Source organism: Methylorubrum rhodinum (assembly GCF_014199935.1).
Lineage (GTDB): Bacteria > Pseudomonadota > Alphaproteobacteria > Rhizobiales > Beijerinckiaceae > Methylobacterium > Methylobacterium rhodinum.
Window position 1 is genome coordinate 1 of the sequence record NZ_JACHOP010000005.1, and the last position, 111,961, is coordinate 111,961.

A 111,961-nucleotide genomic window follows, 5' to 3' on the forward strand; every position below is an offset into this window, starting at 1 on the left:
GCCCTCATGCGGCGCCTCATCGTCATCGCAAACGCGCGCCTGCGCGACGCCTTCGCCGAAAAACGACAGGTCGCCACGAACTGAGTTGATGACGGGGGAGGATCGTTCGGCTGCATCGGCGACTTCCACCTCACCCCGCCATCGCCCGCTCCAACTCCGAAAACACCCGCGGCTCGGCGCATTGGCCGACGTTGAATCGCAGATAATCCCCCGCGCCCTGGCTCAGTGAAAAGACATTGCCCGGCGCCAGTACGACGCCCCGCGCCAGCGCCCGGCGGGAGATGTCGGCGGCATCCAGCCCGTTCGGCAGGCGCGCCCACAGGAACATGCCCCCCGTGGGCACGAACGGCACGGTGAGCCCGGCCTCCGCCAACCGTCGCACCACCCGGCCGCGCTGGTCGGCGAGCCGCGTGCGGAGCGCATCGAGGTGATGGCGGTAGCTGCCCTCGGCGAGGAAGCGGTGGATCGTCGCCGCCGCGAGGTGCCCGTCGCTCAATGACACCGCGAGCTTGAGATCGACCAGCCGCTCGACCCAGTCGCCGCGGAGCGCCACGACGCCGGCCCGCACCCCGGTCGAGAGCGTCTTCGAGAAGCCACTGACATGGATCACCCGGTCGAGCCCGTCGAAGCCCGCGAGCCGCGGCCCCGGCTCGACCTCGAAATCGGCATAGGCGTCGTCCTCGACGATCAGGGTGCCGTGCACCTCGGCGAGCCGCAGGATGCGGTGGACCACCATCGGCGTGAGGCTCGCACCCGTCGGGTTGTGCAAGCCGGAATTGGTGACGTAGAGCCGCGGCTTGTATTCGGTCAGCACCCGCTCGAAGGCGACGAGATCGGGCCCCTCCGGCCCGAACGGCACGCCGACCATCCGCAGGCGGTGGGCGCGGGCGAGCGCCTGGAAGCTGAAATAGCAGGGATCGTCGAGCAGCACCGTGTCGCCGGGCTCGGTGAGGAAGCGCAGGGTCAGGTCGAGCGCCTGCGTGGTCGAATCGGTCAGCACGAGCTGGTCGGGATGTGCCAGGATGCCGCGCTCGGTCAGCCGCCGCGCCATGAGCTGGCGCAACGGCGCGTGCCCCTGCGGCGTGTCGTAGAACAGCACCGCCTCGCTGCGCCGCGCCACCTGCCGCAGGGCCCGGCGCAAAGCGTCTTCCGGAAGCCAGTCCGGCGGAAGCCAGCCGCAGCCGGGCTTGAGATGGTCGGGGCCCGCCTCCAGCGATTGCCGGGTGATCCAGACGGGGTCCACCGCCCGGTCGAGGCGGGGCCCGAGCGCCGTGAGGCAAAGCGGCTCGGCCCGCGCCGCGACGTAGAAGCCCGAGCCCGGCCGCGAGACGATCGCTCCTTGCGCCGCCAGCCGGTCGTAGGCCTCGACCACGGTCGATTTCGACACCGCCATGCTCTCGGCGAACGCCCGCACCGAGGGCAGCCGGGCGCCGGGCCCGAGCGCGCGGCTCTGGATGCGCGCCTCGATCGCCCGCATCACCGCCTCGACCCGGCTCAAACCGACGTCCCGCGGCAGCTCCGTCATGGCCGATCCTCCAAACCGTACCGGCGGATGTCCCGGACAGTTCATCGGAATTGTACTGCAATCGTCCCTGTCGGGACAGGCCGGCGGCCGGCATATCGGGGCCGCATCCTCGAAACCCGACAGGAGAGACCCATGACCTTCACCGAAGACGTCGCCGCCCAGAAGAGCGGATCGCTCGCCTTCCTCGCCCGCCGCGTCCGCGATGCGATCGTGCTCGCCGCCGGCGCCGCACTCGCCCTGCCGCTGATCGTGCCGTTCGCGTGAGGGCGCTCGGCGTCGCGCCGTGAAGCCGTGACTTCGAGCTGGGAAGGGCAGGACATATGGACGATCGCTTCCGGTCCCAGCCCGCCGTCGCGGCGGACTGGCGCGCTTTCGGTGCCCGCGACGCGATCGTCTTCGGCGTCGGCTTTCTTCTGGCCCTCCTGCTGTTCGCCCCGTCCTCATGAACCGCGAGCGGGCGATGAACGGGCCGCCGCTCGCTTCCGCCTACGCGGGAGCCGGCACCCCGGCCTGGGTCGACGGGCTGATCGGCGTGGCGATCTTCAGCGGATCGCTGCCCGCGACGCGCATCGCGCTGACCGGATTCGACCCGCTGTTCCTCACGCTGGCCCGCGGCGCGCTCGCCGGCCTCGCCTCGGCGGCCCTGCTCGCCGCCGTTCGACCCAAACTGCCGGAGCGGAGCGATGTCGCCGCCTTCGGCGTGTTGTCGCTCTGCGTGGTGCTGGCCTTTCCGCTGCTGACGGCGTTCGCCCTGATGCGGGTCGAATCCGCCCACGCCATCGTCTTCATCGGCCTGCTGCCGCTCGCCACCGCGGGCTTCGGCGCGCTGCGCGCCGGTGAGCGCCTGTCGCGCCGTTTCTGGCTGTTTGCGTGCCTGGGCAGCGCCATCGTCGCGGGCTTCGCGCTCCGCGACGGGCTGACGCTCGAGGCCGCCGACCTCTTGATGCTACTCGCCATCCTGGCGGGCGGGCTCGGCTATGCCGAGGGCGGGCGCCTGTCGCGGCGGCTCGGCGGCTGGCCGGTGATCGCCTGGGCGAACGTCGCGGCGCTGCCCGTCACCCTGCCGCTGGCGTGGTGGCTCGCGCCGCCGGGCGTGTCCGGGATTCCGGCCGGGGCTTGGGCCGGGCTCGGCTACGTCGCGCTGTTTTCCATGCTGATCGGCTTCGTGTTCTGGAACCGGGGGCTCGCCCGCGGCGGCATCGCGGCGGTGGGCCAGCTCCAGCTGCTCCAGCCCTTCCTCGGGCTGGCGCTCGCCGCGCTGCTGCTCGGCGAGCGGATCGAGCCCGCCATGGTGATCGCCGCGCTCGCCGTGGTGGCCTGCGTCGCGGGCGCGCGCCGGGCGGCGTGAGACGGGGCCTCACCCCTCGGCGCAGTTCGCCTCGTACAGCGCCTTCGCCCGCTGCATCGCCTTGAAGGCGGCGGGGCTCCCTGGGCTGCGCAGTTCCGGCCCCTCCGGCAGGCGCCCGAGGAAGTTTTCGGAGAGGTCGGCGACGAAGGGCTGGGGCCCGGTATAGGTGCCCATGCGGTTGCGCAGATCGACGCTGCCGCAGAGCGCCCCGGCGCGGCCCTTGCGCAGGCCCGAGACCCGCGCCTCCGGGTCGCGCATCTGCCGCCCGATCAACGCGATGACCGTGCCCGCGGTGTCAACGCCGAGGCTCGCGTCCGAGCCGTCCACGACGGTCTGCGCCTGCGCGGCGGAGGCCAGAAGCGGGAGCGCCGCGAGGGCGGCCATCCGTCGGCGCATCTCAGCCCGCCTTCGCCAGCACTTCGACGTCGCGGTCCATGCCGCTCTCGACCTTGAACTCGCGGGTATAGACCTGCCCGTCGTGGCGGGCGATCAGCACGTAGTCGCCTTCCGCCAGCGTCACAGAGGGGAAGGCGCCGATCGCCTCGCGGATCGTGTCGCCGCCCGGCGTCAGCACGCTGAAGGCGGTGCCGGCGAAGGCCTCGGTGCCGGGGGCGGCGACGAGCTTGAGGGTCACGGTCGCGGCGCGGTGGTTGAGGGTGGCGTCGGTGATCTTGCCGGTCTCGACCTTGAGGTCGGCGCGCTGGATCGCGTTCGACTCGCCGTAGTTCGACACCACGTGGTAGACGCCCTCGGGCAGGCGCACGATCTCGCCGGCCTTGATGCCGCTGCGCACGAGGCGCCCCTCGGAATTGGTGCCGGCCGGCACGAAGACCGAGAAGGCGAGCTGGTTCGGCACGATCTTCTGGTCGCCGATGGCGCCCGAGAGCTTGAGCGCGCCGGCGGCCACCTTGAGCTGCTCGCTCAGCGGCTGACCCGACAGCGTGACGCGCTTCGAGGCGCTGGCATAGCCGTAGGTCACCGTCGCCACGTAGGAGCCGGCCGGCAGCTTCAGGGTCGGCGCGGGCTCGTTCGAGCGGGCGACGATGACGGGCCGCCCGGTCTCGCCCTTGTCCTCGAAGATGCGCCAGCTCAAGCCCGAGCGCACCGGCTGGTTGGCGCCGACGAAGCTCGCCGAGAGCGACAGGTCCGAATCGGCCTCCGGCACCGGCGGCGGCAGCATCGGCGAGGTGATGCCGGGCGACGGGAGGCTGGGGCCGAACGGATCCTGCGCGGGGGCGGCGGTGGAACTCGCACCGAGAAGCACCGTCGCCCAGGTGATCCGGCACCCGCGTCCCATCGTCCCGTTCCCCTGCACGAAGCCCCCGAATGACCCTCGGCTCTTGAAACCCGACCGTGGCGGCGGCAAGGCCAGATCACCTTCGGCCCGAGCCCGCGGATTGTCCATGGCCTCCTCCCCTGCGACTCAAGACGCCCGCACCCACGACCTGCTGCGCACCCGCCGCTCGGTGCCGCCGATCAACCTCGACGGGCCCGGCCCCTCGCCGGAGGAACTCGGGTCCTGGCTCGCCATCGCGGCGCGCGTGCCCGACCACGGCAAGCTCGCCCCCTGGCGCTTCCTCGTGATCGAGGGCGAGGCGCGCCACCGCCTCGGCGAGGTCATCGCCCGCACCCATGCGGCGGATTTTCCCGATGCCGACGCCAAGCGCCTCGATCTGGAGCGGGGGCGCCTCGCCCACGCACCGCTCGTGGTCGCGGTCGTCTCGAGGGCCGGCCCCCATGTGAAAATTCCGGAATGGGAGCAGGTGCTGTCGGCGGGCGCCGTGTGCATGAACTTCGTCGTGGCGGCCAATGCCGCGGGCTACGCCACCGCGTGGCTGACCGAGTGGTTCGCCTACGACCGGCGCGTGCTGGACGCGCTCGGGCTCGATCCGGCCGAGCGGATCGCCGGCTTCATCCATGTCGGGCGCGCCCGCGAGGTGCCCTCCGACCGGCCGCGGCCCGACCTCGCGCAGCTCGTCACCCGGCTCTGAGGGCGCCGCGATGCATTACGAGGCGGACGCTCCGAGCCTGCCGCACAACCCGCTCAAGGCCATCGTCGCCCCGCGCCCGATCGGCTGGATCAGCGCCATGGACCGGCAAGGCCGCGTGAACCTCGCGCCCTACTCGTTCTTCAACGCGGTCGGCGGCGATCCCGACATGGTGATGTTCTCCTCCTCCGGCCGCAAGGACGCGATGACCTTCGCGGAGGAGGGCGGCGAGTTCGTGTGCAGCCTCGCGACCTTCGATCTGCGCGAGGCGGTCAACGCCACCTCGGCGCCGCTGCCGCGGGGCGAGAGCGAGTTCGCCTTCGCCGGCCTCACCCCGGCGCCATCCAGAAAGGTGCGCCCGCCGCGGGTGGCGGAATCGCCGGCCGCGATCGAGTGCAAGTGGCTCCAGACCGTGCCGCTGGTGCCGCTCGACGGCTCGGCGCCCAACAACTTCCTCGTGATCGGGCAGGTGGTCTCGCTCTACGTCGACGACCGCTTCGTGCGCGACGGCCGCGTCGATACCGGCGCCATGCGCCCGATCCTGCGCGGCGGCTATTTCGACTACTTCATCGCCGAGCCGGAAACCCGGTTCGAGCTGCGCCGGCCGAAGGGCGGGGGCGGCTGATGGTCTCGGCATCGGCCGCGTGCGAGCCGAAGGGGCACGATGCTCCGCATCCGGCCGCCTTCCAATCCGCACCCTCGTCCTGAGACGCGGCGCGCAGCGTCGCCCTCGAAGGAGGGCTCCAGGGATCGCACGCGAACCGGAGCCCTCCTCCGAGGCTCAGCCTCCGGCTGAGCACCTCGGGACGAGGGGGTTGGATGGGACAGCCCGGTCGAGCGGACCTCCGTGCCCGCCCGTACTCGGCGCCCTTACTCGGCGCCCTTCTTGGCGTTGTTTTCCTTGCTCTTCTGCATGTGCGCCCGCCGATTCTCCTCGAACTCATCGACCGCGGCCGGGCTCTTGCTGGCGGCAGCCGAGCCGGACTTGGCGCTCGCGGCGTCCGACTTCGAGCTCTGGGCCTGCGACGGCGTCGAGAGGATCGAGAAACCGGCGACGGCGGCGACGGCGAGCATCAGCTTGAAAGGGTGCAACATTGTTCATTCCTCCCTCATGGGCGGAACGATCATGCAGCTTCCGTGAAGTATTGCAATGAAGCGCGGCGGATATTAATTCTTCGAATGCGCTATTAATAAGTGCATTATGATGGCGTTTGCGCAGGCGAATGCTGATTTCTCCACGGCCGTCCTGCTCTTAAATCTGTGATCGGGTGCGCCGCCTGTCCGCCGGACGGGCCGGCGGATCACGCCTCGATCCCGAGCGCAGCCTCGACCCGGCCGATCCAGGCGCGCACGCCCGGATAGGACGCGAGGTCGAACCCGCCCTCGTGGGCGAGCCGGGTGTAGGCCACCAGCGCGACGTCGGCGAGGCTGATCGCCTCCCCGACGAGGACATCGCGAGAGCCGAGCGCGCCCTCCATCAGGCCGAGCGCCGCGTGGCCGCGCTCGGCCAGCTTGGGGTCGATCTCATCCTCGGGCCGGCCGAGATAGAGTCGCTGGAACCGCCGCACGGCGATGTACGGCTCGTGGCTGTACTGCTCCCAGAACAGCCATTGCCGCATCTTGGCCCGCGCGAAGTCGTCCGCCGGGATCAGCGCCGAGCCGCGGGCGAGATAGCCGATGATCGCGTTCGATTCGGAGAGGGTCCGCCCGTCCTCCAGCACCAGCGTCGGCACGCGCCTGTCCGGGTTGAGGGCGAGGAAGTCGGGCGTGCGGGTCTCGCCCTTCAGGATGTCGACCGCGCGCCAGTCGAGCGGGATGCCGAGATGGGCCGCGACCCACGCGACCTTGAGGCAATTGCCGGATTTGTCGTCGCCATAGACGGTGAGCATGAAGTGGCTACGGTTGCGGAAGGCCGTACCTGATCCGCCGTGCCGGGCGGTGGCAAGCCTGACGCTGGCAAGCCTCACACTCGGACCGGCGACGAGGCCCTCACGCCGCCGACCGGCGCGCGGGCGGCGCCCCGGTGGGCCTGCCGCATCTGCGTCCTGCGCCGATACATCGCCGCATCGGCCGCCTCCAGGGCGGTCGCCGAGGTGTCGTCGAGGACGCTGGAGGCCGTTCCGGTGCTCGCGGCGAGCGGCGACGAGGTCGGCGCGATTGCGCACGGCACGGCGTGTGCGACGGCAGGAGGTCAGAGCGCGGCGCCGGACGCGCGTTCGATCAGCAGCCCAAAACCTTCCCGCCGCGCCCGCGCGAGCGCGCGCTCGATCCCGTCCGGTCCCGCCGTCGCGAAGGCCGTGACGCCCGCCGCCGCCGCCGCGAGGCGGACCAGGGCGCGCGCCCGGTCGACCGTCTCTCCCGCCGCCTCGGCACCGAGACCCGCCGCGAGCGCGGCTTCGTCGAGCCCGAGCCCGGCGAGGCGCGGGCTCGCCCCGGCGAAGCTGCGCGCATCGAGCACGCCCGCCGCATCGGCGATCTCGGCCAGGATGCGCACGCTCCCGTCGAGCCAGCCCCGCTCGGCCTCGTGCACCGCGAGCCGCGCGCCGAGCGCCGCCACGTCGCGGCCGGAGCCGGCACGGGCGAGCAGCACCGCGTCCGGCGCCTCCGGGGGGAGCGCTGCGTCCGGACCCGCAAGGACGAGGACGAGCCAAGTCGAGCCGCCGCGCGCCCGCAGGCCGGGGGGGAGCGCGCCCTCGATCACCAGCCCGTGCGCCCCGTCGGCGTGGCCCGGCGCGGCGTCGGCGGTGCAGCGGATCGCGAGGCGCGGTGTGCAGGATCGGGAGCGGCAAGATGCGGTGATCATTCAACGTTTCTTTACCATGCGAGGCGGAAAGTCCGGCTTCGAGGGGCCGATCGCCGATCCCTGCGGACCGCGTCATGTTCCTGTTCACCAATGCTCCCGTCGGCACGCGCGAGACCGGCCCCGCCGCCTCGTCCGCGCGCCCGGCGCAGGCGGCGAGCGGCGAGGTCATCGCGGCGATCCGCGACGGGGCGCAGACCAGCGGCGTCGGCTTCGACTACCTGCTCGCCACGGCGCAGCGCGAATCGAGCCTCAACCCCACGGCCAAGGCCGGCACCTCGACGGCGACCGGCCTGTTCCAGTTCATCGAGCAGACCTGGCTCGGCGTGATGAAGAGCACGGGGGCCAAGCTCGGCCTCGGGACCTACGCCGACGCCATCACGGCGCGTTCCGACGGCACCTACACGGTGTCCGACCCGACGACGCGCCAAGCCATCCTGGATCTGCGCCGCGACCCGAAGATCTCGGCGACGATGGCCGGCGCCCTGACCCAGCGCAACCGCGAGGCGCTCGGCGCGACGCTGGGGCGCGAGCCCACCGCCGGTGACCTCTATGCCGCCCACGTGCTCGGCGCGCGCGGCGCCACCACGCTGATCGCGTCGGCGCAGGGCAGCCCGGCCCGCTCCGCCGCCCTCGACCTGCCGGAGGCGGCCGCCGCCAACCGGAGCCTGTTCTACGACCGCGCCGGGCGCCCGCGCTCGTCCTCCGAACTCTACGCGCTGCTCGCCACCGCGACCTCCGGCGCGGCGACGCCGGTCGCGACGACCGCCGGCCTCTCCGATGCGCCCACCGCCTACGCCTCGCTGGAGGGCGGTATCCGCTCGCTGTTCCAGACCGACCGGCGCCAGGGCGCGATCTCGGAGGGCGTCGCCCGGATCTGGCAGGGGCGGACGACCGGCACCGAGGCGCGGTCGAGCGCGCCGTCCTACTTCCCGCGCTCGGACGCCGCCGACGACGTCGTGCATACGGGCTCGATTCCGACCTCGCTCCCGGCCGCCTCCCAGGACGCCGCGCTCGCCGCGCCGATCGTGGTGCCGCTCCCGCCGCGCCGCCCGGCCGGCCTCGGCACCGCCGCGGCGACGCCGATGGCGCTGACCGCAGCCGACGCGGCACGGCCCTCCGAAGCGTCCGCCCCGGCGGCGCATCGGCCGAAGACCATTCTGTTCGATCTCTCCTCCTACCGCCTACGGAACGGCCCATGATCCTCCGCCAGTTCCTCGCCCTCACGCACAACGCCTCCGCCGAGCGGCGGGCCGAGGCCGCCGGCACCCTGGCCGGGGCCTATCTCGACGGCAGCCTCGGGTCCGACGCGGCCTGGGAGGCCAAGACGGCCCTGCTCGCTCTCCTCGACGATCCGGCGCTCCCCGTGCGCCGAGCGCTCGCCGAGGCCTGCGCCGATTCGGCCGCCGCGCCGCGCCCCCTCGTGGTGGCGCTCGCCTCCGACCATCCCGAGATCGCCTGCCTCGTGCTGGCGCGCTCGCCCGTACTGATGGATGCCGACCTCGTCGATTGCGTCGCCATCGGCTGCGAGGCGGCGCGCTCCGCGGTCGCCTCGCGGCCGGACCTGTCGAAGCCCGTGGCGGCCGCGCTGGCCGAGGTGGCGGGTCCTCCCTCCCTGATCGCGCTCGCGAAGAACCCGCGCGCCGCCATCGGCACCGCCGCCTTCCTGCGCATGGTCGAGCGCCACGGCGAGGACGCGGAACTGCGCCGCGCGCTGCTGGCCCGGCACGATCTCGCCATCGAGGTGCGCCACGCCGTGGTCGCGCTGCTGGCCGAGCAGCTCGCCCGCGTCGGCCAGGAGGGCGGCTGGATGAATTCCGAGCGCGGCGCCCGCGCCGCCCGCGAGGCCCGCGACTCGGCGGCGCTCGCGCTCGGCGACGAGGCCGGCGAGACCGGGCTCGGCCGCCTCGTCGCGCATCTGAGGGTCCAGGAGCAGCTCACCGCCGGGCTGATCCTGCGGGCGATCCTGTCGCTGCGCCTGCCCTTCGCCGAGGCCGCGCTCGCCGAACTCAGCGGGCTGAGCCGCGCCCGCGTCGCCGGGCTGATGTTCGAGCCGCACGGCGCCGGCTTCACCGCGCTCCACCGCCGCGCCGGCCTGCCGGCCCTGCTGCTCCCGCCGATCCAGGCGGCGCTGACCGTGTGGCGCGAGGCCGCCGACGGGCGGGGCGGCCCGAGCGGGCCGCGGCTCGCCCGCTCGATGATCGAGGCGGCGCTCACCGCCTGCGAGGACCTGCCTTTCGCCGAGGCCCGCGGCCTGATGGCGCTTCTCGCCCGCTTCGAGGCGGAGGCCGCCCGCGACGAGGCCCGCCTCTTCGCCCAGGAGCAGATCGAGGCGCATGTCCGCGAAGGGGCCGCAAATCTCCTGGCCGCGCCCGAAGCCGCGGCAGGGAGCGACGGCTGGACCGACGGCTGGACCGACACCCTGGCGCAGGCCTGGCAGGAGACCCGGGACGAGCCCGAGGCGCGGGACCTGCCGGAAGTGATCGAACTGCCCGGACCGGGCGCCGTGTCCGAGCCGGAACCGCGCGCGCCGACGACGGTCGAGGCGGGTCTACCGGATGCGGGCGCCGCCTGGCCGCTCGCCCCGCGCCCGGAGGAGCGCCTCGGCGCACCGGTCGCGGCCGAGGCGCCGTCGGCGCTTTCCGCCGAGGCGTCCGAGGCGGTCCTGGCCGGCCTCTCCGATGCCCTGATGGCGAGCTTCCTGGCCGGACGCCCGGCTCCGGCCGCCGCCCCGCTGCCGGATGTCGCCCCGGAGGTGCGTCCCGAGCCGCGTCCCTCGGCCCGCCCACGCGAGATCGCGCTCGCCGTCGCCGCCGGGATGATCCCGCAGGAACTGGTTCTGAGCTACCGCGCCGACCGCAGCCGCGAGCGGCTCGCAGCCTGACGGACACTCAACCGGCTCATCCCATCACAACCCCTCAGGACGAGGGCCGGGGTCGAAGAATCGCGGCGTCGAACCGGCTCGAAGGCCGCATGTTCAGGACGGCGCCCGCGCGAGGTCGTGCACCCGCCGCAGGTCGTGGACGAAGGCGCGGTAGGCCTCGTCCTTCGCCGCGTCGGGCAGGCGCAGCAGGTAGGACGGGTGGACGGTGATGAAGCCGCCGAACGGGCGGCCGAACTCGGCCGGGCCCCGGGCGCGGGTGATCGGGATCGATTTGCCGGTGAGCGCCAGAACCGCGGTGGCGCCGAGCGCCACCACGAGCTTCGGAGCGACGAAATCCAGCTCCCTGTCGAGCCACCAGCGGTAATGGCTGACCTCGCCGGCGGTCGGCTTCTCGTGGATGCGCCGCTTGCCGCGCAACGTGAACTTGAAGTGCTTGACCGCATTGGTGAGGTAGGCCGCCGACCGGTCGATGCCGGCCTCCTCCAGCGCGCGGGAGAGCAATTGCCCGGCCGGCCCGACGAAGGGGCGGCCCTGCCGGTCCTCCTGATCGCCGGGCTGCTCGCCGACGAAGGCGATGGCCGCGCCCACCGGCCCCTCGCCGAGCACGGCCTGGGTTGCGCCCGGCACCAGCGGCTCGGAGCGGGCGATGACGGCGTTCAGCGCCGCGAGCGACTCCGGTTCGTCCCGCGCCATCCGCTCCACCGCCCGGACCGGATCGCGCTTCTCCGGCATCGTCGGCGCTTTCTCGATCATCGCTTGGGCCCGCGCGCCTGCGGCCCGCACCAGGGCGGGAATCGCCGCGGTCTCGGGCATGTTCCGCCAGTACTTCCGGGGCATCTCGGCGCGCATCGCGTCGAGGTTCAGGCGGGCCGGGTTGAACGTGCTCTCGTAATAGTCGCGCCAGCCGGCTTCAAAACTGTCGCCCTCCGGCGCGTCCTCGCGCCGGCCCGGCGGGCCGAAGGTGAGGGCGCCGTCCCAGTGGGCGGAACCCTCCGGCGTCAGGATCGACCAGCGCAAGTTTCGGAATCGATCGACGAAGAACGGGGCCGCCGCCTCCAGGATGTGGTGGTCGGGCTCGAACCACGCGACGTAGCGCTCGGGCTCGCCCGGCACGCGGCGGAAGCGCAGGAAGGCGTGCATCTTGTGGAGGTCGCGGGCGATACCCTTGCGCATCCGGTGGAGGCGGTGGACCAGCGGATCGCTCGCCACCTCCATCAGACCACGCTCGCCGTGCAGCACGCGCCAGATCAAGGCGTAGAGCAGGCCGTAGCGCTCCGGATCGCGGTGGGGGACGACCATCGGGATCAGGTCGGTGACGGCGCGGGGCAGGGCGAGCGGCGGGGCGTCCGTGGGGGCGGTGTCGTTGCCGAACAGGCTAAGGGACTCGGTCTGCCAGACGGTTGCCTCGGGGGGCACGCCGACGGCGATCAAGCGGCGGGCGGCGGCGCGGAAGCCGGGCAGGTCGGCGCCGGGGACGAGCGTGGCGACGTGGATGCCGCCACGCAGAGACCCTCCCCCCTCTGCGGGGGAGGGTGCCCGCGGAGCGGGCGGGAGAGGGGCAGCGCGACGGTTCCGCTCTGCTGCGCTCGTCCAGCGATCTCCGGAAGCGTCGCTCCCCTCACCCGACCCGCTTCGCGGGCCACCCTCTCCCGCGGAGGGGAGAGGGTTATGAGCGTCGGCGCCCATCAAAACAGACTCAACTGCTCGGCCGGCTCCGCGAGCTTGGCCCGCAGATCCAGCCGGTCGGTCAGCGTCGTCGGCCGAAAGTCCTCGGCGATCAGGAACGGCCGCGCCCGCTTCAGCCCCGAGGTCAGCCGCGCCACGTCGTCGAGGCGCAGGCGCCCGTGCCGGCGTGCCTTGATGAGGGCGTCGACCGCCCGCGCACCGAGCCCCGGCACCCGCAGCAGCATGGTCCGGTCGGCGCGGTTCACGTCCACGGGGAAGAGGTGGCGGTTCTTGAGGGCCCAGGCGAGCTTGGGGTCGATGTCGAGGGCGAACATCCCGCCGTCCGCCGCGTTCGCCACGTCGTCGGGGGAGAACTCGTAGTACCGGATCAGCCAGTCGGCCTGATAGAGCCGGTGCTCGCGCCGCAAGGGCGGGGCCTGCGGCGGCAGCGCGGAGGAGGCGTCGGGGATCGGGCTGAAGGCGGAATAGTAGACGCGGCGAAGGCCGTAGCTCCCGTACAGGAGTGCGCTCTTGCGGATCAGCGCCTCGTCGGTGGTGGCGTCCGCGCCGACGATCACCTGCGTCGATTGCCCGGCGGGGGAGAAGCGCCGCTTCTCTTCCTTGGCCTGCGCGATGCGCTCGCCGATCTGCCCCATCGCCCCCTCGATCGCCGCGCCGTCCTTCTCCGGCGCGAGGCGGGTCAGGCTTTCCTCGGTCGGCAGTTCGAGGTTGATCGACAGCCGGTCGGCGTAGAGCCCCGCCTCCTCGATCAGCCAGGGGCTCGCCTCGGGGATCGACTTGAGGTGGATGTAGCCGCGAAACCCGTGCTCGCGCCGCAGCTTCTTGGCGACGCGGGTCAGCATCTCCATCGTGTAATCGGGCGAGCGGATGATGCCGGACGAGAGGAACAGCCCCTCGATGTAGTTGCGCTTGTAGAACTCGACCGTGAGCGTCACCACCTCCTCGACCGAGAAACGGGCGCGGGCGACGTTCGAGGAGCGCCGGTTGACGCAATAGGCGCAGTCGAACAGGCAATAGTTCGTCAGCAGGATCTTGAGCAGCGAAACGCAGCGTCCGTCCGGCGTATAGGCATGGCAGATGCCGGCCCCGGTGGTCGAGCCGAGGCCGTCGGCCCCGGCCTTGCGCTTGGGGGCGCCGGACGACGCGCAGGACGCGTCGTATTTGGCGGCGTCCGCGAGGATGCGCAGCTTGCGCGCGAGCTTGTCGTCCATCGAACGGAAGATGAACGCGGTCGCGTGAGGATCAATGCGGCGCGTTGCCTTTCGCACCGGAAAACGCCTTCCCGAGTCTCGCCCGGGAAGGCGAGACGCATCAGCCTTGGGCGAGCGTCTTGTCGAGCGTGATCTCGGCGTTCAGCAGCTTCGAGATCGGGCAGCCCTTCTCGGCGTTGCCGGCCAGCTCATCGAATTTTTGCTGATCGATGCCGGGGATGACAGCCTTCAGCGTCAGGGCCGACTTCGTCACCTTGAAGCCGTCGCCGTCCTGCACGAGAGTGACCACCGCCTTGGTGTCGAGCGAGGTCGCCTTGAGGCCCGCGCCCTGGAGCTGGAAGGCGAGCGCCATGGTGAAGCAGCCGGCATGCGCGGCGGCGATCAGCTCTTCCGGGTTGGTGCCGGGCTCGTTCTCGAAGCGCGTGTTGAAGCCGTAGGGGTTGTTCGAGAGCACGCCCGATTGGGTCGTGATCTGGCCCTTGCCGGTCTTGCCGTCGCCCTCCCAGTGGGCGCTCGCGTGGCGGTCGGTCATGCAATCGTCCTCGAAATCAGCCGCGGACCCTGCCGCGTCGGGGCGACGTGGTGCGATGTGCGAGGAAGTCGAGGGGTTTTGCCTATTCTTCCTCGTCCGTCGCGGCGCCGATCACGGCGCGGGCGAGCGCGTAGGGGAAGCCGGCCCGCGCCATGGCGGCGAGGTCGCGCTCGCGGTTGGCCTCCCGCGCGCCCGGCGGGCGGTGGGGGCCGAGGCGGCGGCGGCGGGCATAGGCCAGCGCCGCCTGACGCTCGGTGTCGGCCTCCGCGTCGGCGTCCTCGGCCTCCTGCCGCTCGTCGCTCATGGCGGCACGGATCGTGTCGGCGTCGATGCCCTTCTCGGAGAGCTTGGCCCGCGCCTGCCGGGTCGAGGCGCCGCGCCGCCGCAGGGTGGCGAGGCGGGCGGCGGCGAAGCGCGCGTCGTCGATCAGCCCGGCGCGCTGGGCGCGGGCCACCGTCTCGGCGATCAGCCCGGCATGGACGTCCGCGGCCTCGTCGCGGGAGCGGCAGCGCCGCTCGACCCGGCGGGCCAGCACCCGGCGCAGCATCTCGGAGGAGGCGCCGTAGCGGTCGAGATAGTGCAGGGCCACCCGCTCCAGCCACGCGGCCGTGACCGGCGGCTCGGGTCTTGCTTCCCGAACCTCCCGCTCAGTCCCGTGACAATTGCGTGAACCCTTCGTCGCGATCATCCGTTCTTCACGGTTCTGCCTTGGTCCTCGTCCCATGCTTGTCGGATGGATCGCTCTGGAATGCGAGGGCTGCGCCACCGTGCAGCGACCGTCCTGATGCGGCGCGAGTGGCTGTTCGTCCTGCTCGCCTTGGGTCTGGCGGCCGTCGCCGGCCTCGTCGCCTATGTATCGCGCCCCACCGTCCTCACCGTCGCCGTCGGCCCCCGCGACGGCGCCGAGGCCGCCTTGATCGAGGCCTATGCCAAGGCGCTGGTGCGCAACCACGAGGACGTGCGGCTGCAGGTCACGCCCCATGCGGACGTGCGCGACAGCGCGCTCGCCCTGCAGAAGAACCGCGCGGACCTCGCGGTGGTTCGCCCCGACGTGCTCCTGCCCGACAACGGCCTGACGCTCGCCATCCTGCACGACGAGGCGCTGATCATCGCCGCCCCTTCGGCGGCCGAGATCGAGAGCTTCTCCGACCTCTCGACGCGCCGCCTCGGCATCGTCGTGCGCCACGACGCCGACCTGCCCTTCGTGACGAACCTCCTCGATTTCTACGACTTCAAGCCCGCGACCGCGGCCGAGATCGCGGCGAGCGAGGCGCTCGGTGCCGGCCGCGTCGGGCTGGTGCCGATCAAGGCCAACGAGGTCACGCAGGCGCTGGAGGCCAAGCGGGTCGATGCGGTCGCGGTGGTCGCGAGCCCCGCCGCCAAGGTGACCCTCGGCGTGCTGCGCGCGGTCGAGGCCGCCTCGCCCGAGCGCAGGATCACCTTCGTCGGCGTGCCGGACGGCAAGGCCATCACCCAGCGCTTGCCCGAACTCCAGGTGGTCACGGTCTCGGCCGGCACCTTCGGCGGTCGGCCCAAGCGCCCGGAGGAGGATGTCGAGACGGTGGGCGTGTCCTACCGCCTGATGGCGCGGGGCGCGGTGAGCCGGGTCGCCGTGGCCTCGGTGGTGCAGCACCTGTTCGAGTGGCGCTCGCGGCTGGCCGCGCTCGCGCCCATCGCCAACGCGATGAAGCCGCCGGACTACGACACCACCGTCACGGCCACCAGCGCGCGCCTGCCCAACCACCCCGGCGCGGTCGACTATTTCGAGCGCGAGCAGCAGACCTTCCTCGACCGCTACGAGGACTGGATCTACCTGCTCGCCTTCTTCGGCGGCACGCTCGGCTCAGGGATTGCGTGGCTCGGCCAGCGCCTCGCCCGCAAAAGGCGCGAGCGCATCGACGTGGTGCTCGACCGCCTCCTCGACATCCTGGCCGAGGCCCGCGACGCGCGCGAGGTGGACAAGCTCGACGAACTGACCCGCGAGACCGACGCGCTCATCGCCGACGTGGTCCGCCACGCCCGCGAGCGCACCATCGACAGCCGGATGATCTCGGCCCTGATCCTCGCCATCGACGCGGTCAACGGCGCGCTCGACGACGGGCGGCGCGCGCTCGATCCGGGGGCGGGCGCGGGGGTGGGCGGTGGGGCGCGCTCCCGGACGGCGCGGCTGCTGTCGCTGAGCCTGCCCGCGGCGGAATAGGGCTCGGCTCGGCAGGTCGCGTGACCGCGTCCGACCCATCGCCGAGGTGGGCGAGGTCCGCTCCTGAGCGACACGGCAGGAAAGCCGGCGCCGCATCCCCGATCGCGACCGATCCGTCCCGGACGGGGATACCCGTCGGCGGTGATCACCGATTCATCGCCGCTGGCCCACGCGACGGCGCGGCGGCGGGCTTCCGCCGGACGCCCGAAACAGGATCCGTCGGTCCTGTTTCGGGCCGCTCGGTATCGGCGCATCGTCCTCGATATCGGATCCGGGCGGTTCTCTCGATTCCTGTCGCCGCATCGTGGTGTGCGAAAGCCGGAAACCACCTTTCGGGACGGTTCTCCGAAAAGGTTCGCCGGTTTGCCTCACGCTTACCGCACGTGAAGCGGCATCCGGAACGTGAAGCGGGTCTCCGCGGGCATCGAGGTGACGTCCAGCGTACCGGCATGTGCCTTGGCGATCTCGGAGGCGATGTGGAGGCCGAGGCCGAGGCCCTGCTGACTGGGCCGGACCTCGCCGCGGAAGAACGGTTGGAACAACCGCTCCAGGGCAGGCTCCGGGATGGGGGCGCCGCCGTTCGCCACCGAAATCGTCAGGGTCGCTCCGTCGACGTCCGCACGAATGCGCACGGGTTCGTCCTTCGCGCCGTGCGTGAGAGCGTTGCCGAGCAGGTTGGAGACGAGTTGGGCGATGCGCGACGGGTCGCACCGGATCGGTCGGGGAAGGTCGAACGCGGTCTCGATAAGGCGGTCGGGCACCCCGATCCGCAACTCGGTCACGACCTGATCCAGGACCGGCCCCAGCATGACGTCGGGGCGCAGGTCGAGCGGGATCCCCGCTCCGAGCCGTCCGCGCGCGAAATCCAGAACGTTGTCGATGAGGCCGCTCATCCGGACGACGCTGGCCTGGATCGCCGCGAACAGCTGCGTCCTCCGCTCCGCCGGCAGGTCTCTCTGGAGAAGCCTCGCCCCGGACGAGATGGACGCGAGGGGGTTGCGCAGGTCGTGCCCGAGCACGGCGATGAACTGCTCGCGCAACTCGGACGTCTCGCGTTCCGTCGCCAGGATGGCCTGCGTCGCCCGCTCGGTGGTCTCGCTCCTGTCCCGGGCGTCGAGCAACTGGCGTTCGTAGAGCCGGCGGCCGGTCGACTTCAGCAGGGCGAGACGCGTCGAGCGATGCTGCCCGTCGGCGTCCCTGACGACCCGTGCGCTGCCGAACACGGCGAATTTGCCCCCGTCCGCCGTCCGAAGGTCGAGCGAGGCCTCTTCGAAGTGGCCTTGCATGGCGAGGAGCGGTGCGTAGCTCGTCTCGTAATGCATCATGGTCCCGGTCGTCAGAAGGTCCCGGAACCGTTTGCGGGGAAGATCCTGCGCCGGGCATCCGATCCAAGCCGCCAGCGTGTCGTTGGCCATGACGATACGGCCGTCCCCGTCCAGCGAGACGTAGGCGAACGGCGCGTTGCGGTAGAGGTCTTCGTATTCCTCGATCATGCGCTGCCGATCAGACGAAGTCGCGGATGGCGGCGATGACCTCGGACGGTGCGCTGAGGTTCGGGCAGTGGCCTGTCGCCCGCAGGTGAACGAGCGTGCTGTCCTTGACGTGGCGGTGTACGTATTCGCCCACCGGGGTCGGCGCGATCACGTCGTCGCTGCACTGGAGGACCAGGGTCGGAACCCGCACGTTGGGAAGGTCCGTCCGGTTGTCCGACGTGAAGGTCACGCGCGCGAAGTCGCGGGCGATGCGGGGATCCATGCGGCAGAAGCTGTCGGTGAGTTCGTCTCCGAGTTCGGGGCGATCCGGGTTGCCCATGATGGCCGGCGCCATGGCGCTTGCCCATCCCATGTGGTTCTTGCCCAGGAAGTCGAGCAGTTCGTCGACTTGCGGAGCCGAGAAGCCGCCGACGTAGTCGCCGTCGTCGACGTAGCGGGGAGACGGGGCGACCAGGATCAGGCATCCGAACAGCGCCGGTTTCCGGATCGAAGCGAGCGCGCCGATCATGGCGCTCACGGAATGGCCGACGAAGACGGCGTCCCGGAGGCCGAGTTCCTCGGCGATCTCGATCAGGTCGTCGGCGTAGCCGGACAGGCTCGCGTACTTGGCCGGATCGTAGGCCGCCCGGTCGGAGCCGCCCGCCCCGACCTGATCGAACAGGACCGTGCGGAACTGGGCCTCGAAGACTGGCGCCACGTAGCGCCACATGTTCTGGTCGCAGCCGTAGCCGTGGGCGAACACCATGGTTCGCGGACCGCTCCCGCTTACTCTGACATTGTTGCGCGCGACGGCCGACATGTCGTGATCCTACGATCAAACGACCGAATTGCCCACCAAGAGCCGAAGTTGCCGACTCTCCGGCGAATGTCGCTTTTGGGAGCGCCTGGGACCGATCCGAATGGCCGGCACGGGTCGGATACGGGACATCCGCTTCGAGGTCGAGGGGCGGGTTGCGCTCGCCGTCCCAAGCGGCCTCTCGAACGGCCGGAGGGACGGCCCCCGTCGCTATCCCACCCCGACCGGATGCTTCACCACGAAGGGCGTGCGCATCGTCACCAGTTCCTCGCCCAGCGTCGGATGGACCGCGATGGTGCGGTCGAAATCGGCCTTGGTGGCGCCCATCGTGACGGCGATGCCCACCGCCTGGATGATCTCGCCCGCGTCCGGCCCCATCACGTGGACGCCGACCACGCGGTCGCTCGCGCGCTCGACCAGCACCTTCATGATGACGCGCTCGTTGCGGCCGGACAGCGTCGCCTTCATCGGGCGGAAAGCCGCCTTGTAGACGTCGACGGCGCCGTAACAGTCGCGGGCCACGTCCTCGTTGTGGCCGATCACGCCGATCTCGGGAGTCGAGAACACCGCGGTGGCGATCAGGCGGTGATCGACGCACCACGGCTTGTTGCCGAACACCGTGTCGGCGAACGCATGGCCCTCGCGGATCGCGATGGGGGTGAGCGCCGCCCGCCCCGTCACGTCGCCTACCGCGTAGATCGAGGGCACGGATGTGCGCGAATCCGCCTCGACGGGAATCGCACCGCGCGCGTCCAGCGCGATGCCGACGCGGTCGAGCCCCAGGCCGTCGACGTTCGGGCGGCGGCCCGTCGCCACCAGCACGCCATCGACGTCGAGGTGTTCGCCGTCGTCGAGCGTCGCCCGGATCGCGCCGTCATGGCGGTCCAGCCGCTCGACGGTGCGCCCGAGGCGCAGGTCCATCCGCTCGGCATAGGCCTCGCCGAGGGCGGTCGCGATCTCGGGATCGAAGCCGCGCAGCAGGGTCTTTCCGCGGTGGAGCAGGGTGGTCTTGGTGCCGAGCGCGGCGAAGACGCCCGCGAACTCGACCGCGATATAGCCGCCGCCGACCACGAGGATGCGCGCGGGCTGGGTCTCCAGATCGAACACGCCGTTCGAGTCGATGGCGAGTTCGGCGCCCGGAATCAGCGGCTCGCGCACCGGGCTCGCGCCGACCGCGATCAGGATGAATTTCGCTCGCACGGTCCGATCCGAGCCGAGGAGGCGCACCGTGTGCGGGTCCTCGATGACGGCGCGTTCCGCCACCACCTCGACGCCGGAGCCGGCGAGGTTGCGGCCGTAGATGCCCTCCAGCCGCGCGACCTCGGCGTCGCGCGAGGCCTTGAGCGCCGCCCAGTCGAAGCGCGGCGGCTGGATTTGCCAGCCGAAGCCCGCCGCGTCGGCGAACTCGTCGGCGAAGCGCCCGGCATAGACCATCAGCTTCTTCGGCACGCAGCCGCGGATCACGCAGGTGCCGCCGACGCGGTATTCTTCCGCCAGCATCACCCTGGCGCCGTGGCCGGCGGCGATGCGCGCCGCCCGCACGCCGCCGGAGCCGCCCCCGATCACGAACAGGTCGACGTCGAAGTCTTCGCTCATCGCAATCTCACTCGCTTTGTATCGGCCCGGCCGCGAGCGCCGTGCGCAGCCATGCCAGCGCGGTGCCGAGGCCCGCGGTCCACCAAGCCTGCCACGCCCCGTGCTCGACGAACATCACCGCCACCGCCGCGCCGAGCAGCCCGAGCGCCGTGGCGAACAGCCCGCGCGGCAGCGTCGCCGCCGCCCTCAGGGTCAGGAACGCCGCCAGGCTCCCCAGAACCGCGCCGACGAGGCCGAGTTCGGCCCAGATCTGGAGGAAGCTGTTGTGGGGATGGCCCACCGCCAGCATCGTCCGCATCTCCGGCTCCAGGCCGGCGGCGGCCGGCACGTCGGCGAAGCGCGCGCCCGTGCCGTAGCCGGAGCCGGCCAGGGGCGCCTGCGCCACCGCCGCGCCGAAGCTCTGGGCGATGGCGACGCGGGCGCGGGACGAACTCTGCGTCAGCCGCTCGTGCGCCGCCTCCGGCATGAAGCGGGCGAGGATGTCGCCCTCCACCGGCGCCAGCGCGAAGGCGAGGCCGAGCGTCAGCCCCGCGAGCGCGAGGCCGGCGCGCTTGGGCGAGAGCCGGGCGATCGCGAACAGCCCGGCCCCGGCGAGCAGCCCCAGGGCCGCCGCCCCGCTGATCGAGCGCAGGACCGCGAGCGCCGTGACCGCGAGGAGGGCGAAGGCCGCGAGGCGGCGTCCGCGCAGGACCAGCCATGCGGCGAGCGGCCCGGCCAGGAGCAGGAATGTCAGCAGCGGCCGGTTGAACATGAACAGGGCCGTCCGCTGCCCCAGCGCCCGCTGCGGCGCCAGATCCAGGGCAAGGCTCGCCACGACGAACAGGCAGGCCGCCGCGAGCCCCGCGGCGGCGAGGGCGGGCCCCCAGCCCGGCATCCGGACCGGCGCGAGGCGGGCGAGCAGGTAGGCGGCGAGCAGCGTCGGGGCGAACTCCGACAGCGTCCGCGCCGACAGGCCGGGAAACGGGCTCCACAGGAACGCGGCGAGGCACCAGCCGAGGAAGGCGAGCGCCGCGAGGCCGAGGGGGCTCGCCAGCGGGCGCAGGACGAAGCGGAGCGTCTCCGCGCCGCGTTCGGCCACCGTTCCGGCGAGGAACAGGAGGGCGGCGATCCCGACCACGAGCGGGCTCGACCGGTTGGCCAGTGCCAGGGCCACGGGAACCAGCGCCAGCACGACGGTGCCGGCCGCGTCGAGCCGGGCCGCGGCGCCGGCTGCGCCGATCCTCACTGGAGCGAGTGGCCGCGCTTGCCCATCTCGGCCCGGGTGCGGACCATGACGTATTCCGAGACCTCCTGGGTCCAGTCCTGCATGGCGCCGACCATGTCGTCGAGGATCTGCGGCTGGGTCTCGACGTAACGCTTGCCCGCGGGCGAGCGGAAGAACACGATGATCTCCTTCAACTCGGCCTCGGTCAGGCGCTTGGCGTAGATGCGCGCGGCGATGTCGATCAGCCGGTTCTTCTGCAGCGTCATCTCCGGCTCGAGGCTCTTCAGCACTTCGTCGAGGTCCTTGCCGAGGTCGGGCCGGGTCACCGCGTTCTTGCGGATCTGATCGGCCATGGTCGGGATGATCGAGTCGAACGAGCGGCTGATCCCCGAACTCAGCATCACCTCGCGGGCAAGCGCGAGGTGGGAGGCGGTGATCTCGGGCTCGGCCGGGGCTTGCGGCGCGGGCGTGCCGGGCTTGGCGGTCGGCTTCTGCGCCGGGGCGGGGGGCGTGGGCTTGGTGGCCTGGGCGAGGGCGGCCTGCGGCAGGCCCGCCGCGAGGAGGAGGCTGGCCAGAACAGCGAGACGGGGCAGCATGCGGACGGGGCTCCGAAGAATGCGAAGGGGGCGAAGGTCGAACGGCGTCGCCGGAAGGGTCACGGGCGGCTGAGAACGGTGACGCGGGCCTCCGAGCCGGAGGCCTCGGCGAGGAAGGCGGTGTCACTGATGCCGAGGAACAGGCCGTGCTCGACCACGCCGGGCACCGCCCAGAGCCGGGCGGAGAGGCCCTCCGGGTCGGGGATGGCGCCGAGATGCGCGTCGAGGAGTGCGTGGCCGCCGTCGGTGACGAGGGGCTCGCCCGCGGCATCGAGCCGGCGGGTGAGCGGCTTCCCGGCGCAGCCGCTCTCGGCGAGCGCCCTCTCGACCGCGCGCCACGTCGCGCCGAGGCCGAAGGCGTTCACCTCGATGGGGAGCGGGAAGGCGCCGAGCGTCTCGACGCGCTTGGCCGCGTCGGCGATCACCACCATGCGCCGGCTCGCCATCGCGACGATCTTTTCCCGCAGCAGCGCGGCGCCGCCGCCCTTGATCAGGCGCAAGCGGCCGTCGACCTCGTCGGCGCCGTCGATGGTGAGATCGAGTTCGGGCAATTCGTCGAGGGTCGCCAGACGGATGCCCTCGCGCTCGCACGCGATCCGCGTCGCCTCGGACGTCGGCACGCCGATCACGTCGAGGCCGGCGCGCACGCGATCCCCCAGGAGCGCGATGAAGGCGGCCGCGGTGCTGCCGGTGCCGATGCCGAGCCGCATGCCGGGCTCGACCAGTTCGAGCGCGCGCGCGGCCGCGGCGCGGCGCAGGTCTGGCGCGCTCACGAGATCGTCTCCGGGATCGGATGCGGGTGCGTCATGGGCGGATCGGCCCCGGTTCGCGGCTAGGACGGGCAGGCCCCTAGCACGCCTCCCCGCCGCGGCAAAAGCCGGACGAGGGGCGCGAGGCCGCGTCGCGCCGTCGTCGACCGTTCGTCAGGGCCGGCCCTGCCCACCGCCTTGCCCGCTGGCCTGTCCCCCTTGCGGCGGCGTCGCGCTCGGGCCGGCGCGGCCGGGGGCCGGGCCGGTCGCCGCCGCGCCCGCGCCGCTGGCGGTTCCGGCGGGCGGCGGGCCGGCCTGCTCGGTGCAGACCACGAGTTCCTGCCGGATCTGCACGTAGCAGGCGCTCATCGCGCCGGTGCGGTGGTTGACCCGGTAGATGCCCGACTCGCGGGCGTGGCGGGAGGCGATCAGCCCGTATTCCCCCGGCGCCTGCGGCCCGGCGCCCTCTCCGGCCGCGAAGCACAGGGTGACGCCGACGCTGTCGTCGCGCAGGCCGTACTGGCAGGAGGTGACCTCGCCGGTGGCGCGGTCGATCCGGTAGATCCGGTTGAGATCGACGGCCGGCGCGGCAACGAACTCGTAGGAGCCCGCGGCGCGCGCCGCGCCCGATCCGCAGGCGAGCGCCGCGACCAGCGCGCAGCCGGCGAGATGGGCGGGGGAAAGGGCCGGATGAGAGCGCATGGGCGGGGCCGTGGTGAGGAGCGGGGATAACGGGGACAAGTCGAGGTCCGTGGCGGCGCCATCAGACCCCGGCTCCATGGCGGAGCTTGGGCAAACAGCCAGAAACGCGGGGCGGCAGGAACGCAACAGGAAGGCGCTCGCTAACGCTCGGTCAACCGCCGGGGTTGATCGTCGCGGCGACGACAGCTAGCCAGCTTGACAGTGTTTCGATTTGGGACGCCGATGACCGTTCTTCCCCCGATCGCCGTGTTCGATCTCGACGGGACGCTCGCCGAGACCGCGGGCGACCTCGTCGGCACCCTCAACGTGATCCTGGCCCGCGAGGGCCACGCGCCGCTGCCGCTGGAGCAGGCCCGCGACCTCCTGGGCGCCGGCGCCCGCGCGCTGATCCAGCGCGGTTTCGCCGCCTCGGGCGCCGAACTGAGCGTCGAACGGCTGGAAGTCCTGTTCGAGGCGTTCCTGGAGCATTACGGCGCGCATCTCACCGACAATTCCTACCTCTTCCCCGGCGTCGTCGCCGCGCTCGACCGGCTGGAGGCCGAGGGCTTCGTGCTCGCCGTCTGCACCAACAAGGTCGAGGCGCACGCGGTCGCGCTGCTCGACGAACTCGGCGTGCGCGACCGCTTCCCCGTCATCGTCGGCAAGGACACCTTCGCCTTCTCCAAGCCCGACCCGCGCCACATCACCGCGACCGTCGCCCGCGCCGGCGGCGATCCGCACCGCGCCGTGATGGTGGGCGATTCCCGCGCCGACGTGGCGGCCGCCCAGGCCGGCGGCATCCCGGTGGTCGGCGTCACCTTCGGCTACACCCCGGTGCCGATGCGGGACCTGAAGCCCGACTGGACCATCGAGCATTTCGACGAGCTGGTGGACGCGGTCGCCGCGCTGGTGCCCCATGCCTTTCGCAGAGCGGAAGTGAAGCCTGCGGCTTAACGTGCCGGGCCTCAAGCGCCGGCGGTCGCGTCCGCGACCTTAGGCTTCTCACTCCGTTAGACGCCTCGGCTGGCGCCGAGGCCCACTGCGCGGGGCGCTCTTCGCGCCCGGCTAACCGGCCGTTCCGTCTTGAACGTGGTTCGGCCGATGCTGACAGGCTCCGCTTGCACCGCCCCGGCGCCTGCGCCACTGAACCGGGGCCGGGCGGCTCCGGCGGCGCGAGAGGCACGATGAGCGACCCGACCCCCTTCGAGCTGACGCTGGAGCGCATCGCCCTGATCCGGCGGCTGGTCGTCGCCTGGAACCCGGCCGGGATGGGCGCGCCGATCGTCCACCCGGACGCGCCCTACGGCAGCGCCGACCGCGACGACGACATCTTCAACGTCACCGGCGACGACGAGGGGGCCGCGGAGGAGCACCGGGCGATGGGCGACGCGCTCGCCGTGTTCCTGCGCCACGCCGTGCTCCGGCCCGGCCGCTACCAGTACCACAACCCGCTCGCCAAGCTGACCTCGACGGCGCTGGGCGACGTCTTCCGCGACGACGAGACCGGCGAGACGCCCGAGCACATCACCTTCGCGGTGACCGACGCCCACCTCGCCCTGATCCCGCGCCTTCAGGTGCGTTGGGACGAACGGGGCGACGTGCCGGCGATCGACACGGCGCAGCCCTACGGCGCCGGCACGCAGGCGGAATCCGAGCGCCTGCACCGTGAGATGCAGCCGGCGATGCAGATCTTTTTGCGGTACGGCGACCTCGCTCCGGGGTTCTTCGCGAAGGGGTCGGCGGGCTGGGAAGCGGCCTGAGCCTCTCCGCCGTCATTCCGGGGCGCCGAAGGCGAACCCGGAATCCACGACGGGCCGCGACGCTTGCCACCCGCCGCGCATCACGGGTGGATTGCACGCCTCCGGCGTGCCCCTCCGGTTCCGGGTTCCGCTGCGCGGCCCCGGAATGACGTTCGCGGGTTGGACCCGGCCTGTCGGCCTCAGCCCTCCCGCTTCTTCCTTTGCGCCAGCGTGCGCAGCCGCAGCGCGTTGAGCTTGATGAAGCCCGCGGCATCCCGGTGGTCGTAGGCCACCGCGCCTTCCTCGAAGGTGACGAGATCCTGATCGTAGAGGGAATGCGGGCTCTCGCGGCCGACGACGTGGACGCCGCCCTTGTAGAGCTTGAGCCGTACCGTGCCGGTGACCTTCTCCTGGCTCCTGTCGATCAGCGCCTGGAGCATCTCGCGCTCGGGCGAGAACCAGAAGCCGTTGTAGATCAGCTCCGCGTATTGTGGCATGAGCTGGTCCTTGAGGTGGGCGGCACCCCGATCGAGCGTGATCGACTCGATGGCGCGGTGGGCCGGCAGCAGGATGGTGCCGCCGGGCGTCTCGTACATGCCGCGGCTCTTCATGCCGACGAAGCGGTTCTCGACGAGATCGAGGCGGCCGATGCCGTTGGCGTGGCCGAGTTCGTTGAGCTTCGCCAGGAGGCTCGCGGGCGAGAGCGCCTCGCCGTCGATCGAGACGGCGTCGCCCCGCTCGAAGCCGATGGTGATGACGGTCGGGGTGTCCGGCGCCTCCTCCGGCGAGAGGGTGCGGGAATAGACGTAGTCCGGCACCTCGACGGCGGGGTCCTCCAGCACCTTGCCCTCGGACGAGGCGTGCAGGAGGTTGGCGTCGACCGAGAACGGGCTCTCGCCGCGCTTGTCCTTGGCGATCGGGATCTGATGCTGCTCGGCGAACGCGATGAGCTGCTCGCGCGAACGCAGATCCCACTCGCGCCAGGGGGCGATCACCGTCACGTCGGGCTTGAGCGCGTAGTACCCGAGTTCGAACCGGACCTGATCGTTGCCCTTGCCGGTGGCGCCGTGACAGACGGCGTCGGCGCCGACCTTCTCGGCGATCTCGATCTGCTTCTTGGCGATGAGCGGCCGGGCGATCGAGGTGCCGAGCAGGTAGACGCCCTCGTAGACGGCGTTGGCCCGGAACATCGGGAAGACGTAGTCGCGGACGAATTCCTCGCGCAGGTCTTCGATAAATATGTTTTCCGGTTTGATGCCCAGAAGCTCGGCCTTGCGCCGCGCCGGCTCCAGCTCCTCGCCCTGGCCGAGATCGGCCGTGAAGGTGACGACCTCGCACGCATAGGTGGTCTGTAACCACTTGAGAATGATGGAGGTATCGAGCCCGCCCGAATAGGCGAGCACGACCTTCCTGACGGCTTTGTTCGGGCTGGCGTCGGACATGGCGAGGCTCTTGGGTGGGGCTCTGGACAAGGGTCGGGCGCGCGTGCCCGGAAGGGTGCGGCTTAACAGCAGGCCCGAGCGCGGCGCAACCGCGGCGGCGCGGTTCGGTTGAAGCTGTGCGGTTCGCTTCATGCGGCGCCGTCGTGTCTTGCGGTCGGGGGATCCCGGGACGACGATGCGGAACCCGGTAAGGAGGCACGCTGGATGGCGCGACGGCCGACCCTGGAATTCTGGTACGAGTTCGCCTCGACCTATTCCTACCTCGCGGCCATGCGCATCGAGGCGCTGGCGGAAGACGCCGGCGTCGAGATCCGATGGCGGCCCTTCCTGCTCGGTCCGATCTTCGCGGCGCAGGGTTGGACCAACTCGCCGTTCAACCTCTACCCGGCCAAGGGCCGCAACATGTGGCGCGACCTCGACCGCGAGGCCGCCCGCCTCGGCCTGCCGCCGGTGACGCGCCCGAATCCCTTTCCGCAGAACTCGCTCTCGGCCACCCGCGCGGCGACCTACGGCATCGACCACGACTGGCTGGTGCCGTTCTCCAAGGCGGTGTTCGAGACGAGCTTTTCTCGCGGCGAATCGATCGCCGAACCGGCGGCCGTCGCGAGGATCCTCGACGGTCTCGGCCTCGACGGCACCGCGATCCTCAGGGCGGCCTCCGCCGAGACCAACAAGGGCCGCCTCAAGGTGGCGGGCGAGGAGGCGCGCTCCCGCGGCATCTACGGCGCGCCGAGCTTCCTGGCCGAGGACGGCGAGCTGTTCTGGGGCAACGACCGCCTGGAACAGGCCCTGACCTGGGCCGCCGGCGACCGGCCCGCGGGATTGCGGTAAGCTTGGACCATCTGCGCCGCGCATCCCGCTCTCCCGGTTCCTGCCCCGGGCGCATGGAGCGAGGGCGGAATGCGGCCCTGAACCCGGCGGCATGCCACGAGAGGTCCTGATGACGGACGATGTTCCCCACGGTTCCGCGACGGCGCGCGCCGAGCCCGGTCGCCGCGCCTTCTTGAAGACGAGCCTCGGCGCGGGCTTCGCGCTCGCAGTGCTCCCGGTTTCGGCCGCCACCGTCACGACGCCGGCCGAAGGGCTGACCGTGGGCGAGGTGACGGTGCCCTCGCTCGGCGTCGAGATTCCGGCCTACCGGGCGATGCCGGCCTCGGGCGGTCCGTTCCCGATCATGTTGGTCGTTCAGGAGATCTTCGGGGTCCACGAGCACATCAAGGACGTGTGCCGGCGCTTCGCCAAGCTCGGCTACTACGCCATCGCCCCGGACCTGTTCGCCCGCCAGGGCGACGCCACCAAGGCCGACATCCCGACGATCCGGAAGGAGATCGTGCCGAAGGTGCCGGACGCGCAGGTGATGGACGACCTCGACGCCACGGTGGCGTTCGCCGGCCTGAGCGGTGCGGCGGACGTGAAGCGGCTCGGCATCACCGGCTTCTGCTGGGGCGGACGCATCGTCTGGCTCTACGCCGCGCACACCAACACGCTGAAGGCGGGCGTGGCCTTCTACGGCATCCTCGGCGGGGCGGCCTCGCCCCCCTCGGAGCTGAAGCCGCGCAACCCCGTCGACATCGCCGCCGATCTCAAGGCGCCGGTGCTCGGCCTCTACGCGGGCCAGGACGACAACATCCCGATGCCGATCATTGAGCAGATGCAGAAGGGCCTGAAGGACGCCAACGGCTCGTCGCGGATCGAGGTCTTCCCGGACGCCCCCCACGGCTTCCACGCCGATTACCGCCCGACCTACCGGGAGGGCCCCGCGACCGAGGCGTGGGGCAAGGCGCTGGCGTGGTTCAAGGCGAACGGGGTCGGATAGGACGCTTTCCCCTCCCCCTTGCGGGGAGGGGTCAGGGGTGGAGGTGGTGCAGAAGGCACCGCTTCCGCCTCATCCTGCACCACCCCCACCTCCTACCTCCTCCCCGCAAGGGGGAGGAGAGGCGCCTTGTTTTGCGGCTGTCGCGTTCATTGAACACGGTCACCACATGCGCGTCAGCCGACGTGTTCACGCCGCCACCGGCACCGGTTCCCGCGGTCGCGTGCCCACGAACAGGGCCATCATCGCCGCAGCGATACACAAAAGCCCCGCCGAGACGAAGGCCGAAAAATAATCCCCCGTGCCGGTGCGGACCGCGCCCGCGGCCCAGGCGGCGCTGGCCGCGCCGATCTGGTGGGCGGCGGCGATCCAGCCGAACATCAGCGCGGCGTTCTCCTCGCCGAAAACCTTGCCGGCCAGACTCACGGTCGGCGGCACGGTGGCGATCCAGTCGAGGCCGTAGAACACGGCGAACAGCGACAGGCCGTAGACGCTGAAATCGAACGAGTAGGGCAGGAACATCAGCGAGAGCCCGCGCAGGCCGTAATACCACGCGAGCAGGCGACGCGGGTCGTAGCGGTCGGTGAGCCAGCCCGAGGCGGTGGTACCGACGAGATCGCACAGGCCCATCAGCGCCAGCACGCCGGCGGCCGTCACCGCCGGGATGCCCCGGTCGATGCAGGCCGGGATCAGGTGGGTGCCGATCAAGCCGTTGGTCGAGGCGCCGCAGATGAAGAAGGTGCCGGACAGCAGCCAGAAGTCGCGTGAGCGCAGGCCCGTGGCGAGGCCCTGGAGCGCGCGCCGGGCCGGATTGATCCCGCCCTTCGGGGCCGGCTGCACTGTCGTTTCGCCGAAGCGGGGCAGGCCGAGATCGGACGGACGGTCGCGCATCAGCCACGCCACCAGCGGCACCAGCGCGAGCGCGGCGAGTGCGACCGTCAGCGCCACGGAGCGCCACCCCTGGCCCTCGGCGAGGTGGGCCAGCACCGGCAGGAACACGAGCTGCCCCGTGGCGGCGCTCGCGGTGAGCAGCCCGACCACGAGGCCGCGATGGCGCCCGAACCAGCGCGCCGCGATGGTCGCGCCGAGCACGTTCGCCACCATGCCGGTGCCCGCGCCGACGACGAGACCCCACAGCAGCACCATCTGCCAGACCTCGCGCATCAGCACGGTGGCGGCGGTGCCGACGGCGAGCACGACGAGCGTGGTGCAGACCGAGCGGCGCAGGCCGAACCGCTCGATGATCGCCACCGCGAACGGGCCGATCATGCCGTAGAGGAAGATGTTGAGGGCGATGCCCCCGCTGATGGTCGCGGTGCTCCAGCCGAATTCCCGCTCCCACGGCACGATCAGCACGCCCGGCGTCGCCCGCACGCCCGCGCCGACCAGCAGCACGAGGAAGGTCAAGCCCGCGACGATCCAGCCGTAATGCAGGCGCGTGGGGACTGGCGGCGTGGAAGAGAGCATGCCGGGCTCCGGGGAAGGTTGCGTTCAAAGAAGCGGCGAGTGAACAGGACCGGACGCCTCTCCTCCCCCTTGCGGGGAGGAGCCGGAGGTGGGGGTGGTTCAGAAGGCACCGCTGCGGTTCCTTCTGAACCACCCCCACCCCGAACCCCTCCCCGCAAGGGGGAGGGGACCCGCGCCTGCTCCGTCATTCACGATGCTGCGCAGGCACCTTGGTCCGAGACGGCGGTCAGGCGTACTGCGCCTCGCCGTTGCCGAAGGACCAGTTCTCCTTGGGCACCTCGACGAGGCTGATGAACACGTCCTCCCGGCGCAGGCCCAGCCGCTCGTGCAGACCGTCGGCGACCGCCCGGTAGAAGGCCTTCTTCAACTCGACGCTGCGCCCGGCATTCAGGGTCACCTGGATCATCAGGGCGTCCGCGCTGCGCGCGATCCCGAGATAGGTCGGATCGATCACGAGGCCGCCCGCCGCATGCTCGGCGATGACCTGGAAGCGGTCGTTCTCCGGCACGTTGAGCGTCGTCCGCATGGCCTCGTAGACCACGTCGCCGACGGTCTGCCGGTATTCCGGCGGCTTGCCCTGGGGCAGGTCGATGCGAACGAGCGGCATGGTCCGACAATCTCCGGTCAGGTGGGATCGATCCGGGCGAGCCGGCCGGCGAGGTCGGCGACGATGGCCGGCGGGAGCGCGGTCTCGACGCGCGTTTGCGCCTCGCGCCACAGTGGCAGGGCGGCACCGAGCGCCGCGCGGCCCTCCTCGGTCAGCGCGGCGACGCGCTCGCGCTGGTCGGCGGCGTTGACGGAAAGCCGCACGAGGCCGCGCCGCTCCAGCGGATCGAGGTTGCGGCCCATGGTCGAGCGGTCGAGTGCGGCCTCCGTGGCGAGCCGCGTCACGCCGACGGGGCCGAGCCGCTCCAGGATGCGCAGGATCGAGAACTGGGTGATGCGCAAATCCACCGGCCGCAGCGCCGCGTCGTAGGCGGCGGTGACCGCGCGGGTGACGCGGCGCAGGTTCGCACAGAGGCAGGGCGAGTCGGCGGCCATGAAGCGGGTATATACCCTTTTCTCGTCCCGTCCAGTCCGGAGGTGCGTCCGCCGGCACGGCCGGCGTCCCCGATGGGCGGTCTTGCGGACGGTCGGACACAGGTCTCGTGCGATCGATCAGGCGGCGGGTGCAATCGTGCGGCGGCGCTTGACTTGGAATGCGACCTGCATCCCACTCGCCGTCGATCGTCGAGCGCATCGACCGAACCGGGAGCGAGGCCGCGCCGTCCCGTCACGCTTGCGGCAGGCCGGTATCCTGCCTTCGAGGAGCCGCGCCATGGCCGCCGTCAACGCCAGCAGCCTCATCCGCGTCTCGATCTCCGACGCCGAGGTTCAGTCGGGCAAGGGTTCGTACTCCCCCTCCATTTCCGGGAGCGGGCGCTTCGTCCTTTTTCTGAGCGACGGCACCCTGGCGCCGAACGACGCCAGTCCGGTCCAGGATCTCTTCCTGCGCGACCTCGCGGCCGGCACGACCACGCTCGTGACCGTGGCGACCGTCGCCTCGGGCGCCAACAACTATAGTTGGAGCGGTTCGGTCTCCGACGACGGACGCTACGCGGCGTTCTACAGCCCCGCCTCCAACCTCGTCGACGGCGACACGGACGGGGCCAACGACGTGTTCGTGCGCGACCTGCACTCCGGCGCGACCTTCCGGATCTCGCAGGCCGCGGACGGGACGGCGGGCAACGCCGAGAGCCTCTCTCCGGAGATGTCCGGCGACGGACGATGGGTCGCCTTCTACAGCCGCGCCTCCGACCTCGTCGCCGGCGACCTCAACAACGACCTCGACGTGTTCGTCTACGACATGCTGAGCGGCACCAACCGGCTCGTCTCCCTTGCCGTCGACGGCCGCCAGGGCAACGGGTCCAGCTACGGCGCCGACATCTCGGCCGACGGCCGCTACGTCCTGTTTCAGAGCGATGCCACCAACCTCGTGACCGGCGACACCAACGCCGCCGCCGACGTGTTCCTGCGCGACACCCTCGCCGGCACTACCACCCGCGTCTCGCTCGGCGCGGGCGGCGCGCAGGCCAACGACAACTGTTACGCGTCCGGCCTGTCCGACAACGGCCGCTACGTCGTGTTCAACGGCTACGCCAGCAACCTCGTGGCCGGCGACACCAACGGCACGTCCGACGTGTTCCTGCGCGATACGGTGGCCGGCACGACCAAGCTCGTCTCCGTGAGTTCGGCCGGCACGATCGCCAACGATTCGAGCTTCGATGCCGACATCTCGGCCGACGGCCGCTACGTCGTGTTCGAGAGCAATGCCGACAACCTCGTGGCCGGCGACACCAACGACACCGCGGACGTCTTCCTGCGCGACACGGTGGCCGGCACCACGATCCGCCTCTCGGTGTCCTGGAACGGCGCCGAGGCGAACGCCTCGTCCGGCGACGCGCACATCTCCGCCGACGGCCGCTTCGTCACCTTCTCCAGCAGCGCGAGCAACCTCGTGCGCGGCGACACCAACGGCGGCTACGACATCTTCCGGGTGTCGCTCGCCGCCTCGGAGGCGGCCGACCGGATGATCGGCTCGGACGGGGCCGACACGATCAGCGGCCTCGGCGGCGCCGACATCCTCGACGGCGGGCGCGGCGCCGACACGCTGATCGGCGGGAGCGGCAACGACACCTTCATCGTCGACAGCGCGAGCGACCGGATCGTCGAGGCGGCCGGCGGCGGCTTCGACAGCGTCCTGACCCGCGTCAGCTACACCCTCGCCATCGGACAGGCGATCGAGAGCCTCGCCACGGTCGAGGCCGGCGCGCGCGACGCCGTGAACCTCACCGGCAATGCGTTCGCCAACACGCTGACGGGCAATGCCGGCGCCAACGTCCTCAGCGGCGGGGCGAGCGCCGACACCCTGATCGGCGGAGCCGGCGACGACACCTTCGTCGTCGACACCGCCGGCGACCGGGCGTTCGAGGCGGCGGGCGGCGGGCGCGACACGGTGCTGGCCTCCACGAGCTACACGTTGTCCGCCGGGCAGGAGATCGAGGCGCTGCAGCTCCTCGCCTCGACCGGCTCGGCCGCCCTGGATCTGACGGGCAATGCGTTCGGCCAAGCGCTGGTCGGCAACGGCGGCGCCAACGTGCTGAACGGCGGCGGCGGTGCCGACATCCTGACGGGACGAGGCGGCAACGACACCTATCTCGTCGACGCCCTCGGCGACCGGGTCGTCGAGGCGGCGGGCGGCGGCAGCGACACGGTGCTGGCCTCCGTCAGCTACGCGCTGGCCGCGGGCCAGGAGATCGAGGCTCTGCAACTGCTTTCCTCGACCGGCTCGGCGCGGCTGAACCTCGACGGCAACGCGTTCGGCCAGAAGCTGGTGGGCAACAACGGCGTGAACGTCCTCGACGGCAAGGGCGGCGCCGACCTGCTGACCGGCCGGGGTGGCGCGGACAGCTTCCAGTTCTCGACGGCGCTCGGCGCGGGCAACGTCGACCGCATCACCGACTTCGCGGCCGAGGACACGGTTCGGCTGGCCAAGAGCGTGTTCTCGGTGCTGGCGACGGGACAACTCGCCGAGAGCGCGTTCAAGAACATCAGCGCGGGCGCGGCGGATGCCAACGATCGCATCCTCTACAAGCAGGCGACGGGCGAGCTGTTCTACGACGCCGACGGCTCGGGCAAGGGCGCGGCGGTGAAGTTCGCCGTCATCGACACGAAGGTGGCGCTGACGGCGGTCGACGTCTTCGTGGTGTGACGCGCGGGTCGCGCCGCCGTGCTATCGGTCGCGGCCCGCAGCAGCCAATGGCCCGTCCTCCTTGCGCCTCCTCGTCGTCGCCGTCGGACGCCTGAAGAACGGGCCGGAGCGGGATCTCGCCGCCCGTTACCGCGAGCGCGCCGCCGCGCTCGGGCGCGGCCTCGGCGTCTCGGCTTGCGATCTCGCCGAACTCCCGGAATCCCGCGCCCGACGCGCCGCCGACCGGGTGGCGGAGGAGGCCGAGGCGATTCTCGCCCTGGTGCCCGCGGAGGCCGCGCTGATCGCCTGCGACGAGCGCGGGCGCTCCGACTGGCCGAGCGAGCGCCTCGCCGCCCGCATCGGCGAATGGCGCGACCGGGGCCGCCCGGCGCTCGCTTTCGTGATCGGCGGGGCGGACGGGCTTCACGAGCGCGTGCGCACGCGGGCCGACCATATTCTCGCCTTCGGAGCGGCGACACTGCCGCACGGGCTGGTGCGCGTGCTCGTTCTGGAGCAGGCCTACCGGACCCTCACCATCCTGGCGGGCCACCCCTACCACCGCGGCGATCCCGACGCATGAGGCTTCTTCGGACGAGGGCCGCGCTCCTCCTGGCCTGCCTGGCTGGCCCCCTATCGGCGGGGGCGCAGGAAAACGCCGACGCCCTGCGACGGGCGCAGGAGGAGCGCGACCGGCGCGCCCAGGGCCTCAAGCAGATCGAGGACGCGCTCGCCGCCAGCGCCGGCAACCGCGCCGCGCTGGAGGCCGAGATCGCGGCGATCGGCACCGACCGGGCCAAGCTCAGCATGGCGCTGCTCGATGCCGGCCGTCAGGCCCAGGCGACCGAGGACCGTCTGAGCCGGCTGGAGGAGCGCCTGCGCTCGCTCACCGAGAGCGACGCGGCGATCCGCAAGTCGCTCGATTCGCGCCGCGCCGTCATCGCCGAGATCCTGGCCGCGCTCCAGCGGATGGGCCGGCGCCCGCCGCCCGCCGTGCTGGTGCGGCCCGAGGACGTGCTCGCCGCGATCCGCACCTCCATGCTGCTCGGCGCCGTGGTGCCCGAACTGCGCGGCGAGGCCGAGACCCTGGCGGGCGACCTCGCCGAGCTGGTGCGGGTGCGCGGCCTCATCGCCGCCGACCGCGAGGCGCTGCGAAAGGATCTCGCCGGCTGGGCCGGCGAGCGGCAGCGCCTCGACGCGCTGGTCGCCGCCCGCCGCGCCCGGCAGGTCCAGATCGAGACCGACCTCACCCAGGAGCGCCGCAAGAGCACCGAACTCGGCACGCAGGCCAAGACCCTCAAGGACCTCGTCGATCGCATGGAGGGCGAGTTGTCCACCGCCCGCCGCGCCGCCGACGAGGCCCGCGCCGCGGAAGAGCGCGAGCAGCGCAAGACGCAGGAAAAGTTCGCCGCCGCCGGCGCCCGCGATCCGGCCAAGCTCGCCCCGAAGGTAAAGTTCGCCGAGGCCCGCGGCGATCTGCCCAGGCCGGTCAGCGGCACGCTGGTGCGCGGCTTCGGCCAGCCCGACGGGCAGAACGGCACCACCCGCGGCATCTCGCTGCGGACGCGGGCCAAGGCGGTGGTCTCCGCTCCGGCCGACGGCTGGGTCTCGTTCGCCGGGCCGTTCCGCTCGTACGGCCGTCTCTTGATCATCAACGCGGGCGACGGCTACTATCTCTTGTTGGCGGGCATGGACCAGATCAACGTCGAAGTCGGTCAGTTCGTGCTGGCGGGCGAACCGGTGGCCGCCATGGGCGAGGGTGGCGGCCCGGCTGTGTCGCAGGCGAGTGCTTCGTCGGCTGCGTCACAGAGGGACGATGATCGGAACGATCCCGTCCTGTACGTCGAGTTCAGGAAAGACGGCGGCTCCATCGACCCGGAGCCGTGGTGGGCGAGAAGTTCCAGCGAGAAGGTTCGCGGATAATGCGCAAAGTGTCCCTCGTGTTGCTCGGCGCCGCCCTCGGCATCGGTGCATCGGCCGTGTCGACCCAGACCCAATTGCTGTCCGGCACCAGCGCGGTCGCGGCCTCCGCCGAGACCTACCGGCAGCTCAGCCTGTTCGGCGACGTGTTCGAGAAGGTCCGGACCGACTACGTCGAGAAGCCCGAGGAGTCGAAGCTCATCGAGTCGGCGGTCAACGGCATGCTGACCTCGCTCGATCCGCATTCGAGCTTCATGGACGCCAAGGCGTTCCGCGACATGCAGACCACCACCAAGGGCGAGTTCGGGGGCTTGGGCATCGAGGTCACGATGGAGGACGGCCTGATCAAGGTCGTCTCGCCGATCGACGACACCCCGGCCTCCAAGGCGGGGCTGCTGGCCAACGACATCATCACCCAGATCGACGACGATCAGGTCCAGGGCCTCACCCTGAACCAGGCGGTCGACAAGATGCGCGGGCCGGTGAACTCGCCGGTGCGCCTCAAGATCACCCGCAAGGAAGCCAAGGATCCGATCGACGTCACGCTCAACCGCGACATCATCAAGATCCGGCCCGTGCGCTCGAAGGTCGAGGGCGGCGACATCGGCTACGTGCGCCTGACCCAGTTCAACGAGCAGACCTTCGACGGCCTCAAGACCGCGATGGACAAGCTCCAGACCGAGATCGGCAACGACAAGCTCAAGGGCTACGTGGTCGATCTGCGCAATAACCCCGGCGGCCTGCTCGATCAGGCCGTGATGGTCTCCGACGCCTTCCTCGACCGCGGCGAGATCGTCTCGACCCGCGGCCGCAACCCCGACGAGACCCAGCGCTTCTCGGCCAAGGCCGGGGATCTGGCCAAGGGCAAGCCCATCGTCGTGCTGGTGAACGGCGGCGCGGCCTCGGCCTCCGAGATCGTGGCCGGCGCCCTGCAGGATCACAAGCGCGCGACCATCATGGGCACACGCTCCTTCGGCAAGGGCTCGGTGCAGTCGATCATCCCGCTCGGCGGCCAGGGGGCGCTCCGCCTCACCACCGCGCGCTACTACACGCCGTCCGGCCGCTCGATCCAGGCCAAGGGCATCGAGCCGGATCAGGAGGTGCTGCAGGAGGTGCCCGACGATCTCAAGGGCAAGGACGAGACCAAGGGCGAGGCCGGCCTGAAGGGCCACCTCAAGCAGAAGGACACCGAGGAGCGCGGCGGTTCCTCGGCCTACATCCCGCCGGACCCGGCCAAGGACAAGCAGCTCATCGCCGCGGTCGACTTCCTGCACGGCATCCAGAAGGGTGCAGCCAACGTGACCAAGCCCGCGACCCAGAACTGATTTTTCCGAATGGCCGGGCGCGAAGAGCGCCCTGCGAAGCGGGCCTCGGCGTGAGCCGAGGCATCGAGCGGAGCGAGAGCCGGGGCCCGCGGAGGCGGGGTGGCGACCGAGGCCGAAAAAAGGAAATCAGAGCAATCGCCCTCGGCGATCGCTCTGGATTAGGAAAAGATTAACCATAGCGGCCCGCAATACCGGCTCAGACCGGTACTGCGGGCCGTTCGCGTTTCGCGGAAGCCCACGCCGGTCGCATGGTGAACTGGCAAGAGCGGGACGGCGGGTGAGCGAGTCGGCCGACGATATCCTGACGAAGCCCCTCGGGGTCGGGGCCAAGGGCGGCGCCAAGGCCGGCCTGAAAGATCGCCTGCCGCGCCCGAAAACGGCGCATGTCGCGGGGGCGGCCTGCGCCGTCCTCGCCCTCCTGGCCGGGGGCGTCGCGCTGACCGGCGACCCGCGCGGCGGCGAGCCCCGCGCCGGCGCCGTCATCGAGCGGCGCGAACCGGCGCCCGTCGCCGCGCGCGTCGCCGAAGCGACACCGGAAAAACCGGCCGGCCCCTCCCAATCCGCCCAGGAAATCGAGCAGGCTTCCGGCGTGAGCGTGTTTCGCCCGGCCGGCGCCACGGCGCCCGACGCGCCGGTCATCATCCGCGTGCCGAACGCGAGCCAGATCCGCCTCAACCCCGCCCCCGATCCGCGCCTGACCGAGCGCGGCCGCAACGGTCCGCTGCCGAAGATCGGCGAAGGCAAGCAGCGCCCGCTCGACGTCTACGCCCGCCCGGAGGAGCCGGGCCAGGGGCCGCGCATCGCCATCCTCGTCTCGGGGCTCGGCATCGGGCAGGCGGCGACCCTCGGCGCCATCGCCCGGCTTCCGGCCGCGGTCAGCCTCGCGCTCTCGCCCTACGGCAGCGACCTCGACAAGACCGCGGCCCGCGCCCGCGAGGCCGGGCACGAAATCCTGGTCCAACTGCCGATGGAGCCGTTCGACTATCCCGACAGCGATCCGGGACCGCAGACGCTCCTCACAGGCTCGCGCCCGGCGGAAAACCTCGACCGGACGAGCTGGGCGCTCAGCCGCTTCCCCGGCATCGTTGGCGTGGTCAACCTCATGGGCGCCAAGTTCTCCGGCGAGGCCGGCGCGCTGGAGCCGGTGCTGAAGGAGATCGCGGGCCGCGGCCTCGGCTTCGTCGACGACGGCACCGTGACCCGGCCCCTCGTCGCCGGAGCAGCGGCCAAGACAAAGCTCCCGGCCGCCCGCGCCGAGATCGTGATCGACGCCGCCGCCCGGCCCGATGCCATCGACGCGGAACTGGCCCGCCTCGAAGCGCTTGCCCGCCAGAAGGGCTTCGTCCTGGCCTCGGCCAGCGCCGCACAGCTCACGATTGACCGCCTGTCGCGCTGGACCCGCGATCTGGAGGCCCGCGGCATCCGGCTGGTGCCGGTGAGCGCGGCCCTGCGTCAGGCCCCGTCCGTCGGAAAGCTATCCAGCGCGGCGCCCTGAGGTCCGTATCTCACGCTCTGCGCTGGCCCCACGATTCCCACGCATTGTTCGGAGCCGGGGCCCGCATTCGGTGTCGGCCGGCACAGTTTCGGTACAATAGTTCGCGATGTCGTAACCTTTCGGTCGCCACATGGAAGCAGGGTCGCCGCTAAAACGGTGACGCGATGTCCGTTCGGAGCCGGCCGTGTCGTTTCCAGCCTTTTCGATCCGCAACAAGCTGATCGCCTCCTTCGCTCTCCTGACCGGTTTCCTCGTCGGCCTCGGCGTGCTGGGGCTCTTCAGCATGGGGGTGCTGCGCGACCAAGCGCTGTCGATCGAGCGCAACTGGCTGCCGAGCGTACGGGCGCTGGGCGAGATCGACACCCTGTCGGCGCGCATGAACGGCGTCATGCTGCGCCACACCCAGGCCACCGAGCCGCAGATGCTGGCCGGCATGGAGAAGGATTTCGAGCGCTTCGGCGGCAAGATCGCGGAGCGGCAGGCCCTCTACCAGACGCTGATCGCCTCGCCCGAGGAGCAGGCGCTCTACGACGGCTACCGGGCCCAGCTCGCGGTGTTCGAAGCCGAGCGCGCCAAGGTGCTCGATCTGTCCCGCGCCGGGAAGAAGGCGGAGGCGTTCGCCTACTACGAATCCAAGGGTCTCGCGCCGCGCCGCGCGATGTCGAACGCCCTGGAGAAGCTGATCGCCTTCAACAACGAGGGCGCCACCCGCGCCATGGCCGAGGGCGAGGCGACCTTCCAATGGGCCCGCAATGCGGCGCTCGCGGCGGTCGTCCTCGGCTTCGGGCTCTCGGGCGTGCTGGCCTTCCTGATCGTGCGCAGCATCGCCCGCGATATCGCCTCGGTGGTCCGGCCCATGCAGGCTCTGGCCGCGGGCGATCACGACGCGGCGATCCCCCACCGCGGCGCCCGCACCGAGATCGGGACGATCGCCGACGGCGTGCAGGTGTTCAAGGACAGCCTGATCCGCATGCGCCGGCTGGAAGAGGAAACCGAATCGGCCCGCGCCGGAGCCGAGGCGCAGCGCAAGGCGGCGACCCGCGAGATGGCCGACGGCTTCGAGCGGGCGGTGGGCGGCATCGTCTCGCTCGTGTCCTCGGCCGCGACCGAGCTTCAGGCCACCGCCCAGGGCATGGCCGGCGCCGCGACCCAGACCGCGAGCCAGTCGGTCAGCGTCGCGGCGGCCGCCGAACAGGCCGCGACCAACGTCAACACCGTCGCCGCGGCGGCCGAGGAACTCGGCGCCTCGGTGCAGGAGATCGGCCGGCAGGTCGGCGGCTCGTCGATGCTGGCCCAGGCCGCCGTCGCCGAGGCGGCGCGGACGGAAGGGCATGTGCGCGAGTTGAGCGACGCGGTGGCCAAGATCGGCGACGTGGTGACGCTCATCACCACCATCGCGGGCCAGACCAATCTCTTGGCGTTGAACGCCACGATCGAGGCGGCCCGTGCCGGCGAGGCGGGGCGCGGTTTCGCGGTCGTCGCCGCGGAGGTAAAGGAACTCGCCAACCAGACCGCACGGGCCACGGAAGAGATCGCCGGCCAGATCGGCCGCATCCAGGGCACCACCGGGGCTGCCGCGGCGGCGATCGCCGGCATCACCGGCCGTATCGAGGAGATCAGCGGTGTCGCCGCCTCCATCGCGGCGGCGGTGGAGCAGCAGGGCGCGGCGACCCAGGAGATCGTCCGCAACGTCGCCCAGGCGGCGTCGGGCGCGGCCGAGGTGACGGGCAACATCGCGGGTGTGGCGAGCGCCGCCGAGGAAGCCGGCACCGCCGCCGATCAGGTGCTCGCGGCCTCGACCGAACTCTCCCGCCAATCCGAGCACCTGAACGGCGAGGTCGCCCGGTTCCTCGCGAGCGTGCGGGCGGCCTGATCCGGAACCGACGAGGCGCGCCGACCCCGGAGCACCGCCCTGGATAACGTATCCGGGACGGTGCGCCGGGGTCTTGCGCCGCATCGGCCCGAAAGCCGGAGGCCACCTTTCGGGCCGATGCTCTCAGGTCGGCGTTGCCGCTGATGCGCGCGCCGTCCTATGGTCGCGCCGCCATGACAAGCCCGAGCGACGACCTTCCGCCCCTGCCCGAGGGCGGCGCGCTGCCGTACCGGCCCTGCGTCGGCGTGGCCCTGTTCAACCCGGCGGGCCTCGTCTTCGTCGGCCGGCGCAGGAGCGAGGCGGGGCCCGAGCATGTCGCGGACGGCCATGCGTGGCAGATGCCGCAAGGGGGCATCGACGAGGGCGAGGCACCGCTCGCCGCGGCCCTTCGCGAGCTGCACGAGGAGACCAACGTCCCGGCCGAGGCCGTGACGCTCCTGGCCGAGGCCCGCGACTGGCTCGCCTACGACCTTCCCCCCGACGTGATGAAGCAGGCCTGGAAGGGCCGCTACCGCGGCCAGCGGCAGAGATGGTTCGCCTTCGGCCTGACCGGTAGCGAGAACGTGATCGATGTCGAGGCGCCGGGCGGCGGTGCCCATAAGCCGGAATTCGATGCGTGGCGCTGGGAGCGGCTGGAGGCGCTGCCGGGCCTCGTCATCCCGTTCAAGCGGCCGGTCTACGAGGGCGTCGCCGCCGCCTTCGCCGGCCTGACCGGCTGGCACCTCGCCGGAGCGCGGACGTGAGGCGGCCTTGCGCCCGAGCGCCTCGGCTTGTCCCAAAAGCCGGCACCCACCTCGTCAGACCGATGCTCTAAGCCGACGATGCGCTGGTGGTCGATTCCCCTCCTGGCGGCGCTGGCTTGGCTCGCCTACACGCTGACGCCGTTCTGGTCGCTCTACGAACTCGCGCGCGCCGTGCAGGCGGGCGACGTGGCGGCGGTCGAGCGGCGGGTCAATTTCCGGACGCTGCGCCTCTCGCTCGCCCGGCAGGTCTCCGCCACCATCCGGGCCGAATCCGCCGCCGAGCCGCGGGAGCGGCAGCGCCTCGCCGATGCGGCGGCGGCGCTCGCCCTGCCCGTGGCCGAGGCGCTGGTGACGCCGAGGAACGTGGTCGATCTCCTCGACGACGGCTGGCCCCAGGCGCTCGACCTGCCCGAGGCCACCACCCGTCACGAGCGCCGCGACGGCCTGCGTATCCCCGATCTCGGCCGGGCGCTGCGCTACTACCTCGCCTCGGACCTGCGGGGCTTTCGCGCGGTGGTCATCCCCGTGCCGCCGGACCGGCCCCGCGCGGAGCAGTTCCGCATCCGCCTGCGCCTGCACGATTGGGGCTGGCGCATCGTCGACATCGAGCTGTCCGAGGACCTGCGCGGGCGTATCGCCGAGCGGATCGCCGCCGGGGTCGCCCGGCTGCGCGACAAGGCGGGGCAGGAGAAGGCCGCCCCCGAGCCGGCCCCGCCGCGCGGGCGCTGACATCGCGTGGCCGGTGACGCGGATGTCACTGGACGAAGGGCGGGCGCAGCTTAGGTTGAGACGGGCCGCCCTCAGAGCGGTTACGCTTCGCGGAGCGCACCCTTGAGCGCAGCGTCGGCCCCTTCTTCCCGAGACGGCTCCCACGGCAGTGCGGAGGCTTCGGACCACGGGCCCGAGCGCCGGCTCGGGGCCGGTCTGCTGCTGGCCACGCTCGGTGTCGTCTACGGCGATATCGGCACGAGTCCGCTCTACGCCTTCAAGGAGACCGTGCGGGCGGCAAGCCACGGCCAGCCGCCGACGCCGGTGGCGGTGACGGGTGCGGTCTCGCTGATTCTCTGGTCGCTGATTTTGATCGTCTCGGTGAAGTACGCCGTGCTGATCCTGCGCGCCGACAACAAGGGCGAGGGCGGCATCGTCGCCATGCTGGCACTGCTGGGCGCGCGGCACGCCAAGCCCGGCTCGCGCCAGGGCCTGCTCCTCGTCGTCGGCCTCGTCGGCGCCGCGCTCCTCTACGGCGACGGGGCGATCACGCCCGCGATCTCGGTGCTCTCGGCGGTCGAGGGCCTGAAGGTCGATGCGCCCGCGCTCGACCGCTACGTCGTGCCGATCACGATTCTGATCCTCATCGGCATCTTCATGGTGCAGAGCCGGGGCGCGGCCTTCATCGGGCGCATCTTCGGGCCGGTGATGCTGGTGTGGTTCGTGGTGCTCGCGGCGCTGGGCATCGGCGGCATCATGGAGGCGCCGCAGATCCTGCGGGCGATCAATCCGCTGGCGGCGGTGGAGTTCGTCGGCCATGCCGGGCTCGGGGTCGGCTTCGCGATGCTGGGGGCGGCCTTCCTCGCGGTCACCGGCGGCGAGGCGATGTATGCCGATCTCGGCCATTTCGGCGCCAGGGCGATCCGCGCGGCGTGGTTCGGCCTCGTGCTGCCGGCGCTGATGATCCACTATTTCGGCCAGGGCGCGATCCTGCTCGCCGACCCCTCGGCCATGGAGAACCCGTTCTACCGCCTCGCCCCGGACTGGGCGCATTACCCGCTGATCGGTTTGGCGACGCTCGCCACCGTCATCGCCTCGCAGGCGATCATCTCCGGCGTGTTCTCGCTGACCCAGCAATCGGTGCAACTCGGCTTCCTGCCGCCGATGCGCGTGGTCCACACCGCGCCCGACGAGCGCGGCCAGATTTACGTGCCGACGGTGAACTGGCTGCTCGCCGCCGCCACCCTCTCGGCGGTTCTGATCTTCCGCTCCTCCGACGCGCTCGCCGGGGCCTACGGCATCGCCGTGTCGCTGCTCATGGCGATCACCACGCTGCTCGCGGGACTGGTCGCCCGCAAATGGGGCTATGCGCTCTCCGCGGTCATCGCGGTCAACGGCTTCTTCCTCTTGATCGACCTGATCTTCCTCTCGGCCAACAGCGTGAAGATCATCGAGGGCGGCTGGTTTCCCCTGGTGCTCGCCGGCACGGTCGCGTTCCTGATGCTGACATGGCGCAAGGGCAACCTCTGCATGGAGGACTCGCGGATCAACCAGCGCCCGTCCGAGCCTGCCTTCATCGAGCGCCTGCGCACCGACCCGCCGATCACCCTGCCGGGCTCGGCCGCCTTCCTGTCCTCGGCCACGAACGGCATCCCGCTGCCGATGGTGCGCGTGGTGGACCGCCTCGGCGCGCTCCACGCCCGGGTCGTCATCATCACCGCCCTGTTCGAGGAAACGCCGACGGTGCCGCCACACGAGCGGGCCGAGGTGAGCGCGATCACCCCCGACATCCAGCGGGTGATCCTGCGCTACGGCTTCATGCAATCGGCCTCGATCCCCGAAGGCCTGCGCTGCGCCGTCTCCTCCGGCTGCCTGCCGGAGGAATTCACGCACGACCTCACGGTCTTCGTCGGCCACGAGACCATCATCCCGGTCGCGGACCGGCGCGGTATGTCGAACTGGCGCGAGGCCCTGTTCGCGGTGATGCAGAACAACGCCGAGCACACCGGCGCCCATTTCGGCGTGCCGGCCCGTCAGGTGATCGAGATCGGGACCGAGATCGAGATCTGAGCCACCCCCGTCATTCCGGGGCGCCGCAGGCGAACCCGCAATCCACCCGTGATGCACGGCCTATGATGGGCGTCGCGGCCAGTCGTGGATTCCGGGTTCGCTTCGCGCCCCGGAATGACGGGTGTCAGGGGGGGCCACGTCGTCGGGCTCTCTCCACACTCAATCGTCGGGCTGGGCCTTCATCCTGAGCTGCGAGGCGACGCATTCGCGCATCGCGTCCTCGATCCGCGCCTTCTGCGCGTTCGAGTAGCCCGCCACCTCGTCGATGCACTTCACGAAATAGCCCGCGGTGAAGCTCTCGTTGACCGAGACGAACGACTTGCCGAAGCGGGTCGCGAGCTGGAGCCGGTCCATCGCCGAGCTTTCCCGCCACGCCTGGAGCGTGTCGGTCATCGACAGGGCATGGGCGGCGCCGGGCATCAGCAGGGCGGCGGCGAGGGGCAGGATGGTCAAGCGGCGCATGTTTTGCGACTTTCTCCCGATGACGTTTTCTGGTTTTCTGCCGCGTAACGGCAGTCGTGCCTATTCAAGGCTCGACTTTATTATTTTGATGCAAGGATATAGCCCGCATCGACGCATGCGGAAGCAGGGTTTCGGTGCGGATTTCTTAATTTGCTCTGAGACGATGCCGCTCGATCGCAGCGCGACCCACCTCAGCCTCGCAATGACGGCGCGGGATGTCTGGGGCGTCGTCGCGAGCGACAGCGGCGCTTTTCGGCCGGGTGGGCCGCCTACGCCTCCGGCCCCCACAGCCACGCCGCACCCCGCACGCCGGAGGCGTCGCCGTGGAGGCTCGCCCGCACCGGCGTGTCGAAGGCGTCGGAGAAGACGTGCGGCGCAATTCTTTGGGGGAGCGCGGTCACCACGCTCTCGATGCGCGAGAGCCCGCCGCCGAGCACGATCACGTCCGGATCGAGGACGTTGACCACGTGGGCAAGGCCGCGGGCGAGGCGGTCGAGGTAGCGCGCCATCGTGGCGGCGGCGCCCGGCTCTCCGGCCAGCGCAGCAGTGACGATCTCCTCGCCGGTGCGCGTCTCGCCGGTCCGCAAAAGATGGTCGGCGGCCAGCCCCGGGCCGGAGAGCCACGTCTCGATGCAGCCCCGGCGGCCGCAATAGCAGGCGGGACCGGGGCGCTCGTCGTCGCGGGGCCAGGGGAGGGGGTTGTGGCCCCACTCGCCCGCGATGGCGTTGCGGCCGGTCAGCGCCTGCCCCCGCAGGGCGATGCCGGAGCCGACGCCGGTGCCCAAGATCACCGCCCAGACGATCTCTGCGCCCGCGCCCGCGCCGTCCACGGCTTCCGACACCGCGAGGCAGTTGGCGTCGTTCTCGACCCGCACCGGGCGGCCGAGCCGGGCCGCGATGTCCCCTGCGAACGGCTGTCCGTTGAGCCAGACCGAGTTGGCGTTCTTGATCAGGCCGTTGTGGCGCGACACCGCGCCCGGCATGCCGATGCCGACGCTCGCCCCGTCGGCACCCGCCTCGGATTCCAGTGCGGCGACGAGCCCGGCGATGGCCGCGAGCGTGCCCGCATAGTCGCCCCGCGGGGTCGGCACGCGCGTCTCGGCCCGCGTCGTCCCGTCGGGCGCCAGCGCGATCCCGGCGATCTTGGTGCCGCCGAGATCGATCCCGATCCTGAGCCGTCCGGCCTCGGACAAGCGGCTACTGCGCCGCCACGGCCTTCGGGGCCGGCGCCGCCTCGTCGCCGGGGCTGACCGGCGCCTCGTCGGAGATCTCGGTGCCGATCGAGACCGGATGCGCCATCACCTGGGCGAGTTTTTCCCTGTCGAGCTCGCCCTCCCAGCGGGAGACGACGACGGTGGCGACACCGTTGCCGATGAGGTTGGTGAGCGCGCGGCACTCCGACATGAACTTGTCGACGCCGAGCACCAGGGTCATCGCGGCGACCGGCACCGGGTTGCCGGGGATGGCGGCGAGCGTCGCGGCGAGCGTGATGAAGCCCGCGCCCGTGACGCCCGAGGCGCCCTTGGAGGTCAGCATCGCGACGAGGAAGATCGTCGCGTACTGGCCGATCGAGAGGTCGGCGCCCACCGCCTGCGCCAGGAACAGCGTGGTGAGCGTCATGTAGATGTTGGTGCCGTCGAGGTTGAACGAGTAGCCGGTCGGGATCACAAGGCCGACGACCGAATCCGAGGCGCCGAGGCGCTTCATCTTGGTCATCATGTGCGGCAGCACCGTCTCGGACGACGAGGTGCCGAGCACGATCAGCAACTCGTCCTTGATGTAGGCGAGGAACTTGAGGATCGAGAAGCCGGCGAACGCCGCGATGCCGCCGAGCACGACGAACACGAACAGGAGCGACGTCGTGTAGAAGGTGCCGACCAGCCACGCGAGGTCGATGACCTTGCCGATGCCGTACTGGCCGACCGTGAAGGCCATGGCGCCGAAGGCGCCCAGCGGCGCGAGCTTCACGATGAGGCCGATGATGCGGAAGAACACCTGACCGGCCGCGTCGATGCCGTGGGTGATGCCCTCGCCCTTCTTGCCCATGCCGGTGAGCACGACGCCGGTCAGGATCGAGATGAGGAGCACCTGCAGCAGGTCGCCGGTGGCGAAGGCGTCGAAGAAGCTCTTGGGGATGATCGCCATCAGGTGGGCGACCGTGGAATCCGCCGCCGCCTTGCTGGCGTAGCCCTCGACCGCCTTGGCATCGAGCTTGGTCACGTCGGCGCCGAAGCCGGCGCCGGGCTGGATGATCTCGCCCACCAGAATGCCGACGAGCAGCGCCACCGAGGAGACCACCTCGAAGTAGATCAGCGCCTTGAGGCCGACGCGGCCGACCTTCTTCAGGTCGCCGATCGAGGCGATGCCGTGGACGATGGTGCAGAAGATGATCGGCGCGATCATCATCTTGATCAGCGCGATGAAGGCGTCGCCCATCCACTTGAACGACTTGCCCCAATCGGGCGCGATCCAGCCGACGAAGATGCCGAGCGCGATGGCGATCAGCACCTGGATGTAGAGCACCTTGTACCAGGGGGTATGCGCGGCGGGCGCGCCCGCGCCATGGAGCGCGGCATGAGCGGAATGGGCCATGTTTCCTCACCGGTACCGTGTCGCGCGGCCTTGGCCGGGCGGCTTGGCGCGACGCTAGTCCGTTTAATCCGCGCCCTCAATCGCGACTCGGTAGTCGGCCGCGGCTTTGTAACCCGATCCGGCTGTCGACAACTCGGCTCGGGCCCTTTCGCAACCGAAACACCAGCGCGATCAAGGGGAAGCGGCCGAGTCGGCGCCCCGCCGGGCGTCGTGGCCGCGGAGGTTCGAATCCCCGTGCCGATCGCTCGCGCCCTCGCCGCCGTCGTCCTCGCCGCCGTCGTCCTCTCGGCCCGGCCCGCCGCGGCTTCGGTCGTCGCCCGGGTCGATCAGTCGGCCCAGCGGATGCAGGTCTATGTCGGCGGCGTGCTGGCCTACGACTGGCCGGTCTCGACCGCGCGGCGCGGCTTCGTCACGCCGAACGGCCAGTTCCGGGTCGGGCTGATGGCGCCGATGTGGCGCTCGCGCAAGTATCACGGGTCACCGATGCCCTACGCGATGTTCTACAGCGGCGGCTACGCCATCCACGGCACCTACGCGGTCGGCGCGCTGGGGCGCCGGGCGAGCCACGGCTGCATCCGCCTGCATCCGGCCCATGCCCGCGAATTGTTTCAGCTCACGCGGGCCTATGGCGGGACGCGGGTGGTGATCCGCAATTAATTGTCACTTCTTTTGTTGGTTGATGCGGCTTCCGTCCCCCGCGCCGTCATTGCGAGGCGGAGCCGAAGCAATCCAGGGCGCGCGTTCCCCGGACAAGGCGAGACACTGCCGACGCAATCGTCAAGCGCGCACCCTCCCTGGGGAATGCGGAGCGCTGGATTGCTTCGGCTTCGCCTCGCAATGACGGGGAGGGGCGGGAGGCGCGGCGACCGGCCGGAAGCCTCAATGAGGCTTCCCCTTTTCCGGGGCGCATTCTAGAAGCGCTCCCATGTTCGGCCTGATCTCCTCGGCGCAGCGAATTACGGGCCCGGCTTCCGCGTAGGCACCGCCTCCTGGCGGCCGCCGGATGCCGGGTGACCTGACTTCGCCCCGTCCCCTTTTTTGCCCGTTGAAGACGCCGAACCCGCCATGAGCGACCAGCCCGACGCCGCCCCCGCGGCCGCCCGCGACTATTCCAAGACCCTCTTCCTGCCGAAGACCGAATTCCCCATGCGCGCCGGCCTGCCGGCCCGCGAGCGGCTCCTCCTGGAGCGCTGGGCGCAGATCGGCCTCTACGAAAGAATCCGCGAGGCCGCGAAGGGCCGGCCGCGCTTCGTGCTGCATGACGGCCCGCCCTACGCCAACGGCAACATCCATATCGGACACGCGCTCAACAAGATCCTCAAGGACGTGATCGTCCGCTCCCAGGGCGCGCTCGGGAACGACGCCGATTACGTGCCGGGCTGGGACTGCCACGGCCTGCCGATCGAGTGGAAGATCGAGGAACAGTACCGCGCCAAGGGGAAGAACAAGGACGAGGTGCCGGTGCTGGAATTCCGCCAGCAATGCCGGGCGTTTGCCGCCGACTGGCTGAACGTCCAGCGTGACGAGTTCAAGCGCCTCGGCGTCACCGGCGACTGGGACCGGCCCTACTCGACCATGGCCTACCCGGCTGAAGGCCGCATCGCTGCCGAGTTGATGAAGTTCGCCGCGAGCGGCCAGCTCTATCGCGGCTCGAAGCCGGTGATGTGGTCGGTGGTGGAGAAGACCGCACTGGCCGAGGCGGAGGTCGAGTACGAGGAGCATGTCAGCGATACGGTGTTCGTGGCGTTCCCGGTCGTACGGAAGTCCGACAGTCGACTTGCGCCTTTCATGTCTATCGATACGCCGGCCAAGGTCGCGCCCAGTCCCGATCCTCTTCTCAAGGGAGCATCTGTCGTTATCTGGACGACGACGCCCTGGACGATACCCGGCAACCGGGCCGTCGCATATTCGAAGAAAATCTCCTACGGCGTCTATGAAGTGACGGCCGCTCCGGAAGAAAATTGGGCAAAGGTTGGAAGCACCTACGTCCTAGCCGACAGTTTGGCTGAGACCGTGTTCAAGGCTGCGAAGGTTGAGAGCTTTGAGCGGCTCGGGAGCTTCTCGCTGGACGACGTTGCTTGGTTGGAGCACCCGCTCCATGACTTCGATTCGGGCTATGGCTTCCCTGTCCCGATGCTTGACGGCGAGCACGTGACCGACGAGGCCGGCACCGGCTTTGTCCACACCGCGCCGGGCCATGGCCGCGAGGATTTCGAGGTGTGGATGGCCAACGGCCGCCGGCTTTCCGAGCGCGGCATCGAGACCCGCATCCCCTACACGGTGGATGCCGACGGCGCGCTCACCAAGGAGGCGCCGGGCTTCACGGGCAAGCGCGTCTTCAACGACAAGGGCGACAAGGGCGACGCCAACAAGGCGGTGATCGAAGCACTGCGAGTCGCAAAAACTTTGGTCGCAAAAGGCGTGCTGCGCCACCAATACCCGCATTCCTGGCGCTCGAAGAAGCCCGTCATCTTCCGCAACACCCCGCAATGGTTCATCGCGATGGACCGGCCGGTGGATTCGCTCGGCAACCGGACGCTGCGCGAGACGGCCTTGCACGCCATCGAGCAGACGCAGTGGGTCCCGCCCCAAGGCAAGAATCGGATCAACGGCATGGTCTCGGGCCGGCCCGATTGGGTGGTCTCGCGCCAGCGCGCTTGGGGCGTGCCGATCACGGTGTTCGTCCATCGCGACACCGGTGAGGTGTTGCGCGACGAGGCGGTGAACGCGCGCATTTCTGAGGCCTTCGCGGCGGAGGGCGCCGATGCGTGGTTCAGGGACGACGCGACCGCCCGCTTCCTCGCCCCCGAACACGATCCGGCGCAGTACGAGAAGGTGACCGACGTCCTCGACGTCTGGTTCGATTCCGGCTCGACCCACGCCTTCGTTCTGGACGACCCTCAAGCCTTTCCGGGCCTCGCCGGCATCCGCCGCGCGGTGGACGGCGGGTCGGACCGGGTGATGTATCTGGAGGGCTCCGACCAGCATCGCGGCTGGTTCCAGTCCTCGCTGCTCGAATCCTGCGGCACCCGCGGCCACGCCCCCTACGATGTGGTGCTCACCCACGGCTTCGTCCTCGACCCCAAGGGGGAGAAGATGTCGAAGTCGAAGGGCAACGTCGTCGCGCCGCAGACCGTCATCAAGGAATCCGGCGCCGACATCTTGCGCCTGTGGGTCGCGGCTTCGGATTACTCCGACGATCTCCGCATCGGTCCGGAGATCGTGAAGACGTTCGCCGAGACTTATCGGAAGCTGCGCAACAGCTTGCGCTGGATGCTCGGTTCGCTGGCGCATCGCGTGCCGGGCGACGACGTGCCCTTCCAAAAAATGCCGGAGCTGGAGCGGCTGATCCTGCATCGGCTGGCCCAGCTCGACGGCGAAATCCGCGAGGCCTACGCGACCTACGACACCAAGCGGATCGTCGCGCTGCTCAACGGCTTCATGACCGGCGACCTCTCGGCCTTCTACTTCGATGTCCGCAAGGACGCGCTCTACTGCGATCCGATCTCGTCGGTGACGCGTCGCGCCGCGCTGCAGGTCATCGACGAGGCGTTCCGCCGCGTCACGATCTGGCTCGCGCCGGTGCTGGCCTTCACGGCCGAGGAGGCGTGGCTCGACCGCACCCCGTCGGAGGCCGGCTCGGTGCATCTCCAGACCTTGCCGGAGACGCCCGCGGACTGGCGCGACGACGCGCTCGCCGCGCGCTGGCAAAAAATCAGGAGGGTGCGCCGGGTCGTGACCGGGGCGCTTGAGATCGAGCGGGCGGCCAAGCGCATCGGCGCGAGCCTGGAGGCGGCGCCGGTGGTCTACGTGTCCGATCCCGACTTGCTGGGGGCGCTCGACGGCGTCGACTTTGCGGAAGTCTGCATCACCTCCGCCATCACGATCCGCGACGGCGAGGGGCCGGCCGACGCCTTCCGTCTCGACGAGGTGAAGGGCGTGGCCGTAGTGCCGGAGCGGGCGGAGGGGCGTAAATGCGCCCGCTCGTGGCGCGTGACCGAGACGGTTGGCGACGACGCCGATTATCCCGACGTGACCCCCCGCGACGCGCAGGCGCTGCGGGAGTGGGACGCCGCCAACCCGGCCGCCGCGTGATTCTCGTCGCCGACCGCGGGTCGACCCTCCCCCCTCTGCGGGGGAGGGTGCCTGCGGAGCAGGCGGGAGAGGGGAGCGACGCTTCCGTTTGGCCGCATTCGACCCGAATTCTCCGGAAGCCGGGTTCCCCTCTCCCGACCCCCTTCGGGGGCCACCCTCCCCCGCAGAGGGGGGAGGGTTCTGCCGGGCTCGCTCCATGACCCCCTTCCGCGCCGGCCTGCTGGCCGCCCTCGCCACCCTGCTGCTGGATCAGGCGACCAAGCTCGGGCTCTATTTCGGCACCGATCTCGTGCTGACCGGGCCGTGGCGGGTGGCACCCTTCGCCGACCTCGTGGTGGTGTGGAACCGCGGCATCTCCTACGGCCTGTTCCAGCAGGAGGGCGGGGTCGGGCGCTGGCTGCTGGTGGCGCTGTCGCTCGCGGCCTCCGTCGGGCTCTCCATTTGGATGAGCCGGGCGGCGACGCGGCTGCTCGCGGTGGCCCTCGGCCTCATCGTCGGCGGCGCGCTCGGCAACGCCATCGACCGGGCGGCCTACGGCGCGGTGTTCGACTTCGTGCATCTCCATGCCGGCACGTGGTCGTGGTACGTGTTCAACGTGGCCGACGCCGCCATCGTGGCGGGCGTCGTCGGCCTCATCCTCGACAGCCTGCGCCCGGCCGCGCGGACCGGTTCGTGACGCCCGACGAGCCGCGTCCGACGCGCAATCGACGTCGAGGCACGCCGGAGCGGCTCCCCGCCATACGATCGCCCGAAACCCGTCCCACGCCAGGGCCGGGGATCGAAGTGACGGCGTCCGGAACACGATCCGGCCGTCCGGCCCCGGGAAAAGCCGGCCTGAGAGAGTCGGCCCGAAGGCGGGAGAGGGCGAGATGAGCGGTCGGCGCGGTGTGTCTGTGGCCCGGACGTCTCGGGTCGTCCGTGGCCTCCTGGCCTCGACGGCGCTCGCCGCCGTCCTCGCCGCCGCCCCTGCCCGAGCCGAGGGCGAACTGATGCGCGACGCGCTCAGCGGCATCGGCCTGATCGAGCCCGAGCGCCCCGCCATCACCTATCGCGAGCGCGCGCCGCTCGCCATGCCGCCCAAGCTCGGCGGCCAGCAGGATCTCACCGCCGGCCTGCCCGTGCCCCGCGCCCGCCAAGCGGATCCCGCTTGGCCGAAGGACCCCGAGGTGATCCAGCGCGAGCGCGCCGCGATCGAGGCCAAGAAGCCGATCACCCGCGGCGCGCAAGGCCGCATGAACGACAACAACGAGACGCTTTCGGTCTACGAGATGGAGGCCGGCCGCCGCGCCGGCGCGGGCGGGCTCACCGGCCCGGCCGGAACGCCGGGTCAGGGCGACACCCGCGACTCGACTTGGCTCAACCCGTTCGAGATGTTCAGCGGCAAGGCCGAGAAGACCGAGCCCTCGGTGGCCGAGCCCGACCGCGACACGCTGACCGATCCGCCGACCGGCTACCGCAAGGCTCCGGTCAAGGTGGCCAAGCCCCAGGGGACGCCGGTGGGCGGTCCGATCAGCGACCGTGAAGAGGCCGACCCGCGTGCCTATCTGAGGAGTCCGGGACGCTACTGAGCGAGGCGGGACGTCGACGGAGCGCAGCCGCGCGTCCGGTGCCTGTCCTGGCTTGAGACGTGAATCCCGACGCGGAACTGCGGCGATTCGCTCGAAACGGCGATCGGGAGTGGCCGCGCGGACACGACGCGCGGTACGGTATTTGCGCCCGGCACGCATTCTCGGGAGAATGCCGGGCAATCGGGACGGAAAGCGCGGACGGGCGGAAGAGCCCCCGCACAGGGACAGACAATGCACCTCTACCGGAAGGCCACCCTCCCTCTGGGACCGCAGCGCGGCTTCGCGCATGCCGGCCGGGTGGAGGCGGCCCCGTTCGGGCGATCGGAGGCCGGCGGGCCGGAGGTGTCGTCCTTCGCCCTCGACAACGGCCTCGACGTGGTGGTGGTGCCCGACCACCGCGCCCCCGTCGCGACCCACATGATCTGGTACCGCAACGGCTCGGCCGACGATCCGCTCGGCCAGTCGGGCATCGCCCACTTCCTCGAGCACCTGATGTTCAAGGGCACGGACAAGCATCCGGCCGGCGCCTTCTCGAAGGCGGTCTCTGGCTTAGGCGGCCAGGAGAACGCCTTCACCAGCTACGATTACACCGCCTATTTCCAGCGCGTCGCCCGCGACCATCTCGGCACGATGATGGGCTTCGAGGCAGACCGGATGAGCGGCCTCGTCCTCGACGACGCCGTGGTGGCGCCCGAGCGCGACGTGGTGCTGGAGGAGCGCCGCATGCGGGTCGAGACCGATCCGTCGGCCCAGCTCTCCGAGGCGATGGCGGCCTCGCTGTTCGTGCATCACCCCTACGGCATCCCGATCATCGGCTGGATGCACGAGATCGAGGAGCTGAACCGCAGCCACGCGATCGACTATTACCGCCGCTTCTACACCCCCGAGAACGCGATCCTCGTGGTGGCCGGCGACGTGACCCCGGACGAGGTGCGGCGCCTCGCCGAGGACACCTATGGGAAGGTGACGCCCCAGGGCGCGCGGCCCAGGCGCCTGCGCCCGCGCGAGCCGGAGCCGCGGGCGATGCGCCGCATCGCGGTGGCCGACCCCAAGGTCGAGCAGCCGACGCTGCAGCGGCTCTACCTCACCCCCTCCTGCATGACCGCCCGTGACGGCGAGGGCCACGCGCTGGAACTGCTGGCCGAGGTGATCGGCGGCGGCGCGACCTCGTTCCTCTACCGTCAGCTCGTGCTCGAACTTGGCGTCGCGGTGAATGCCGGCGCTTGGTACATGGGCTCGGCGATGGACGACACGCGGTTCGCCGTCTACGCCGTGCCCGCCGAGGGCGTGAGCCTGGAGGCGCTGGAGGAGCACGTGGACCGCGTGCTGCGCCGCGCCGCCGAGGCCCTCGATCCCGAGGCGATCGAGCGGGCCAAGATCCGGCTCGTGGCCGAGACGGTCTATTCCTCCGACTCGCAATCCTCGCTCGCCCGCATCTACGGCTCGGCGCTCGCCATCGGCGAGACCGTCGAGGAGGTGCGCCGCTGGCCCGTCGACATCGAGGCGGTCACCCGCGACCGGCTCGCCGCGGTGGCCGCGCGCTACCTCGTGCCCGCCCGCTCGGTGACCGGCTACCTCACCAAGGCCCGCGACCCCGACGTCGCGGTCGCCTGACGCCGGACCTTAGCCCTTTGACGGCGCCGCCTCCGAGGCAAGGCGCCGATTTCAGACGTATCTCAGGAACCCTCCGATGAACCTCGCCGAGACTGGCACCCGCACCGCGACCTCGCCGACCCAGGCGCTGCCGGTGGCGGCCGCCCCCGGCATCGAGGCGTGGCACGTCGCCTCGCCCGTGGTGCCGATGATCGCCCTGTCCTTCACCTTCGAGGGCGGCGCGGCGCAGGACCCCGAGGGCAAGGCCGGCACCGCGCAGATGCTCGGGCGCCTGCTCGACGAGGGCGCGGGCGACCTCGATTCCAACGCCTTCCAGGAGGCGCTGGCGGCGCGTGCGATCGAGCTGAGCTTCCACACCGGCCCCGATTCCATCGGCGGCTCGCTCAAGACCCTGCTGACCCATGCCGACGAGGCGATCCGCCTGCTGGCCCTGGCGCTGGCCGAGCCGCGCTTCGACGCGCCCTCCGTCGAGCGGGTGCGGGCGCAGATGATCGCGAGCCTGCGCTATCAGCAGAACGATCCCGGCGTGCTGGCCTCGCGCCGCTACTTCCGCACCGCCTTCCCGGATCATCCCTATGGCCGCCCGTCCTCGGGCACGATCGAGACGGTCTCGGCCATCACCCGCGACGATCTCGTGGCGATGCATCGGGCGCTCATCGGCCGCGGCGGCCTGAAGGTCGCCGCCGTCGGCGCTTTTGAGGCGGACGGCATCGCCGCGATGATCGAGCGCGCCTTCGGCGGCCTGCCCGAGGCCGGGCCGCTCAAGCCCGTGCTGGCCACGAGCATCCGCGAGTTGGGCAGCCGCATCGTCGTCGATCTCGACGTGCCGCAATCGGTGATCCGCTTCGGCCTGCCGGGCATCGCGTGGCGCGATCCCGACTTCATCCCAGCCTACGTGCTGAACCACATCCTGGGCGGCGGCGCCTTCACCTCGCGCCTGTTCCAGGAGGTGCGCGAGAAGCGGGGGCTGGCCTACTCGGTCGGCACCTCGCTGACCTCGCACCGGGCGGTCGCCATGACCTGGGGCTACACCGCCACCAAGAACGAGCGCGTGACGGAGGCCCTCGACGTGATCGGCGACGAGATCGCCCGCCTCATCACCGACGGCCCCTGCGACGAGGAACTGCAGAAGGCCAAGGACTACCTCACCGGCTCCTACGCGCTCGGCTTCGACACCTCGACCAAGATCGCCGGCCAGCTCGTGCAGATCGCCTTCGAGGGCCTCGGCATGGACTACATCGCCCGCCGCAACGACATGGTGGCGAGCGTGACCCAGGCCGACATCCGCCGCGCCGGGGCGCGGACGCTCGGCGACGGCCAGATGCTGGTGGTGGCTGCGGGCCGACCGACGGGGATGTGACACGACGCTTTCGGGATTGAGAAATAGAGGCCGGCACGCGGGGATGCGGTGTCGGCCCTTTTTTTGGAGCGGCGGATTGGGAGGTGTGATGCCATTTCCGGATGATCAGATCGGTTTCGCTCTTTGGGGTCACACAGGATCAGACCGATCTGATCATCCGGAAACGGTATGAGACATGGCAGTCTCGTGCAATCCGCCCTGCACAGAACGACGCCATGACGCTCAAAGAGGCTGCTTTTTGCCTAGCGCATGCGCGCTGGGCGGGGCTGATCTTCAGAACCGACGCTCCTCCCGCGCTGCAACAAAGGCCATATTCGGAACGTGTCCGGCCGCATAAATCAAGTGCAGCGGCCATGTGTCCGAGGTTAAGGCAATGTTCATCAAGCTGACGGAAGGTGTTCTCTCCTATCTCCGCGCCAGGGAGACGGAAACCGCGCTCGCCGACCTGAGCGATGCCGCCCTCGACGACATCGGGCTGACCCGCGCCGAGATCGGCGGCCGGCCGGTGCAGCCGGAGGCGGCTTTCCCGGCCATCAGTCTGACCGGATCGCTGTTCGCGCTGCCGTTCGCGCCCGTCGCCCAGGCCGCGTGATCGCGTCGGCGATGATCCTGAATCATCGCCGGCCGTCGTTCTGCTGAAGGGCCGTCGAGTTCAAGGCACGGAACGGGACCGCTGGTCCCGTTCCGTGCTTTTTTCGTTCAGGCCGCTTCGGTGTCCGCCTGCGGCAGGGCGAAGGCGGTCACCTCGTGGCCCTCGGCGCGCAGCACCCGCACGAGATCGTCCGGCACGAGGTTGAGCGTGCGGGTGCTCACCAGCGGATGGACGTTGATCCGCGTCTCCTCCAGCAGGCTGTCCTGGACGAAGATTTTGACGCTGCCCGGCGCGGCGTTGAGCGCGGCGAGCGGCGAGACCGCCCCGCTCTCCACGCCGAGCTGTTCGCGCAGGGCCTCCGCGCTCGCGAAGGACAGCCCGCCCCGAGCGCCGAGTACCGCGCGGAACGCCTTGAGATCGATCGCCGCGTCGTGATGCAGGGTGACGAGGAAGTACGTCTTCTTCCCGTCGCGCAGGAAGAGGTTCTTGGTGTGCGCGCCCGCGATGTCGCCGCACACGGCCATCATCGCCTCGACGGTCAGCACCGGCGGATGCTCGAACAGCGTGTAGGCGATGCCCTGCTCGCGCAGGCGGGTCAGGACGTCGTCGGGGCTCAAGGGCATCGCGGACAAACTCAGCGGTTCGGTTTCGAAGACTCGGGGAGCACGCCGATCTGGCGCAGATAGGCGAGGATTTCGCGCGCCGCCTGCTCGGGGTCGGGCTCGACGAGGAGCCGCCCCTTGGCGGCCGAGCCGCCTTCGCCGGTCGCGGCCTTCAGCCGCTCGGCGGCCGAACCGCCGGTCGGCGCCCCCTTCACCAGCTTCGGGCGGCGGCGATAGGGCCGCTCCTCGACGACCGCTTCCGGCACGTTCGCGGCGGCGGCGGTATCCACGCGTTCGATCGTTCCGCGGCGGGCCTTGCCGAAGGCGTAGGCGAGGGGAGCGGCGGCGTCCGGATGCACCGTGGCGAGGACGGGCCCGCGCACGGCGACCCGCCGCAGGGCGCCGCGGCCGAGGCTCTGGTCGAAGGTGAGCGTCTCCGCGCCGCCCGAGACCGCCACCACGTCGGGGATCAGCAGCAGGTCGAGGGCCTCGGCCAGCGCGTAGGGGACGACCCCGCTCTCAGACCCGCCCTGGCCGCGCCGCCCGGCGAGCACGAGGTCGGGCGCCATCGCGGCGAGCCGGGCACTGAGCGCCGGCACCGGATCGAGATGTTCGCCAAGGGCGATGTGTTCGATGTGGGTGAGACCGAGGCCGAGCGCTTCGCGCACGGCGTCCGCGTCCGGCCCGGCATGGAGGCCGATGGCCTCGCCGAGCGCAGTGGTAAGCCGGATCGCCTGCGCCTCCATCCGCGGCAGGACGGGGGTGCCGGAGACCGGATGGCGCCCGGCCGAGAGCAGGACCACTATCTTCAAGAGGCGTCTCCCGCTTCCTGCGCCAGCAGCTTGAGCAAGGCTGGCATCACGGCTTGCGCGTCCTGCACGATGGCGAGGCCCGCGCGCTCGATCATCGCGGCGTGCAGGTCGGTGTTGACCGCCACCACGTGCTCGCAGCCGGCGACACCCTGAAGGTGCTGCGGCGCGCCGGAGATGCCGAGCGCGAAGTAGCAGGTGGCGGCCAGCACCGTGCCGGAGGCGCCGACCTGGGTGTGGCGCGGCATCAGCCCGGCATCGCACAGCACGCGGCTGGCGCCGGGCGTGGCGTGCAAGGCTGCCACCACCTGCCGGAACGTGTCGAGGTCGGTGAGGCCGTTGCCGGCGGAGGCCACGAACTCGGCGAGCGCCAGCGGCACCGTCGCCGGGTCCGCCGGAACCCGCGCCGCCGAAACGATTCTTTTAGGACTTGGCGTCGATGCTTCGGCCTCCACGGGAAGCAAGCGGGCCTCGCGGGGTGGGCCGCCGTACTCGGCGACCGCGTCCGGCGCGACGGTGGCGAGCAGCCCCGGCGCGATCCGCTGCTCGACGCGGCGCCCCTTGGCCGGGCGCACGAGGCTGTTGGCCGCGACCACCTCGGCATTGGTGAAGACGGGCTCGCCCAGCCGCACCGCGACCCGGCGGGCGAGGTCGCCGCCGTCGAGGGATTCCGGGAACAGGACGTGGCGCGGTGCCAAAGCCGTCAGCGCCACCGCGACGCGGGCGGCCTGGGTCGCGGGGTCGTAGCCCTCCGCCGCCTCGAGCGGGAGCCAGCGGTCGGCGCCGGCCGGGCCGACGCCCTCGCACGCTCCGACGGTGAGGATCGTCACGCCGCCCTCGCGGCCGGCCAAAGCGCGGGCGGCGCCGAGCACTTGCCGGTCATGGGACGAGAGCCGCCCGCCGGGAGCGTCCGGCACCACCGCGACGAGGAAGGCGGGGTTTTCGAGGATAAGGATTTTCGAAGGCGCCGCCGCTGCGGTTTTGGGCTGCGTGTTGGCGACCACGGCTGCGTCGAAGCGCAAAGTCTGGCTGAGATCGTAGCGCGGGCGCGCCTCCGCGGCGACCCGCTGGCCGGCGCGCTCGGCCCGCGGATCGCGGCGAGGGCGACCGCTGCCCATGCGGCGGGCCGTGCGGTCGAAGCGGGGCCGGGCCTCGCCCGCGACCTGGATGGAGGCCCGCTCGGCGCGCGGATCGCGGCGCAGGCGGGTCATCGGCCGGCCTCCACCGCCTGGAGCAGCAACTCGGCGATGTCGCGGATTTCCGCTGTCCGACCGGTGACGCCCTCCAGCATCGCCGTGCAGGATGGGCAGGCGACGGCGACGATGCCGGCGCCGGTCTCGGCGGCCTGGGCCATGCGGAGGTCGGGGATGCGCCGCTCGCCCGGAATGTCGCTGACCGGCGCGCCGCCGCCGCCGCCGCAGCACATCGCGCGTTTCCCGGAGCGGGCCATCTCGGAGCGCGAGACCCCGATGGCGTCGAGCACGGCGCGGGGCGCCTCGGTCTCCCCGTTGTAGCGGGCGAGGTAGCAGGGGTCGTGATAGGTCACCGAGAGGTCCGGCAGTCGGGCCGGATTGAGCTTGCCGGCGCGGATCAGCTCCAGCAGGAGGGCGGTGTGGTGGGTGAGCGTGTAGCGCCCGCCGAAGGCCGGATACTCGTTGCGGAGCGCATGCAGCGCGTGCGGGTCGGCCGTCACGATCCGTTCGAAGCGGTATTTGGCCAGCGTCGCGATGTTCGCCCGCGCCAGCGCCTGGAAGGTCGCCTCGTCGCCGAGCCGGCGGGCGAGGTCGCCGGTGTCGCGCTCTTCCGCACCCAGCACCGCGAAATCGACGCCCGCTTCGTGCAGCAGGCGGATCAGGGCGCGCAAGGAGCGGCCGTAGCGCAGATCGTAGGCGCCCTCGCCGAGCCAGAGCAGGATATCGGCCCCGCCGCGATCGGCCATCACCGGCAGATCGACGCCGGCGGCGAAGTCGGTGCGGGCCGAGAGCGGGCGCCCGCCGGGATCGCCGGACTGGCGCAATTCGGTGACCGGGCCGACGGCTTTCTCGGGCAAGGCGCCGCGCTCGAGCGTCTGGTGGCGGCGCAGCGAGACCACCGCATCGACATGCTCGATCATCATCGGGCATTCCTCGACGCAGGCGCGGCAGGTGGTGCAGGACCAGAGCGTGTCCGGATGGATGCGGGCATCCGGCCCGATCAGCCCGGCGAGCGGTCCGCGGTCGCCCTGAGGCTGACGCCCGCCCGGATAGGGATTGCCGGCGTAGGCCGGCTCGGCGGGAGAGAGGCCTGCGACGAGATCTTGAATAAGCTTCTTCGGATTCAGCGGCTGGCCTGCGGCGAAGGCCGGGCAGGCGATCTCGCAGCGCCCGCAGCTGACGCAGGCGTCGTAGGAAAGCAGCCGGTTCCACGTGAAGTCGGCGGGCATCTCCGAGCCGAGCCGGGGCGCGTCGAGGTCGAGGGGCTGGAGCGCGGTATCGGGCCGGCCCTCGAACCGGCCGGGCCGGGGATGGGCGACGAGATGCAGCGCGCCCGCCGCCGCGTGGCGCATCGGCCCGTGCCGCACCTCGAAGGCGAGCCCGAGACCACCGGCCGCCGCGAGCGCCAGGGCGAGCGGCGCGAACACGCCACCGATGCCGAAGGCGAGCAGCAGGGCGGTGGCGGTGCCGCCGACCGCGTAGGCGACGAGCAGGAACGGCAGGATCTGGAAGCGCCCGGCGGAGAGGCGCTTCTGCTTTTCCGGATAGCGCCGGGCGCCCACCAGCAGCGCGCCGACGGCCGTGACGCCGAAGGCGAGCGCCACGACGCACCAGTAGGGGCGGAAACCCGCGATCGGCGGCAGGATGGCGAGCGCGGTGAGGATCGAGGCCGCGAGCAGGCCGCTGGCCACGACCGCGTGCATGCGCGAGGCGTAAGGATCGCGGGCCACCACGTGGTGGACATCGATGAGGTAGCGCTTGGGCAGTTGGGCGAGCCCGTCGAGCCACGCCACCGGCGCCGCGGCCCCGACCCGCCAGAGCGCGGCGCGGCGCAAGCCCTGGACGAGGGCGAGCGCCGCCATCAGCCAGACGAGGCCGGGAAACACCGTGGTCAAGGGCATGAGGCTGGTCATGACGGTGCCTAAGGGCTTGGCGGCAGCACGAACCCTCCCCCCTCTGCGGGGGAGGGTGCCTCGCGGAGCGAGGCGGGAGAGGGGAACCACGGTTCCGCTTGGCCGCGCTCGACCCGAATTCTCCGGAAGCGGGGTTTCCCCTCTCCCGACCCCCTCCGGGGGCCACCCTCCCCCGCGGAGGGGGGAGGGAAGTGCGGCGGCGCGTTAGCGCCTCAGATGTCCTTGCACAGCCGCAGCGCGTCGTAGATCGCCGCGTGGATGTTGCGGCCGGCGACCGCGTCGCCGATGCGGTAGAGGGCGTAGCCCTTCGACAGGTCGTAGGGCTGCGGCTCGCCCCGGATCATCGCTTCGGCGTCGGTCTGGCCGCGGTTGATCGAGGCATCCTTCAGCGCGCGGTAGAGCCCTTCCACCGGCAGCGTGCCGTGCTCGACCACGAGGCGGTCGATCACGCGCTCCTCTTCCGCCTCCGTCATGGTGTTGCGAAGCGCCGCCACCAGCCGGTTGCCTTCCGGGTAGACTTCGATCAGCTCCAGGTTCGGGCTCATCACCACGCCGAGCTTGTACAGTTCGCGCAGGTGGATCGGCTGGTTCGTGGTGCCGACCTCCTCCGCGATCATCCGGTCGTGGGTGGCGATCTCGACGAGGCAGCCGCGCTTGGCCAGCAGTTCGGCGACGGAGGCGGCATTGTGCTGGCCCATCTCGTCGTAGAGCAGCACCGAGCCGGTCGGCTCGACCGTGCCGGCCAGCACCTCGGCGGTGGTGACGGCGTGCTCGGCGGCGCCCTTGGCGTGGCCGCGGAACGGCGTGCCGCCGGTCGCGACGATCACCACGTCGGGCTTTTCCGCCAGAACCGCCGCTTGCGTGGCCTCGGTGTTGAGGCGCAGATCGACGCCGAGCTTCGTCACCTGGGCCACCAGCCAGCGCGGGATGCCCGACATCGCCTCGCGCCAGCCGGCCTTGGCCGCGAGGCCGATCTGGCCGCCGGCCTGCCCGCTCTTCTCGAACAGCACAACGGCATGGCCGCGCTCGGCGCAGACGCGGGCCGCTTCCAGGCCGCCGGGGCCGGCGCCGATCACCACGACCCGGCGGCGGACATCCGCCTTGCGGATCTCGTGCGGCATGGTGGCTTCGCGGCCGGTGGCGGCGTTCTGGATGCAGAGCGCGTCGCCGCCGACATAGATGCGGTCGATGCAGTAGCCCGCGCCGACGCATTGCCGGATGTCGTCGGCCCGGCCCTCGGAGAGCTTCTTCACCAGATGCGGGTCGGCGATGTGGGCGCGGGTCATCGCGACCATGTCGACGTGCCCTTCCGCGACCGCGCGGGCCGCGGTGGCCAGATCCGTGACGCGCTGGGCGTGGAACACCGGCACGTCGACCTCGCGCTTGATCGCGCTCGGCAGGAACAGGAACGGCGCCACGGGGAAGGACATGTTCGGCAGCGAGATCGCGTGGGCGATGTGGTCGCGCGCCTGCCCGCCGAGGATGTTGAGGAAGTCCACGAGCCCGCGCTTGGCGTACTCGGCGGCGATGGCGACGCAGTCTTCCTGGGACAGGCCGTCGGCGATCATCTCGTCGCCGGACATGCGGATGCCGATGACGTAATCGTCACCGGCCTCGGCGCGCATCGCCTCCAGCACCTCGATGCCGAAGCGCATCCGGTTCTCCAGGCTGCCGCCGTACCGGTCGGTGCGCTGGTTGCAGGACGGCGACCAGAACTGATCGATGAGGTGGCCGTGGGCGGCCGAGACCTCGCAGCCGTCGAGCCCGCCCTCGCGGCAGCGGCGCGCGGCCTGGGCGAAGCTCTTCACGATGCGGGCGATGTCCTCGGCCTCCATCTCCTTCGGGAGGGTGCGGGAGGCGGGTTCGCGCCGGGGCGAGGGCGAGACCGTGGGGAGCCAGTGCTCCGTGTCCCACTTGGTGCGCCGGCCCATATGGGTGAGCTGGATCATCAGCTTGCCGCCGTGCTGATGCACCCGGTCGGCGAACTGGCGGAAATACGGGATCACCGAATCGTCGGCGACCGAGATCTGGTTCCAGGGCGCGGCCGGGCTGTCGACGGCGACCGAGGAGGAGCCGCCGAACATGGTGAGCCCGATGCCGCCCTTGGCCTTCTCGGCGTGGTAGAGCTGGTAACGCTCCTGCGGCTTGCCGTCCCGGCCGTAGCCGGGGGCATGGCTCGTGGACATCACCCGGTTGCGGATGGTGAGGCCCTTGATGGTCAGGGGCTTCAGAAGCGCGTCGGCATTGGCGATCACGGGACGACTCCCGACGGGTTGAACGATGTTTTGCGAGTTTTGAACGGGCCGGGCGCGCGCTTCAGCGCTCGACCACAAGGTCGCTCGTCGGCTTGGAGCAGCAGAGCAGCGCCATGCCGGCATCGATCTCGCGCTGGCGGATGCCGCCCGCGTGGGTCATCGAGACGGTGCCCTTGGTGAGCTTCGACTTGCAGGTGCCGCACAGGCCCTTGGCGCAGGACGAGGGCAGTCGGATGCCGGCCTTGCGGGCGGCGTCGAGCACGGTCTCGGTCTCGGGGCATTCGAGCACGCGCCGGGTCTTGGCGAACTCGACCCTGAAGGTGCGCACGCCACCCGCGGGCGCGGCGTCGAGGCTCTTCTCGGCGTCCGTGGCGGCGGCCTGCTCGGCCTCGGACAGCTCGCCGAAGTCGAAGCTCTCCTGATGGTGCCGGGCCATGTCGAAGCCGGCTTGCCGCAGCAGAGCCTGCACGGCGTCCATATAGGGCTTGGGGCCGCAGACGAAGATCTCGCGGTCCATGAAATCCGGAACCGCGTCCCTTAAGGTTTCGAGCGTGAGACGGCCCTTAGGCCCGGACCACACCTCGTTGGGAGCGTCAGCCTCGCAGACCGCGTGGAAGCGGAAACCTGCGTCGAGCCGCGCCATCGTCTCGAGTTCCCTGCGGAACACGATGTCGGCGGGCGTGCGGGCGGAGTGGACGAAGGCGACGTCGCGGGGCTCGGCGAGGTCGTGAAACGTGCGGGCCATCGACATCATCGGCGTCACGCCGCTGCCGCCCGACAGCAGCAGGTATTTCTGCGCCGGATGCCGGAGGCAGGAGAAGTCGCCCATCGGCCCCAGCGCGCGGACGGTGTCGCCGGGCTTGAGATTGTCGTGCAGCCAGTTCGAGACCGGGCCGCCGGGCACGCGCTTGACCGTGAACGACACGGCGTGCGGCCGGGTCGGCGTCGAGGAAATCGTGTAGCAACGGTGGATCGTATCAGTGCCGATCTCGAACGAGAACGTCAGGAACTGGCCCGGCGCGTAGGCGAACAGCCGGGGTTCCTTGGGTGCCAGCACGAAGGTCTTCACGTCGTGCGTCTCGTCGCGCACCGCGAGGCAGACCAGCCTGTCGTCGGCCTCCGCATCCCAGGGCGCGGAGGCCGCCAGCCGCTGGGCGGCCGGCTCGGAGGAGGGGGCCGACGCCATGGCTCTAGCGCCCCAGATGCGCGGTCATGCGACCGACGTACCAGTTGCAGAACTTCTCCACGAGCATCTCGGTGTTCGGCGAGTAGGGGCCGGGCTCGTAGGCCGGGCTCTTCACGCCCTGCTGGCAGATGCCGACGAGTTCGCTGTCCTGATCGTTCGTGGCTTCCCAGACGCCGATCAGGTTGGCGAGATCGTAATCGACGCCCTCGACCGCGTCCTTGTGGACCAACCACTTGGTGCGCAGCAGCGAGCGCTCGGCGTCGAGCGGCAGCACCGAGAAGGTGACGATGTGGTCGCCGAGGAAGTGGTGCCAGGAGTTGGGCTGGGTCCAGACCGAGAGGCCGCCGAGCTTGGCGTTGGTGAGGTTGCCCAAGAGCTTCTTGCAGGCCGCCTTGGTGTCGAGGGTGTGGGACTCGCCGTCGCCGTCGAGCGGCAGGCGCTCGGTGCGGAAGGCGGTGACCATAGTGTCGAGCTCGTCGATCTCCCGCGAGGGCAGGCCCTCGGCCTCCCACTCGGTGTGCCGGGCCTTGAGCAGGCAGCCGTAGCGCTCGGCGTTGGCGCGGTCGTGCTCGTCCATCTCCTCGGGACTGAACCCGAAGCCGTAGGCGAAGAGCGGCACGGTCAACTCGGGATGGTTGGCCCCGCAATGGTAGCACTCGCGGTTGTTCTCCATCGTGAGCTTCCAGTTGCCCGGCTCGATGATGTCCTTCTGGAAGGCGACCTTGGTCTCGCGCACGTTGTGGGGGGCGATATACGGCCCGAGGCGAGCGGCCATCTCGTCGAAATCGGCCGGCGCTTCTTCGGCGAGGCAGATGAACAGCAGGCCTTCGAGCGAGCGGACGTGGACCGGCTTCAGGCCGTGGCAGCCTCGTCTGAAATCGGGGCCCATATACTCGGCATGGATCAGGTTGCCGGTCAGGTCGTAGGTCCAGGAATGGTAGCGGCAGACGAGGTTGCCGACGGTCGACTTCTCGTCGTGGACGAGCCGCGCGCCACGATGGCGGCAGACGTTGTGGAAGGCGCGGATCTCGTTGTCGTCGTCGCGGACGATGGCGACCGAGGTCCTGCCGATATCGACGACCATGACGTCGCCGGCCTCCGGCACGTCGGGCTCGACGCCGACATAGATCCAGTGCCGGCCGAAGATGGCTTCCATGTCGGCCTCGAAGATCTCGGGGCTGAGATAGAAGGGGGCCGGAAGGGTGTAGCCGCGGCGGCGCTCGCGCAGGAGGCGCTGCAGAGGAGTCGGCGTCACGTCGAGCATGGTGGCCTCGCAAAGCCATGATCAGGCTTGAGACGACTATCGCGGGTACCGCCCCGGCCCGCTGCCACGGCAGCGACATTCCCTTGGCTCGCCGCGACGTGCGGGGCCTGCACTTTCGTTCATGAGGCTCGTCGATGAGCTCGTTCGGGGCGCGCCGAGCCGCTGACCAGAATCCGCCGACCGGCCCCGCCAGTCTTTCCCGATCCTTCGGCGGCGAGGACTACTCCGACGTGCCTAGACAGTCTTGGTGGGCCGCGATCGATCCATCGAATGACGCTCTTTGGGATAACACGAATTTGTGATCTTCAATCGAAGCTGCGGCGTCTGCTTAAGTTGGTCGATTCCTGGCTGATTAATGAATCAACAACAATTCGCTGCAATATAACGGTCGGCGCCGGCCGTGGCGCCGTGGAGAAGACGCCGTGTCGTTGTTCCGTTCCGATTCCGGCTCGCTCGTCGCCTCGATCGACCGCTCCATGGGTCGGATCGAGTTCGCGCTCGACGGCACGATCACCGACGCCAACGCGACCTTCCTGGCCCTCATCGGCTACAGCCTCGACGAGTTGCGGGGCCGCAAGCACGCCCAGCTGATGCCGGAGGCCGAGCGCGACGACGCCGCCTACCGGGAATTCTGGGATGGGCTTCGCCGCGGCGAGTTCCGCTCGGGCGAGTTCCGGCGGATCGCCAAGGACGGGCGTTCGATCTGGATCCAGGCGTCCTACAATCCCGTGCTCGACCGGCGCGGGCGCCCGTTCAAGGTCGTGAAGTTCGCTGCCGACATCTCGGCCCAGACCCAGCGCAACGCCTTCTACGAGGCCCAGATCGCGGCCATCAACCGCTCGCAAGCCGTGATCCACTTCACGCCCGAGGGCACCATCACCGACGCCAACGACAAGTTCTTGGAAGCGATGGGCTACCGGCTCGACGAGATCCGCGGCCGTCATCACAGCCTGTTCGTCGATTCCGAGGAGGCCGCGGGCGCGGAGTACGCGACCTTCTGGACGGCGCTCGGCGCGGGGCAGTACCGGGCCGGCGAGTTCCGGCGGATCGCCAAGGGCGGGCGCGAGGTCTGGATCTACGGCTCCTACAACCCGATCTTCGACAGCGAGGGCCGTCCCTGCGCCGTGGTGAAGTTCGCCAGCGACGTCACCACGCAGGTCGCCGACCGCCTCCGCCGCGCCGAAGGGCAGCGCGCGATCCAGAGCGAACTCGGCGACATCACGCTGGCGATGTCCGACGTGACCCGTCAGGCCAAGGAGACGGCCGACGCGGTGGCGGTGACCTCGGGCAACGTCCAGGCGGTGGCCGCGGGCTCCGAGGAATTCGCCGCCTCGATCTCCGAGATCAGCCGGCACGCGGCGCAGGCCAAGGGCGCCTCGGACGAGGCCGTGATCCGGGCCGAGGAGGCGAGCGGCATCGTCGTCGGCCTCACGTCGGCCGCCGAGCGGATCGGCGAGGTCGTCTCGGTGATCCGCTCGATCGCCGACCAGACCAACCTCTTGGCGCTCAACGCCACCATCGAGGCGGCCCGCGCCGGGCAGGCCGGCCGCGGCTTCGCCGTGGTCGCCACCGAGGTGAAGGCGCTGGCGAGCCAGTCCTCGCGGGCGACCGAGGATATCGGCCATCAGATCGCGGCGGTGCAGGATTCGACCAACCGCGCCGTCGAGGCGATCCGGGCGATCGCCGCCACGATCGGCAACCTGTCCGAGATCTCGATGAGCGTGTCCTCGGCGGTGACCGAGCAGGCCGCCGTCACCCAGGAGATCTCGACCAACATGCAGGTCGCCGCCCGCAGCGTCGACGCGGTCCGGCGCAACGCGCAGGGCATCGCGGAGGCCGCGGGCGAGATCGACGGCTCGGTGCAGAAGGTGACGTCGGCGGCCCGCGCGATCGGCTGAGCCGGGCAGCATGCGGCCGGGATCGCCGCTCGAAACAGGAACGGCCGGATGGCCGGGCGCGAAGCGAGCAGCCTAAGGCCGCGGACGCGGCCGCCGGCGCTTGAGGCCGATCATCAGGACGCCGTGGCGAAGGGCCAACGCGCGCGTGCCGGCGCCGTGAGATCGTCGACCAGACCGAGGCGCAGCCGCTCCAGCCCGGCCCAGGCGATCATCGCGCCGTTGTCGCCGCACAGCGGCAGCGGCGGGGCGACGAAGCTGAGGCCCACCTCGCCGGCCTGGGCGGCGAGCGCCCGGCGGATCGCGCCGTTGGCGGCGACGCCGCCGGCCGCCACGAGCGCGGTCGGATGGCCGGCGACCGATCCGAAGCCGCGCAAAGCCACCCGGACGCGGTCCACCACCACGTCGACCACCGCGGCCTGGAAGCCCGCGCAGAGATCGGCCACGTCCCGGCTCGCCAGCGGGGCGAGGCGCTCGGCCTCGATGCGCAGCGCCGTCTTGAGCCCGGAGAGCGAGAAATCGGCCTCGCGCCGCCCCAGCATCGGCCGCGGCAGGGCGAAGCGCTCCGGGTCGCCGCTCTCGGCCAGCCGCTCCACCTCCGGCCCGCCGGGATAGGCCAGCCCCAACAGCTTCGCGACCTTGTCGAAGGCCTCGCCGATGGCGTCGTCGATGGTGGTGCCGAGGCGGACGTAGTCGCCCACGCCCTTGACCGCGACGAGCTGGGTGTGGCCGCCCGAGGCCAGCAGCAGCAGGTAGGGGAAGGCGAGCCCGTCGGTGAGGCGCGGCGTCAGCGCGTGCGCCTCCAGATGGTTGACCGCCAGCAGCGGCTTGCGCGCCACCAGCGCCAGCGTCTTGGCGGTGACGAGCCCGACCAGCACGCCGCCGATCAGGCCGGGCCCGGCGGCGACCGCGATGCCGTCGAGGTCCGAGAGGCCGGTGCCGGCCCGCTCCAGGGCGCGGGCGATCAGCCGGTCGAGCACCTCGACATGGGCGCGCGCGGCGATCTCGGGCACCACGCCGCCATAGGCCGCATGCTCGGCGATCTGGCTCAGGATTTCATTGGACAGGATGTGTCCGCGCTCGCCCTCGTCGAGGGCGACGACGGCGGCGGCGGTCTCGTCGCAGGTCGTCTCGATGCCGAGGATTTTCATCGGGTCTTCAACGGGCCTTCGCTGGATCTTCGACCGACCTTCGATCGTGTGGGCCGTGCGGTTGCGCGGCGGAACCCCGCGCGCCACCTTCCCGGCCTCGCAGGCGAGGTCTACGCAAAAACCGCGGCTTCCGACAGGGAAGGTCCGGCGCTTTCGGTGGAGCGGCGCCCGCGCGGGGACGGCGGGGTAGGGTCGGGGGAACGGTCGAATGCGGATCTGGGTGTCACGGCCCGAGCCCGGCGCCGCGCGCACGGCCCGGCGCCTCGAAGCGCTCGGCCACGCCGCCCTGGTCGCGCCGGTGCTGCGCATCGTCCCGACCGGGGCGCCCCCGCCGCAGGGCGGGTTCGACGGGCTGATCCTGACGAGCGGCAACGCCGTGCCGGCGACCGAGGGCGTGCCGCGCGACCTCCCGGTCTTCGCCGTCGGCGCCCGCACCGCCGAGCGGGCCCGGCGGGCGGGTTTTTCGCACATCCGCTGCGCCGAGGGCGATGCGGTCGACCTCGCCGCCCTGGTGACGAAGACCCTGCGCCCGGGAAGCAGCCTGCTCCACGCCGCGGGAGAGGACCGGAAGGCGGAGCCGGCGGCAAGCCTCGCGGCGGCGGGGTTCTCCGTCGCCGTGTGGACCGCCTACGCCGCGCGGGCGGAAGGCGCCCTGCCGGAGGTCGCGGCGCGGGCGCTGCGCGACGGGGAAAGCGCGGGGCCGGCGGCGGTCCTGCATTTCTCAAGGCGCAGCGCCCGCGCGGCCGCCGAACTGTGCCGGGAGGCGGGTCTCATGGGAGCGTTTCGGGCCCTGAATCATTACTGCCTGTCGCCGGACGTGGCCGCAGGACTGGCCGAGTTCGGACTCGCGGCCCATTTTGTGGCGACGCGACCGAGCGAGGACGCCCTCCTCGCCGGCCTTCCGCCCTCGGATCGACCATCCCCCGCCCGCCAGGCGCCGGGGTGAGGTCCGAGGTCGGACGCGGAACGATTTCGGATGGATGGCGCCGCCCGACCGCTCTATGGGAGCGCGGTGCCTCGAAGGTGGCCAAGGGAGCGAACGCCGGTGAACTCACCCAAGGATGGTCCGAAGCCTGCGGACAAGGGCGCGTCCCCCGCCTCCACCAAGCCCGGCACGGTCCCGCCCTCGGGCAAGCCCGAGTTCAACAAGTCCGAGCCCGCAAAGCCCGGCCCGACCGGCAGCAGCGCCTTGTCCGGCGGCGGCCCGTCCTCGGGCCGCGGGACGCCCGGCACCTCCGGCCGCCCCCAGGACGCGCGGCCGGCCGAGCCCCTCAAGCCCGGCTCGACCGGCAGCAGTGTCGTGCCGCCGGTGGGGGCCAAGCCTTCGGAACTCAACAAGCCTTCGGAGCCCTACAAGCCTTCGGAGCCCAGTAGGCCGTCGGAGCCGGGCAAGCCCGCGGGCGCCGCTCCGTCGTCCCCGACCACGGGGGCATCGTCGAGCGCCTCCGCCGGCGGCCCGCCCAAGCCCGGCACGAGCGGCAGCCCCGTGCCGCCTGTGGGCTCCGGCCCCAAGCCGTCCGACCCCATTAAGCCCGCAGGCGCCGTGCCGTCCTCGACCGGCGCCCCATCGAGCGCGCCGGCCGGCAGCGCGCCGCTGAAGCCCGGCGCCACCGGCAGCAGCGCGGTGCCGCCCGTCGGCGCGACGACGAAGCCGGACGAGCCGAAGCCCGACAGCCCGGCCAAGGCCGGCGCGACCGGCAGCAGCGCGATCAGGCCCGATGCCCCGCCCTCCGGCGCCAAAGCTACGGATACCAAGCCGTCCGGCGCGAGCCCGTCCGGTTCCTCCTCCGGCCCGTCCGGCGCGGGGCCGACCCGCGTGACCGAGACCGCCTCGCTGACCGACGGGCCGATCCTCGACATGAAGGCCAAGCGCGTCCCCGACCCGGCCGAGGCCGGCAAGGGCGGAGTGCGGCCGGATGCGGCCAAGGATGCGGCCAAGGATGCGGCCAAGGATGCCGTGAAGGACGCGACCCGCGGCACGGCCGGGTCCACCCCCCCGACGGCGGCGAAGGCGGGGCCGGGCCTCGGCGCGGTGGCGGCCTCCGGGCTGCTCGGCGGGCTGATCGGTGCCGGCCTGCTCTACGGCGTCACGACCTTCCAGCGCTCCGGGGATTCGAGCCTCGACAAGGCGGTGGCGGGGCTCGCCACCAAGGAGTCCGTCGCCGGGCTCGACAAGCGCATCGCCGCCAACGATCAGGCCCTGAAGCCGCTGCCCGAGGCGATCAAGCGCGCCGAGGCTGCCGCCAAGGCCGCGGCCGACAAGGCGCAGGACGCGCTGCAGAAGGCCGCCACCGCGCCGGTCGCCGCCGCTCCCGCCGGTGAGGGCGCGGCGCCCGCACCGGCCGTGCCCGCCGACCTGACCGCCCGCCTCGACGCCCTCGACCAGCGCGTCTCGGCGCTCCAGGAGGAGCCGGGCCGCGACGGCAACGCCGAGCCCAAGGCGGTGCAGGCGCAACCGAGCGACGGCACCGCGCTCGCGGCGCTGGACGAGCGGATCAAGACCCTCGAAGCCGCGGGCAAGGACGCGGGCCCCGCGCCCGACCTCAGCCAGAAGCTCACCGCGCTCCAGGGCGAGATCGAGAGCCGCACCAAGGCCAACGAGACCGCCGATGCCGGCCTCGCCAAGCGTCTCGACGCGATGCAGGCATCGCTGGACGCCAAGGTCGGCGCCGCGACCCAGGCCGTGCAAGAGGCGACCCAGGCCGGCAAGCAGGCGGCGGAGGCGTCCCAGGCCCGCGCCGAGGAGACCGCGAAGGGCATCGACCGCCGGCTGCAGGAGCAGGGCGACAAGCTCGCCGCCCTCGACAAGGCGCTGGACCAGACCGCCAAGGCGGCGACGGTGCAATCGGCGCTGCGGATCGTCGCGGCCGACCGCATCGCCACCGCCCTCGACGCCGGCCAGCCCTATCCGGAGGCGCTCGCCAGCCTGCGCAACGGGGAGCCGGCGGATTCGAAGCGCGTCGCGGCGCTTGGCGCTTTCGCCGACAAGGGCGCGCCGACGGCCGCCAAGCTCGCCGCCGAGTTCCGCGGCATCGCGGCCCGGATCGCCGAGGCCAAGCGCGCCGCTCAGGCCAAGGCGGTGGCCGAGAGCGGCAGCGTCGGCGACCGGCTGATGAACATGGCGACGTCCCTCGTGCAGGTGAAGCGCGCCGACGCCCCGGCTCAAGGCCAGGGCACCGCGGGCGGCGGCTCCGAGGGCTCGACTGCGCAGGTCCAGGCCGCCCTCGACGGCGGCGACCTGCCCGCGGCGGCGGCGGCCTTCGCGGCTCTGCCAGAGGATGCGAAGGCGCAGGCTGGCGATTTCGGCGCGCGCCTGACGGCTCGGGCCGAGGCCGGCAAGGCGGCGCAATCGCTGCTCGCCGACGCCTTCACCGGCCTTCCTCCGGCGCGCTAGGACCCTTCCGGCCGATGGCGGTGTTTTCGACGAAGAGCCCGGTTTCCGGGCCACCTCATGACGAGAGCGATGCACGCGGGCTTCAATCCCTTGCGCGCTCTCATTGCCGAGATGCCCTGAACGGTGCGCTACATCCTCATCTTCGTGGTTCTCGTGAACATCGTGCTCTTCGGAGTCTTCTTGGCGACCGATGGTCAGCGCATCATCGTTCTCGTCTGGAACGGCTACGATATTCGAATGAGCCTTGGCATTGCGCTGATCATCGTATCGGCGGCGGTGACGGTGTTCGGCGTAATCTGGGCGATGATGTTCGGCATCGTCCGGTTGCTTTCACGATGACGGGTCCGCGTTCCGCGCGCCCTCATTACCTTCTTCCTGCTTGTCCGCCGGGCCGCGAGCGCCCGCTCGCCGTGCTTCCAAGGAGGCCCTGACCCATGTGGCGCGCCCTCGTTTTCCTGGCCCTCCTGGCCCTCGCGGCCTACGGGGCCGTGTGGATCGCCGACCATCCGGGCACCGTGAACGTCGCCTGGGGCGGCTACGACGTCCAGATGAGCCTCGCCATCGCGCTGACCGGCGTGCTGGTGGCGGCGATCGTGGTCGCCCTGATCTGGGCGATCGTCACCGGCGTGATCGGCCTGCCGGCGAGCATCAGCCGCTCCACCCGTGAGCGCCGCCGCAACAAGGGCCTCGCCTCGCTCTCCCGCGGCATGATCGCGGTGGGCTCGGGCGATCCGCTGGCGGCGCGCCGCCACGCCAGCGACGCCGAGCGGCTGCTCGGGTCGCAGCCGCTGACGCTGCTGCTCAAGGCGCAGGCCGCCCAGATCTCGGGCGACCGCGACGCCGCCGAGCGCGCCTTCCGCAGCATGGCCGACGAGCCCGAGACGCGGGTGCTGGGTCTGCGCGGCCTGTTCGTCGAGGCCCGCCGCCGCGAGGACGAGGGCACCGCCCGCGCCTATGCCGTGGAGGCCGCGCGCCTTGCGCCCAGCGTCACCTGGGCCAACGAGGCGGTGATGGAGGCCCATTGCGCCGACGGCGACTGGTCGGCCGCGACCGAGACGGTGGAGCGGCGCGCCTCGCTGGGCCTGATGGACAAGCACGCGGCCCGTCGCCAGCGCGCCGTGCTGCTCACCGCCGCCGCCCAGAGCAACGAGGCCGGCGCCCCCGACACCGCCACCGAGCAGGCGCTCAAGGCGGTCAAGCTCGCTCCCGACCTCGTGCCGGCCGCCGTCATCGCCGGGCGCCTGCTGGCGCGCCGCAACGACCTGCGCAAGGCCGCCAAGATCCTCGAGGCCGCCTGGAAGGCGACGCCGCATCCCGAGTTGGGCAAGGTCTACCTCAACCTGCGCGCGGGCGATGCCGCCCGCGACCGCGTGGCCCGCGCCGAGACGCTGGCCAAGCTCTCGTCCTGGGACCCGGAGGCCCGGCTGGTGCTGGCCCAGGCCGCGGCCGAGGCCAAGGAGTTCGGCCGTGCCCGCGACACGCTGGCGCCGCTGCTCGACGACCGCCCGACCGTGCGGGTCTGCCGGATGATGGCGCGGATCGAGGCCGCCGAGCACGGGGCCGACAGCGGGCGTTCCCGCGAGTGGCTCGCCCGCGCGGCCCGCGCGCCGCGCGATCCGGCCTGGGTGGCCGACGGCGTGATCTCCGAGCGCTGGGCCCCGGTCTCCCCGGCGACCGGCCGCCTCGACGCCTTCGTCTGGAAGACGCCGCCGGAAATCCTGGCGGCGCCCGAGGACGAGGAGGCCTCCGGGGCTCCGGAAGCCGAGGCCCACCGGATCGAGGCGGCCTCTCTCCCTGCCGGCGCTCCGGCCCCCGCCGCGCCGCTCCCGGCCGCTCCGGCGCCGGCCGCTCCGCCGCCGGCCCCCGCCGATGCTACCGCCGAGGCCGTCCCTGGGTCGAAGCCCGGCTTCCTCGAGACCGGAGCCGGTTCCTCCGCGCCCGCGACCCCGTCCACGACGGCACCCGCGTCCCCGGCCATCCCCCGCGCCCCGGTCCCGCCGGGCACTCCGGTGGAGCGCCCGCGCCACATCGCCTGACGAAGCGGGGCGCCGGCCCCGGCAAGCGAATCGGACGCCTGCGCGGCGATCGATCGAGAGTGGCCCGCTCCCGCTTGCCAGAAGCCGACGCCCCGGCTACAGCACGGCGCCCGCCGCGCGGGACCGCACCGAGCCCGAGCGCTCACGGCGGTTCCCGGCGGGCCCCGGAGGGGTGGCCGAGTGGTTGAAGGCGCACGCCTGGAAAGTGTGTATACCGGAAACGGTATCGCGGGTTCGAATCCCGCTCCCTCCGCCACCTAACTTTCCGCAATCCCCATACATATCAATGGCTTAGTCCAGAACCGTTGGCAGGCCGTGCCCCATAGGGACGCGATCTTGTCCAACGTGTCGTACAGCGTTGGCTGGCGCCACTGGATCGCAGCGAAACCCGCGGCATGGCGCGGGTGCGCTTCCGGATCGACAGAGGAGCGGGCGAGGTCGCGGCGACCGAGATCCACACGTCCTCCGGCATTCCCGACATCGACACCTTGGCCTTGGCGGCGGCGCCGGGCTGCCGCCGATCTCGGAACTTCCGAAATCGTGATCACCGTGCCGCTGCGGTTCCCGTCCCGATCCCACTGAGGCGCGCAGCGCCTTCCGCTCCTATCCGACGAGGCTCAGGGCCTCGCCCGCCCGCAGGGTGCCGCCGTTCAGCACCTCGGCGTAGACGCCGCAATCGCTGTGGCCGAGGTTTTTCGACAGCGTCGGCGGGATCGCCAGATCGCGGATGCCGGTCTCCGGATCGACGTTGACCGCCGCGCAGCGCACCGTGCGGCGGACCAGCTTCAGCCGCACCCCGTCCGGCGTCTCCAGCACCTTGCCCAGAAGGTCGAACTCGCCCCAAGCCTCCAGCCCGTCGAGATAGAGGTTGGCGCGGAAGCGCAAGGGGTCGACGGGGGCGCCGATCATGTCCTCGATTGCCTGCACGCTCGCCCGGTTGACGAGCGAGACGTAGCCGTCGCGGGCATCCGTGAAGCGGTAGCCGGGCGGCGAGGCCAGCACCCGCGGATCGCCGCGCAGCTCGTGCGGCACGAACCCCTTCATGAACGCGGCGACCGCCTCCCGGCCCTCCGGCGTGTTCAGATCGGCCGAGACCGCCTCCTCGCCGTTCTCCTCGATCGTCAGGCGATGCGTGGCCGGATCGAAGCGGGTGCGCAGGCGCGCCAGCGCCTCGTTGCGCATCAGCATCAGGTAGGCGACCTTGGGCAGGTGGCGCGGCGCCACCGCGTTGAAGCCCGAGGGCCCGTTCTCGATGGCGTAGAGCCGGTCGCCGGGAAAGTAGCCGCTCGTCTCCAGCTCGGCGCTCTCCAATGCCTCCGGCGAGAGGCCCTTCACGGGGTAGCGGTAGAGGGCGGCGATGCGCGGCGTGTCGGTCGTCATGCGCCTTGGCTAGAGCCGGTCGCCGGGGCTTGGCAAGCGCGCTCGACCTACGACGAACTGCGGATGGCGTCCGCCGCGCCGTTCCGCGAGCCTGCGGCCTTCTCAGGGAACCCGCTCGCATGGCTCACGTCACCGCTCTGTACCGCTATCCCGTGAAGGGGCTCTCGGCCGAGCCCTTACCCGCGCTCGGCCTCAGTCGCGCCGCCGGCCTCGCTCACGACCGCGAATATGCGCTCGCGCTCGGCACGACGGCGTTCGATCCGCAGGCGCCGGAGCCGCTCGACAAGGGCTACTTCCTGATGCTGCGCGGCAACGCGCCCCTGGCGGCGCTCGCCACCCGGTTCGAGCCGGAGACGGGTCGGCTCACGATCGTGCAGGGCGGGCAGGACGTGCTCTGCGAAGACCTTTCGACCGAGACCGGCCGCGAGGCCGTCGAGCGGTTCTTCGAGTCCTATATCGGCCCGGCCGCCAAGGGGCGCCCCCGGCTGGTGCGGGCCGACGGGCACAAGTTCACCGACGGCAGCGTGATCTCGCCGGCCTTCATGCGGGCGGTCTCGTTCGTCAACCTCGCCTCGGTGCGGGCCCTGGAGGAGCGGATCGGCACGCCGCTCGACCCTTTGCGCTTCCGCGCCAACATCTACGTCGACGGGCTCGCGCCCTGGGCCGAGCTGGACTGGGTCGGGCAGGAGATCGGCATCGGCACCGTCCGCTTCCGGGGCCTCGCCCGCACGCCGCGCTGCGCCGCGGTCGATGTCGATCCGGTCACCGCCGCGCGGGACACCACCCTCCCGCGCGACCTCAAGCGCCATTTCGGCCATGTCGATCTCGGCATCTACCTCGAAGTGCTGGCCGACGGGACGGTGGCCGCGGGCGATGCCGTGCGCATGCCGTCACCGGTGTCCGGCGCGGCCTGATCCGGGGCCCGCGGCCGGAGGAACCGGCTCGAACGGCCGGCGGCGTGCCACTGGTGCAGACCCGCCATGAACGGCCGCGTCCCGGCGGTCCGCTCCCCCTTGTGTTACGAAAAGGCAACACCCAATTCAGCCTCGCCGACGGCTTCCACAGCGTCGGCGCTCCGGCGGGGCCGATCCCGCGGGGCAACGCATCGGACTTTTCGTGCCGCGAAGGCGGGCGAAAACATTCGATCCGGGGGAAGGACACGCGAATGAATTTCGAAAAGTACACCGAGCGCGCCCGCGGCTTCGTCCAGGCGGCGCAGAATCTCGCCGTCCGCGAGGGCAACCCGCAGCTCGCGCCCGGCCATCTCCTCAAGGTCCTGCTCGACGATTCCGAAGGGCTCTGCGCCGGGCTGATCGACCGGGCCGGCGGCCAGTCGCGCGTCGCGCTGGCGCAGGCCGAGCAGTGGCTCGCCAAGCAGCCGAAGGTATCGGGGAATTCCGCGCAGCCGCAGGCGACGCGCGACCTCGTGCGCCTGTTCGACACCGCGGAAAAGGCCGCCGAGAAGGCGGGCGATTCCTACGTCACCGTCGAGCGGCTGCTCCTGGCCTTCGCAGTCGAGAAGGACTCGGAGGCCGGGCGCATCCTGGCGGCGGCGGGCGTCACCGCGGCCTCGCTCAACGGCGCGATCAATGCGCTGCGCAAGGGCCGCACCGCCGACAACGCGTCGGCCGAGAACGCCTACGACGCGCTGAAGAAATACGCCCGCGACCTCACCGAGGCCGCCCGCGAGGGCAAGCTCGACCCGGTGATCGGCCGTGACGAAGAAATCCGCCGCACCATCCAGGTGCTGTCGCGGCGCACCAAGAACAATCCCGTGCTGATCGGCGAGCCCGGCGTCGGCAAGACCGCCATCGTCGAGGGCTTGGCGCTGCGCATCGTCAACGGCGACGTGCCGGAGAGCCTGAAGGAGAAGAGCCTGCTGGCGCTGGACATGGGCGCGCTGATCGCCGGTGCCAAATACCGCGGAGAATTCGAGGAGCGGCTGAAGGGCGTGCTGTCCGAGGTGACCTCCGCGGAGGGGCAGATCGTCCTGTTCATCGACGAGATGCACACGCTGGTCGGCGCCGGAAAGGCCGACGGCGCCATGGACGCCTCCAACCTCCTCAAGCCCGCGCTCGCCCGCGGCGAGCTGCACTGCGTCGGCGCCACCACGCTCGACGAGTACCGCAAGCATGTCGAGAAGGACGCGGCTTTGGCGCGGCGCTTCCAGCCCGTCTTCGTGTCCGAGCCCACCGTCGCGGACACGGTCTCGATCCTGCGCGGCATCAAGGAGAAGTACGAGCAGCACCACGGGGTGCGCATCCAGGATTCGGCGCTGGTGGCGGCGGCCACGCTGTCGAACCGCTACATCACCGACCGCTTCCTGCCGGACAAAGCCATCGACCTCGTCGACGAGGCGGGTTCGCGGCTTCGCATGCAGGTCGATTCGAAGCCGGAGGAACTCGACAACGTCGACCGCGAGATCGTGCGGCTGAAGATCGAGGGCGAGGCGCTGAAGAAGGAGACGGATTCCGCCTCCCGCGACCGGCTCCAGCGCCTGGAGAAGGAGCTTGCCGACCTCGAGGAGCAGTCCGCCACCATCACGGCGCGCTGGAAGGCCGAGAAGGACAAGCTGGGGGCCGCCGCCGAGCTGAAGAAGAAGCTCGACGAGGCGAGGAACGACCTCGCCGCCGCCCAACGCCAGGGCCAGTACCAGCGCGCGGGCGAACTCGCCTACGGCGTGATCCCCGGCCTGGAGAAGCGGCTCGCCGAGATCGAGGCGGCGGGCGAGGGCGGAGCGGCCCGCGACGGCATGGTCGAGGAGGCGGTGACGCCGGCCCACATCGCGGGCGTCGTCTCGCGCTGGACCGGCGTGCCGGTCGACAAGATGCTGGAGGGCGAGCGCGAGAAGCTCTTGGCGATGGAGGACGCGCTGGCCAAGCGCGTCGTCGGCCAGCGCGAGGCGGTGGAAGCGGTCTCGACCGCGGTGCGTCGCGCCCGCGCCGGTCTTCAGGACCCGAACCGGCCGATCGGCTCGTTCATGTTCCTGGGGCCCACAGGCGTGGGCAAGACCGAGTTGACCAAGGCATTGGCCGGCTTCCTGTTCGACGACGACACGGCGTTGGTCCGCATCGACATGTCCGAGTACATGGAGAAGCACGCGGTTGCCCGCCTCATCGGCGCGCCTCCGGGCTATGTCGGCTACGAGGAGGGCGGCGCGCTGACGGAAGCCGTGCGGCGCCGACCGTATCAGGTCGTGCTGTTCGACGAGGTCGAGAAGGCGCATCCGGACGTGTTCAACGTCCTGCTTCAGGTGCTCGACGACGGGCGCCTGACCGACGGGCAGGGCCGCACGGTCGATTTCCGCAACACGCTGCTGATCATGACCTCGAACCTCGGTGCCGAGTTTCTCGTCAGTCAGCCGGCCGGCCAGGATACCGACGCCGTCCGTGACGAGGTCATGGGAGTCGTCAAGAACCACTTCCGACCGGAATTCCTGAACCGGGTCGACGAGATCATCCTGTTCCACCGCCTCGCGCGCTCGGAGATGGGTGCGATCGTCGACATTCAGCTCGGGCGCCTCGCCCGGCTCTTGGAGGATCGCAAGATCACCCTCGACATCGACGAGGAGGCCCGCACCTGGCTCGCCGACAAGGGTTACGACCCGGCCTACGGCGCGCGCCCGCTCAAGCGGGTGATCCAGAAGAACGTGCAGGACCCGCTAGCCGAGGCGCTCCTGTCGGGCACGATCCACGACGGCGAGGCGGTGCCGGTGCGGGTCGGGCCCGCCGGCCTGATGATCGGCGACATCGCCGCCGAGCGCCGGCCCGCGGGGGTGTTGCTGAACTGACGCGAAAGGCCCCGGCGCGGGAGACCGCGCCGGGGCCTTCTGTCGTGCTGGAGCATCGTCGCGATCGCCGGTTTCCGGCTTTCGAGACGATACTCGAAGCGCTCGTCGTATCAGCGAATCGCGATGTGGTAGCGCGCGCGCAGCACGCTGCCATACTTCCCGACCACTTCGAGGACGAAGTCGTCCTCGCCGACGAAGCCGGGCGCCGATTGATAGATGAGCTTGTTGCCCGCGAGTTTGCGAGTATTGCAACGGGCGCGCGGGTTGTTGGGCGGGTAGTTGGGAAAATCGACCCCGCGTTCCATGCTGACCCGGCCGTGGGCTGGACCTTCGAGAACCGCGAAATCGCCTGAGCCGGTCAGGTGGCAGTCCGGATCCATGGTCGTGATGAAGTTGATCTGTTGCGGCCGGCCCGATGCGACGACGCGCTGGAGCGTCGGCATCTGCTGCGCCCAGCCGGCAGCGGGGGCGGCGCAGCACAGGAGCGCCGCACCGATCAAGAACAGGCCACGCATCGTCTCATTCCTCCCCATCCGCCGCTCGGGCGTGATGGCGGCGGTTGCATACACGCGTCGGTTAGGGCCTGATATCGAAACCTCGGTTTAATCCATTGTAAGATCATCACGTTTGTGTGATCGCCCGATTGCAGATTGCCGTCGCGGGACTTCGCCCCGACCGAGGCGACTGTCTTGCATCGCAAAAAAATCCCGACGACAACGGCAGCATGACCGCCGAGACGCTCACCTACGCCATCGGCGACATCCATGGCTGCGCCGACCTGCTCGACGCGCTCTTGGAGCGCATCGACGCCCACGCGGCGGGGCGCGCGAAAAAACTCGTGTTCCTGGGCGACTACATCGACCGCGGGCCCGACAGCGCGCGGGTGATCGAGACGCTTCGCAAACTGCAATGGCGCGAGCCCGACGACGTGGTCTGCCTGATGGGTAACCACGAGGCGATGCTGTTGAAGACGTTGCAGGAGCCCGGAGCCCTCGACCATTGGCGGGTCAACGGCGGTGACGCGACCCTCACGTCGTTCGATGCGGCGGGGCCCGAAGAGATCCCCGGCGACGTGCTCGACTGGATCGAGGGATTGCCGACCCTGCACTCGGACGATCTGCGCTGGTACGTGCATGCCGGTTTCCGGCCGGATGCCGAGGTGCCGGACCCCGATCCGGAATCCCGTCTGTGGATGCGCGAGCCGTTCCTCTCGGCGGAGCACGATTTCGGCCGCCATGTCGTCCACGGCCACACGCCGCAGACCCGCGGCGGGCCGGAGCTCAAGCGCTTCCGCACCAACCTCGACACCGGCGCGGTCTACGGCAATGCCCTGAGCGCGGGCGTGTTTTCGGGGCAGCAGGGCCGGCCCACCGAAATCTTGAGCGTTCCGGCCCGGTGAAACCCGCGCGCTCTTGAGGCGCCCCCCGCTTCCGCTGCATACCTCGACCGTCGGCGCCCGAAGAGCGCCTCGGGAAGCGGACGGGACCATCATGACGCCGGACAGCCGACGCCGCGAGGACAGCGCGCTCGCCCGCCTCGCGCTCCGCTTCACCGACTGGGCGGAGAAGTGGTTCCCCGACGCCTTCGTGTTCGTGGCGATCGCGGTGGTGATCGTGGCGGGCGCCGCGCTCATCAACGGCGCGCCGGCCCAGGCGGTGAGCAAGAGCTTCGGCGACGGCTTCTGGAGTCTGATCCCCTTCACCATGCAGATGGTGTTCGTCACCATCGGCGGCTACGTGGTGGCGACCTCCGCGCCCGTGCAGGCGCTGATCGAGCGGATGGCGCTGGTGCCCAAGACCGGCCGGGGCGCCATCGGCTACATCGCCCTCGCCACCATGCTGTCCTCGCTGCTCTCCTGGGGGCTCAGCCTGATCTTCGGCGGCCTTTTGGCCCGCGCGCTCGCCCGCCGCACCGACCTCCGGATGGATTACCGCGCCGCGGGTGCGGCCGCCTATCTGGGCCTCGGTGCCACATGGGCGATGGGCCTGTCCTCGTCGGCCGCGCAGCTGCAGGCCAATCCGAAAAGCCTGCCGCCGGGGCTGTTGCAGATCACCGGCGTGATCCCGTTCAGCGAGACGATCTTCCTCTGGCAGTCGATGCTCATCACCGTGATCCTCGTGGTGATCTCGGCGGTGATCGCCATCGCCTCCGCGCCGGGGCCGGACACCGCGGTGACGGCGCAGGATCTCGGCGTCGACGTGACCAAAGAGGAGCAGGCGGTGGAGCCGCCGAAGCAACCGGGCGAGTGGCTGGAGCACGCCCCGATCCTGACGGTGCTGATCGGCCTGCTCGCCGCCGGCTGGCTGATCCAGGAGTTCCAGCGCCAGGACTGGATGGTCGCGATCTCCAGCCTCAACACCTACAACTTCCTGTTCCTGATGACCGGCTTCGTGCTGCACTGGCGGCCCAAGCGCTTTCTCGTGGCCTTGGGCAAGGCGGTGCCGGCCACCGCCGGCATCCTGATTCAGTTCCCGTTCTACGCCGCCATCGCGGCGATCCTGACGGGGGCCAAGAACGCCGCCGGCCACAGCCTGTCGGACGTGATCGCCCACGCCTTCGTCGCGCTGAACACGCAAGGAAGCTTCCCGCTCGCCATGGGCGTCTACTCGGCGCTGCTCGGCTTCTTCATCCCGTCGGGCGGCGGCAAGTGGCTGTTGGAGGCGCCCTACGTGATGCAGGCGGCCAACGAGCTGAAGGTGCATCTCGGCTGGGCGGTGCAGGTCTACAACGCGGCCGAGGCGCTCCCGAACCTCATCAACCCGTTCTTCATGCTGCCGCTGCTCGGCATCCTGGGCCTGAAGGCGCGCGACATCGTCGGCTTCAGCTTCCTGCAGCTGGTCATCCACCTGCCGCTGGTGCTGTTCCTGCTCTGGGCGCTGGCCTTCACGCTGGAATACCACCCGCCGGTGATGCCGTAGGCGTGCTCCAGGTTTCGAAAGGACAAGTCCTTTCGTGGGTCCGGGGCAAAGCCCTGGTCGGCGAAGCCAATCTCGGGGCTCTGCCCCGAGGTCCCGCCAAAGGGCTTGCCCTTTGGGAACCCGTTACGGGATCAGGGCGACGACCGCGGCCAGCAGCCAGCCGGCCATCAGCACGAAGCCGCCCGTGGGTGCAGCCATCGGGAACAGGGCCTGCCCGGCGAGCGCCCGCATCGCCAGGTCGCCCGAGAACAGCGCGAGCCCGACGACCAGCGCGCCCGCCGCCGTGCGGGTGAGGGCGCCGCGGGTCAGGCCGGCGGCGGCGAGCGCCACCAGCGCCAGGATCGCTGGGGCGTGGAACAGCAGGAATTGCGAGGCCGTCTTCAGCGTCTCGCCGCCGCTCGTATGCGCCGCCGCCGCGCTGCCGGCGACGCCGAGGAGGCCCGCGAGCGCGGCCAGCGCCGCGAGGACACGGTCGAGGCCGGTCACGCGCCGCGCTCCTGCAGCAGGCGGGCGATGCTGGCACGCAGCTCCGGCACGCCCAGATCGTCGCGGCTGGAGGTCAGCAGCACCTCGGGGTAAGCCGCCGGGCGCTTGGCCAGAGCCGCGTGGATGCCGGCGATGCGCTTCTCCATCTCGGATTTCTTGAGGGCGTCGCCCTTGGTCAGGACGAGCTGGTAGGACACCGCGGCCTTGTCGAGCCCGTCGAGCAGCGCGGTGTCGATCTCCTTCAGACCGTGGCGCGAATCGATCAGCACGTAGACGCGGGCGAGGTTCGAGCGGCCCTTGAGATAGGCGTGAATCAGCCGGGTCCAGGCCTCGACCTTGGCCTTCTCGACCTGGGCGTAGCCGTAGCCCGGCATGTCCACGAGGGTGAAGCGCTCGCCGATCCGGAAGAAGTTGAGCTGCTGCGTGCGGCCCGGCGTGTGCGAGGTGCGCGCCAGCGTGTTGCGCCCGGTGAGCGCGTTGACGAGGCTCGACTTGCCGACGTTGGAGCGCCCGGCGAAGGCGATCTCGACGCCTTCCATCGGCGGCAGCGCCCCGAGTTCGGGGGCGGCCCAGGTGAAGTCGGCGGCGCCCGCGAAGAGCAGGCGGCCGGCCTCCAGCAGTTCGGGGGTGGGTTCGTCGGCGGCGAGGGTCATGAAGGGTGGCCGCTGCTTTCCCCTCCCCCTTGCGGGGAGGGGGAGGGGTGGGGGTGGTTCGGGAGGCACCGAAGCGGCCTCTCCTGAACCACCCCCACCTCCGGCTCCTCCCCGCAAGGGGGAGGAGAGTAACCTGCGTCAGCTCTTGGCCGCGGCGCCCTTGTCGCGTTTGAACGTGCCCTTCAGGTTGTCCCATAACTCCACCTTCACGCCGTTGCGGCGCATGATGACGTATTGCTGGATCACCGAGAGGGTGTTGTTCCAGGCCCAGTAGATCACCAGACCGGCCGGGAACGAGCCGAGCATGAAGGTGAAGATGATCGGCATGAAGGCGAAGACCTGCGCCTGGACCGGGTCCGGCGGCGCGGGGTTCATCTTCATCTGGACGAACATCGTGAAGCCCATGATCAGCGGCCACACGCCGAGATGGACGAAGTCGGGCGCCGCCCACGGAAGGGCGCCGAACAGGTTCAGGAGGCTCGTCGGATCGGGCGCGGCAAGGTCCTGAATCCAGCCGAAGAACGGCGCGTGCCGCATCTCGATGGTGATGAACAGCACCTTGTAGAGCGCAAAGAAGACCGGGATCTGGATCAGCACCGGCCAGCAGCCGGCGACCGGATTGATCTTCTCCTTCTTGTACAGCTCCATCATCGCCTGTTGCTGCTTCATCTTGTCGTCTTTGTACCGCTCCCGGATGGACATCATCTCGGGCTGCACGGCCTTCATCTTGGCCATGGAGACGTAGGAGCGGTTGGCGATCGGCAGGAAGAAGATCTTCAGGATCAGGGTCACGAGCAGGATCGAAACACCGAAATTGCCCGCGAGGTGGAAGAAGAAGTCCAGCGCGCGGAACATCGGCTTGGTCAGGAACCAGAACCAGCCCCAGTCGATCATCGAGTCGAACTCGAGGATGTTCAGCTCGCGCTTGTACTCGTTGATCTGGTTGACCTCCTTGGCGCCCGCGAACAGGCGCTGCGTCGAGGCCGAGGAGGCGCCCGGCGCCACCGCGACGGCGTCGCCCCGCACGCTGGTCTGGTAGACCTTGGTGGCCCCGTCGGTGCGCTCGGTGAAGGCGCCGGTATAGGGCTTGTCCTGCTCGGGGATCGCGGCGGCGGCCCAGTACTTGTCGGTGATGCCGACCCAGCCGCCGGTCACGTTCGACCACGCCTTGCCGTGGGTGCTGGCGCCGCCGTAGGCCGGCTCCTTGGCGATGGCGTCGTAGCTGTATTCCTGCAGGCGCTCGCCGCCGAGCCAGCCGATCAGGCCCTCGTGCAGCACGTAGTAGCCCTGGGTGACCGGCTTACCCCAGCGGGAGACGAGGCTGTAGGGATAGAGGGTGACGGCGTTGGCCGACTTGTTCTCGACCTCGTCGCGGACCGTGAACATGAACTTGTCGTCGACCGCGAGGATGCGCTTGAAGACGAGGCCCTGGCCGTTGTCCCAGGTCAGCGTCACCGGCTTGCCGGGCGCCAGCAGGTCGCCCTCGGCCTTCCACAGCGTGTCGGCGTTGGGCAGCGGGCCGGCATTCTGCCCCACCCAGCCGAACTCGGCGTAGTAGGGGTTCGGGCTGCCCGTGGGCGAGAGCAGGACGATGCGCGGGCTCTCGTCGCTGACGGTCTCGTGGTAGTTCTTCAGGCTCACGTCGTCGATGCGCGCGCCCTTGAGGGCCACCGAGCCGTAGAGCGCGGGCGTGTCGATGCGGATGCGGGCCGAGCGGGCCAGCGCGTCCTCGCGCGAGACCGGGCCGGCGGCGGGCGTCGGCAGGGTGCCGGGCACGGGCGCCGAGGGGCCGCCCTGCTGCGGGCTCGGACCGGGCACGCCGTCGGCGGGCGAGGTGCCGCCGGGCTGCTGCGTGGTCTGGCTCTGCGCCGCCGCCTGTTGCTGCCGTTGCTTCTCGGTCGCCGGGCCGGTCACGAAGTAGTGCCAGCCGAGCAGGACCACCAGAGACAAGGCGATCGCGACGAACATGTTCGTCTTGTCGTTACCCATCGGTCGATCCGTCAGGCGCCATCGGTGCGGGAAGGGAGGAAGGCATAACAGAGGAAGGCTTGCCGGCAGGCCGATCCCGGCCGCGGCGGGGGCCGCGGGCCGGGTTCGGCCGGTCGGAGGATGGTTTGGGGCCCGGAGGCTTGGTCACCGTGCGCAGCGCTCGGCGCAGGTCCTCGACGAGGCTCTCGAACGGCGCGTCGATCGCCGGGCGGCGGGCGATCACGACCACGTCGGCCCCGATCTCGGGCGCGCCGTCGGCCGCAAGGGCGAGCGCGCTGCGCAGGCGGCGGCGAATCCGGTTGCGTTCGGTCGCATGGCCCACGCGCTTGGTGATGGTGAAGCCGAGGAACAGGCCCTCAGCGGGCGCGCCGTCGCGCTGCTCGTCCGGCTCGCGCAGACGCCCCTGGGCGCTCATGCGCTCGGTGTGGAAGCGCCGGCCCCCGGCCGCGGCCAGGAAGTCCGGGCGCCGCCGGAGTCGGCGGATCGTCGACACGGGCGCTCCGAGGCCGGCCATGCCGAGGCAGGGCGGCGAAAGGGCACCGCCGAGGGGCGGCGCCGGATTCCGTCAGGCCGAGAGGCGCTTGCGGCCGTGCGCGCGGCGGGCGGCGATGACCTTGCGGCCACCGGCCGTCGCCATGCGGGCGCGGAAGCCGTGACGGCGCTTCCGGACGAGCTTGCTGGGCTGGTAGGTTCTCTTCATGGCGGGTCTCCGGCGGCCGAGGGGACGGCCCGGCGGCGCTTCACCAGCGCGCGAACCGGCCTTAAGCCTCGAAATGGGATCTGCAAACGCGAAGGGCGCCCGGACGGGGCGCCGCTTCGCAATGGCGCGGCTTATGGCGGAGGGGAGGGGCCAAGTCAATGATGGGGCTATCGGTCGCCGTCGTGCCCGCCGCTCATTAACGCCGCCGTCATTCCGGGGCCGTGCAGCGAAACCCGGAATCCACCCGCGATGCGCGGCCTCATGCGGCGTCGAGGCCCGTCGTGGATTCCGGGTTCGCCTCCGGCGCCCCGGAATGACGGGCGTTCGTGAGAGGACGGCGCTGCGCTTAACCGCCCGTTAACCTTTCCAGGGTACGAAGGAGCACATCCAGATTGTCTGGATCCTGAGTGGGTCTTCTGTCCACTCTGTTTGATGCCTCCCTGTAGACTCGCGACAAGCCGCTCTTCGGAGCGGCTTTTTTTTCGCCCCGGCGCCGCCGTCGGCTCGCCGCGCCCGGCCCGCGCCGTTAACCTTAAAAGATCGTGAAGCCCCTTCCGCGGCCCGATCGGCGCTACACTTGCCCCCGTCACCGCAGCCGCACCGAACCCGTCCCGCTTCGGGACGAAACGAGCGCCGCGCGGCACAGGAGGCAGGATGACCGAGTTCGACGTGACGTTCCGGGACGAGCGCCATTGGGTGAGCTTCGGCGAGTCCTACGTGGCGTCGGAGGGGTTCCGCACCCTGTTCCGCGAGGGGATGCTGCTGGTCGAGGAGACCGCGGCCTATCTCGACGGCGAGGGCCGGACCGAATCGCGGCTGATTTCCCGGGACGCGACGCTGGCCTATGCCAGCGAGAGCATGCGGCTCACCACCCGCCTGATGCAGATCGCGTCCTGGCTCCTCGTGCAGCGGGCGGTGTCGGAAGGCGAACTGACCCTCGGGCAGGCCCAGGAAGAGAAGACCCGGGTGAAGCTCAACGAGACCGAGCGGGTGCCGGCCGAATCGACCGAGGCCTTCGCCGCCCTGCCGCTGCGGCTCCAGGATCTCGTGCGCCGCTCGCGCCGGCTCCACGCCCGCATCCTGCATCTCGACCGGTTGATCAGCGAGGATCGCCCTGCGCCGGTGCCGCTGGAGAGCCCGGTGACGGCCCAGTTCGGGCGGCTTCAGGCGGCGTTCGGGGGCAAATAGCCCTCGTCGTCGTCGATCCGGAAACGAAAACGGCGCCGCAAGCGGCGCCGTTTCAACGAATCGGGCCAGCGCCCGAATCCCAGAAGATCACTTCTTGGCGAAGCCGAGGCCGGCGAAGCGGGTGTTGAAGCGCGACACGCGGCCGCCTCGATCGAGCATCTTCTGCTCGCCGCCGGTCCAGGCCGGGTGCGTGGTCGGGTCGATGTCGAGGTTGAGGACGTCGCCTTCCTTGCCGTAGGTGGAGCGGGTCCGGTACTCGGTGCCGTCGGTCATCACGACCTTGATGAAGTGGTAGTCGGGGTGCTCGGTCCCCTTGGCCTTGTCGGCCGCATTCTTTGCCATGACGCATTCCTGAGGTAGCAACCCGACCGGCCACGCCGCCGTGAAACCGGCCTAGGGCAAAAGATCGCGCGCATTCGGTTGAGGGCGCGCCTATACCTCAGCGTCCAGGGCCGGACAAGAGAGCCGAGAACACGGGTATCGTCCGATCCGAGGAATTGTGCCGTATGACCGGGCGCGAAGAGCGCCCCGCGAAGCGGCCTCGGCTCGGCCGAGGCGTCTAGCGGAGCGAAAGCCTAAGCCCGCGGAGGCGGGCGCCGGCGACTGAGGCTATAAGGAAGGAAAGGGATCGTCGCGGGAGCGAGGATCCCAGGGGAAGAAACGATGACGAGGAACGATGGCCCGCGCGCGTGAGGGGATGTCCGGAGCCGCGGACGCGACTGCCCGAGGGAAGGCGCCGCTCGGCGCGCTGAGGCCCCTGGTTCCGTTCGCCGCCCGCTACCGCGGCCGCATCCTGGCGGCGCTGATCTCGCTGATCGCGGCGTCGGGCGCGACGCTGGTGGTGCCCGTGGCGATCCGGCGGGTGATCGATCACGGCTTCTCGCCGGAGGGTCAGGCCTTCATCAACTCCTACTTCATCGCCCTGCTCGGGGTGGTGGCGGTGCTCGCGGTGTCGAGCGCGGGCCGCTATTACTCCGTCGTCACGCTCGGCGAGCGGGTCGTCGCCGACCTGCGCTCGGCGGTCTTTGCGCGATTGACCAGCCTCGATCCGACCTTCTTCGACAAGTCCCAATCCGGCGAGATCGTCTCGCGGCTCACCGCCGACGCCACCCAGGTCAAGGCGGTGTTCGGCGTCTCGATCTCGATCCTCTTGCGCAACCTGTTCCTATTCGTCGGCGCCGTCGTCATGATGGTGTGGACGAGCCCCGGCCTGTCGATCCTCGTGCTGGCCGCGATCCCGCTCATCGTCTTTCCGCTGATCGTCTCGGGCCGCGGCGTGCGCCGCCGCTCGCGCGCCGCGCAGGACCGGCTGGCCGACGCCTCGGCCTATGCCGCGGAAGCGGTCGGCGCGATCCGCACGATGCAGGCCTTTGGCATGGGCCGCACCACCGCCGAGCGCTTCGCTGCGGCCTCCGAGAACGCCTACGGCGCGGCCCGCGCCTCGATCACGGCCCGCGCCCTGCTGACCGGCGTGGCGATCTTCCTCATCTCGGCCTCGGTCGTCGGCGTGATGTGGTACGGCGCCAAGGAGGTGCTCGCGGGCACCACCTCCGCCGGCCAGCTCTCGCAATTCGTGCTCTACGCGGTGTTCGGCGCGAGCGCGCTCGGCCAGCTCTCGGAGGTCTACGGCGAACTCGCCCAGGCCGCGGGCGCCGCCGAGCGCCTCGGCGAGATTTTGGCGACCGAGCCGGTGATCCAGTCTCCGGCGAACCCGGTTCCGCTGCCGAGCCCGGCCCGCGGGGCCATTGCCTTCGAGAACGTGCGCTTCCGCTACCCGACGCGCCCAGAACACGCCGCGCTCGACGGCGTCTCCTTCGCGGTGGCGCCGGGCGAGCGGGTGGCTTTGGTCGGGCCTTCGGGGGCCGGCAAGACCACGGTCCTGCAATTGCTGCTGCGCTTCTACGATCCGGACGAGGGCGCGGTGCGCCTCGACGGCGTGAGCCTGCCCCATGCCGACCTCGACCCGTTGCGCGCCCGCCTGTCGCTGGTGCCGCAGGACCCGGTGGTCTTTTCCGGCACGGTCTCGGAGAACATCCGCTACGGCCGGCCCGAGGCCAGCGACGCGCAGGTCGAGGAGGCGGCCCGCCTCGCCAACGCGGACGGGTTCATCCGCGCCCTGCCGCAGGGCTACGCGACGCTGCTGGGCGAGCGCGGCACGACGCTCTCCGGCGGCCAGCGCCAGCGCGTCGCCATCGCCCGCGCGATCCTCAAGGACGCCCCCGTGCTGCTCCTCGACGAGGCGACCTCGGCGCTCGACGCCGAGAGCGAGCGCGCGGTCCAGACCGCCCTCGACCGGCTGATGCAGGGGCGCACCACGCTCGTCATCGCCCATCGCCTCGCCACGATCCGCGCGGCCAACCGCATCCTCGTGTTCGACGGCGGCCGCATCGTCGAGGAGGGCACGCACGAGAGCCTGCTGGCGGAAGGCCGGCTCTACGCGCAGCTCGCGAGTCTGCAATTCACCGACGCCTTCGACGAGAGCGCGCGCTCCCGCGATCCCGGCCCGAAAGTCGCGGCGGAGTAGGCCGGGAGCAGGCGCCTTGGACCTCACCCGCTTCCCCCGCGCGGCGCTCACCGACGGCCCGACGCCGATCCGCTCGCTCGACCGGCTCTCGACCCATCTCGGGGGAGAACTGAACGGCGTGCGCCTGTTCGTGAAGCGGGACGATGTCGGCCCCGTGGGCGGGGGCGGCAACAAGTTGCGCAAGCTGGAATTCCTGCTCGGCCAAGCGCTGGCGGAGCGCGCCGACACGGTGATCACCGTCGGCGCCCTGCAATCGAACCATGCCCGCCTCACCGCGGCGGCGGCCGCCCGCCTCGGGCTCGCCTGCGAGCTGTTCCTCACCCGCAGCGTCCCGCGCGACGACTCCGACTACACCGGCAACGGCAACCGCCTGCTGCACGAACTCTTCGGCGCCCGCGTCCACCTCCTGCCGGGGGAGGCCGATTCGCTTGGATACGCCGAGGCGCGGGCAAAAACCCTGCGCGGGGAGGGCCGGCGCGTCTGCGTCTTCCCCTCCGGCGGATCGAGCCCGCTCGGCTGCCTCGGCTACGCCGCCTGCGCCGCCGAGATCGCCGAGCAGGCCGCCGTGCTGAGCCTCGACTTCGCCCGCGTCGTCGTCCCCAACGGCAGCGCCGGCACCCATGCCGGCCTCGCCGCCGGCTTTTGGGCGATGGGGCACGATCCCCGGCGCGTCCTGTCCTACACCGTGCTCGCCCCGCCGGATGAGGCTGAAGCCGCGACCCTCGCGCGAGCCCGCGACACCGTCGCGCTGATCGACCCGACCCTGGCCTTCCCCGACGACGGCATCGCCCTCGACGGCGCCCACCGCGGCCCCGGCTACGGCATCCCGACGGAGGGCATGCGGGAGGCCGTGCGGCTGATGGCCCGCACCGAAGGGCTGCTGCTCGACCCGGTCTACAGCGGCAAGGCCTTTGCCGGCCTGCTGCACGACGTGCGCGCGGGAGCCTATCCGGCGGGGGCGGCTTTGCTGTTCGTGATGACCGGTGGGGTGCCGGGGTTGTTTGCGTATCGGGGGGCGATTGCCGGGGGGTGAGGGTTTGGGACTGCGCTCCCACCCATCCCCCTCATCCTGAGGTGGCGCCGCGCAGCGGCGCCCTCGAAGGAGGGTTCCAGGGATCAACGAGACTTCTGGAGCCCTCCTTCGAGGCCCGCCGAGGCGGGCACCTCAGGATGAGGCATTTGGGTTGGACGAGAGAGGGATGGGTCGGCCGCCCGTTGTGCGCCGAGCCGCTTGGCCGCCGCCTGCAACCCGTCCCAATCGCCGCGGATCAGCGCTTCCTTCTTCGCCCGGCTCCATCCCTTCAGCCGTCGCTCGCAGGCAACCGCCTCGTCGAAGCGCTCGAACGGCTCCGACCAGACGAGCATAACCGGGCGACGCGAGCTGGTATAGCCGGCAAAGGTGCCGGCCTGATGCTCGCCGACCCGTTTCTCCAAGGACTCCCCGCGTGACGAGCCGACGTAATAGCTGCCGTCGGCGCAGCGAAGCATGTAGACGAAGGCAGGCATGGGTCGTGCGGCGACTCGATGGTGATCCGCGTCATCCTACCAAACTCCCTCATCCTGAGGTGCTGAGCGTCAGCTCAGCCTCGAAGGAGGGCTCCAGGGATCGCGCGATACGCTGGAGCCCTCCTTCGAGGCTGCTTCGCAGCACCTCAGGATGAGGGGGGTGGTTGGGATGAAGGAAGGCGACGCCCTCAATGCGCCTCCTCCCAATTCCCCGCCGCCCGCGCCTCCACCACCAGCGGCACGCTGAGCGTCAGAGCCGGAGCCGGCGCCTCCTCCATCACCCGCGCGATCACGGGGATCGCCCGCTCCACCTCCTCGGCATGCGCCTCGAACACCAGTTCGTCGTGCACCTGCAGCAGCATCCGCACGTCGAGGTTTTCCGCGGTCAGCGCGTCCTCCATCCGCGTCATGGCGCGGCGGATGATGTCGGCGGCGGTGCCCTGGATCGGGGCGTTGATGGCTTGGCGCTCGACGCTCGCCCGCTCGGACGGGTTGTTCGAGCGGATCTGCGGATAGTGGCAGACGCGGCCGAACAGGGTGGTGACGTAGCCCTTGTCGCGGCACGAACGCTTCGTCGTGTCGATGTAGTCGCGGATGCCGGGAAAGCGCTCGAAATACTGCTTGATGAAGGCGGACGCCTCCTCGCGGCCGATGCCGAGGCGGTCGGCGAGGCCAAAGGCCGAGATGCCGTAGATGATGCCGAAATTGATCGTCTTGGCCCGGCGCCTGAGATCCCCGGTCATCTGGTCGAGCGGCACGCCGAACATGGCGCTGGCCGTGGCCGCGTGGATGTCGAGCCCCTGCTCGAACGCCTCCTGCAATTGCGGGATGTCGGCGATGTGGGCGAGCAGCCGCAGCTCGATCTGGGAATAGTCGGCCGAGATCAGCCGCTTGCCCTCCGGCGCCACGAAGGCGCGCCGGATGCGGCGGCCCTCTTCCGTGCGGATCGGGATGTTCTGCAGGTTCGGGTCGGAGGAGGAGAGCCGGCCCGTGGTGGTGGCGGCGAGCGCGAACGAGGTGTGGACCCGGTCGGTCTGCCGGTCGGCGTGCTCCTGCAGCGAGTCGGTGTAGGTCGATTTCAGCTTCGCGAGCTGGCGCCAGTTCAGGATCTTTTTGGGCAGTTCGTGGCCGGCCTGGGCCAATTCTTCCAGCAGCGTCGCGGGCGTGGCCCATTGGCCGGACGGCGTCTTCTTCGCGCCGGGCAGGCCCATCTTGCCGAACAGCACGTCGCCGATCTGCTTCGGTGAGGAGACCTGAAATCTCTCGCCCGCGTCCTCCTGAATCTCCTCTTCGAGGCGCGCCAGGATCTGCGAGAAGTCGCCCGAGAGGCGGCTCAGCATGTTGCGGTCGATGCGGATGCCGGCCCGCTCCATCCGGGCGAGCACCGGCACCAGCGGGCGTTCCAGCGTCTCGTAGACGGTGACGCGCCGCTCGGCGACGAGACGCGGCTTCATCATCCGCCACAGCCGCAGCGTCACGTCGGCGTCCTCGGCGGCGTAAGCCGTGGCCTTGTCCAGCGGCACCCGCTCGAAGGTGATCTTGTTGCGGCCGGTGCCGCACACGTCCGAGAAGGTGATCGGCTGGTGGCCGAGATGGCGCCGCGCCAGTTCGTCCATGCCGTGCCCGCCCTTGCCGGCATCGAGCACGTAGGAGATCAGCATCGTGTCGTCGAACGGCGTCACGTCGATGCCGTAACGGTGCAGGACGGACAGGTCGTATTTGAGGTTCTGGCCGATCTTGAGGGTGCCGGCATCCTCCAGCAGCGGCTTGAGCAGCTTGAGGGCGGTGTCGAGCTTGATCTGCTCCGGCGCCTTGGCCTCCGCAGCGCCGTCGCCGAACAGGTCTCCGCCCTTCTGGTCGGGGGCGACGTGGGCGAGCGGGATGTAGCAGGCCCGGCCCGGCGCGGTGGCGAGCGAGACGCCCACCAGCCCGGCCTTGGCCGCGTCGAGCGCGTCGGTCTCGGTATCGACCGCGATGACGCCGGCCTCGTAGGCTTCCGCGATCCAGGCTTCCAGCTGCGCCACCGTGGTCACGGTCTCGTAGGCTGCCGTGTCGAACGGCTTTACGGACTCTGCCGCGCGGGCGGCGACCAGCGTCGAGGGTGTGGGCTCCGAGGGGCCGCGCTTCTTCGGCGCGGCGTCGGGTAGATTCAGATCGGCGAAGGGATCGGCCTCGCCCGCTTCCGGCGGAGCGGCGCCGTCGGTGCGTTCGGGGGCCGCCGCGGTCTCGGGATCGACCGGCACGGCATCGCCGAAGAACGGCACCGCGTCCGAGCCACCGGCCGCGTTGGTGTAGGCGTGGGGCTGCGCGCCCGGTAGCAGCGCCGGATCGGGCTTCACCGCTTCCGGATCGACGTGGAGCATCTGGGCGATGCGCCGCGTGAGCGTGTTGAACTCCATGGCTTTCAGGAAGCCGACGAGCTTTTGCGGGTCCGGCTCCGGCACGCCGAGCTCGTCGAGCGGCACCGGCACCGGCACGCTCTCCTCCAGCGCCACGAGGCGGCGGGAGAGCTTGGCCTGGTCGATGTTGGCCAGCAGCGTCTCGCGGCGCTTGGGCTGCTTGATCTCAGCGGCCCGCTCCAGAAGCTGCTCCAGGCTGCCGTATTCCTTGATGAGGGCGGCGGCGGTCTTCAGGCCGATGCCGGGCACGCCCGGCACATTGTCCGAGGTGTCGCCGATCAGCGCCAGCGCGTCGCCGATCTGCTCCGGGGTCAGCCCCTCCCACTTGGCGATAATCGCGTCGCGGTCGAGGTTGCGCTCGGGCCGGTAGCCGGGCTTGCCCTTGGCGCCCGACTCGAAATCGTAGAACCGGATCTTGTCGGAGACGAGCTGCATCAGGTCCTTGTCGGAGGACACGATGATGACCTCGGCGCCCCGCGCCTCGGCTTGCCGCGCGTAGGTCGCGATCAGGTCGTCGGCCTCGTAGCGGATCAGCTCGACCGCGTGCAGGCCGAAGGCGCGCACCGCGTCGCGCATCAGCGGCATCTGCCGCTTGAGGTCGTCCGGCGCGTCGGGGCGGTGGCCCTTGTAGTCGGGAAACAGCTCCTTGCGGAACGAGCCCTCGGACTTGTCGAAGACGATGCCGAGATGGGTCGGCTTCACCCCCGCCGCGCCGTCCTGCAGGAACTGGGCGATCTTGGTGCAGAACAGCCGCACCGCCCCGGTCGGCAGGCCGTCGCTCGGCCTCGTGTTGTACTTCTGGTCCTGGTTGATCGACTGGAAATACGCGCGGAAGATGAAGGACGAGCCATCGACCAGGATCACCCGGTCGTCGGCGCCGACGGGCTTGGCCGGGGCGGCGTGGGTCTCGTCGGTCATCGGGCAAGCCACCATCGGCGGGACGAAAACGGGCAGGGCGAAGCCATAGAGCATTTTGGCTCGTCCTCGCCATCGCCGGAGCCACGGGAAATGCCGCAGGTCCCCGCCTCGCGCGCGATCGAGCCCCGCCGGGATCGGGGCGCCGGCCGAACCGTCCGGCTGCCCCTGGGCCCCGTGCGTCGTCGCACCTGCCGCGCGTGCGCTGCAAAAACGACGCAACCGTTTGACATTTAATGTTAATTCACAATGCGCATCCTGTCGCTGCACCAAAATTCATCGCGGATAGTCTATTCCGCATTATAACGATGGTGCGGTGCGACAAAACGGGCATTGTCGTGCCGATGATCAGCACCAAATCGGATCCATCGCAAACGAGCGGTGACAGTGCAGCCGGCGAATACGCTGACTGTATCAGTCGCACCGCTCAAGATGCACCGTCAAAGGATCGATCATGAAGACCTTCACCAAGATCACCGCCGCCGTCGCCCTGTCGCTCGGCATGGCCGCCACCCCGTCGCTGGCTCAGGGCGTCTACGACAGCCCCAGCTACAACCGTGACGGCACGCTCAACGTCTGGGGCGCGCATATCGAGCCGACCCGTCCGGGCACCGGCCTGCTGGGCGGCGTCGGCTCCGTGGTCGGCGGCGTGACGGGCGCGGCGGGCACCATCGTCGGCGGCACGCTCGGCGCGGCGGGCAACGTCGTGGGCGGCGTGGTCGGCGGCACGGTCCGCGCGACGGACGACATCGTCACCGGCTCGGTCGGCCCGCGCGGCGACCGCTACACCGACTACTCGGCCCGCGCCGGCAACGCCGAGCAGACGAACCGCACTGTGCCGCAGTACGGCCGCGTCAGCGGCGGCCCGGCCGCTTACTGATCTCGACACCATCGTGAACTGACAGGAACGGCGGGGCAGGAGCCCCGCCGTTCCCTTTTGCGTGATGGGCGGGCGCCGCGGCAACGATGCGGGCGAACGGGCGTTGGGCCGCGAACCTGCCCGCCGACATCATGCCGAGAATGACGATGCAGCTTCGAACCGCCCTGACGGCCGCAGCCCTCTCCGCCCTGCTCGCAACTCCCGCCTTTGCGGCCGGCAAGCACGGGCATTCCGCCGCCGTGACCCTGCCGGACGGGGCCGCGATTCAATGGCAGCCGGGACCGGCGAACCTGCCCAGGGGCACGCAGATCGCGGCGCTGGCGGGCGATCCGGCCAAGCCCGGCCCGTTCGTGCTGCGGATCCGGTTCCCGGCCGACACCGTGATCGCGCCGCACACCCACGCGAAGGACGAGACGCTGACGATCCTCTCCGGCTCCATCTACCACCAGCACGGCAGGACGTTGGACAAGAGCAAGGGCGAGCCGCTCAGGGCCGGCGGCTTCGTCTACCTGCCGGAAGCCATGCCGCATGCGCTGTGGACCACCGACGAGGCGGTGGTGCTGCAGGTCAACGGCAGCGGCCCGTTCGGCGTCGATTACCTGAACCCCGCCGACGACCCGAGCCGCGCCCAGAAATAGCGCTCAGGCCGCCGCGCCGACGGTATCGGCCATCTTGGCGTCGCGGTCGCCCAGGGGCTTGGGCGCGCCGACCGTGGTGTCCTCCGCGGTCTGGTGCTCGGTCTCCGCGTTGATCTGCGCGCCGAGCAGCACGATCGTGGTGGAGATCCAGATCCACGTCATGAAGCCGATGGCGGCGCCGAGCGAGCCGTAGGTCTTGTCGTACGAGCCGAAATTCGCGACGTACCACGAGAACAGCAGCGAACCGGCGAGCCACAGGAAGGCGGCCAGCGTGCCGCCCGGCGTCACCCAGCGCCAGCGGGGCGCGTCGCGGCTCGGGCCGTAGCGGTAGAGCACGGCGAGCATCCCGAGCACGACGAGGAAGAGCGCCGGCCAGCGCAGCAGCGCGATCCACCAGCCCTCGGTGCTGAGGCCCAGCGTCTGAATCGCCACCGGCACGGCGACGATGCCGGCGAGCGCCAGCACGACGAAGAGCAGCGCGCCTGCCGTGAAGGCGAGCGAGACGAGGTTCAGCCGGAAGAAGCCGCGCCGCTCCCGCTCGTCGTAGACGAGGTTGAGCGCGTCGAACACGTGCTTCACCCCGCCGTTGGCGCTCCAGACCGAGAGCGCGATGCCGGTGAGTGCGGTGAGCCCGAGGGTCGTGTCGCCCTTCTCGGTGACGCGCTTGACCTGCTCGGCCACGATATCGAGCCCGCCCGAGGGCAGGACGCCGCGCAGCGACGCGATCTGCTCGTTGATCGTCGCGACATCGGCGATCAGGCCGTAGACCGAGACCAGGGCGGCGACCGCCGGGAAGAGCGCCAGCAGCACGAAGAAGGTCACGCCCGCCGAGACCAGCATCAGCCGGTTCTCGCCGACGTCGCGGTAGGCGCGCTTGAGGATGTCCCACCAGCCCGCCGCCGGAATCTTTTCGGGGCTCTCCGCGGCGCGTCCGCGATGTTTTTCCGCCTGCGCCACCCGGTGCGCGTCCGCGCCTTCGTGAGAGGGGGATTCCTGACGCGCGGCATCCGTGTTTCGGCCCTGCGACGAGGCGACCGCCCGCGGCACTCCGCGGCGCGGCAAGGCGACGAGGCCGAGGAGCGCGGCCGATACGGCGAGCGTCCACAGCGTCGCGTGGCGCGGGTCGGACGGAGGGGAGGGGAGGGGGCGGTCGTTCGTCGGCATCGGTCGCTCGGCTCCGGCCGCGACGGGAGGCGGCTTGTCGGCAACCGAACCACGATGCCGGCGGTTCACATCGGCGTGAGAGTCGATGCTCGGTGCCTTGAAAAATTCACAATTCAGACACCGTTCCGCCGGAACCGCAAAGCTCGGCCCTTTGTTGTTGGCGCATCGGTCGAACGCGACCCCTCGCAGCGTGTCTCTCACGACTTTTCCCGCCGCGTCGGGTGGGAAACGGACTCCCGAGGACCGGGAGCGTCGTGAGGCCAATTCAGGAGCCGACGATGCCCGCGATCCTGCCCCGCTCCGGACGGCGCGTCGCGCTCGTCCTGGCCTCCTCGGCCCTGGTTCTCTCGACGGTCGCGGGCGTCCACGCCCAGGAGGACGGCTTCAGCGGGGTGTTCGGCCATCTCTTCGGCGGCACCCCGCGGCAGACGGTGGCTCCGGCGCCCGCGCCGGTCCAAGCCGCGCCGAGCTACTACGGCGGCGGTGAGGTGAACGAGCGCTACCGCTGGCGCCGCCACGCCCGCGGCGCCGAGCGTCGTGCCAAGCCCAAGGTGCGCTACGCCGCCCTGCCCAATGCCGAGGACGTCTCCGGCGTCAGCGGCAAGCAGCCGGTCGATCAGAAGGCGATCGCCGCCAACCCCACCGCCGCGCTCCTGCGCGACGAAACCCTGCGCCCCGGCGACATCGTGGTGATGCCGAACGGCCCGAAGGTCTTCCTGGGCCACGAGGAGCGCGGGCGCGGCGCCAAGGCCAACCGTCACCGGATGAGCGACTTCGAGGACGTGCGCAACTCCCGATCCGTCGATTCGAAGACGCGCAAGCAACTCCTCGCCATGATGGTCCCCCAAGGCGCCATGCCGGCGGAAGAGGCCCGCAAGGCGCTCGCCAAGGCCCGCCGCCTCGCGCCGAAGGAGGAGATCGAGACGCTCACCCGGCAGGCGCGCAACGAGACCGGCGAGGGTACGCGGGTGATCAGCCTGTGGAAGGCGGCGCAGTAGGCCGCCGGTCCATCCGCTCCCCGGATCGAGCCGCCGCACCGCTCGCGAGGCGGCTCGTTCCCGATTAGTGCTCGTGACCTTGCACGGCGGGCGATGGGGCCGGATTCACCTATCCGGACATTCGGCGCTGAAACCACCGGGCGTTCGGGCCCGATCTGCAATTTCTGTTTACCTCGCGAACCCCAGACTCGCGCCCGGACCGATCAGGCTCGGCACGTAAGGCCGTGCGCCTCTCCGGCCGCGTCGCGAGGACTGAGAATGGCGTCAGAGTCCGACCCTGCCGACGCCTCCGGCAGATCGCGATGGCCATCGTTTCGGGTTACGCGATCGGGCGGACGGCGATGAAGCCGGTCTCGTCCGCCTCCGTGGCCTTCGCGGCGCTTTCACTCTGGGCTGTCGGCCATTTCGCCGACATCGCCGATGTCGTGAGGGATCGGTCCGGAGCCTCGTCCAGCGAGACCGCCGCCTCGACGATCACGCCTTCGGTCAAACGCGTGGCCGTTCGAATCCAAGCCCACGATCCGGCACTGCCGGCCTCGTACCTCGACGGCGTTCGCATCATGCACACGGCGTCCCCGTCCTCGAGGCCCGAGGCAACCGCCGACGACAGGGCGGAGCGCGAGCGGGATCGAAGCGTCTCGCCGACCGATTGGCTCGGAGAGCCGCGCGCCGTACGCACGGTCGTGGTGAAACGGGACGAGACCGCTCCGCCCTCCGGCACCGCCCCGATCCGCGGCGACGCGGCGCAAGGCGAGGCGCGCCGATCCGGGAGCGATGCGCAGGCGATCTTGCGGGAGATGCGGGTCGAGTACGGGCCGGTCGCCGGCCAGCCCGAGATGATCCCCCGGGCCGGGGCGGACGGCACCGTGGTCTACCATGTCCGCGTCGGTCCTTTCGCCCGGGACGATGCGGAGCGACTCTGCAACGCGCTGCGAGAGTCGGGCGGGCCCTGTCCTACGGCGCGGGAGTGACGTCGGCTCGGTGGCCCGTCGGTCTCTCTCGGATTCACCGGTGGCTGCGACCCGCGCTCTTGCATAAAGAGAACAAAACAAGTACGAAATGCATCGGCCCGGGCGCATTGAGCCTCGCGCCCCTCCCATGCATAAGGAGCCTCACGCGATGGCCCAGCCTGCGCTGAAGATGGTGGAATCCACGACGATGGCTGCTGCGGACAAGGACAAGTCGAAGGCGATCGAGGCGGCGCTGACGCAGATCGAGCGGGCCTTCGGCAAGGGCTCCATCATGCGGCTGGGCAAGTCCCACAAGGTGCAGGAGGTGGAGACCGTCTCCACCGGCTCGCTCGGGCTCGACATCGCGCTCGGCGTCGGCGGCCTGCCGCGGGGCCGCGTCATCGAGATCTACGGGCCGGAATCGTCGGGCAAGACGACGCTGGCGCTCCACACCATCGCCGAGGCCCAGAAGAAGGGCGGCGTCTGCGCCTTCGTCGATGCCGAGCACGCCCTCGACCCGATCTATGCCAGGAAGCTCGGCGTCAATCTCGACGACCTCCTGATCTCGCAGCCCGATACCGGCGAGCAGGCCCTGGAGATCACCGACACGCTGGTGCGCTCGGGCGCCATCGACGTGCTCGTGGTCGACTCGGTCGCCGCGCTGACGCCGCGGGCCGAGATCGAAGGCGAGATGGGCGATCAGCAGCCCGGCCTCCAGGCGCGCCTGATGAGCCAGGCCCTGCGTAAGCTCACCGGCTCGATCTCGCGCTCGAACTGCATGGTCATCTTCATCAACCAGATCCGGATGAAGATCGGCGTGATGTACGGCAGCCCCGAGACCACGACGGGCGGCAACGCGCTGAAGTTCTACGCCTCGGTGCGCCTCGACATCCGCCGCGTCTCGACCCTGAAGGACCGCGACGAGGCGATCGGCAATCAGGTCCGCGTCAAGGTGGTCAAGAACAAGGTCGCGCCGCCGTTCAAGCAGGTCGAGTTCGACATCATGTTCGGCGAGGGCGTGTCCAAGGTCGGCGAGTTGGTCGATCTCGGCGTGAAGGCCGGCATCGTCGACAAGTCGGGCGCGTGGTTCTCATACGACAGCCAGCGCCTCGGCCAGGGCCGCGAGAACGCCAAGGGGTTCCTGCGCGACAACCCCGACATCGCCAACAAGATCGAGGCGTCGATCCGACAGAACTCGGGTCTGGTGGCCGAACGCATCCTCGAGAACGCCAAGCCGACGGCGGACGACCTCGACGAGGGCGAGGCCTGACGGCTCCCTGAACTCCTGAGCACGATCCGCGGGGCGGGAGGTTCATCCTCCCGCCCTTTTTCGTGCCCGCTGGCGGGCCAGGGGAGCGCTTCGAGAAAACCTCCGCCGCGCAAGCCCGTGCGACGGCGCGGCCTGCGCCAGCGCACATCACCGAACGCACAGCGGAGTTGGTATACCGTATACGTGGATTAAGGGGACATCTGGCTCTCTATAGAATAGTCCCAGCGTAAGATTTTCTCGATCGAGATACTTTCCCGGATTAAATATCTCTCCCGTCTCGTCCGTCCTCATAGCTGCGGACGACGCAGCGCCTCCAGAAATGACTTGGCCCGCCGCGGGCGGCGGGCCTCTTTCTGCGCGATCAGAGATGCAACAGACGATTTCGACGCTGAACCAGAGACAGATGCGGGCCCTGCAATGGCTGGCCGATCAGGAAGCCTACCGATGGATCCCGGTCCACGACAGCGGCCCCTGCCGCACCACCCTCAACGCCCTCGTCCGCCGCGGCCTCGCGGTGCGGTCCTCGGCCAACGCCGATCACTACCGGATCACGATGCAGGGCCGCGCCGTCAGCCCTGCCGTGTGACGCGAGGGCTCAGGCCCCGTGCTCCGCGTCGAACGCCGCCGCGTAGCGGGCGCCGGGGCGATCCATGCAGCGGTCCACCCAGGCGTCGATCGCCGGCACCCCGGGCTTGCCGAACCACGCATAAGGCGAGTGCAGCAGCAGGTCGGCCGCCGTGTATCGGTCGCCGAGCAGATAGGGCCGGTCCGCCAGGGCCGCGGCGAGGCGGGCCTTGAGGTCGTCGCCGGTGCGGAACGTCTTGGCGATCCCCGGATGGTCCAGGCCGAGCGCCTGCAGTACCAGCACCGGCTCGACCACGCCCGCGTACCACGCGAGCCAGCTCAGATAGGCGCCCCGCCGCGGGTCCCCGACCGGTACACCGAGGCCCGCCGCGGGAAACAGCTCGGCGAGGTGCTGGATGATCGCGCTCGATTCCCAGATCGGGTGGCCGTCCTGCACGAGGAAGGGCACCTTGCCGTCCGGATGGGGATTGCGCGGATCGCGGGCGCCGCTCCCGTCCTGCCGCGGGATCGTGACGATCTCGATGGCGACCTTATCCAAGGCGTCGAGATCCTTGAGGAGCGCGACGACCCGCGTCGAGCGGCTGTTGGGCGAGTGGTAGAGCGTGATCATCGGCGGGCTCCTGCTGGCCGGTTGGCGAGGCGTGATATACCCCACCCCACCTGCCAGTTTCCGTCAGCTGCCCGATGGCCCGCACCGACCGGCTCTTCCGCCTGCTCCACGCCATGCGCGTCCTGCCCGCGCCCGTCACGGCGGCGCGGCTCGCCGAGGAGACCGGGGTGTCGCTGCGCTCGCTCTATCGCGACATCGATGCGTTGCGCGCCGCCGGCGCCCGGATCGAGGGCGAGCGCGGCTACGGCTACCGCCTGATCGAGGACGTGGCGCTGCCGCCGCAGACTTTCGACCGCATCGAGATCGAGGCGCTGGTGCTCGGCCTGTCCGAGGTGCGCCAGATGGGCGACCCGGCGCTCGCCCAGGCCGCGGCCTCCGTGCTCGCCAAGGTCGCCGCGACCCTGCCGGACCGGGCCGAGCAGCACCTGCTGCACGCGGTCTCCCAGGTCCGCCGTTTCGAGGCGCGCTTTCCGCGCGTGCTCGACTTTGAGGGCGTGATGGCGACGATCCGGGCCGGGTGCTGGCACGAGGAGGCGCTGTCGCTCCGCTACGCCGACAAGGACGGCGCCGAGACCGAGCGCACCATCCTGCCGCTCTCCATCGTCTATCTCGACAGCAAGATGACCCTGCTGGCGTGGTGCACCTTGCGCGACGCCTTCCGCATGTTCCGCCTCGACCGCATCCGCGCGGTGGCGGCGACGGGGGCGAGCTTCCGGCCCCGCCGGGCGGCGCTGTTGCGCGGCTATCTCGCCGAACTGCGGGGCGGCCCCGCTGCGCAGGATACCCAGACGTGACTCGCAGGGCGCCGGCCCGTATGAGGGCCGGATGCGGCCGCGCTCGCCCGAGCCGGCCTCCCGACGCGACTTGATTCCCGAGCCTATCCGATGAGCGGCGTCAACGAGATTCGATCGACCTTCCTGGACTATTTCCGGGATGCCGGGCACGCGGTGGTGCCGTCGTCCTCGCTCGTGCCGAAGAACGACCCCACGCTGATGTTCACGAACGCCGGCATGGTGCAGTTCAAGAACGTCTTCACGGGGGTCGAGAAGCGCCCGTATGTGAAGGCGACCTCCTCGCAGAAGTGCGTCCGCGCCGGCGGCAAGCACAACGATCTCGACAATGTCGGCTACACCGCCCGGCACCACACCTTCTTCGAGATGCTCGGCAACTTCTCGTTCGGCGACTATTTCAAGGCCGACGCGATCGAGCTTGCCTGGACGCTGATCACCAAGGAGTTCGGGCTCTCTGCCGAAAAGCTCCTCGTCACGGTCTATGCCGACGATGATGAAGCCGCTGGTCTGTGGAAAAAAATCGCGGGGTTCGGCGACGAAAAAATCATCCGCATCGGCACCTCGGACAATTTCTGGCAGATGGGCGACACCGGCCCCTGCGGCCCGTGCTCCGAGATCTTCATCGACCAGGGCCCGGCGCTGCAGGGCGGCCCGCCCGGCTCGCCGGACGAGGACGGCGACCGCTTCCTCGAGTTCTGGAACCTCGTGTTCATGCAATACGAGCAGATCGAGCCGGGGGTGCGCAATCCGCTGCCGCGGCCCTCGATCGACACCGGCATGGGCCTGGAGCGCATGGCCGCGATCCTCCAGGGCGTCCACTCGAACTACGACACCGACCTGTTCCGCGCGCTGATCGATGCCGTCGCGCACGCCGTGTCGAAGGCGCCGGAGCCCGCGACGCGCGCCTCATACCGCGTCATCGCCGACCACCTGCGCTCGACCTCGTTCCTCATCGCCGACGGCGTGCTGCCCTCGAACGAGGGCCGCGGCTACGTGCTGCGCCGGATCATGCGCCGCGCCATGCGCCATCTCGAACTGCTCGGCGCCCGCGAGCCGGTGATGTACCGCCTCGTCCCCGCGCTGATGCGCGAGATGGGGCAGGCCTTCCCCGAGCTCACCCGCAGCGAGGCGCTGATCTCGGAGACCCTGCGTCTGGAAGAAGGCCGATTCCGCAAGACCCTGGAGCGGGGCCTCGCCATCCTCGACGCCGAGACCCGCGATCTCGGCCAGGGTCAGAACCTGTCGGGCGAGACCGCCTTCACCCTCTACGACACCTACGGCTTCCCCCTGGATCTCACGCAGGACGCCCTGAAGGCCCGCGGCATCGGCGTCGACACGGAGGCGTTCTCCGCCGCGATGCAGCGCCAGAAGCAGGCCGCGCGCGCCGCGTGGCAGGGTTCGGGCGAGGCCGCGACCGAGACGGTCTGGTTCGGCATCAAGGAGCGCACCGGCGCCACCGAATTTCTGGGATACGACTCGGAGGTCGCCGAGGCCGTGGTCGGCGCGGTGCTGCGCGAGGGCGCCGAGGTCGAGGCGCTCGAGGCCGGCGAGAGCGGCCTCGTCGTCGTCAACCAGACGCCGTTCTACGGCGAGTCCGGCGGCCAAGTGGGTGACACCGGCATCATCGCCGGCCCCGGCCTCAGGGCCCGCGTGACCGGTACGGAGAAGAAGCTCGGCGACCTGTTCGTCCACCACGTCACGGTGGAGGAGGGCACGCTCGCGCGCGACGCCGCCATCGAGCTGAAGGTGGACCACGCCCGCCGCGCCGCGATCCGCGCCAACCACTCGGCGACCCACCTGCTGCACGAGGCGCTACGGCAGGTGCTCGGCGACCACGTCGCGCAGAAGGGCTCGCTCGTCGCGCCCGAGCGCCTGCGCTTCGACATCAGCCACCCCAAGCCCATCGACGAGGCCGAGCTGACCCGCGTGGAGGAGATCGCCAACGCGGTGCTGCTCCAGAACGCCCCCGTCGTGACCAAGCTGATGGCGGTGGACGAGGCGATCGAATCCGGGGCGCGTGCCCTGTTCGGCGAGAAGTACGGCGACGAGGTGCGCGTCGTCTCCATGGGCCGGCCCGTGGACGACGATGGGCTTGAGGTCGAGGGCGGGCGGCTGCCCAACTTCTCCATCGAACTCTGCGGCGGCACCCACGTGGCGCATCTCGGCCAGATCGGCCAGATCACCGTGCTCGGCGAGAGCGCGGTGGGCGCCGGCGTGCGCCGCATCGAGGCGATGACCGGGCACAATGCCCGCCGCCACCGGCAGGCCGAGAGCCGCACGCTCTCGCAGCTTGCCGGCCTGATCAAGGCGCCGGTCGCCGACGTGCCGGACCGCCTCGCCTCCCTCATCGAGGATCGCCGTCGGCTGGAGAAAGAACTGGCCGATGCGCGGAAAAAGATCGCCATGGGCGGTGCTGCCGGCGGGGGCGACGAGGCCCGCGAGGTCAATGGCGTGAAGCTGATGGCGCGCGTGGTCGAGGGCGTCGAGATGCGCGACCTCAAGGGTCTGGCCGACGAGGGCAAGACCCGGCTCGGCTCCGGCATCGTCGCCATCGTCGGCGTCGCGCCGGACGGCAAGGCTGGGCTCGTCGTCGGCGTCACCGAGGACCTGACCGGGCGCTACGACGCGGTCGGCCTCGTGCGCGCGGGCGCGGGCCATCTCGGCGGCAAGGGCGGCGGCGGACGCCGCGACATGGCCCAGGCCGGCGGCCCCGACGGCAAAGGGGCGGACGCCGCGCTGGCCGCCATCGCCGAGGCGCTGGCCGCGGCCTGAGGCGCCGCTCGCCCAGCGAAATGCATGAAAAGTTTATCGATCACGGAACGGTGAGGGAGATCGCGGCTTGTCTGGCCGCGCCCCCACCCGCGTTCGGCCGGACGGCCCGCATCGTCGGCGGCCCGGTCTCGCACGCCCGTTGCATCGAAGGCGTCCCGTCGCCTTCAGGACATCCGTGATCCGATGAAGCTCTTTCGCTGCCAGTCCTGCGACAACATCCTGTATTTCGAGAACCGCACCTGCCAGCGCTGCGGCCACCGGCTCGGCTACCTGCCGCAGGCCGGAACGCTCTCGGCGCTGGAGCCCGCGGGCGACAACCATGCCTGGACGCCGCTGGCGGTCCCCGAGAGCCCGAGCTTCCTCTGCACCAACGCCGCGCACGACACCTGCAACTGGCTGGTCCCTCCGGGCTCGACCGACGCGTTCTGCCTCGCCTGCCGCCACAACGGCACGGTGCCGGACGTCTCCGACCCGGTGAACCTGCAGCGCTGGCAGGAGATGGAACTGGCCAAGCACCGGCTGTTCTACACGCTGCTGCGCTGGAACCTGCCGCTCCAGACCCGCGCCGAGGACCCGGAGCACGGGCTGATCTTCAACTTCCTGGCCGACCCGCCCGCCGCCGAGGGCCCCAAGGTGATGACCGGCCACGAGAACGGCGTCATCACCATCGCCCTGATCGAGGCCGACCCGGCCGAGCGCGAGAAGCGCCGCACCGGCATGGGCGAGCCCTACCGGACGCTGCTCGGCCATTTCCGCCACGAGGTCGGGCACCATTACTGGGACATCCTCGTGCGGGATGCGGGCAAGCTCGAGCCCTGCCGGGCGATGTTCGGCGACGATTCGCAGGATTACGGCGAGGCGCTCAAGCGCCACTACGACCAGGGCCCGCCCGCCGACTGGCAGGAGAACTTCGTCTCGGCCTACGCGACGACGCACCCCTGGGAGGACTTCGCCGAGACCTGGGCCCATTACCTCCACATCGTCGACACGCTGGAGATGGCCTCGGCCTTCGGCCTGCAGGTGAAGCCCGACGTGGATCGCTCCGGCGAGATCTCCACCCGGATCGCGTTCGACCCCTACGCCGCCGAGACGATCGAGCAGATCGTGGATGCGTGGCTACCGCTGGTGTTCGCGCTCAACAGCATGAACCGGGCGATGGGCGAGGGCGACCTCTACCCGTTCGTGATCGCCCCGCCGGTGGTGCGCAAGCTCGGCTTCATCCACGGGCTCGTGCACGGGCGGGTGTGACGTTCATGACACCCGCACCGTCATTGCGGGCGCTGATAAGCGAACCCGGAATCCACCTGTGATACCATTTCCAAATGATTAGACCGCTCTGATCATCCGGATACGGTATGACTGGCTCGTCCCATCAAACCCTCTCATCCTGAGAGGCTGTGAGCCAAACAGTTTGCGCGCGCGGTGTATACGGCCGGCGGGTGAACTCTATCGGACGGTGCGAGCGCTCGTCCGCCGGTTCGATCGGTTCGACGGGCCTGGCAGCCAAGCCCCGCGGAGTTCCGGGCGCCTCAGGCCGGTCGGGCGGCGCGCAGGCGGCGTTCGGTGAGGATGTTGAGCGCCAGGGCGAAGCCGCTCATCCAGTTCTGGACCTTGCGCAGGCCGCGCACCCGCAGGCGGTCGAGGCTGAGGTTGCGCAGGTGGGCATGGATCAGTTCGCAGCGGGCGCGGCGCTGGACCACCGCCTGGACTTGCGGCGTCGCCATGCGGGTGCGCCAGGTGGCGACGCCAGGGCCGTCGGTCTTGCGGACGCGGTAGGGATCGGTGCCGGCCGCGTGCGCCGCCTCGATGTCGGCCGCGCACTGGAAGCCGCCATCGACGAGGTAGCGCCGAGCCCGATGCCCGTAGCGGGCGGCGAGCGCGGCCGCCATCGGCTCGGCCAGGCCGCGGTCGGAGCCGACGTTGCCCACCTGCACGCCCACCACGAGCCCGCTGGCCGGCAGGCTGGCGATCTGCACGTTGTAGGCCGGCCTGTCCTTCGACAAGCTCAGGATGAGGGCCGCCGTCGGCCATCTTCATCACCCGCGCCTGCGGATCGGTGGTCGAGGCCCGCGGCGCCTTCGGCTCGGCGGCCTTCCCCGAGCCCGTCTCGGCCCCTGTCTCGACATCTTGGGGCGCAGCTGTCGGAACGGCGGCTGGCTCCTGGGTTACGCTGCCCGCGCCACGGTCCGTGTCGTCGCCTTGGCTCCTGCCGTTGCGGCCCCTCTCGCGGGCCGCGCGCTGTGCCTCGATCTCCCCCAGCGCGGTCAGCGCCTGCCCGACGCGCGCCAGACGCTCGCGCGCCGCGCTCTCCCGCCGCGCCTGCCGCCGCCGGCCCGAGGCCCCGGGCGCCGCCGCCTCGTCCTGCGCCAGACCCGCCAGAACCGCCTGCGCCCGGGCGTAGGCCTCCTCCAGCGTCGCCCGCCGCCGGAACGAGGCCGCCCCCGCACTCGCGCGCACCCGCACCCCGTCCTGAGCGATCTCGTCGAGATCGACCAAGCCTGCCAGCGACAGGCTCGCCACATGGCGCGCCAGCAGGTCGTCGATGTCCACGCTCGGGTCGTTGCGGAAGTCCGACAGGGCATGGTGGTTCACGCCCACACCGCCGCACAGCCAGCGATAGGCCGGCGCGCTCACGCACAGCCGCGCCACCGCCCGTGCGCTGCCGACTCCGTCGCTGGTCGCAGAGAGCCACAGCGCCAGCAGCAGGTGCGGCGCGGTCTGCGCCTGACCCGGCCGGCCCTCGCGCGCCTTGATCCGCGCCTCGAAGCCCGAGAAGTCCACCTGCGCGGCATAGGCCCAGATCGCCCGCGCCGGATGGTCCGCCTCGATCAGCCCGTCCAGATCGAGCCAGTCCAGCCGCACCTGCGCCCGGCACGGCATCCGCAGGCGGGCCCCGCCGCGCGAACCCGGCGAGGCCGGAACCGGATGCTCCGCAAGCTCCGCAAACAGCCCGCCCATCCCGGCTTCTCCCTCGCTCAACACGGGGAACCACCCAGGCTCGCCTCCTGCAACGACGCAGTCGAAAAATTCACAACCTCTGAGCACGGCCTCGGCCTGACCCGAGCCTTGGGCTCAAGCGGCGAGCCCCTATCTGGAGCCCACCCGGCTCCTCCCGCCTCAAGGCCCCGCGATGCAGCTCACCGGACTCCACCACGTCACCGCGATCACGGCGCGCGCGGCCGACAACCTCGCCTTCTACACCCGCGTGCTCGGCCTCCGGCTGGTCAAGAAGACGGTCAACCAGGACGACGTCTCGGCCTACCACCTGTTCTACGCCGACGGGCGCGCCTCGCCGGGCTCGGACCTCACCTTCTTCGACTGGCCGGCCCCGCCGGAGCGCCGCGGCGGCAACAGCATCGTCCGCACGGCCTTTCGCGTGTCGGGGGAGGGGGCCTTCGACTGGTGGCGCGCGCATCTCGGCCGCCAGGGCGTGAGCCACCATCCGGCGATCCTGCGCGACGGGCGCCTGACCCTCGACTTCGAGGACGGCGAGGGCCAGCGTCTCAGCCTGATCGACGACGGCGGCAGGGGCGAAGCCCATCCGTGGGAGGCCAGCCCGGTGCCGGCGGCCCATCAGATCCGCGGCCTCGGTCCGATCCGCCTCGCGGTGGCGCAGCCTGAGCGCACGGAAGCCGTGCTCACCGAGGTGATGGGCTTTGTCCGCGCTCGCACCTTCGAATTGCCCGAGGGTGAGGTCACCGTGTTCGAGACCGGCCCCGGCGGCCCGGCGGCGGAGGTGCATCTCCTGCGGGACCCGAGCGCAACCGCCCGCCAGGGCGCGGGCGGCGTCCACCACGTCGCCTTCCGGGTGCCGGATGCCGATTACGAGGCCTGGGCCGACCGGCTGAAGCAGCGCCGCATGCCCTCCAGTGGCCCGGTCGACCGCTACTACTTCCGCAGCCTCTATTTCCGCGAGCCCAACGGCATCCTGTTCGAGATCGCCACCGACGGCCCGGGCTTCGCCACCGACGAGCCGATGGAGACCTTGGGCGAGCGCCTCGCCCTGCCGCCGTTCCTGGAGTCGCGCCGGGCCGAGATCGAGGCGGGGCTGAAGCCGCTGTGAGCCGGGGAGGCGGGATGATGCGCAGCGCGGCGGCCGCGCTTCTTCTCGCGGGATCGACCATCGCCGCGAGCGCGACGGAGGCGACCGCGCCACGGACACGGCCGGCACCGGCGGGCGGCGGAGCGAAGGTCTGCCTGCTTTACGCGAACCGGATCGGCCTCGCGGGCCGCCTGATCAGGCGGACCTATCCCGGACCACCGAATTACGAGAGCGTCGCCCGCGGCGACCGCCCGGAGACGGTGCTCGTCCTCGCTCTCACCAAGCCCGCCTGCATGGCGGAGGACAAGACCGATCGGGATGGGACGAGCCCGGCCATCGCCCGCATCACCGAAGTCCAACTCGCGGCCACCACGCGCGATCTCGGCGGCATCAAGCCGGGTCGGGCCCTCCGTGTCACGGGCCAGGCCTTCGCGGCCCATACCGGCCATCACCACACGCCGATCATCCTGGGCGACGTACGGGTCGAGCCGAGCCCGTGACCTCGGAGCGGACCGTCGCCGATGCGCTCATCAGAGGGCAGGCATGCATCGGTTTCAAGAACAGTTCCAGACAAAGACGCATTCCGGTGGCTGTGGCAGCCCTGCGTCTTGACGTGGTTGCTGCACCTGCGAGAAGACCCCGCGCGAGACGCTTCGAGAATCGGGAAACCTGCGGCCGATGAGCAAGTACAACGAGGAGCGCGTCCTCTCCGTCCACCACTGGACCGACACGCTCTTCTCCTTCCGGACCACCCGCGATCCCTCGTTCCGCTTCCGCAACGGCGAGTTCACGATGATCGGCATCGAGGTCGAGGGGCGCCCGCTCCTGCGCGCCTACTCGGTGGTCTCGGCCAATTACGAGGAGGAGCTGGAGTTCTTCTCGATCAAGGTGCCGAACGGCCCGCTGACCAGCAAGCTCCAGCACCTCAAGGTCGGCGATCCCGTGATGATCGGCAAGAAGCCGACCGGCACGCTGGTGCTCGACAACCTCCTGCCCGGCCGCCACCTCTACCTGCTCGGCACCGGCACCGGGCTCGCCCCGTTCCTGTCGATCATCAAGGACCCGGAGACCTACGACCGCTTCGAGAAGGTCGTGCTGGTCCATGGCTGCCGTCAGGTGCAGGAACTGGCCTACGGCGAGACCATCACCGAGACCCTGCCTCGCCACGAGTTTTTGGGCGAGATGATCGCGAATCAGCTGATCTACTACCCGACCGTGACCCGCGAGCCGTTCCGCAACCGCGGCCGGATCACCGACCTGATGACCTCGGGCAAGCTGTTCGAGGATATCGGCCTGCCGCCCATGTCGATCGAGGCCGACCGCTTCATGCTGTGCGGCTCGCCGGAGATGATCAAGGACACCCGCGAGATGCTGACGGGGCTGGGCTACGAGGAGGGCAACCACGGCGAGGCGGCCCACTACGTCATCGAGAAGGCCTTCGTCGAGAAGTGATTTTTTGGGGGAGGGGCGGCGCGCCGCCCCTCCGCCGATCCAACCCATCCCCCTCATCCTGAGGCGCCGGAGCGAAGCGGAGGCCTCGAAGGAGGGCTCCGGGGATCGCTGAGACTTCTGGAGCCCTCCTTCGAGGCTGCTACGCAGCACCTCGGGATGAGGGTGTGGGTGGGATGGCCGTCATGAGTCCGTATCCCGTCGAGCCGCCATGCCGCTTCCGCCCGCACTCTTCATCGCCGGCGCCGGCACCGAACTCGGAAAAACCTACGTCACCGCCGCCCTCGTCCGGCACCTTCGCGCGGAAGGGCGCCGCGTCCGCGCCCTGAAGCCGCTCGCCAGCGGCGTGCCGCCAATGGACGATCCGGCTTTCGCCGAGAGCGACACCGGCCGGCTGCTCGCCGCTCAAAACATCGCGATCACCCCGGCGGCGGTCGAGGCGTGTTCGCCCTGGCGTTTCTCGGCCCCGCTCGCCCCCGATCTCGCCGCGATGCGCGAAGGGCGCAGCCTCGCGCTCGACGACCTCACCGTATGGTGTCGCGCACGTCTGTCCGAGGCGGCTCCCGGCGAGATGCTGCTGATCGAGGGCGTCGGCGGGCTGATGAGTCCGGTGACGGAGGCCGCGACCGGTCTCGACTGGCTGAAGGCGCTGGAACTGCCCGCGCTCCTCGTCTCGGGCAGCTATCTCGGTGCCATCAGCCACGCGCTGACCGCGGTCGAGACGCTGCGGGCCCACGGCGTCGCGCTGGCGGGCGTCGTCGTCAGCGAGAGCGAGGGTGCCCCGACACCGCCGGAGACGGTGGCCGCTGCCATCGCTCGCCATGGCGGCGTAACCGTCGGGATCGTCCCCCGCGGCGGCGACTTCCCGAAGGACCTCGTCTGAGCGGGCGGCTCAGCGGGCCCGCGGCTCCTTCGGTCCCACCTTCGGCTCGCGGGATTCCTGGATCTCCTCCGCCTTCTCCTCGTCGGTGTCGCCGCTCCGCTTGATCGTGGCGTCGGGCTTGGCGGTCAGCTCCTTGAGGATGGCGACCAACTCCTTGCACTCCTTCGGGAAACCGTAGGAGTCGAGCACGATCGCGGCGTCGCGCAGGGTGCGGAGATCGCGCACGATCTGTGCGTTCTTGGCCTCCTGCAATTCCTTCTTCTCGGCGATGGCGGGTTCCAGCCCGGAATCCTCGACGGCGCAGGCGGCCTGCGCCGAGGGTGCGAGGGCGAGCAGAAGGAGGGCGCAGGCGAGGGAGCGGCGCATCGGACAGGCTCGTGGTTGGGTTTGGCCGAAAGGAATCAGCCGCGGTCGCGCAGCAGGTCGTGGGTCACGGCCACGATCTGGGCGGTGCGGTAGGGCTTGGGCACGAACACCGAGCGGGACACGGCTTCCGCCGGCGACAGGCCGTCGCGGCCGCCCGAGGTGTAGACCACCGGCAGGCGCGGCAGGGCGCGGCGGGCGCGGTGGGCCAGCGCGATCCCGTTCGTGTTGCGGGCGAGATCGATATCGGTGAAGAGCAGATCCACCTGCTCGCTCGACAGGATCGCCTCGGCCTCGTCGGCATCGGTGGCGGTGAGCACGCGGTACCCTTCGTCGAGCAGGGCCTCGGCGGCGAGCTCGCAGACGAAGGCCTCGTCCTCGACGACCAGGATCGTGCCGGTATGCGGCGCGAACGGGAAGGCGGGCAGGGCGGCGGCGGTGCAGGCGAAGGGGATCATGGCAGAACTCCAACTCACCCGGGCTCGGGCAACGGCCGAGCTTGCGGATCGCCGGACCAACGGGGCCG

Annotated in this window: 101 protein-coding genes, 1 tRNA gene and 2 pseudogenes; 54 read left to right on the top strand and 50 right to left on the bottom strand. The window is 70.7% G+C overall.

Annotation, left to right across the window (positions count from 1 at the left end; genetic code table 11):
* Positions 1-130: 130 nt before the first annotated feature.
* A complete protein-coding gene (locus tag HNR00_RS07700; RefSeq protein WP_183567413.1) occupies positions 131-1,525 on the bottom strand; it encodes an aminotransferase-like domain-containing protein in 1,395 nt (464 codons plus the stop codon).
* Positions 1,526-1,657: 132 nt separating this feature from the next.
* On the opposite strand from HNR00_RS07700, the gene HNR00_RS25770 reads away from it, so the two are divergent.
* From HNR00_RS25770 to HNR00_RS07705, 3 genes are read left to right on the top strand one after another with little or no spacing between them, the layout of a single operon-like run.
* A complete protein-coding gene (locus HNR00_RS25770) occupies positions 1,658-1,789 on the top strand; it encodes a hypothetical protein (protein WP_281383295.1) in 132 nt (43 codons plus the stop codon).
* Between the two features lie 56 nt (positions 1,790-1,845).
* On the top strand, positions 1,846-1,971 hold the full coding sequence (locus tag HNR00_RS25775) for a hypothetical protein (protein WP_281383297.1): 126 nt from the start codon (positions 1,846-1,848) through the stop codon (positions 1,969-1,971).
* A 14-nt stretch (positions 1,972-1,985) separates the two neighbouring features.
* Positions 1,986-2,873, top strand: a complete 888-nt coding sequence (locus HNR00_RS07705; RefSeq protein ID WP_183567416.1) for a DMT family transporter — start codon at positions 1,986-1,988, stop codon at positions 2,871-2,873.
* Positions 2,874-2,882: 9 nt separating this feature from the next.
* Here the strand turns inward: HNR00_RS07705 and HNR00_RS07710 are convergent, their stop codons facing one another.
* Both HNR00_RS07710 and HNR00_RS07715 read right to left on the bottom strand, forming a co-directional pair.
* The gene (locus HNR00_RS07710; protein ID WP_183567419.1) at positions 2,883-3,269 is read right to left on the bottom strand and encodes a hypothetical protein; all 387 of its coding nucleotides are present in this window, start codon (positions 3,267-3,269) and stop codon (positions 2,883-2,885) included.
* A gap of 1 nt (position 3,270) precedes the next feature.
* On the bottom strand, positions 3,271-4,170 hold the full coding sequence (locus tag HNR00_RS07715) for an RgsD C-terminal domain-containing protein (RefSeq protein WP_183567422.1): 900 nt from the start codon (positions 4,168-4,170) through the stop codon (positions 3,271-3,273).
* A gap of 106 nt (positions 4,171-4,276) precedes the next feature.
* Here HNR00_RS07715 and HNR00_RS07720 point away from each other — a divergent pair, with 106 nt between their 5' ends.
* Both HNR00_RS07720 and HNR00_RS07725 read left to right on the top strand, forming a co-directional pair.
* Positions 4,277-4,864 (top strand): nitroreductase family protein, encoded by a 588-nt coding sequence (locus tag HNR00_RS07720; RefSeq protein ID WP_183567425.1) that lies wholly within the window; start codon positions 4,277-4,279, stop codon positions 4,862-4,864.
* Positions 4,865-4,874: 10 nt separating this feature from the next.
* Positions 4,875-5,486 carry a flavin reductase family protein gene (locus tag HNR00_RS07725; RefSeq protein WP_183567428.1) on the top strand — a complete coding sequence of 204 codons (612 nt, stop codon included), beginning with the start codon at positions 4,875-4,877 and terminating at the stop codon, positions 5,484-5,486.
* A gap of 245 nt (positions 5,487-5,731) precedes the next feature.
* Here HNR00_RS07725 and HNR00_RS07730 read toward each other — a convergent pair whose 3' ends face one another.
* The 4 genes from HNR00_RS07730 to HNR00_RS07745 all read right to left on the bottom strand — a co-directional run bounded on the left by HNR00_RS07730 (position 5,732) and on the right by HNR00_RS07745 (position 7,664).
* Complete coding sequence (locus HNR00_RS07730; RefSeq protein ID WP_183567432.1) at positions 5,732-5,956, bottom strand: hypothetical protein; 225 nt, start codon at positions 5,954-5,956, stop codon at positions 5,732-5,734.
* Positions 5,957-6,162: 206 nt separating this feature from the next.
* Entirely contained in the window at positions 6,163-6,750 is a 588-nt protein-coding gene (locus HNR00_RS07735) for a glutathione S-transferase family protein (RefSeq protein ID WP_183567435.1), read from the bottom strand.
* 74 nt (positions 6,751-6,824) lie between these two features.
* Positions 6,825-7,031, bottom strand: coding sequence for a hypothetical protein (locus tag HNR00_RS07740; RefSeq protein WP_183567439.1), 207 nt, complete (start codon positions 7,029-7,031; stop codon positions 6,825-6,827).
* A 21-nt stretch (positions 7,032-7,052) separates the two neighbouring features.
* Positions 7,053-7,664, bottom strand: coding sequence for an aldolase/citrate lyase family protein (locus HNR00_RS07745; RefSeq protein WP_183567442.1), 612 nt, complete (start codon positions 7,662-7,664; stop codon positions 7,053-7,055).
* 74 nt (positions 7,665-7,738) lie between these two features.
* Between HNR00_RS07745 and HNR00_RS07750 the strand changes: the two genes are divergently transcribed.
* Together HNR00_RS07750 and HNR00_RS07755 are read left to right on the top strand one after the other, a co-directional pair.
* The gene (locus tag HNR00_RS07750; RefSeq protein WP_183567445.1) at positions 7,739-8,863 is read left to right on the top strand and encodes a transglycosylase SLT domain-containing protein; all 1,125 of its coding nucleotides are present in this window, start codon (positions 7,739-7,741) and stop codon (positions 8,861-8,863) included.
* Entirely contained in the window at positions 8,860-10,545 is a 1,686-nt protein-coding gene (locus tag HNR00_RS07755; protein WP_183567448.1) for a DUF2336 domain-containing protein, read from the top strand. The genes HNR00_RS07750 and HNR00_RS07755 overlap by 4 nt, the downstream gene beginning before the upstream one ends.
* A 93-nt stretch (positions 10,546-10,638) precedes the next feature.
* Here HNR00_RS07755 and HNR00_RS07760 read toward each other — a convergent pair whose 3' ends face one another.
* The 4 genes from HNR00_RS07760 to HNR00_RS07775 form a co-directional block, all read right to left on the bottom strand.
* Complete coding sequence (locus HNR00_RS07760) at positions 10,639-12,039, bottom strand: UdgX family uracil-DNA binding protein (protein ID WP_376770364.1); 1,401 nt, start codon at positions 12,037-12,039, stop codon at positions 10,639-10,641.
* Positions 12,040-12,230: 191 nt separating this feature from the next.
* Positions 12,231-13,442 (bottom strand): putative DNA modification/repair radical SAM protein, encoded by a 1,212-nt coding sequence (locus HNR00_RS07765; protein WP_183567454.1) that lies wholly within the window; start codon positions 13,440-13,442, stop codon positions 12,231-12,233.
* 100 nt (positions 13,443-13,542) lie between these two features.
* Complete coding sequence (locus HNR00_RS07770; RefSeq protein ID WP_183567457.1) at positions 13,543-13,974, bottom strand: OsmC family protein; 432 nt, start codon at positions 13,972-13,974, stop codon at positions 13,543-13,545.
* Between the two features lie 82 nt (positions 13,975-14,056).
* Positions 14,057-14,521: a RecX family transcriptional regulator gene (locus tag HNR00_RS07775; RefSeq protein WP_183568210.1), complete on the bottom strand. Its 465-nt coding sequence runs from the start codon at positions 14,519-14,521 to the stop codon at positions 14,057-14,059.
* Between the two features lie 237 nt (positions 14,522-14,758).
* Here HNR00_RS07775 and HNR00_RS07780 point away from each other — a divergent pair, with 237 nt between their 5' ends.
* Complete coding sequence (locus HNR00_RS07780) at positions 14,759-16,174, top strand: TAXI family TRAP transporter solute-binding subunit (RefSeq protein ID WP_183567461.1); 1,416 nt, start codon at positions 14,759-14,761, stop codon at positions 16,172-16,174.
* A 374-nt stretch (positions 16,175-16,548) separates the two neighbouring features.
* On the opposite strand, the gene HNR00_RS07785 is transcribed toward HNR00_RS07780, so the two are convergent.
* The 7 genes from HNR00_RS07785 to HNR00_RS07815 form a co-directional block, all read right to left on the bottom strand.
* Positions 16,549-17,667 (bottom strand): PAS domain-containing sensor histidine kinase, encoded by a 1,119-nt coding sequence (locus tag HNR00_RS07785; protein ID WP_183567464.1) that lies wholly within the window; start codon positions 17,665-17,667, stop codon positions 16,549-16,551.
* A gap of 10 nt (positions 17,668-17,677) precedes the next feature.
* A complete protein-coding gene (locus HNR00_RS07790) occupies positions 17,678-18,466 on the bottom strand; it encodes an alpha/beta fold hydrolase (protein WP_183567467.1) in 789 nt (262 codons plus the stop codon).
* Between the two features lie 207 nt (positions 18,467-18,673).
* A complete protein-coding gene (gene gorA, locus HNR00_RS07795) occupies positions 18,674-20,059 on the bottom strand; it encodes a glutathione-disulfide reductase (RefSeq protein ID WP_183567470.1) in 1,386 nt (461 codons plus the stop codon).
* Positions 20,060-20,066: 7 nt separating this feature from the next.
* Positions 20,067-21,284 carry an O-antigen ligase family protein gene (locus tag HNR00_RS07800; protein ID WP_312886015.1) on the bottom strand — a complete coding sequence of 406 codons (1,218 nt, stop codon included), beginning with the start codon at positions 21,282-21,284 and terminating at the stop codon, positions 20,067-20,069.
* The gene (locus tag HNR00_RS07805; RefSeq protein WP_183567473.1) at positions 21,281-21,859 is read right to left on the bottom strand and encodes a DUF2059 domain-containing protein; all 579 of its coding nucleotides are present in this window, start codon (positions 21,857-21,859) and stop codon (positions 21,281-21,283) included. The genes HNR00_RS07800 and HNR00_RS07805 overlap by 4 nt, the downstream gene beginning before the upstream one ends.
* A 59-nt stretch (positions 21,860-21,918) precedes the next feature.
* Positions 21,919-22,632, bottom strand: coding sequence for a ribose-5-phosphate isomerase RpiA (rpiA, locus tag HNR00_RS07810; RefSeq protein ID WP_183567477.1), 714 nt, complete (start codon positions 22,630-22,632; stop codon positions 21,919-21,921).
* Positions 22,633-22,782: 150 nt separating this feature from the next.
* The gene (locus tag HNR00_RS07815; RefSeq protein WP_183567480.1) at positions 22,783-23,310 is read right to left on the bottom strand and encodes a hypothetical protein; all 528 of its coding nucleotides are present in this window, start codon (positions 23,308-23,310) and stop codon (positions 22,783-22,785) included.
* A 222-nt stretch (positions 23,311-23,532) separates the two neighbouring features.
* Between HNR00_RS07815 and gph the strand changes: the two genes are divergently transcribed.
* Complete coding sequence (gene gph / locus HNR00_RS07820) at positions 23,533-24,243, top strand: phosphoglycolate phosphatase (protein ID WP_183567482.1); 711 nt, start codon at positions 23,533-23,535, stop codon at positions 24,241-24,243.
* Positions 24,244-24,473: 230 nt separating this feature from the next.
* Positions 24,474-25,049 (top strand): hypothetical protein, encoded by a 576-nt coding sequence (locus HNR00_RS07825; RefSeq protein WP_183567485.1) that lies wholly within the window; start codon positions 24,474-24,476, stop codon positions 25,047-25,049.
* A gap of 179 nt (positions 25,050-25,228) precedes the next feature.
* Here the strand turns inward: HNR00_RS07825 and HNR00_RS07830 are convergent, their stop codons facing one another.
* Positions 25,229-26,470, bottom strand: coding sequence for an argininosuccinate synthase (locus HNR00_RS07830; RefSeq protein ID WP_183567488.1), 1,242 nt, complete (start codon positions 26,468-26,470; stop codon positions 25,229-25,231).
* 204 nt (positions 26,471-26,674) lie between these two features.
* Between HNR00_RS07830 and HNR00_RS07835 the strand changes: the two genes are divergently transcribed.
* Positions 26,675-27,301: a 2-hydroxychromene-2-carboxylate isomerase gene (locus tag HNR00_RS07835; RefSeq protein WP_183567491.1), complete on the top strand. Its 627-nt coding sequence runs from the start codon at positions 26,675-26,677 to the stop codon at positions 27,299-27,301.
* A gap of 106 nt (positions 27,302-27,407) precedes the next feature.
* Entirely contained in the window at positions 27,408-28,286 is an 879-nt protein-coding gene (locus HNR00_RS07840) for a dienelactone hydrolase family protein (protein WP_376770365.1), read from the top strand.
* 186 nt (positions 28,287-28,472) lie between these two features.
* Here the strand turns inward: HNR00_RS07840 and HNR00_RS07845 are convergent, their stop codons facing one another.
* The 3 genes from HNR00_RS07845 to HNR00_RS07855 all read right to left on the bottom strand — a co-directional run bounded on the left by HNR00_RS07845 (position 28,473) and on the right by HNR00_RS07855 (position 30,791).
* Positions 28,473-29,750: an MFS transporter gene (locus HNR00_RS07845; RefSeq protein WP_183567497.1), complete on the bottom strand. Its 1,278-nt coding sequence runs from the start codon at positions 29,748-29,750 to the stop codon at positions 28,473-28,475.
* A gap of 226 nt (positions 29,751-29,976) precedes the next feature.
* Positions 29,977-30,357 carry a tautomerase family protein gene (locus tag HNR00_RS07850; protein WP_183567500.1) on the bottom strand — a complete coding sequence of 127 codons (381 nt, stop codon included), beginning with the start codon at positions 30,355-30,357 and terminating at the stop codon, positions 29,977-29,979.
* A 17-nt stretch (positions 30,358-30,374) separates the two neighbouring features.
* Complete coding sequence (locus HNR00_RS07855; protein ID WP_183567503.1) at positions 30,375-30,791, bottom strand: MarR family winged helix-turn-helix transcriptional regulator; 417 nt, start codon at positions 30,789-30,791, stop codon at positions 30,375-30,377.
* A 277-nt stretch (positions 30,792-31,068) separates the two neighbouring features.
* Here HNR00_RS07855 and HNR00_RS07860 point away from each other — a divergent pair, with 277 nt between their 5' ends.
* From HNR00_RS07860 to HNR00_RS07900, 9 genes are all read left to right on the top strand, one after another.
* The gene (locus tag HNR00_RS07860; protein ID WP_183567506.1) at positions 31,069-33,501 is read left to right on the top strand and encodes a hypothetical protein; all 2,433 of its coding nucleotides are present in this window, start codon (positions 31,069-31,071) and stop codon (positions 33,499-33,501) included.
* 61 nt (positions 33,502-33,562) lie between these two features.
* Entirely contained in the window at positions 33,563-34,060 is a 498-nt protein-coding gene (gene rlmH / locus HNR00_RS07865; protein ID WP_183567509.1) for a 23S rRNA (pseudouridine(1915)-N(3))-methyltransferase RlmH, read from the top strand.
* Complete coding sequence (locus tag HNR00_RS07870; protein WP_183567512.1) at positions 34,057-35,400, top strand: murein hydrolase activator EnvC family protein; 1,344 nt, start codon at positions 34,057-34,059, stop codon at positions 35,398-35,400. Before rlmH ends, HNR00_RS07870 begins: the two co-directional genes overlap by 4 nt.
* Positions 35,400-36,722, top strand: coding sequence for a S41 family peptidase (locus HNR00_RS07875; RefSeq protein WP_183567515.1), 1,323 nt, complete (start codon positions 35,400-35,402; stop codon positions 36,720-36,722). The genes HNR00_RS07870 and HNR00_RS07875 overlap by 1 nt, the downstream gene beginning before the upstream one ends.
* 277 nt (positions 36,723-36,999) lie before the next feature.
* Complete coding sequence (locus HNR00_RS07880) at positions 37,000-38,217, top strand: divergent polysaccharide deacetylase family protein (protein WP_183567518.1); 1,218 nt, start codon at positions 37,000-37,002, stop codon at positions 38,215-38,217.
* Between the two features lie 184 nt (positions 38,218-38,401).
* On the top strand, positions 38,402-40,090 hold the full coding sequence (locus HNR00_RS07885; RefSeq protein WP_183567521.1) for a methyl-accepting chemotaxis protein: 1,689 nt from the start codon (positions 38,402-38,404) through the stop codon (positions 40,088-40,090).
* A gap of 173 nt (positions 40,091-40,263) precedes the next feature.
* Positions 40,264-40,833, top strand: a complete 570-nt coding sequence (locus tag HNR00_RS07890; RefSeq protein ID WP_183567526.1) for an RNA pyrophosphohydrolase — start codon at positions 40,264-40,266, stop codon at positions 40,831-40,833.
* Positions 40,834-40,911: 78 nt separating this feature from the next.
* Positions 40,912-41,562, top strand: a complete 651-nt coding sequence (locus tag HNR00_RS07895) for a DUF2939 domain-containing protein (protein ID WP_183567529.1) — start codon at positions 40,912-40,914, stop codon at positions 41,560-41,562.
* A 102-nt stretch (positions 41,563-41,664) separates the two neighbouring features.
* The gene (locus HNR00_RS07900) at positions 41,665-43,611 is read left to right on the top strand and encodes a potassium transporter Kup (protein ID WP_183567532.1); all 1,947 of its coding nucleotides are present in this window, start codon (positions 41,665-41,667) and stop codon (positions 43,609-43,611) included.
* Between the two features lie 159 nt (positions 43,612-43,770).
* On the opposite strand, the gene HNR00_RS07905 is transcribed toward HNR00_RS07900, so the two are convergent.
* The 3 genes from HNR00_RS07905 to HNR00_RS07915 all read right to left on the bottom strand — a co-directional run bounded on the left by HNR00_RS07905 (position 43,771) and on the right by HNR00_RS07915 (position 46,665).
* A complete protein-coding gene (locus HNR00_RS07905; protein ID WP_183567535.1) occupies positions 43,771-44,073 on the bottom strand; it encodes a hypothetical protein in 303 nt (100 codons plus the stop codon).
* 269 nt (positions 44,074-44,342) lie between these two features.
* Positions 44,343-45,266: an ROK family protein gene (locus HNR00_RS07910; protein WP_183567538.1), complete on the bottom strand. Its 924-nt coding sequence runs from the start codon at positions 45,264-45,266 to the stop codon at positions 44,343-44,345.
* 4 nt (positions 45,267-45,270) lie between these two features.
* Positions 45,271-46,665 (bottom strand): dicarboxylate/amino acid:cation symporter, encoded by a 1,395-nt coding sequence (locus HNR00_RS07915; protein WP_210306361.1) that lies wholly within the window; start codon positions 46,663-46,665, stop codon positions 45,271-45,273.
* A 234-nt stretch (positions 46,666-46,899) separates the two neighbouring features.
* Here HNR00_RS07915 and HNR00_RS25485 point away from each other — a divergent pair, with 234 nt between their 5' ends.
* From HNR00_RS25485 to HNR00_RS07950, 7 genes are all read left to right on the top strand, one after another.
* Entirely contained in the window at positions 46,900-47,322 is a 423-nt protein-coding gene (locus tag HNR00_RS25485) for a L,D-transpeptidase (protein WP_312886016.1), read from the top strand.
* A 408-nt stretch (positions 47,323-47,730) separates the two neighbouring features.
* The gene (ileS, locus tag HNR00_RS07925) at positions 47,731-50,760 is read left to right on the top strand and encodes an isoleucine--tRNA ligase (RefSeq protein WP_183567541.1); all 3,030 of its coding nucleotides are present in this window, start codon (positions 47,731-47,733) and stop codon (positions 50,758-50,760) included.
* Positions 50,761-50,956: 196 nt separating this feature from the next.
* The gene (gene lspA / locus HNR00_RS07930) at positions 50,957-51,436 is read left to right on the top strand and encodes a signal peptidase II (protein ID WP_183567544.1); all 480 of its coding nucleotides are present in this window, start codon (positions 50,957-50,959) and stop codon (positions 51,434-51,436) included.
* 193 nt (positions 51,437-51,629) lie between these two features.
* A complete protein-coding gene (locus tag HNR00_RS07935) occupies positions 51,630-52,328 on the top strand; it encodes a hypothetical protein (RefSeq protein ID WP_183567547.1) in 699 nt (232 codons plus the stop codon).
* A 231-nt stretch (positions 52,329-52,559) separates the two neighbouring features.
* Positions 52,560-53,942: a M16 family metallopeptidase gene (locus HNR00_RS07940; protein ID WP_183567550.1), complete on the top strand. Its 1,383-nt coding sequence runs from the start codon at positions 52,560-52,562 to the stop codon at positions 53,940-53,942.
* 76 nt (positions 53,943-54,018) lie between these two features.
* Positions 54,019-55,302: a M16 family metallopeptidase gene (locus HNR00_RS07945; protein ID WP_183567553.1), complete on the top strand. Its 1,284-nt coding sequence runs from the start codon at positions 54,019-54,021 to the stop codon at positions 55,300-55,302.
* Positions 55,303-55,675: 373 nt separating this feature from the next.
* Positions 55,676-55,894 (top strand): DUF1127 domain-containing protein, encoded by a 219-nt coding sequence (locus HNR00_RS07950; RefSeq protein ID WP_183567556.1) that lies wholly within the window; start codon positions 55,676-55,678, stop codon positions 55,892-55,894.
* Between the two features lie 107 nt (positions 55,895-56,001).
* Here the strand turns inward: HNR00_RS07950 and HNR00_RS07955 are convergent, their stop codons facing one another.
* From HNR00_RS07955 to HNR00_RS07985, 7 genes are all read right to left on the bottom strand, one after another.
* Entirely contained in the window at positions 56,002-56,517 is a 516-nt protein-coding gene (locus HNR00_RS07955; RefSeq protein ID WP_183567559.1) for a prolyl-tRNA synthetase associated domain-containing protein, read from the bottom strand.
* An 11-nt stretch (positions 56,518-56,528) separates the two neighbouring features.
* The gene (locus HNR00_RS07960) at positions 56,529-57,308 is read right to left on the bottom strand and encodes an adenine nucleotide alpha hydrolase family protein (protein ID WP_183567562.1); all 780 of its coding nucleotides are present in this window, start codon (positions 57,306-57,308) and stop codon (positions 56,529-56,531) included.
* Positions 57,305-58,516 carry an electron transfer flavoprotein subunit alpha/FixB family protein gene (locus HNR00_RS07965; protein WP_183567564.1) on the bottom strand — a complete coding sequence of 404 codons (1,212 nt, stop codon included), beginning with the start codon at positions 58,514-58,516 and terminating at the stop codon, positions 57,305-57,307. The genes HNR00_RS07960 and HNR00_RS07965 overlap by 4 nt, the downstream gene beginning before the upstream one ends.
* On the bottom strand, positions 58,513-60,411 hold the full coding sequence (locus HNR00_RS07970) for a (Fe-S)-binding protein (protein ID WP_183567567.1): 1,899 nt from the start codon (positions 60,409-60,411) through the stop codon (positions 58,513-58,515). The genes HNR00_RS07965 and HNR00_RS07970 overlap by 4 nt, the downstream gene beginning before the upstream one ends.
* A 212-nt stretch (positions 60,412-60,623) precedes the next feature.
* Positions 60,624-62,666, bottom strand: a complete 2,043-nt coding sequence (locus HNR00_RS07975; protein ID WP_183567571.1) for an NADH:flavin oxidoreductase — start codon at positions 62,664-62,666, stop codon at positions 60,624-60,626.
* Positions 62,667-62,727: 61 nt separating this feature from the next.
* Positions 62,728-63,852, bottom strand: a complete 1,125-nt coding sequence (locus tag HNR00_RS07980) for an FAD-binding oxidoreductase (protein ID WP_183567574.1) — start codon at positions 63,850-63,852, stop codon at positions 62,728-62,730.
* Positions 63,853-63,856: 4 nt separating this feature from the next.
* Positions 63,857-65,116, bottom strand: a complete 1,260-nt coding sequence (locus HNR00_RS07985; protein ID WP_183567577.1) for an aromatic ring-hydroxylating oxygenase subunit alpha — start codon at positions 65,114-65,116, stop codon at positions 63,857-63,859.
* 476 nt (positions 65,117-65,592) lie between these two features.
* On the opposite strand from HNR00_RS07985, the gene HNR00_RS07990 reads away from it, so the two are divergent.
* On the top strand, positions 65,593-67,014 hold the full coding sequence (locus HNR00_RS07990; RefSeq protein WP_210306372.1) for a methyl-accepting chemotaxis protein: 1,422 nt from the start codon (positions 65,593-65,595) through the stop codon (positions 67,012-67,014).
* Positions 67,015-67,127: 113 nt separating this feature from the next.
* Here the strand turns inward: HNR00_RS07990 and tsaD are convergent, their stop codons facing one another.
* Positions 67,128-68,162, bottom strand: coding sequence for a tRNA (adenosine(37)-N6)-threonylcarbamoyltransferase complex transferase subunit TsaD (gene tsaD / locus HNR00_RS07995; protein WP_183567583.1), 1,035 nt, complete (start codon positions 68,160-68,162; stop codon positions 67,128-67,130).
* Positions 68,163-68,370: 208 nt separating this feature from the next.
* On the opposite strand from tsaD, the gene HNR00_RS08000 reads away from it, so the two are divergent.
* The 5 genes from HNR00_RS08000 to HNR00_RS08020 all read left to right on the top strand — a co-directional run bounded on the left by HNR00_RS08000 (position 68,371) and on the right by HNR00_RS08020 (position 73,848).
* Positions 68,371-69,108, top strand: coding sequence for a uroporphyrinogen-III synthase (locus HNR00_RS08000; RefSeq protein ID WP_183567586.1), 738 nt, complete (start codon positions 68,371-68,373; stop codon positions 69,106-69,108).
* A gap of 99 nt (positions 69,109-69,207) precedes the next feature.
* A complete protein-coding gene (locus HNR00_RS08005; protein WP_183567590.1) occupies positions 69,208-71,556 on the top strand; it encodes a COG4223 family protein in 2,349 nt (782 codons plus the stop codon).
* Between the two features lie 123 nt (positions 71,557-71,679).
* The gene (locus HNR00_RS08010; protein ID WP_183567593.1) at positions 71,680-71,895 is read left to right on the top strand and encodes a hypothetical protein; all 216 of its coding nucleotides are present in this window, start codon (positions 71,680-71,682) and stop codon (positions 71,893-71,895) included.
* A gap of 95 nt (positions 71,896-71,990) precedes the next feature.
* On the top strand, positions 71,991-73,592 hold the full coding sequence (locus tag HNR00_RS08015; RefSeq protein WP_183567596.1) for a heme biosynthesis protein HemY: 1,602 nt from the start codon (positions 71,991-71,993) through the stop codon (positions 73,590-73,592).
* A gap of 166 nt (positions 73,593-73,758) precedes the next feature.
* Positions 73,759-73,848 (top strand) — tRNA-Ser (locus HNR00_RS08020).
* Between the two features lie 347 nt (positions 73,849-74,195).
* Here HNR00_RS08020 and HNR00_RS08025 read toward each other — a convergent pair.
* The gene (locus HNR00_RS08025) at positions 74,196-74,972 is read right to left on the bottom strand and encodes an MOSC domain-containing protein (protein WP_183567599.1); all 777 of its coding nucleotides are present in this window, start codon (positions 74,970-74,972) and stop codon (positions 74,196-74,198) included.
* 119 nt (positions 74,973-75,091) lie between these two features.
* Between HNR00_RS08025 and HNR00_RS08030 the strand changes: the two genes are divergently transcribed.
* Both HNR00_RS08030 and clpB read left to right on the top strand, forming a co-directional pair.
* Positions 75,092-75,886: an MOSC domain-containing protein gene (locus HNR00_RS08030; protein WP_183567602.1), complete on the top strand. Its 795-nt coding sequence runs from the start codon at positions 75,092-75,094 to the stop codon at positions 75,884-75,886.
* Positions 75,887-76,137: 251 nt separating this feature from the next.
* Complete coding sequence (gene clpB / locus HNR00_RS08035; RefSeq protein ID WP_183567606.1) at positions 76,138-78,762, top strand: ATP-dependent chaperone ClpB; 2,625 nt, start codon at positions 76,138-76,140, stop codon at positions 78,760-78,762.
* 110 nt (positions 78,763-78,872) lie between these two features.
* Here the strand turns inward: clpB and HNR00_RS08040 are convergent, their stop codons facing one another.
* On the bottom strand, positions 78,873-79,277 hold the full coding sequence (locus HNR00_RS08040; RefSeq protein WP_183567609.1) for a hypothetical protein: 405 nt from the start codon (positions 79,275-79,277) through the stop codon (positions 78,873-78,875).
* A gap of 209 nt (positions 79,278-79,486) precedes the next feature.
* Between HNR00_RS08040 and HNR00_RS08045 the strand changes: the two genes are divergently transcribed.
* Both HNR00_RS08045 and HNR00_RS08050 read left to right on the top strand, forming a co-directional pair.
* Positions 79,487-80,161 (top strand): metallophosphoesterase family protein, encoded by a 675-nt coding sequence (locus tag HNR00_RS08045; RefSeq protein ID WP_183567614.1) that lies wholly within the window; start codon positions 79,487-79,489, stop codon positions 80,159-80,161.
* 91 nt (positions 80,162-80,252) lie between these two features.
* Complete coding sequence (locus tag HNR00_RS08050) at positions 80,253-81,680, top strand: short-chain fatty acid transporter (RefSeq protein ID WP_183567617.1); 1,428 nt, start codon at positions 80,253-80,255, stop codon at positions 81,678-81,680.
* 123 nt (positions 81,681-81,803) lie between these two features.
* Here HNR00_RS08050 and HNR00_RS08055 read toward each other — a convergent pair whose 3' ends face one another.
* The 5 genes from HNR00_RS08055 to rpmH all read right to left on the bottom strand — a co-directional run bounded on the left by HNR00_RS08055 (position 81,804) and on the right by rpmH (position 85,508).
* Complete coding sequence (locus HNR00_RS08055; RefSeq protein ID WP_183567620.1) at positions 81,804-82,166, bottom strand: DUF423 domain-containing protein; 363 nt, start codon at positions 82,164-82,166, stop codon at positions 81,804-81,806.
* Complete coding sequence (gene yihA, locus HNR00_RS08060; RefSeq protein WP_183567623.1) at positions 82,163-82,819, bottom strand: ribosome biogenesis GTP-binding protein YihA/YsxC; 657 nt, start codon at positions 82,817-82,819, stop codon at positions 82,163-82,165. The genes HNR00_RS08055 and yihA overlap by 4 nt, the downstream gene beginning before the upstream one ends.
* A gap of 138 nt (positions 82,820-82,957) precedes the next feature.
* Positions 82,958-84,808, bottom strand: coding sequence for a membrane protein insertase YidC (gene yidC / locus HNR00_RS08065; protein ID WP_183567626.1), 1,851 nt, complete (start codon positions 84,806-84,808; stop codon positions 82,958-82,960).
* Complete coding sequence (gene rnpA, locus HNR00_RS08070; protein WP_183567630.1) at positions 84,801-85,301, bottom strand: ribonuclease P protein component; 501 nt, start codon at positions 85,299-85,301, stop codon at positions 84,801-84,803. Before rnpA ends, yidC begins: the two co-directional genes overlap by 8 nt.
* A 72-nt stretch (positions 85,302-85,373) precedes the next feature.
* Positions 85,374-85,508, bottom strand: coding sequence for a 50S ribosomal protein L34 (gene rpmH / locus HNR00_RS08075; RefSeq protein WP_012253788.1), 135 nt, complete (start codon positions 85,506-85,508; stop codon positions 85,374-85,376).
* 654 nt (positions 85,509-86,162) lie between these two features.
* On the opposite strand from rpmH, the gene rcdA reads away from it, so the two are divergent.
* Positions 86,163-86,696 carry a protease adaptor protein RcdA gene (gene rcdA / locus HNR00_RS08080; RefSeq protein ID WP_183567633.1) on the top strand — a complete coding sequence of 178 codons (534 nt, stop codon included), beginning with the start codon at positions 86,163-86,165 and terminating at the stop codon, positions 86,694-86,696.
* Positions 86,697-86,783: 87 nt separating this feature from the next.
* On the opposite strand, the gene rpmE is transcribed toward rcdA, so the two are convergent.
* On the bottom strand, positions 86,784-87,038 hold the full coding sequence (gene rpmE, locus HNR00_RS08085; RefSeq protein WP_091942084.1) for a 50S ribosomal protein L31: 255 nt from the start codon (positions 87,036-87,038) through the stop codon (positions 86,784-86,786).
* A 334-nt stretch (positions 87,039-87,372) separates the two neighbouring features.
* On the opposite strand from rpmE, the gene HNR00_RS08090 reads away from it, so the two are divergent.
* A complete protein-coding gene (locus tag HNR00_RS08090) occupies positions 87,373-89,220 on the top strand; it encodes an ABC transporter transmembrane domain-containing protein (RefSeq protein WP_183567636.1) in 1,848 nt (615 codons plus the stop codon).
* A gap of 16 nt (positions 89,221-89,236) precedes the next feature.
* Positions 89,237-90,253, top strand: a complete 1,017-nt coding sequence (locus tag HNR00_RS08095; RefSeq protein WP_183567640.1) for a D-cysteine desulfhydrase family protein — start codon at positions 89,237-89,239, stop codon at positions 90,251-90,253.
* An 83-nt stretch (positions 90,254-90,336) separates the two neighbouring features.
* Here HNR00_RS08095 and HNR00_RS08100 read toward each other — a convergent pair whose 3' ends face one another.
* Positions 90,337-90,726, bottom strand: coding sequence for a GIY-YIG nuclease family protein (locus tag HNR00_RS08100; RefSeq protein WP_183567643.1), 390 nt, complete (start codon positions 90,724-90,726; stop codon positions 90,337-90,339).
* A 188-nt stretch (positions 90,727-90,914) separates the two neighbouring features.
* A complete protein-coding gene (polA, locus tag HNR00_RS08105; RefSeq protein WP_183568223.1) occupies positions 90,915-94,043 on the bottom strand; it encodes a DNA polymerase I in 3,129 nt (1,042 codons plus the stop codon).
* A gap of 451 nt (positions 94,044-94,494) precedes the next feature.
* On the opposite strand from polA, the gene HNR00_RS08110 reads away from it, so the two are divergent.
* Together HNR00_RS08110 and HNR00_RS08115 are read left to right on the top strand one after the other, a co-directional pair.
* Complete coding sequence (locus HNR00_RS08110; RefSeq protein ID WP_246390427.1) at positions 94,495-94,920, top strand: hypothetical protein; 426 nt, start codon at positions 94,495-94,497, stop codon at positions 94,918-94,920.
* A 146-nt stretch (positions 94,921-95,066) separates the two neighbouring features.
* Positions 95,067-95,558: a cupin domain-containing protein gene (locus HNR00_RS08115; protein ID WP_246390429.1), complete on the top strand. Its 492-nt coding sequence runs from the start codon at positions 95,067-95,069 to the stop codon at positions 95,556-95,558.
* 3 nt (positions 95,559-95,561) lie between these two features.
* Here HNR00_RS08115 and HNR00_RS08120 read toward each other — a convergent pair whose 3' ends face one another.
* A complete protein-coding gene (locus HNR00_RS08120; RefSeq protein WP_183567646.1) occupies positions 95,562-96,722 on the bottom strand; it encodes a YihY/virulence factor BrkB family protein in 1,161 nt (386 codons plus the stop codon).
* 278 nt (positions 96,723-97,000) lie between these two features.
* On the opposite strand from HNR00_RS08120, the gene HNR00_RS08125 reads away from it, so the two are divergent.
* A complete protein-coding gene (locus HNR00_RS08125) occupies positions 97,001-97,720 on the top strand; it encodes a hypothetical protein (protein WP_183567649.1) in 720 nt (239 codons plus the stop codon).
* A gap of 319 nt (positions 97,721-98,039) precedes the next feature.
* On the opposite strand, the gene HNR00_RS08130 is transcribed toward HNR00_RS08125, so the two are convergent.
* Positions 98,040-98,210, bottom strand: coding sequence for a hypothetical protein (locus tag HNR00_RS08130; RefSeq protein WP_183567652.1), 171 nt, complete (start codon positions 98,208-98,210; stop codon positions 98,040-98,042).
* Between the two features lie 70 nt (positions 98,211-98,280).
* On the opposite strand from HNR00_RS08130, the gene HNR00_RS08135 reads away from it, so the two are divergent.
* From HNR00_RS08135 to HNR00_RS08145, 3 genes are all read left to right on the top strand, one after another.
* Entirely contained in the window at positions 98,281-98,691 is a 411-nt protein-coding gene (locus tag HNR00_RS08135; RefSeq protein ID WP_183567655.1) for an SPOR domain-containing protein, read from the top strand.
* A 148-nt stretch (positions 98,692-98,839) separates the two neighbouring features.
* Positions 98,840-99,940 carry a recombinase RecA gene (gene recA / locus HNR00_RS08140; RefSeq protein WP_183567658.1) on the top strand — a complete coding sequence of 367 codons (1,101 nt, stop codon included), beginning with the start codon at positions 98,840-98,842 and terminating at the stop codon, positions 99,938-99,940.
* A 367-nt stretch (positions 99,941-100,307) separates the two neighbouring features.
* Positions 100,308-100,526, top strand: a complete 219-nt coding sequence (locus HNR00_RS08145) for a hypothetical protein (RefSeq protein WP_183567661.1) — start codon at positions 100,308-100,310, stop codon at positions 100,524-100,526.
* Between the two features lie 9 nt (positions 100,527-100,535).
* On the opposite strand, the gene HNR00_RS08150 is transcribed toward HNR00_RS08145, so the two are convergent.
* Positions 100,536-101,135: a glutathione S-transferase family protein gene (locus HNR00_RS08150; RefSeq protein ID WP_183567664.1), complete on the bottom strand. Its 600-nt coding sequence runs from the start codon at positions 101,133-101,135 to the stop codon at positions 100,536-100,538.
* A 74-nt stretch (positions 101,136-101,209) separates the two neighbouring features.
* Here HNR00_RS08150 and HNR00_RS08155 point away from each other — a divergent pair, with 74 nt between their 5' ends.
* The 3 genes from HNR00_RS08155 (at position 101,210) to HNR00_RS08165 (ending at position 105,946) form a co-directional block, all read left to right on the top strand.
* A complete protein-coding gene (locus tag HNR00_RS08155) occupies positions 101,210-101,929 on the top strand; it encodes a helix-turn-helix transcriptional regulator (RefSeq protein WP_183567667.1) in 720 nt (239 codons plus the stop codon).
* Between the two features lie 90 nt (positions 101,930-102,019).
* Positions 102,020-104,698: an alanine--tRNA ligase gene (gene alaS, locus HNR00_RS08160; RefSeq protein ID WP_183567670.1), complete on the top strand. Its 2,679-nt coding sequence runs from the start codon at positions 102,020-102,022 to the stop codon at positions 104,696-104,698.
* Positions 104,699-104,881: 183 nt separating this feature from the next.
* Positions 104,882-105,946 carry a zinc-binding metallopeptidase family protein gene (locus HNR00_RS08165; protein WP_183567673.1) on the top strand — a complete coding sequence of 355 codons (1,065 nt, stop codon included), beginning with the start codon at positions 104,882-104,884 and terminating at the stop codon, positions 105,944-105,946.
* 281 nt (positions 105,947-106,227) lie between these two features.
* Here the strand turns inward: HNR00_RS08165 and HNR00_RS08170 are convergent.
* Positions 106,228-106,783: pseudogene (locus tag HNR00_RS08170) on the bottom strand (transposase); the annotation flags it as partial.
* Positions 106,784-107,269: 486 nt separating this feature from the next.
* A pseudogene (locus HNR00_RS26145) lies at positions 107,270-107,656 on the bottom strand (transposase); the annotation flags it as partial.
* 172 nt (positions 107,657-107,828) lie between these two features.
* Between HNR00_RS26145 and HNR00_RS08175 the strand changes: the two are divergent.
* The 4 genes from HNR00_RS08175 (at position 107,829) to bioD (ending at position 111,072) form a co-directional block, all read left to right on the top strand.
* Positions 107,829-108,761 carry a ring-cleaving dioxygenase gene (locus tag HNR00_RS08175; protein WP_183567680.1) on the top strand — a complete coding sequence of 311 codons (933 nt, stop codon included), beginning with the start codon at positions 107,829-107,831 and terminating at the stop codon, positions 108,759-108,761.
* A 14-nt stretch (positions 108,762-108,775) separates the two neighbouring features.
* Positions 108,776-109,240 (top strand): DUF4431 domain-containing protein, encoded by a 465-nt coding sequence (locus HNR00_RS08180; protein WP_183567683.1) that lies wholly within the window; start codon positions 108,776-108,778, stop codon positions 109,238-109,240.
* Between the two features lie 178 nt (positions 109,241-109,418).
* A complete protein-coding gene (locus HNR00_RS08185) occupies positions 109,419-110,192 on the top strand; it encodes a ferredoxin--NADP reductase (RefSeq protein WP_183567686.1) in 774 nt (257 codons plus the stop codon).
* Between the two features lie 208 nt (positions 110,193-110,400).
* A complete protein-coding gene (bioD, locus tag HNR00_RS08190; protein WP_183567688.1) occupies positions 110,401-111,072 on the top strand; it encodes a dethiobiotin synthase in 672 nt (223 codons plus the stop codon).
* A gap of 9 nt (positions 111,073-111,081) precedes the next feature.
* Here bioD and HNR00_RS08195 read toward each other — a convergent pair whose 3' ends face one another.
* Both HNR00_RS08195 and HNR00_RS08200 read right to left on the bottom strand, forming a co-directional pair.
* Positions 111,082-111,438 carry a photosystem reaction center subunit H gene (locus tag HNR00_RS08195; RefSeq protein WP_183567691.1) on the bottom strand — a complete coding sequence of 119 codons (357 nt, stop codon included), beginning with the start codon at positions 111,436-111,438 and terminating at the stop codon, positions 111,082-111,084.
* 35 nt (positions 111,439-111,473) lie between these two features.
* A complete protein-coding gene (locus HNR00_RS08200) occupies positions 111,474-111,893 on the bottom strand; it encodes a response regulator (protein WP_183567694.1) in 420 nt (139 codons plus the stop codon).
* Between the last annotated feature and the right edge of the window lie 68 nt (positions 111,894-111,961).

What these genes read in the sequence shown, in the direction of transcription:
- HNR00_RS07700 (WP_183567413.1), bottom strand. Translation starts at nt 1,525, where the DNA reads ATGACGGAGCTGCCGCGGGACGTCGGTTTGAGCCGGGTCGAGGCGGTG.
- HNR00_RS25770 (WP_281383295.1), top strand. Translation starts at nt 1,658, where the DNA reads ATGACCTTCACCGAAGACGTCGCCGCCCAGAAGAGCGGATCGCTCGCC.
- HNR00_RS25775 (WP_281383297.1), top strand. Translation starts at nt 1,846, where the DNA reads ATGGACGATCGCTTCCGGTCCCAGCCCGCCGTCGCGGCGGACTGGCGC.
- HNR00_RS07705 (WP_183567416.1), top strand. Translation starts at nt 1,986, where the DNA reads ATGAACGGGCCGCCGCTCGCTTCCGCCTACGCGGGAGCCGGCACCCCG.
- HNR00_RS07710 (WP_183567419.1), bottom strand. Translation starts at nt 3,269, where the DNA reads ATGCGCCGACGGATGGCCGCCCTCGCGGCGCTCCCGCTTCTGGCCTCC.
- HNR00_RS07715 (WP_183567422.1), bottom strand. Translation starts at nt 4,170, where the DNA reads ATGGGACGCGGGTGCCGGATCACCTGGGCGACGGTGCTTCTCGGTGCG.
- HNR00_RS07720 (WP_183567425.1), top strand. Translation starts at nt 4,277, where the DNA reads ATGGCCTCCTCCCCTGCGACTCAAGACGCCCGCACCCACGACCTGCTG.
- HNR00_RS07725 (WP_183567428.1), top strand. Translation starts at nt 4,875, where the DNA reads ATGCATTACGAGGCGGACGCTCCGAGCCTGCCGCACAACCCGCTCAAG.
- HNR00_RS07730 (WP_183567432.1), bottom strand. Translation starts at nt 5,956, where the DNA reads ATGTTGCACCCTTTCAAGCTGATGCTCGCCGTCGCCGCCGTCGCCGGT.
- HNR00_RS07735 (WP_183567435.1), bottom strand. Translation starts at nt 6,750, where the DNA reads ATGCTCACCGTCTATGGCGACGACAAATCCGGCAATTGCCTCAAGGTC.
- HNR00_RS07745 (WP_183567442.1), bottom strand. Translation starts at nt 7,664, where the DNA reads ATGATCACCGCATCTTGCCGCTCCCGATCCTGCACACCGCGCCTCGCG.
- HNR00_RS07750 (WP_183567445.1), top strand. Translation starts at nt 7,739, where the DNA reads ATGTTCCTGTTCACCAATGCTCCCGTCGGCACGCGCGAGACCGGCCCC.
- HNR00_RS07755 (WP_183567448.1), top strand. Translation starts at nt 8,860, where the DNA reads ATGATCCTCCGCCAGTTCCTCGCCCTCACGCACAACGCCTCCGCCGAG.
- HNR00_RS07765 (WP_183567454.1), bottom strand. Translation starts at nt 13,442, where the DNA reads ATGGACGACAAGCTCGCGCGCAAGCTGCGCATCCTCGCGGACGCCGCC.
- HNR00_RS07770 (WP_183567457.1), bottom strand. Translation starts at nt 13,974, where the DNA reads ATGACCGACCGCCACGCGAGCGCCCACTGGGAGGGCGACGGCAAGACC.
- HNR00_RS07775 (WP_183568210.1), bottom strand. Translation starts at nt 14,521, where the DNA reads ATGCTGCGCCGGGTGCTGGCCCGCCGGGTCGAGCGGCGCTGCCGCTCC.
- HNR00_RS07780 (WP_183567461.1), top strand. Translation starts at nt 14,759, where the DNA reads ATGCGGCGCGAGTGGCTGTTCGTCCTGCTCGCCTTGGGTCTGGCGGCC.
- HNR00_RS07785 (WP_183567464.1), bottom strand. Translation starts at nt 17,667, where the DNA reads ATGATCGAGGAATACGAAGACCTCTACCGCAACGCGCCGTTCGCCTAC.
- HNR00_RS07790 (WP_183567467.1), bottom strand. Translation starts at nt 18,466, where the DNA reads ATGTCGGCCGTCGCGCGCAACAATGTCAGAGTAAGCGGGAGCGGTCCG.
- gorA (WP_183567470.1), bottom strand. Translation starts at nt 20,059, where the DNA reads ATGAGCGAAGACTTCGACGTCGACCTGTTCGTGATCGGGGGCGGCTCC.
- HNR00_RS07805 (WP_183567473.1), bottom strand. Translation starts at nt 21,859, where the DNA reads ATGCTGCCCCGTCTCGCTGTTCTGGCCAGCCTCCTCCTCGCGGCGGGC.
- HNR00_RS07815 (WP_183567480.1), bottom strand. Translation starts at nt 23,310, where the DNA reads ATGCGCTCTCATCCGGCCCTTTCCCCCGCCCATCTCGCCGGCTGCGCG.
- gph (WP_183567482.1), top strand. Translation starts at nt 23,533, where the DNA reads ATGACCGTTCTTCCCCCGATCGCCGTGTTCGATCTCGACGGGACGCTC.
- HNR00_RS07825 (WP_183567485.1), top strand. Translation starts at nt 24,474, where the DNA reads ATGAGCGACCCGACCCCCTTCGAGCTGACGCTGGAGCGCATCGCCCTG.
- HNR00_RS07830 (WP_183567488.1), bottom strand. Translation starts at nt 26,470, where the DNA reads ATGTCCGACGCCAGCCCGAACAAAGCCGTCAGGAAGGTCGTGCTCGCC.
- HNR00_RS07835 (WP_183567491.1), top strand. Translation starts at nt 26,675, where the DNA reads ATGGCGCGACGGCCGACCCTGGAATTCTGGTACGAGTTCGCCTCGACC.
- HNR00_RS07845 (WP_183567497.1), bottom strand. Translation starts at nt 29,750, where the DNA reads ATGCTCTCTTCCACGCCGCCAGTCCCCACGCGCCTGCATTACGGCTGG.
- HNR00_RS07850 (WP_183567500.1), bottom strand. Translation starts at nt 30,357, where the DNA reads ATGCCGCTCGTTCGCATCGACCTGCCCCAGGGCAAGCCGCCGGAATAC.
- HNR00_RS07855 (WP_183567503.1), bottom strand. Translation starts at nt 30,791, where the DNA reads ATGGCCGCCGACTCGCCCTGCCTCTGTGCGAACCTGCGCCGCGTCACC.
- HNR00_RS07860 (WP_183567506.1), top strand. Translation starts at nt 31,069, where the DNA reads ATGGCCGCCGTCAACGCCAGCAGCCTCATCCGCGTCTCGATCTCCGAC.
- HNR00_RS07870 (WP_183567512.1), top strand. Translation starts at nt 34,057, where the DNA reads ATGAGGCTTCTTCGGACGAGGGCCGCGCTCCTCCTGGCCTGCCTGGCT.
- HNR00_RS07875 (WP_183567515.1), top strand. Translation starts at nt 35,400, where the DNA reads ATGCGCAAAGTGTCCCTCGTGTTGCTCGGCGCCGCCCTCGGCATCGGT.
- HNR00_RS07890 (WP_183567526.1), top strand. Translation starts at nt 40,264, where the DNA reads ATGACAAGCCCGAGCGACGACCTTCCGCCCCTGCCCGAGGGCGGCGCG.
- HNR00_RS07895 (WP_183567529.1), top strand. Translation starts at nt 40,912, where the DNA reads ATGCGCTGGTGGTCGATTCCCCTCCTGGCGGCGCTGGCTTGGCTCGCC.
- HNR00_RS07905 (WP_183567535.1), bottom strand. Translation starts at nt 44,073, where the DNA reads ATGCGCCGCTTGACCATCCTGCCCCTCGCCGCCGCCCTGCTGATGCCC.
- HNR00_RS07915 (WP_210306361.1), bottom strand. Translation starts at nt 46,665, where the DNA reads ATGGCCCATTCCGCTCATGCCGCGCTCCATGGCGCGGGCGCGCCCGCC.
- ileS (WP_183567541.1), top strand. Translation starts at nt 47,731, where the DNA reads ATGAGCGACCAGCCCGACGCCGCCCCCGCGGCCGCCCGCGACTATTCC.
- lspA (WP_183567544.1), top strand. Translation starts at nt 50,957, where the DNA reads ATGACCCCCTTCCGCGCCGGCCTGCTGGCCGCCCTCGCCACCCTGCTG.
- HNR00_RS07935 (WP_183567547.1), top strand. Translation starts at nt 51,630, where the DNA reads ATGAGCGGTCGGCGCGGTGTGTCTGTGGCCCGGACGTCTCGGGTCGTC.
- HNR00_RS07940 (WP_183567550.1), top strand. Translation starts at nt 52,560, where the DNA reads ATGCACCTCTACCGGAAGGCCACCCTCCCTCTGGGACCGCAGCGCGGC.
- HNR00_RS07945 (WP_183567553.1), top strand. Translation starts at nt 54,019, where the DNA reads ATGAACCTCGCCGAGACTGGCACCCGCACCGCGACCTCGCCGACCCAG.
- HNR00_RS07950 (WP_183567556.1), top strand. Translation starts at nt 55,676, where the DNA reads ATGTTCATCAAGCTGACGGAAGGTGTTCTCTCCTATCTCCGCGCCAGG.
- HNR00_RS07955 (WP_183567559.1), bottom strand. Translation starts at nt 56,517, where the DNA reads ATGCCCTTGAGCCCCGACGACGTCCTGACCCGCCTGCGCGAGCAGGGC.
- HNR00_RS07965 (WP_183567564.1), bottom strand. Translation starts at nt 58,516, where the DNA reads ATGACCCGCCTGCGCCGCGATCCGCGCGCCGAGCGGGCCTCCATCCAG.
- HNR00_RS07970 (WP_183567567.1), bottom strand. Translation starts at nt 60,411, where the DNA reads ATGACCAGCCTCATGCCCTTGACCACGGTGTTTCCCGGCCTCGTCTGG.
- HNR00_RS07980 (WP_183567574.1), bottom strand. Translation starts at nt 63,852, where the DNA reads ATGGCGTCGGCCCCCTCCTCCGAGCCGGCCGCCCAGCGGCTGGCGGCC.
- HNR00_RS07985 (WP_183567577.1), bottom strand. Translation starts at nt 65,116, where the DNA reads ATGCTCGACGTGACGCCGACTCCTCTGCAGCGCCTCCTGCGCGAGCGC.
- HNR00_RS07990 (WP_210306372.1), top strand. Translation starts at nt 65,593, where the DNA reads ATGGGTCGGATCGAGTTCGCGCTCGACGGCACGATCACCGACGCCAAC.
- tsaD (WP_183567583.1), bottom strand. Translation starts at nt 68,162, where the DNA reads ATGAAAATCCTCGGCATCGAGACGACCTGCGACGAGACCGCCGCCGCC.
- HNR00_RS08000 (WP_183567586.1), top strand. Translation starts at nt 68,371, where the DNA reads ATGCGGATCTGGGTGTCACGGCCCGAGCCCGGCGCCGCGCGCACGGCC.
- HNR00_RS08015 (WP_183567596.1), top strand. Translation starts at nt 71,991, where the DNA reads ATGTGGCGCGCCCTCGTTTTCCTGGCCCTCCTGGCCCTCGCGGCCTAC.
- HNR00_RS08025 (WP_183567599.1), bottom strand. Translation starts at nt 74,972, where the DNA reads ATGACGACCGACACGCCGCGCATCGCCGCCCTCTACCGCTACCCCGTG.
- HNR00_RS08030 (WP_183567602.1), top strand. Translation starts at nt 75,092, where the DNA reads ATGGCTCACGTCACCGCTCTGTACCGCTATCCCGTGAAGGGGCTCTCG.
- clpB (WP_183567606.1), top strand. Translation starts at nt 76,138, where the DNA reads ATGAATTTCGAAAAGTACACCGAGCGCGCCCGCGGCTTCGTCCAGGCG.
- HNR00_RS08040 (WP_183567609.1), bottom strand. Translation starts at nt 79,277, where the DNA reads ATGCGTGGCCTGTTCTTGATCGGTGCGGCGCTCCTGTGCTGCGCCGCC.
- HNR00_RS08045 (WP_183567614.1), top strand. Translation starts at nt 79,487, where the DNA reads ATGACCGCCGAGACGCTCACCTACGCCATCGGCGACATCCATGGCTGC.
- HNR00_RS08050 (WP_183567617.1), top strand. Translation starts at nt 80,253, where the DNA reads ATGACGCCGGACAGCCGACGCCGCGAGGACAGCGCGCTCGCCCGCCTC.
- yihA (WP_183567623.1), bottom strand. Translation starts at nt 82,819, where the DNA reads ATGACCCTCGCCGCCGACGAACCCACCCCCGAACTGCTGGAGGCCGGC.
- yidC (WP_183567626.1), bottom strand. Translation starts at nt 84,808, where the DNA reads ATGGGTAACGACAAGACGAACATGTTCGTCGCGATCGCCTTGTCTCTG.
- rpmH (WP_012253788.1), bottom strand. Translation starts at nt 85,508, where the DNA reads ATGAAGAGAACCTACCAGCCCAGCAAGCTCGTCCGGAAGCGCCGTCAC.
- rcdA (WP_183567633.1), top strand. Translation starts at nt 86,163, where the DNA reads ATGACCGAGTTCGACGTGACGTTCCGGGACGAGCGCCATTGGGTGAGC.
- rpmE (WP_091942084.1), bottom strand. Translation starts at nt 87,038, where the DNA reads ATGGCAAAGAATGCGGCCGACAAGGCCAAGGGGACCGAGCACCCCGAC.
- HNR00_RS08090 (WP_183567636.1), top strand. Translation starts at nt 87,373, where the DNA reads ATGGCCCGCGCGCGTGAGGGGATGTCCGGAGCCGCGGACGCGACTGCC.
- HNR00_RS08100 (WP_183567643.1), bottom strand. Translation starts at nt 90,726, where the DNA reads ATGCCTGCCTTCGTCTACATGCTTCGCTGCGCCGACGGCAGCTATTAC.
- polA (WP_183568223.1), bottom strand. Translation starts at nt 94,043, where the DNA reads ATGACCGACGAGACCCACGCCGCCCCGGCCAAGCCCGTCGGCGCCGAC.
- HNR00_RS08110 (WP_246390427.1), top strand. Translation starts at nt 94,495, where the DNA reads ATGAAGACCTTCACCAAGATCACCGCCGCCGTCGCCCTGTCGCTCGGC.
- HNR00_RS08115 (WP_246390429.1), top strand. Translation starts at nt 95,067, where the DNA reads ATGCAGCTTCGAACCGCCCTGACGGCCGCAGCCCTCTCCGCCCTGCTC.
- HNR00_RS08120 (WP_183567646.1), bottom strand. Translation starts at nt 96,722, where the DNA reads ATGCCGACGAACGACCGCCCCCTCCCCTCCCCTCCGTCCGACCCGCGC.
- HNR00_RS08125 (WP_183567649.1), top strand. Translation starts at nt 97,001, where the DNA reads ATGCCCGCGATCCTGCCCCGCTCCGGACGGCGCGTCGCGCTCGTCCTG.
- HNR00_RS08135 (WP_183567655.1), top strand. Translation starts at nt 98,281, where the DNA reads ATGCACACGGCGTCCCCGTCCTCGAGGCCCGAGGCAACCGCCGACGAC.
- recA (WP_183567658.1), top strand. Translation starts at nt 98,840, where the DNA reads ATGGCCCAGCCTGCGCTGAAGATGGTGGAATCCACGACGATGGCTGCT.
- HNR00_RS08145 (WP_183567661.1), top strand. Translation starts at nt 100,308, where the DNA reads ATGCAACAGACGATTTCGACGCTGAACCAGAGACAGATGCGGGCCCTG.
- HNR00_RS08150 (WP_183567664.1), bottom strand. Translation starts at nt 101,135, where the DNA reads ATGATCACGCTCTACCACTCGCCCAACAGCCGCTCGACGCGGGTCGTC.
- HNR00_RS08155 (WP_183567667.1), top strand. Translation starts at nt 101,210, where the DNA reads ATGGCCCGCACCGACCGGCTCTTCCGCCTGCTCCACGCCATGCGCGTC.
- alaS (WP_183567670.1), top strand. Translation starts at nt 102,020, where the DNA reads ATGAGCGGCGTCAACGAGATTCGATCGACCTTCCTGGACTATTTCCGG.
- HNR00_RS08165 (WP_183567673.1), top strand. Translation starts at nt 104,882, where the DNA reads ATGAAGCTCTTTCGCTGCCAGTCCTGCGACAACATCCTGTATTTCGAG.
- HNR00_RS08175 (WP_183567680.1), top strand. Translation starts at nt 107,829, where the DNA reads ATGCAGCTCACCGGACTCCACCACGTCACCGCGATCACGGCGCGCGCG.
- HNR00_RS08180 (WP_183567683.1), top strand. Translation starts at nt 108,776, where the DNA reads ATGATGCGCAGCGCGGCGGCCGCGCTTCTTCTCGCGGGATCGACCATC.
- HNR00_RS08185 (WP_183567686.1), top strand. Translation starts at nt 109,419, where the DNA reads ATGAGCAAGTACAACGAGGAGCGCGTCCTCTCCGTCCACCACTGGACC.
- bioD (WP_183567688.1), top strand. Translation starts at nt 110,401, where the DNA reads ATGCCGCTTCCGCCCGCACTCTTCATCGCCGGCGCCGGCACCGAACTC.
- HNR00_RS08195 (WP_183567691.1), bottom strand. Translation starts at nt 111,438, where the DNA reads ATGCGCCGCTCCCTCGCCTGCGCCCTCCTTCTGCTCGCCCTCGCACCC.
- HNR00_RS08200 (WP_183567694.1), bottom strand. Translation starts at nt 111,893, where the DNA reads ATGATCCCCTTCGCCTGCACCGCCGCCGCCCTGCCCGCCTTCCCGTTC.